At 68.7% G+C, this 110,360-nt stretch carries 112 protein-coding genes, 2 tRNA genes and 2 pseudogenes (2 of these 116 only partly in view); 51 read left to right on the top strand and 65 right to left on the bottom strand.

What is annotated here, in order from left to right; all coding sequences use genetic code 11:
- From NL114_RS13860 to NL114_RS13835, 6 genes are all read right to left on the bottom strand, one after another.
- A protein-coding gene (locus tag NL114_RS13860) for a type II/IV secretion system ATPase subunit (RefSeq protein WP_254821511.1) crosses the window boundary here: on the bottom strand, positions 1-1,716 show its 5' portion. The gene continues 117 nt to the left of window position 1, outside the view; 1,716 of the gene's 1,833 nt are visible here — the first part of the coding sequence; the start codon lies at positions 1,714-1,716; its stop codon lies beyond the left edge, outside the window.
- Between the two features lie 343 nt (positions 1,717-2,059).
- Positions 2,060-2,130, bottom strand: a tRNA-Gly gene (locus NL114_RS13855).
- A 248-nt stretch (positions 2,131-2,378) separates the two neighbouring features.
- On the bottom strand, positions 2,379-3,077 hold the full coding sequence (locus tag NL114_RS13850; RefSeq protein ID WP_434084093.1) for a class I SAM-dependent methyltransferase: 699 nt from the start codon (positions 3,075-3,077) through the stop codon (positions 2,379-2,381).
- Position 3,078: 1 nt separating this feature from the next.
- Complete coding sequence (locus NL114_RS13845) at positions 3,079-5,289, bottom strand: type II secretion system F family protein (protein ID WP_254821510.1); 2,211 nt, start codon at positions 5,287-5,289, stop codon at positions 3,079-3,081.
- 1 nt (position 5,290) lies between these two features.
- A complete protein-coding gene (locus NL114_RS13840; RefSeq protein WP_254824718.1) occupies positions 5,291-6,901 on the bottom strand; it encodes a type II/IV secretion system ATPase subunit in 1,611 nt (536 codons plus the stop codon).
- 193 nt (positions 6,902-7,094) lie between these two features.
- A complete protein-coding gene (locus NL114_RS13835; protein ID WP_254821509.1) occupies positions 7,095-7,598 on the bottom strand; it encodes a DUF7549 family protein in 504 nt (167 codons plus the stop codon).
- Between the two features lie 118 nt (positions 7,599-7,716).
- Here NL114_RS13835 and NL114_RS13830 point away from each other — a divergent pair, with 118 nt between their 5' ends.
- Positions 7,717-8,169: a DUF5793 family protein gene (locus NL114_RS13830; protein ID WP_254821508.1), complete on the top strand. Its 453-nt coding sequence runs from the start codon at positions 7,717-7,719 to the stop codon at positions 8,167-8,169.
- A 329-nt stretch (positions 8,170-8,498) separates the two neighbouring features.
- Here the strand turns inward: NL114_RS13830 and NL114_RS13825 are convergent, their stop codons facing one another.
- Positions 8,499-8,822: an FUN14 domain-containing protein gene (locus NL114_RS13825; RefSeq protein ID WP_254821507.1), complete on the bottom strand. Its 324-nt coding sequence runs from the start codon at positions 8,820-8,822 to the stop codon at positions 8,499-8,501.
- Between the two features lie 146 nt (positions 8,823-8,968).
- Between NL114_RS13825 and hflX the strand changes: the two genes are divergently transcribed.
- On the top strand, positions 8,969-10,279 hold the full coding sequence (gene hflX, locus NL114_RS13820; protein WP_254821506.1) for a GTPase HflX: 1,311 nt from the start codon (positions 8,969-8,971) through the stop codon (positions 10,277-10,279).
- A 16-nt stretch (positions 10,280-10,295) separates the two neighbouring features.
- On the opposite strand, the gene NL114_RS13815 is transcribed toward hflX, so the two are convergent.
- The 5 genes from NL114_RS13815 to NL114_RS13795 all read right to left on the bottom strand — a co-directional run bounded on the left by NL114_RS13815 (position 10,296) and on the right by NL114_RS13795 (position 15,643).
- A complete protein-coding gene (locus tag NL114_RS13815) occupies positions 10,296-11,669 on the bottom strand; it encodes a PQQ-binding-like beta-propeller repeat protein (RefSeq protein ID WP_254821505.1) in 1,374 nt (457 codons plus the stop codon).
- An 86-nt stretch (positions 11,670-11,755) separates the two neighbouring features.
- Entirely contained in the window at positions 11,756-12,307 is a 552-nt protein-coding gene (gene moaC / locus NL114_RS13810; RefSeq protein ID WP_286671074.1) for a cyclic pyranopterin monophosphate synthase MoaC, read from the bottom strand.
- Positions 12,304-13,806: an NAD(P)H-hydrate dehydratase gene (locus tag NL114_RS13805; protein ID WP_254821504.1), complete on the bottom strand. Its 1,503-nt coding sequence runs from the start codon at positions 13,804-13,806 to the stop codon at positions 12,304-12,306. The genes moaC and NL114_RS13805 overlap by 4 nt, the downstream gene beginning before the upstream one ends.
- Positions 13,807-14,573: 767 nt before the next feature.
- Entirely contained in the window at positions 14,574-15,353 is a 780-nt protein-coding gene (locus tag NL114_RS13800; RefSeq protein ID WP_254821503.1) for a class I SAM-dependent methyltransferase, read from the bottom strand.
- Positions 15,350-15,643: an acylphosphatase gene (locus tag NL114_RS13795; RefSeq protein ID WP_254821502.1), complete on the bottom strand. Its 294-nt coding sequence runs from the start codon at positions 15,641-15,643 to the stop codon at positions 15,350-15,352. Before NL114_RS13795 ends, NL114_RS13800 begins: the two co-directional genes overlap by 4 nt.
- Positions 15,644-15,777: 134 nt before the next feature.
- Here NL114_RS13795 and NL114_RS13790 point away from each other — a divergent pair, with 134 nt between their 5' ends.
- A complete protein-coding gene (locus tag NL114_RS13790) occupies positions 15,778-16,830 on the top strand; it encodes an amidohydrolase family protein (protein ID WP_254821501.1) in 1,053 nt (350 codons plus the stop codon).
- A gap of 283 nt (positions 16,831-17,113) precedes the next feature.
- Positions 17,114-17,449: pseudogene (gene glnK1, locus NL114_RS21745) on the top strand (nitrogen regulatory protein GlnK1); the annotation flags it as partial.
- A gap of 27 nt (positions 17,450-17,476) precedes the next feature.
- Here the strand turns inward: glnK1 and NL114_RS13780 are convergent.
- Positions 17,477-18,433 (bottom strand): alcohol dehydrogenase catalytic domain-containing protein, encoded by a 957-nt coding sequence (locus NL114_RS13780; RefSeq protein ID WP_254821499.1) that lies wholly within the window; start codon positions 18,431-18,433, stop codon positions 17,477-17,479.
- A gap of 108 nt (positions 18,434-18,541) precedes the next feature.
- On the opposite strand from NL114_RS13780, the gene NL114_RS13775 reads away from it, so the two are divergent.
- Complete coding sequence (locus NL114_RS13775; protein ID WP_254821498.1) at positions 18,542-20,044, top strand: RtcB family protein; 1,503 nt, start codon at positions 18,542-18,544, stop codon at positions 20,042-20,044.
- A 60-nt stretch (positions 20,045-20,104) separates the two neighbouring features.
- Here the strand turns inward: NL114_RS13775 and NL114_RS13770 are convergent.
- From NL114_RS13770 to NL114_RS13760, 3 genes and pseudogenes are all read right to left on the bottom strand, one after another.
- Positions 20,105-20,538: pseudogene (locus NL114_RS13770) on the bottom strand (type II toxin-antitoxin system VapC family toxin).
- A complete protein-coding gene (locus NL114_RS13765; protein ID WP_254821496.1) occupies positions 20,538-20,735 on the bottom strand; it encodes an AbrB/MazE/SpoVT family DNA-binding domain-containing protein in 198 nt (65 codons plus the stop codon). The pseudogene NL114_RS13770 and the gene NL114_RS13765 overlap by 1 nt, the downstream one beginning before the upstream one ends.
- A 245-nt stretch (positions 20,736-20,980) precedes the next feature.
- Positions 20,981-21,439 (bottom strand): MaoC/PaaZ C-terminal domain-containing protein, encoded by a 459-nt coding sequence (locus NL114_RS13760; protein ID WP_254821495.1) that lies wholly within the window; start codon positions 21,437-21,439, stop codon positions 20,981-20,983.
- Positions 21,440-21,557: 118 nt separating this feature from the next.
- Here NL114_RS13760 and NL114_RS21740 point away from each other — a divergent pair, with 118 nt between their 5' ends.
- On the top strand, positions 21,558-21,995 hold the full coding sequence (locus NL114_RS21740) for a winged helix-turn-helix transcriptional regulator (RefSeq protein ID WP_350355375.1): 438 nt from the start codon (positions 21,558-21,560) through the stop codon (positions 21,993-21,995).
- 385 nt (positions 21,996-22,380) lie between these two features.
- On the opposite strand, the gene NL114_RS13755 is transcribed toward NL114_RS21740, so the two are convergent.
- Both NL114_RS13755 and NL114_RS13750 read right to left on the bottom strand, forming a co-directional pair.
- Entirely contained in the window at positions 22,381-22,539 is a 159-nt protein-coding gene (locus NL114_RS13755) for a DUF7563 family protein (protein WP_254821494.1), read from the bottom strand.
- A 96-nt stretch (positions 22,540-22,635) separates the two neighbouring features.
- Positions 22,636-22,971, bottom strand: coding sequence for a DUF7969 family protein (locus tag NL114_RS13750; protein WP_254821493.1), 336 nt, complete (start codon positions 22,969-22,971; stop codon positions 22,636-22,638).
- A gap of 120 nt (positions 22,972-23,091) precedes the next feature.
- Here NL114_RS13750 and NL114_RS13745 point away from each other — a divergent pair, with 120 nt between their 5' ends.
- Positions 23,092-23,946: an eIF2B alpha/beta/delta subunit family protein gene (locus tag NL114_RS13745; RefSeq protein WP_254821492.1), complete on the top strand. Its 855-nt coding sequence runs from the start codon at positions 23,092-23,094 to the stop codon at positions 23,944-23,946.
- 7 nt (positions 23,947-23,953) lie between these two features.
- Here the strand turns inward: NL114_RS13745 and NL114_RS13740 are convergent, their stop codons facing one another.
- The 6 genes from NL114_RS13740 to NL114_RS13715 form a co-directional block, all read right to left on the bottom strand.
- The gene (locus tag NL114_RS13740) at positions 23,954-24,175 is read right to left on the bottom strand and encodes a DUF8106 domain-containing protein (RefSeq protein WP_254821491.1); all 222 of its coding nucleotides are present in this window, start codon (positions 24,173-24,175) and stop codon (positions 23,954-23,956) included.
- 88 nt (positions 24,176-24,263) lie between these two features.
- Positions 24,264-24,620: an RNA polymerase Rpb4 family protein gene (locus NL114_RS13735; RefSeq protein WP_254821490.1), complete on the bottom strand. Its 357-nt coding sequence runs from the start codon at positions 24,618-24,620 to the stop codon at positions 24,264-24,266.
- 4 nt (positions 24,621-24,624) lie between these two features.
- Positions 24,625-24,918, bottom strand: coding sequence for a 50S ribosomal protein L21e (locus NL114_RS13730; RefSeq protein WP_254821489.1), 294 nt, complete (start codon positions 24,916-24,918; stop codon positions 24,625-24,627).
- 125 nt (positions 24,919-25,043) lie between these two features.
- Positions 25,044-25,334, bottom strand: coding sequence for a hypothetical protein (locus tag NL114_RS13725; protein ID WP_254821488.1), 291 nt, complete (start codon positions 25,332-25,334; stop codon positions 25,044-25,046).
- A 186-nt stretch (positions 25,335-25,520) separates the two neighbouring features.
- Complete coding sequence (locus tag NL114_RS13720) at positions 25,521-25,787, bottom strand: elongation factor 1-beta (protein WP_254821487.1); 267 nt, start codon at positions 25,785-25,787, stop codon at positions 25,521-25,523.
- A 2-nt stretch (positions 25,788-25,789) separates the two neighbouring features.
- Positions 25,790-25,969 carry an HVO_2753 family zinc finger protein gene (locus tag NL114_RS13715; RefSeq protein ID WP_254821486.1) on the bottom strand — a complete coding sequence of 60 codons (180 nt, stop codon included), beginning with the start codon at positions 25,967-25,969 and terminating at the stop codon, positions 25,790-25,792.
- 167 nt (positions 25,970-26,136) lie between these two features.
- On the opposite strand from NL114_RS13715, the gene NL114_RS13710 reads away from it, so the two are divergent.
- Both NL114_RS13710 and NL114_RS13705 read left to right on the top strand, forming a co-directional pair.
- The gene (locus tag NL114_RS13710; protein WP_254821485.1) at positions 26,137-26,607 is read left to right on the top strand and encodes a CopD family protein; all 471 of its coding nucleotides are present in this window, start codon (positions 26,137-26,139) and stop codon (positions 26,605-26,607) included.
- Positions 26,608-26,645: 38 nt separating this feature from the next.
- Positions 26,646-28,106, top strand: coding sequence for a cytochrome P450 (locus tag NL114_RS13705; RefSeq protein ID WP_254821484.1), 1,461 nt, complete (start codon positions 26,646-26,648; stop codon positions 28,104-28,106).
- On the opposite strand, the gene NL114_RS13700 is transcribed toward NL114_RS13705, so the two are convergent.
- Positions 28,087-28,740 carry a hypothetical protein gene (locus tag NL114_RS13700; protein WP_254821483.1) on the bottom strand — a complete coding sequence of 218 codons (654 nt, stop codon included), beginning with the start codon at positions 28,738-28,740 and terminating at the stop codon, positions 28,087-28,089. The genes NL114_RS13705 and NL114_RS13700 overlap by 20 nt on opposite strands.
- Before the next feature lie 236 nt (positions 28,741-28,976).
- Here NL114_RS13700 and NL114_RS13695 point away from each other — a divergent pair, with 236 nt between their 5' ends.
- Positions 28,977-29,129: a hypothetical protein gene (locus NL114_RS13695; protein WP_254821482.1), complete on the top strand. Its 153-nt coding sequence runs from the start codon at positions 28,977-28,979 to the stop codon at positions 29,127-29,129.
- Here NL114_RS13695 and NL114_RS13690 read toward each other — a convergent pair.
- From NL114_RS13690 to NL114_RS13680, 3 genes are all read right to left on the bottom strand, one after another.
- Positions 29,105-30,625, bottom strand: coding sequence for a PH domain-containing protein (locus NL114_RS13690; protein ID WP_254821481.1), 1,521 nt, complete (start codon positions 30,623-30,625; stop codon positions 29,105-29,107). The two genes, NL114_RS13695 and NL114_RS13690, sit on opposite strands and share 25 nt — an antisense overlap.
- A 1-nt stretch (position 30,626) precedes the next feature.
- Positions 30,627-31,127, bottom strand: coding sequence for a PH domain-containing protein (locus NL114_RS13685; protein ID WP_434084116.1), 501 nt, complete (start codon positions 31,125-31,127; stop codon positions 30,627-30,629).
- Positions 31,128-31,379: 252 nt separating this feature from the next.
- Positions 31,380-32,105, bottom strand: coding sequence for a YqjF family protein (locus NL114_RS13680; protein ID WP_254821480.1), 726 nt, complete (start codon positions 32,103-32,105; stop codon positions 31,380-31,382).
- Positions 32,106-32,384: 279 nt separating this feature from the next.
- Here NL114_RS13680 and NL114_RS13675 point away from each other — a divergent pair, with 279 nt between their 5' ends.
- On the top strand, positions 32,385-32,897 hold the full coding sequence (locus tag NL114_RS13675) for a macro domain-containing protein (RefSeq protein WP_254821479.1): 513 nt from the start codon (positions 32,385-32,387) through the stop codon (positions 32,895-32,897).
- Positions 32,898-33,019: 122 nt separating this feature from the next.
- Positions 33,020-33,634, top strand: a complete 615-nt coding sequence (locus NL114_RS13670) for a DUF7504 family protein (RefSeq protein ID WP_254821478.1) — start codon at positions 33,020-33,022, stop codon at positions 33,632-33,634.
- Here NL114_RS13670 and NL114_RS13665 read toward each other — a convergent pair.
- The 6 genes from NL114_RS13665 to NL114_RS13640 form a co-directional block, all read right to left on the bottom strand.
- Positions 33,631-34,269, bottom strand: coding sequence for a DUF7504 family protein (locus NL114_RS13665; protein WP_254821477.1), 639 nt, complete (start codon positions 34,267-34,269; stop codon positions 33,631-33,633). The genes NL114_RS13670 and NL114_RS13665 overlap by 4 nt on opposite strands.
- Positions 34,270-34,303: 34 nt before the next feature.
- Positions 34,304-34,921: a response regulator gene (locus NL114_RS13660; protein ID WP_254821476.1), complete on the bottom strand. Its 618-nt coding sequence runs from the start codon at positions 34,919-34,921 to the stop codon at positions 34,304-34,306.
- 97 nt (positions 34,922-35,018) lie between these two features.
- Positions 35,019-36,209, bottom strand: a complete 1,191-nt coding sequence (locus NL114_RS13655) for a sensor histidine kinase (RefSeq protein WP_254821475.1) — start codon at positions 36,207-36,209, stop codon at positions 35,019-35,021.
- Between the two features lie 51 nt (positions 36,210-36,260).
- Positions 36,261-37,061, bottom strand: a complete 801-nt coding sequence (locus tag NL114_RS13650) for a DUF2270 domain-containing protein (protein ID WP_254821474.1) — start codon at positions 37,059-37,061, stop codon at positions 36,261-36,263.
- A 5-nt stretch (positions 37,062-37,066) separates the two neighbouring features.
- Entirely contained in the window at positions 37,067-37,687 is a 621-nt protein-coding gene (locus NL114_RS13645; RefSeq protein ID WP_254821473.1) for a DsrE/DsrF/DrsH-like family protein, read from the bottom strand.
- A complete protein-coding gene (locus tag NL114_RS13640) occupies positions 37,684-37,929 on the bottom strand; it encodes a sulfurtransferase TusA family protein (protein WP_254821472.1) in 246 nt (81 codons plus the stop codon). The genes NL114_RS13645 and NL114_RS13640 overlap by 4 nt, the downstream gene beginning before the upstream one ends.
- Before the next feature lie 237 nt (positions 37,930-38,166).
- Between NL114_RS13640 and NL114_RS13635 the strand changes: the two genes are divergently transcribed.
- The 8 genes from NL114_RS13635 to NL114_RS13600 all read left to right on the top strand — a co-directional run bounded on the left by NL114_RS13635 (position 38,167) and on the right by NL114_RS13600 (position 44,781).
- Positions 38,167-39,441: an MBL fold metallo-hydrolase gene (locus tag NL114_RS13635; protein ID WP_254821471.1), complete on the top strand. Its 1,275-nt coding sequence runs from the start codon at positions 38,167-38,169 to the stop codon at positions 39,439-39,441.
- Positions 39,441-39,977, top strand: coding sequence for a YeeE/YedE family protein (locus NL114_RS13630; protein WP_254821470.1), 537 nt, complete (start codon positions 39,441-39,443; stop codon positions 39,975-39,977). Before NL114_RS13635 ends, NL114_RS13630 begins: the two co-directional genes overlap by 1 nt.
- The gene (locus NL114_RS13625) at positions 39,974-40,462 is read left to right on the top strand and encodes a YeeE/YedE family protein (protein WP_254821469.1); all 489 of its coding nucleotides are present in this window, start codon (positions 39,974-39,976) and stop codon (positions 40,460-40,462) included. The genes NL114_RS13630 and NL114_RS13625 overlap by 4 nt, the downstream gene beginning before the upstream one ends.
- Before the next feature lie 87 nt (positions 40,463-40,549).
- On the top strand, positions 40,550-40,975 hold the full coding sequence (locus NL114_RS13620; RefSeq protein ID WP_254821468.1) for a helix-turn-helix domain-containing protein: 426 nt from the start codon (positions 40,550-40,552) through the stop codon (positions 40,973-40,975).
- Between the two features lie 140 nt (positions 40,976-41,115).
- The gene (locus NL114_RS13615; RefSeq protein ID WP_254821467.1) at positions 41,116-41,592 is read left to right on the top strand and encodes a hypothetical protein; all 477 of its coding nucleotides are present in this window, start codon (positions 41,116-41,118) and stop codon (positions 41,590-41,592) included.
- A 114-nt stretch (positions 41,593-41,706) separates the two neighbouring features.
- Positions 41,707-42,963 carry an MgtC/SapB family protein gene (locus NL114_RS13610; RefSeq protein ID WP_254821466.1) on the top strand — a complete coding sequence of 419 codons (1,257 nt, stop codon included), beginning with the start codon at positions 41,707-41,709 and terminating at the stop codon, positions 42,961-42,963.
- 73 nt (positions 42,964-43,036) lie between these two features.
- Positions 43,037-44,170, top strand: a complete 1,134-nt coding sequence (locus NL114_RS13605; RefSeq protein WP_254821465.1) for an acyl-CoA dehydrogenase family protein — start codon at positions 43,037-43,039, stop codon at positions 44,168-44,170.
- A gap of 53 nt (positions 44,171-44,223) precedes the next feature.
- Positions 44,224-44,781, top strand: coding sequence for an HAD family hydrolase (locus tag NL114_RS13600; protein WP_254821464.1), 558 nt, complete (start codon positions 44,224-44,226; stop codon positions 44,779-44,781).
- Positions 44,782-44,796: 15 nt separating this feature from the next.
- Here the strand turns inward: NL114_RS13600 and NL114_RS13595 are convergent, their stop codons facing one another.
- On the bottom strand, positions 44,797-45,081 hold the full coding sequence (locus NL114_RS13595) for a DUF5822 domain-containing protein (RefSeq protein ID WP_254821463.1): 285 nt from the start codon (positions 45,079-45,081) through the stop codon (positions 44,797-44,799).
- 1,029 nt (positions 45,082-46,110) lie between these two features.
- Between NL114_RS13595 and panB the strand changes: the two genes are divergently transcribed.
- Positions 46,111-46,923, top strand: coding sequence for a 3-methyl-2-oxobutanoate hydroxymethyltransferase (gene panB, locus NL114_RS13590; protein ID WP_254821462.1), 813 nt, complete (start codon positions 46,111-46,113; stop codon positions 46,921-46,923).
- Here panB and NL114_RS13585 read toward each other — a convergent pair.
- The 4 genes from NL114_RS13585 to NL114_RS13570 all read right to left on the bottom strand — a co-directional run bounded on the left by NL114_RS13585 (position 46,917) and on the right by NL114_RS13570 (position 50,189).
- Complete coding sequence (locus NL114_RS13585) at positions 46,917-47,582, bottom strand: zinc ribbon domain-containing protein (RefSeq protein ID WP_254821461.1); 666 nt, start codon at positions 47,580-47,582, stop codon at positions 46,917-46,919. The genes panB and NL114_RS13585 overlap by 7 nt on opposite strands.
- 116 nt (positions 47,583-47,698) lie before the next feature.
- The gene (locus NL114_RS13580) at positions 47,699-48,358 is read right to left on the bottom strand and encodes a PHP domain-containing protein (RefSeq protein ID WP_254821460.1); all 660 of its coding nucleotides are present in this window, start codon (positions 48,356-48,358) and stop codon (positions 47,699-47,701) included.
- Between the two features lie 2 nt (positions 48,359-48,360).
- Positions 48,361-49,308: a diacylglycerol/lipid kinase family protein gene (locus NL114_RS13575; RefSeq protein WP_254821459.1), complete on the bottom strand. Its 948-nt coding sequence runs from the start codon at positions 49,306-49,308 to the stop codon at positions 48,361-48,363.
- Positions 49,309-49,403: 95 nt separating this feature from the next.
- Complete coding sequence (locus NL114_RS13570; protein ID WP_254821458.1) at positions 49,404-50,189, bottom strand: alpha/beta fold hydrolase; 786 nt, start codon at positions 50,187-50,189, stop codon at positions 49,404-49,406.
- A 146-nt stretch (positions 50,190-50,335) separates the two neighbouring features.
- Between NL114_RS13570 and NL114_RS13565 the strand changes: the two genes are divergently transcribed.
- The 7 genes from NL114_RS13565 to NL114_RS13535 all read left to right on the top strand — a co-directional run bounded on the left by NL114_RS13565 (position 50,336) and on the right by NL114_RS13535 (position 58,078).
- On the top strand, positions 50,336-50,656 hold the full coding sequence (locus NL114_RS13565; protein ID WP_254821457.1) for a DUF7127 family protein: 321 nt from the start codon (positions 50,336-50,338) through the stop codon (positions 50,654-50,656).
- A complete protein-coding gene (locus NL114_RS13560; protein WP_254821456.1) occupies positions 50,653-52,914 on the top strand; it encodes a CDC48 family AAA ATPase in 2,262 nt (753 codons plus the stop codon). The genes NL114_RS13565 and NL114_RS13560 overlap by 4 nt, the downstream gene beginning before the upstream one ends.
- A 149-nt stretch (positions 52,915-53,063) precedes the next feature.
- Entirely contained in the window at positions 53,064-54,218 is a 1,155-nt protein-coding gene (locus NL114_RS13555; protein ID WP_254821455.1) for an acyl-CoA dehydrogenase family protein, read from the top strand.
- Positions 54,219-54,698: 480 nt separating this feature from the next.
- Complete coding sequence (glmU, locus tag NL114_RS13550) at positions 54,699-55,904, top strand: bifunctional sugar-1-phosphate nucleotidylyltransferase/acetyltransferase (RefSeq protein ID WP_254821454.1); 1,206 nt, start codon at positions 54,699-54,701, stop codon at positions 55,902-55,904.
- Between the two features lie 80 nt (positions 55,905-55,984).
- Positions 55,985-56,170, top strand: coding sequence for a DUF7576 family protein (locus NL114_RS13545; RefSeq protein ID WP_254821453.1), 186 nt, complete (start codon positions 55,985-55,987; stop codon positions 56,168-56,170).
- A gap of 270 nt (positions 56,171-56,440) precedes the next feature.
- The gene (locus NL114_RS13540) at positions 56,441-56,893 is read left to right on the top strand and encodes a CBS domain-containing protein (RefSeq protein WP_254821452.1); all 453 of its coding nucleotides are present in this window, start codon (positions 56,441-56,443) and stop codon (positions 56,891-56,893) included.
- Between the two features lie 39 nt (positions 56,894-56,932).
- Positions 56,933-58,078, top strand: coding sequence for an acyl-CoA dehydrogenase family protein (locus NL114_RS13535; RefSeq protein ID WP_254821451.1), 1,146 nt, complete (start codon positions 56,933-56,935; stop codon positions 58,076-58,078).
- A 15-nt stretch (positions 58,079-58,093) separates the two neighbouring features.
- On the opposite strand, the gene NL114_RS13530 is transcribed toward NL114_RS13535, so the two are convergent.
- Positions 58,094-58,324, bottom strand: coding sequence for a hypothetical protein (locus NL114_RS13530; protein ID WP_254821450.1), 231 nt, complete (start codon positions 58,322-58,324; stop codon positions 58,094-58,096).
- Positions 58,325-58,374: 50 nt separating this feature from the next.
- On the bottom strand, positions 58,375-59,181 hold the full coding sequence (locus NL114_RS13525) for a DUF63 family protein (protein WP_254821449.1): 807 nt from the start codon (positions 59,179-59,181) through the stop codon (positions 58,375-58,377).
- A 134-nt stretch (positions 59,182-59,315) separates the two neighbouring features.
- On the opposite strand from NL114_RS13525, the gene NL114_RS13520 reads away from it, so the two are divergent.
- Together NL114_RS13520 and NL114_RS13515 are read left to right on the top strand one after the other, a co-directional pair.
- Positions 59,316-59,546 (top strand): UPF0058 family protein, encoded by a 231-nt coding sequence (locus tag NL114_RS13520; protein ID WP_254821448.1) that lies wholly within the window; start codon positions 59,316-59,318, stop codon positions 59,544-59,546.
- 219 nt (positions 59,547-59,765) lie between these two features.
- Positions 59,766-60,017 (top strand): hypothetical protein, encoded by a 252-nt coding sequence (locus NL114_RS13515; protein WP_254821447.1) that lies wholly within the window; start codon positions 59,766-59,768, stop codon positions 60,015-60,017.
- A 188-nt stretch (positions 60,018-60,205) separates the two neighbouring features.
- On the opposite strand, the gene NL114_RS13510 is transcribed toward NL114_RS13515, so the two are convergent.
- The 3 genes from NL114_RS13510 to NL114_RS13500 all read right to left on the bottom strand — a co-directional run bounded on the left by NL114_RS13510 (position 60,206) and on the right by NL114_RS13500 (position 62,054).
- Positions 60,206-60,279 (bottom strand) — tRNA-Thr (locus tag NL114_RS13510).
- Positions 60,280-60,312: 33 nt separating this feature from the next.
- Complete coding sequence (locus tag NL114_RS13505) at positions 60,313-60,840, bottom strand: GNAT family N-acetyltransferase (protein ID WP_254821446.1); 528 nt, start codon at positions 60,838-60,840, stop codon at positions 60,313-60,315.
- Positions 60,837-62,054, bottom strand: coding sequence for a phosphoglycerate kinase (locus tag NL114_RS13500; protein ID WP_254821445.1), 1,218 nt, complete (start codon positions 62,052-62,054; stop codon positions 60,837-60,839). The genes NL114_RS13505 and NL114_RS13500 overlap by 4 nt, the downstream gene beginning before the upstream one ends.
- A gap of 139 nt (positions 62,055-62,193) precedes the next feature.
- Here NL114_RS13500 and NL114_RS13495 point away from each other — a divergent pair, with 139 nt between their 5' ends.
- Genes NL114_RS13495 through NL114_RS13480 form a run of 4 tightly spaced genes read left to right on the top strand, consistent with a single transcriptional unit; the run spans position 62,194 to position 66,359 of the window.
- A complete protein-coding gene (locus tag NL114_RS13495) occupies positions 62,194-63,333 on the top strand; it encodes a branched-chain amino acid ABC transporter permease (RefSeq protein ID WP_254821444.1) in 1,140 nt (379 codons plus the stop codon).
- Entirely contained in the window at positions 63,330-64,721 is a 1,392-nt protein-coding gene (locus NL114_RS13490) for a branched-chain amino acid ABC transporter permease (protein WP_254821443.1), read from the top strand. The genes NL114_RS13495 and NL114_RS13490 overlap by 4 nt, the downstream gene beginning before the upstream one ends.
- The gene (locus NL114_RS13485; protein WP_254821442.1) at positions 64,714-65,616 is read left to right on the top strand and encodes an ABC transporter ATP-binding protein; all 903 of its coding nucleotides are present in this window, start codon (positions 64,714-64,716) and stop codon (positions 65,614-65,616) included. The genes NL114_RS13490 and NL114_RS13485 overlap by 8 nt, the downstream gene beginning before the upstream one ends.
- Complete coding sequence (locus NL114_RS13480; RefSeq protein WP_254821441.1) at positions 65,613-66,359, top strand: ABC transporter ATP-binding protein; 747 nt, start codon at positions 65,613-65,615, stop codon at positions 66,357-66,359. Before NL114_RS13485 ends, NL114_RS13480 begins: the two co-directional genes overlap by 4 nt.
- A 117-nt stretch (positions 66,360-66,476) precedes the next feature.
- Here the strand turns inward: NL114_RS13480 and NL114_RS13475 are convergent, their stop codons facing one another.
- The 3 genes from NL114_RS13475 to NL114_RS13465 all read right to left on the bottom strand — a co-directional run bounded on the left by NL114_RS13475 (position 66,477) and on the right by NL114_RS13465 (position 69,044).
- Complete coding sequence (locus NL114_RS13475; RefSeq protein WP_254821440.1) at positions 66,477-67,748, bottom strand: ABC transporter substrate-binding protein; 1,272 nt, start codon at positions 67,746-67,748, stop codon at positions 66,477-66,479.
- Positions 67,749-67,848: 100 nt separating this feature from the next.
- Complete coding sequence (locus NL114_RS13470; protein ID WP_254821439.1) at positions 67,849-68,616, bottom strand: GTP cyclohydrolase III; 768 nt, start codon at positions 68,614-68,616, stop codon at positions 67,849-67,851.
- A gap of 122 nt (positions 68,617-68,738) precedes the next feature.
- Entirely contained in the window at positions 68,739-69,044 is a 306-nt protein-coding gene (locus NL114_RS13465) for a DUF5785 family protein (protein ID WP_254821438.1), read from the bottom strand.
- Positions 69,045-69,367: 323 nt separating this feature from the next.
- Between NL114_RS13465 and NL114_RS13460 the strand changes: the two genes are divergently transcribed.
- The gene (locus NL114_RS13460) at positions 69,368-70,018 is read left to right on the top strand and encodes a helix-turn-helix domain-containing protein (protein WP_254821437.1); all 651 of its coding nucleotides are present in this window, start codon (positions 69,368-69,370) and stop codon (positions 70,016-70,018) included.
- 255 nt (positions 70,019-70,273) lie between these two features.
- Positions 70,274-70,519, top strand: coding sequence for a hypothetical protein (locus NL114_RS13455; RefSeq protein ID WP_254821436.1), 246 nt, complete (start codon positions 70,274-70,276; stop codon positions 70,517-70,519).
- Here NL114_RS13455 and NL114_RS13450 read toward each other — a convergent pair.
- Both NL114_RS13450 and priS read right to left on the bottom strand, forming a co-directional pair.
- Entirely contained in the window at positions 70,501-71,856 is a 1,356-nt protein-coding gene (locus tag NL114_RS13450) for a hypothetical protein (protein WP_254821435.1), read from the bottom strand. The two genes, NL114_RS13455 and NL114_RS13450, sit on opposite strands and share 19 nt — an antisense overlap.
- A 13-nt stretch (positions 71,857-71,869) precedes the next feature.
- A complete protein-coding gene (gene priS, locus NL114_RS13445) occupies positions 71,870-73,063 on the bottom strand; it encodes a DNA primase small subunit PriS (RefSeq protein ID WP_254821434.1) in 1,194 nt (397 codons plus the stop codon).
- A 1,013-nt stretch (positions 73,064-74,076) separates the two neighbouring features.
- Between priS and NL114_RS13440 the strand changes: the two genes are divergently transcribed.
- Complete coding sequence (locus NL114_RS13440) at positions 74,077-75,435, top strand: NAD(P)/FAD-dependent oxidoreductase (protein WP_254821433.1); 1,359 nt, start codon at positions 74,077-74,079, stop codon at positions 75,433-75,435.
- Here the strand turns inward: NL114_RS13440 and NL114_RS13435 are convergent.
- Positions 75,423-75,956, bottom strand: a complete 534-nt coding sequence (locus NL114_RS13435; protein ID WP_254821432.1) for a thiol-disulfide oxidoreductase DCC family protein — start codon at positions 75,954-75,956, stop codon at positions 75,423-75,425. The genes NL114_RS13440 and NL114_RS13435 overlap by 13 nt on opposite strands.
- 790 nt (positions 75,957-76,746) lie before the next feature.
- On the opposite strand from NL114_RS13435, the gene NL114_RS13430 reads away from it, so the two are divergent.
- On the top strand, positions 76,747-77,001 hold the full coding sequence (locus tag NL114_RS13430) for an MTH865 family protein (protein WP_254821431.1): 255 nt from the start codon (positions 76,747-76,749) through the stop codon (positions 76,999-77,001).
- A gap of 155 nt (positions 77,002-77,156) precedes the next feature.
- On the top strand, positions 77,157-77,777 hold the full coding sequence (locus NL114_RS13425) for an ArsR/SmtB family transcription factor (RefSeq protein WP_254821430.1): 621 nt from the start codon (positions 77,157-77,159) through the stop codon (positions 77,775-77,777).
- Between the two features lie 130 nt (positions 77,778-77,907).
- Here the strand turns inward: NL114_RS13425 and NL114_RS13420 are convergent, their stop codons facing one another.
- The 3 genes from NL114_RS13420 to NL114_RS13410 are packed head-to-tail and all read right to left on the bottom strand — an operon-like array spanning position 77,908 to position 81,126.
- Positions 77,908-78,588: a metal-dependent transcriptional regulator gene (locus tag NL114_RS13420; RefSeq protein WP_254821429.1), complete on the bottom strand. Its 681-nt coding sequence runs from the start codon at positions 78,586-78,588 to the stop codon at positions 77,908-77,910.
- Between the two features lie 46 nt (positions 78,589-78,634).
- Positions 78,635-79,867, bottom strand: coding sequence for a ZIP family metal transporter (locus NL114_RS13415; protein WP_254821428.1), 1,233 nt, complete (start codon positions 79,865-79,867; stop codon positions 78,635-78,637).
- Positions 79,868-79,869: 2 nt separating this feature from the next.
- A complete protein-coding gene (locus tag NL114_RS13410) occupies positions 79,870-81,126 on the bottom strand; it encodes a multicopper oxidase domain-containing protein (protein ID WP_254821427.1) in 1,257 nt (418 codons plus the stop codon).
- 199 nt (positions 81,127-81,325) lie between these two features.
- On the opposite strand from NL114_RS13410, the gene hisD reads away from it, so the two are divergent.
- Positions 81,326-82,600, top strand: a complete 1,275-nt coding sequence (gene hisD, locus NL114_RS13405; protein WP_254821426.1) for a histidinol dehydrogenase — start codon at positions 81,326-81,328, stop codon at positions 82,598-82,600.
- An 896-nt stretch (positions 82,601-83,496) separates the two neighbouring features.
- On the opposite strand, the gene NL114_RS13400 is transcribed toward hisD, so the two are convergent.
- Positions 83,497-84,648 (bottom strand): thiolase family protein, encoded by a 1,152-nt coding sequence (locus NL114_RS13400; RefSeq protein ID WP_254821425.1) that lies wholly within the window; start codon positions 84,646-84,648, stop codon positions 83,497-83,499.
- 154 nt (positions 84,649-84,802) lie between these two features.
- Positions 84,803-86,284, bottom strand: coding sequence for a hybrid sensor histidine kinase/response regulator (locus NL114_RS13395; RefSeq protein ID WP_254821424.1), 1,482 nt, complete (start codon positions 86,282-86,284; stop codon positions 84,803-84,805).
- A 225-nt stretch (positions 86,285-86,509) separates the two neighbouring features.
- Here NL114_RS13395 and NL114_RS13390 point away from each other — a divergent pair, with 225 nt between their 5' ends.
- On the top strand, positions 86,510-86,680 hold the full coding sequence (locus NL114_RS13390; protein ID WP_254821423.1) for a DUF7838 family putative zinc beta-ribbon protein: 171 nt from the start codon (positions 86,510-86,512) through the stop codon (positions 86,678-86,680).
- A gap of 89 nt (positions 86,681-86,769) precedes the next feature.
- Positions 86,770-87,786: an alcohol dehydrogenase gene (locus NL114_RS13385; RefSeq protein ID WP_254821422.1), complete on the top strand. Its 1,017-nt coding sequence runs from the start codon at positions 86,770-86,772 to the stop codon at positions 87,784-87,786.
- A gap of 198 nt (positions 87,787-87,984) precedes the next feature.
- On the opposite strand, the gene gcvPB is transcribed toward NL114_RS13385, so the two are convergent.
- From gcvPB to NL114_RS13355, 6 genes are all read right to left on the bottom strand, one after another.
- Positions 87,985-89,427, bottom strand: coding sequence for an aminomethyl-transferring glycine dehydrogenase subunit GcvPB (gene gcvPB / locus NL114_RS13380; protein ID WP_254821421.1), 1,443 nt, complete (start codon positions 89,425-89,427; stop codon positions 87,985-87,987).
- On the bottom strand, positions 89,424-90,755 hold the full coding sequence (gene gcvPA, locus NL114_RS13375) for an aminomethyl-transferring glycine dehydrogenase subunit GcvPA (protein WP_254821420.1): 1,332 nt from the start codon (positions 90,753-90,755) through the stop codon (positions 89,424-89,426). Before gcvPA ends, gcvPB begins: the two co-directional genes overlap by 4 nt.
- A gap of 130 nt (positions 90,756-90,885) precedes the next feature.
- The gene (gcvH, locus tag NL114_RS13370; RefSeq protein WP_254821419.1) at positions 90,886-91,269 is read right to left on the bottom strand and encodes a glycine cleavage system protein GcvH; all 384 of its coding nucleotides are present in this window, start codon (positions 91,267-91,269) and stop codon (positions 90,886-90,888) included.
- Between the two features lie 279 nt (positions 91,270-91,548).
- Positions 91,549-92,721: a glycine cleavage system aminomethyltransferase GcvT gene (gene gcvT / locus NL114_RS13365; protein WP_254821418.1), complete on the bottom strand. Its 1,173-nt coding sequence runs from the start codon at positions 92,719-92,721 to the stop codon at positions 91,549-91,551.
- Between the two features lie 54 nt (positions 92,722-92,775).
- Positions 92,776-94,296, bottom strand: coding sequence for an MATE family efflux transporter (locus tag NL114_RS13360; protein WP_254821417.1), 1,521 nt, complete (start codon positions 94,294-94,296; stop codon positions 92,776-92,778).
- Positions 94,293-94,874, bottom strand: a complete 582-nt coding sequence (locus NL114_RS13355; RefSeq protein WP_254821416.1) for a TetR/AcrR family transcriptional regulator — start codon at positions 94,872-94,874, stop codon at positions 94,293-94,295. Before NL114_RS13355 ends, NL114_RS13360 begins: the two co-directional genes overlap by 4 nt.
- Positions 94,875-94,994: 120 nt before the next feature.
- Here NL114_RS13355 and NL114_RS13350 point away from each other — a divergent pair, with 120 nt between their 5' ends.
- Positions 94,995-95,843, top strand: coding sequence for an SDR family NAD(P)-dependent oxidoreductase (locus NL114_RS13350; protein ID WP_254821415.1), 849 nt, complete (start codon positions 94,995-94,997; stop codon positions 95,841-95,843).
- A gap of 6 nt (positions 95,844-95,849) precedes the next feature.
- Here the strand turns inward: NL114_RS13350 and NL114_RS13345 are convergent, their stop codons facing one another.
- Positions 95,850-97,715, bottom strand: coding sequence for a Na+/H+ antiporter (locus NL114_RS13345; protein WP_254821414.1), 1,866 nt, complete (start codon positions 97,713-97,715; stop codon positions 95,850-95,852).
- A 128-nt stretch (positions 97,716-97,843) separates the two neighbouring features.
- On the opposite strand from NL114_RS13345, the gene NL114_RS13340 reads away from it, so the two are divergent.
- Positions 97,844-98,290 carry an NYN domain-containing protein gene (locus NL114_RS13340; RefSeq protein ID WP_254821413.1) on the top strand — a complete coding sequence of 149 codons (447 nt, stop codon included), beginning with the start codon at positions 97,844-97,846 and terminating at the stop codon, positions 98,288-98,290.
- 510 nt (positions 98,291-98,800) lie between these two features.
- Here NL114_RS13340 and NL114_RS13335 read toward each other — a convergent pair.
- Positions 98,801-99,106 carry a hypothetical protein gene (locus tag NL114_RS13335; protein WP_254821412.1) on the bottom strand — a complete coding sequence of 102 codons (306 nt, stop codon included), beginning with the start codon at positions 99,104-99,106 and terminating at the stop codon, positions 98,801-98,803.
- A gap of 221 nt (positions 99,107-99,327) precedes the next feature.
- Between NL114_RS13335 and NL114_RS13330 the strand changes: the two genes are divergently transcribed.
- The 5 genes from NL114_RS13330 to fen all read left to right on the top strand — a co-directional run bounded on the left by NL114_RS13330 (position 99,328) and on the right by fen (position 106,442).
- Complete coding sequence (locus tag NL114_RS13330) at positions 99,328-99,684, top strand: Hsp20/alpha crystallin family protein (RefSeq protein WP_254821411.1); 357 nt, start codon at positions 99,328-99,330, stop codon at positions 99,682-99,684.
- Between the two features lie 7 nt (positions 99,685-99,691).
- Positions 99,692-101,377 carry an ABC1 kinase family protein gene (locus tag NL114_RS13325; protein WP_254821410.1) on the top strand — a complete coding sequence of 562 codons (1,686 nt, stop codon included), beginning with the start codon at positions 99,692-99,694 and terminating at the stop codon, positions 101,375-101,377.
- A 92-nt stretch (positions 101,378-101,469) separates the two neighbouring features.
- A complete protein-coding gene (locus tag NL114_RS13320) occupies positions 101,470-103,566 on the top strand; it encodes a hypothetical protein (protein ID WP_254821409.1) in 2,097 nt (698 codons plus the stop codon).
- 69 nt (positions 103,567-103,635) lie between these two features.
- Positions 103,636-104,724, top strand: a complete 1,089-nt coding sequence (locus NL114_RS13315) for an aminotransferase class I/II-fold pyridoxal phosphate-dependent enzyme (protein WP_254821408.1) — start codon at positions 103,636-103,638, stop codon at positions 104,722-104,724.
- Between the two features lie 734 nt (positions 104,725-105,458).
- Complete coding sequence (fen, locus tag NL114_RS13310) at positions 105,459-106,442, top strand: flap endonuclease-1 (protein ID WP_254821407.1); 984 nt, start codon at positions 105,459-105,461, stop codon at positions 106,440-106,442.
- Positions 106,443-106,448: 6 nt separating this feature from the next.
- On the opposite strand, the gene NL114_RS13305 is transcribed toward fen, so the two are convergent.
- Entirely contained in the window at positions 106,449-108,569 is a 2,121-nt protein-coding gene (locus NL114_RS13305; RefSeq protein WP_254821406.1) for a metallophosphoesterase family protein, read from the bottom strand.
- 150 nt (positions 108,570-108,719) lie between these two features.
- Here NL114_RS13305 and NL114_RS13300 point away from each other — a divergent pair, with 150 nt between their 5' ends.
- Positions 108,720-108,983, top strand: a complete 264-nt coding sequence (locus tag NL114_RS13300; RefSeq protein WP_254821405.1) for a BolA/IbaG family iron-sulfur metabolism protein — start codon at positions 108,720-108,722, stop codon at positions 108,981-108,983.
- A 69-nt stretch (positions 108,984-109,052) separates the two neighbouring features.
- Here NL114_RS13300 and NL114_RS13295 read toward each other — a convergent pair whose 3' ends face one another.
- Positions 109,053-109,361 (bottom strand): hypothetical protein, encoded by a 309-nt coding sequence (locus NL114_RS13295; RefSeq protein WP_254821404.1) that lies wholly within the window; start codon positions 109,359-109,361, stop codon positions 109,053-109,055.
- Between the two features lie 115 nt (positions 109,362-109,476).
- On the opposite strand from NL114_RS13295, the gene NL114_RS13290 reads away from it, so the two are divergent.
- On the top strand, positions 109,477-110,360 hold the 5' portion of the coding sequence (locus NL114_RS13290; protein ID WP_254821403.1) for a class II fumarate hydratase. 532 nt of this gene lie beyond the right edge of the window; 884 of the gene's 1,416 nt are visible here — the first part of the coding sequence; its start codon is at positions 109,477-109,479; its stop codon lies beyond the right edge, outside the window.

Genomic DNA, 110,360 nt, shown 5'->3' with positions numbered 1-110,360 from the left:
GGTCACCTGCTGGTAGTCGTCGATATCCTCGTCGACGAGGTACTGGAGGAACTCCTCGCGGTCGTTGAGCGCCTCGGCGAGTTCGCGAGCCCCCCAGCCACGGTCGTCGGCGATATCCTGCAGGACGGCGGACTTGTTCACCTTCCGGTGGGTGTCCGTGTCGGCGTCACGCTGGAACACGTCGATGGCGCGCACGGACTCACCGGCGTCGTCGCCGGAGCGGATCTCGGTCACGCCGTCGTTCCGGCGGACCCGGTCGCCGTCCTTGAACGTCTGCTTCTGGATGGAGACGATGTCCAGCTCCAGCACCATCTGGACCGGGACCGCGAGCGGGTCGTTCTCGAGGCGGTTGAGGACGCCCTCGACGGACTCGGCGTGGATGGTCGTGTACGCCGTGTGCCCCGTCCCGATGGCCTGGAAGAACGTGAACGCCACGTCCTGCTCGGTCCGGATCTCGCCCACGAGCAGGTACTCGGGGCGCTGTCGGAGCGCGGCCTGCAGAAGCTGGTACATCGTGACCTCGCCGCGGCCCTCCGAGGTGATGGAGTCCCGCGTCAGCGACTGGATCCAGTTGTCGTGCGGCAGCGTGATCTCCCGGGTGTCCTCGATGGAGACGACCTTCGAGTCCTCCGGGATGAACATCGACACCGCATTCATCGAGGTCGTCTTCCCCGACCCGGTGCCGCCCGAGAAGATGAGCGAGCGGTTGTTCTCGATGGCCAGCCAGAAGTACGCCATCTGCTCGACGCTGAACGTCCCGGTGTTGATGAGGTCGACCGGCGTCAGCGGCACGTTCGCGAACTTCCGGATGGTGAAGTTCGACCCACGCGTCGACACGTCGGAGCCGAAGGTCAGCTGGACACGGCTCCCGTCGGGGAGCGTCCCGTCCATCAGCGGTTCGCTCACCGAGATCTGCTCGCCCGCGCGCTGGGCCAGCCGGAGCGCGAACGAGGACAGGTCGTTGCCGTCGAACGTGATGTTCGACTTCAGGTCCCGGTGCTCCGTGTGGTAGACGTACACCGGGATTCCGATGCCGTCACACGAGATGTCTTCGATAGCAGGGTCCCGCATGATGGGGTCGATGGGGCCGAGATGGACGAAGTCCCGCAGGAGGTAGTACTTCAGCTTCAGGAGCGTCCCGTCCGAGACCGTCGCGGCCGCGTGGTCGGTGATGATCTCCTTGGCCTTCCGCTCGAAGACCGCCTCGCGCTCCTCCTCGTCGTCGAGGTCCTGGTACATCAGGGAGTTCCGGAGGATCTTCTCCAGGTCCTCCTTGACGTACTCCTCGAACTCCGTCAACTCGGGCTCGTGGACGTGGTAACGGAGCTTCTCCTCCCCGTGACGCTGGAGGATGGACACGTACGCGTACGGGCGGTTGACCCACACGCGCTCGATCTCCTCGTGGTCGTCGAGGTAGGAGAAATCGAAGAACTGATTCTTGATGAACTCGGTCTGCGGCGGTGTCGCGAACGACTCGTCGAGGTTCGCCTGCTGGAACCACTCCTGCACCTCGCGGAGGATCTCACCCTTGATAGGGTGGTCAGCGACGATATGGCCACCACCAGCGGTCGATCGCCCGGAGGCACCCCCGCCGGTCGTGGTCCCCGCCCCGTCGGCATCCTCGTCACTGTCGAACTGGAAGCCGCCGTCCTCCGGCCCAGTCTCACTGTGCTCCTCGGTCGATGTCGGCTCGTTCTGGTCTGTTTCGCTGCTCACGGTCACACGTTCCTGCGTTTTACCGCCCCCGCCCGGACACCACACCTGTCCGGGCATTCAGGTCGGTCCTGCCTGTCCATCCGCCGTCACCTGCAAGAGGATTTCACCGGCCAAACCCGGTACTTTATAACTAACCAGGGGCCACCCCCCGCTCGACGTCGACGAATGTGGTACGTTACACTTGCGCGAACGTTCGCGTCCGCAGTGTTAAATGCACCGTTCAGTCCAGTCGTAGAGGGGGTCGCGAGGCTCAGTTCAGCTGCGAACCGAGTGCATGATTCTCCGCCCAGCGAGTCGACTGGTAGTCGAGGTCGGGAGCAATCGAGAGCGTCCACAGAAGGCATGCGCCGGCCGGGACTTGAACCCGGGCGACAAGCTTGGAAGGCTTGTGTCCTACCACTAGACCACCGGCGCTCTCACTTCGTTCGAGCCCCGTGGTTCCCGCCTTCGGCGGTCACCACCGGCTCGCTCGCTTCGCTCGCGTGCCGAGGCTCGCGCCCTTCGGGCGCTCACCACCGGCGCTCGCATCACTGTCTGGTCGTGGGGGCCACAAGTGCGTACCGGTCCGAAAGCGGTGGCCGTATGTCGGATAGAGACTTCCCTCTACCCCAGTGCGGAGATATTCTCATATAATTCCAGATATTCTGTATCAAGACCAGAAATTACCGATTAGTACCCACAATAGCGTAGCAATTTCCGCTTGACAGGAACGATTCGGCCACGTCGAGGTCGCTCGCCGCGAGGTCCCGGTCGAACTCCGCGGGCGCGTAGATGTGGTAGAACCGGGGGACCCGCTGCCCGCCGGGGAGCGTCCAGTCGACGGTCGTGTCGAACCCCTCGGCGGCATCGGCGGCGGCCTCGAAGCGGTCGTGAGCGGTGCTCCACGCACTCACCAGCGCCCGGGCGCCCGGCGCGAGAACCCGTGCGAGTTCCGAGAGCGACGCGACCCGCGTCTCCCGGTCCGGGAGGTGGTGGAGGGTGGCAACGTACACCGCGAGGTCCACCATGTCGGCCGCGAGCGGAAGGCGGGCGGCGTCGGCGGCGACCGGCCGGTAGCGGTCGCGGTATCCCCGGTCGACGGCGCGGTCACGTCCCACCTGGAGGAGTTCGGAGCTGGCGTCGACGGCGAGAACACGGTCGGTGCGGTCGGCGAGCGGTTCGACGTGGCGGCCGTTTCCCGCGCCGAGGTCGAGCCCCGTCGCCCCCTCGCGGCCGTCGAGGAAGTCGGTCACCTCGGGCCACGGGTGCGCGCGTGTCTCGGCGAAGTGGGCCGCGATGTGGTCGTAGGTCTCGCGCACCGTCCGGCGGTCACGGACGGCAGCGGGTCCCGGGGGGGTCGCCGCGGAGTCGTCGCCCGTCACGTCAGAAGGGGAGGAGCGGAACCAGCATCCCCGCCGTCGCGCCGCCGACATCCGGCTGCGGCAGGAAGACGAACACGAGGTAGGTGATGAGCAGCATGATGCTGGCGTGCTTCATGCCGTCCTTGATGGAGCCGCCACCCATCTGCCCGCCGACCAGCCCCGAGAGCATCGCCTGGATGAGACCCGCGTGGAAGAAGGTCAGGCGGTACTGGTCGACCTTCTCGGAGTTGATCTGGAGGAAGGACGGGGCCGACTGGACGGCACTGCTCCCACCGGTGAGCGCGTCCTGGGTCGGCAGGTTCGGGATCAGCACCCGGTCGATGGCCCCGATGACGACGAGGAAGACCAGGAAGGAGACGTAGATGACGATGATGTAGGTGAACATCTCCTGCTTGCGCTTGCGCTTCAGGCGCTGGTCCGCGCGGGCCTGTTCCGAGGCGATACGGAGCACGGGCCCGATCTCGTTGGACGCTCGCATCGAGTTCGTCAGCAGCGTCACCGTCCGCGTGACCGAGGGGGTCTGCACCCGGCGCTCGAAGCGGTTCAGTGCCTGCTCGACCGTGGCGCCCCACTTGATGTCACGCCAGATGCGGTCGACCTCCGCGTTCAGTTCACCCAGGTCGCTCCGACGGACCCGGTCGAACGAGGAGACGACGGCGACGCCGGCCTCGTTGAGGCTGGCGAGTCGCTCCAGCATGTCCGGGATGGCGCTTTCCAGGCGCTGCAACCGCTGTTGAGCCACCTCGTACACGACCGCGAACGTCGACATCACGAACAGCGCGGCCTGGATGAGCGCGTCGTCGAACGCCCGCGCGTCGAACGTCCCACCTTCGAGGGCCCCCGGCAACTGGGCCAGGACGAACCCCACGGCGATGGGGACGCTCACGAACAGGATGAGTTCGGGCTGGTTGAACAGGGATTCGACGGGACTGGTGAGCGCCGACCGGACCCGCTTGACGCGCTTGTACGCCCGGAGCCGGTCGCGGTTGGCTTTCGACCGGGGGCTCTCGGCCCAGCCGTAGTCGGCCGGGGCGCCACCGTCGGGCGTCCCCGACGAGGCGTGTCCAACGGGCGAACCACCGTCGGGGGCGGTCGGCTGCTCGCCCTCGCCGGCCTCACGCGGGAGCCGCTGGTTCAGCGCGTTCAGTTCGTCGCGTTCGATATCGCTCTCGTCGCGGCTGGCCCGGAGCGGCTGGGTGATCTCCGAGAGATACGCGATGAAGAGGAGGTTCGTCGCGGGCAGGACGACGTACGTGATGAGCTGGACCAGAACCAGGGTATCGCCGCTGGTGAGCCCGATGACGAGCAGGATGGTGATGAGGAACAGCATCCCCGCGACGACGGTGGTGACGTACACCTCGGCCGTGGTCGCCAGCAGTTCGAGGATCTCCTCCTGCTGCTCCTCGGCCTGCTCGCGGTAGCGCTCGTACTCGTCGGCGAGGAACGCCGAGAGGTTCCGACCGGACTGGAGCACGCTCGTCAGGTTCTCCAGGAACTTCTGGAACTGCTGGGACGGCGTGCGCCGCGAGAGGTCCCGGACCGCGCTGACGAGGTCCTGCCCGAACACGTCGATGTTCCGGACCCCGACGGCCATCTCCTCGGCACCGGCACCGAAGACACCGCGGTTGTTCGAGAGCGAGCGCATCACGTCCGGGAACGCCATCCCGCCGCGTGACTGCGCGTAGATGAACGCCACCATCCGCGGAAGCGAGGCGTCGATCTGTCGCTCGCGCGTGGTCGCACGGACGGACGGGATCGTCCACCGGATGGCGTAGACGATGGTCGCCGCGATGGTCCCCATCAGGAGGCTCGTACCGACGAGGAGCGCGAACAGTTTGGCGTTGAACGCCAACAGGAAGTCGGGAAGCGACGACGCCACGTCGCTGATGACCGGGCTGGGCGCGGTCAGCGTGTTCAGGTCGAGTAGCTCCACCAGGAAGCCACCGAGATAGACACCGAGAACGGCACCCGAGAACGCCGCCACGGCCGTGTACAGGTACGTCTGGGTGACGTACACCCGATACGGTGTGCCGATACCGGCCGCGCGGAGCGTTCGCTCGCGCTGTTCGTTATCCGGAACCGTCCGGCCGCCGAACGCCGTGTAGGCGAGCCGCTTGGTGTCACGTTCGAGCGTCCGGCTGAACGGCGCCAGCGCCAGCACCGCCAGTGTCACCACGACGACGATGAGCGGGATGTATGTCGTGACCGCCATATCAGTCGTCGGCGCTGGCTTCGGCCTCGGCCCCGGTGTCGATCTCCGGGGCGTCGATGCGGTCCATCACGCGGTCCGGGTTCGCGTAGTACCGATTCACCATCGTCGTGAAGGCCTGATACTGGGTCACCTCCTCGTCCCAGAGGTACTTGAGGAAGCGACGACGACGGCGCAGCTCGCTGAGCAGGTCACGCTGGGACCACCCCCGCTCCTCGCGGATCTCGTCCATCAGGTTGCGGTTGCCCTCGCTGAAGGTGTCGTCCGTGGCGTTCCAGTCGTAGGCCCCGGCGTAGTCCAGTTCGCCGGTCCGCTGGTCGATGCCCTCGATCTCGGCCACGCTGGAGGCCCGGCGGACCCGCTCGCCGCCGAACCGGGCCAGCGTCTGCACGACGAGCACATCAAGCGACTGCACCATCGGGCGCGGGACGTTGATGGGCTCGTTCTCGAGGCGGTTGATGGCCGTCTGCACCGAATCGGCGTGCATCGTCGACAGCGTCGTGTGGCCGGTGTTCATCGCCTGGAACAGCGTGATGGCCTCCTCCCCGCGCACCTCGCCGACGATGATGTACTCCGGTCGGTGCCGGAGCGACGAGCGCAGCAGGTCGTACATCGTGATGTTGGCCGCCTCGTCCAGCCGCTCGCGGGTGACCGAGGACAGCCAGTTGTCGTGGTACAGCGCCAGCTCGCGGGTGTCCTCGATGGTGATGAGCTTCGATCGCGGCGGGATGAACATCGAGATGGCGTTCAGCGAGGTCGTCTTGCCGGCCGCCGTGCCGCCCGCGAAGATGATGTTCTTGTTGTGCTCGATGGCCATCCAGAGGTAGGCCATCTGGTCGAGATTGTACGTCCCGAACCGGAGCAGGTCGATGGGCGTGAACGGCTCCTCGCTGTACTTCCGGATGGTGAACGCCGACCCGCGAGGCGTGACCTCCTGGCCGAGTGCGAGCTCCGCACGCGAGCCGTCCTCCAGCGTCGTCTCGACGACGGGATTGCCGACGGAGATGTGGCGCCCGGACTGCTGGGCCAGCTGGATGACGAACGAGTCCAGCTCCTCCTCGCCGAACGAGACGTTCGTCTCCACGTCCTGGTAGTCCTCGTGGTAGGCGTACAGCGGCAGGCCGTAGCCGTCACAGGAGATGTCCTCGATGTTGGGGTCGTGCATCAGGGGGTCGATCTTCCCATACCCGCGGAAGCGCCGCCACAGATAGTAGAAGAGGCGATAGAAGCCGGCCATGTCCACGTCGACGCCGTACTCCTCCAGGCGGTCGCGCAGCTCCTCCATCAGCACCCGCTCGGCACCCTCCTCGTCGTCGGCGTCGGTCTCGGGGCCGTACAGGAGCGGGTTCCGGACGTCCTGATACAGCGCGTCGAGCAGCTCGGCCTCGAAGGAGTCCAGCGTCGGCTCGACGACGTGGTAGAGATACTGGTTCTCCTCGGCGTCGTAGTTGATCGAAGCGTAGGAGAACGGCGCGTTCAGCCAGTAGCGGTCGACCTCCTCGTACCCCTCGCGGCCGCCGAAGTTGACCAGCTGCCCGTGTTCGGTCGGGGACCAGTGCTCGATGTCGATGCGGGACCCACGGAACATCTCCACCGTTCTGGAGAGCTGCTCCATCGCGTTCTCCAGCGCGCCCTTCCGTTGGCCCTGCTGTGTGTCGTTCGTGTCGGACATGATGGCCGGGTGACCTGGTCGCCCCCCGTCTGTTGTCAGGGTGGTAGGGCCAACCATATATAAATCCACGCTGGCCGCGGCGCGGCGCCGACGGCCGACGATGCCCGAAAGCAGCCCGCTCGCCCTGACTGGTGGGTCAGGACGCCACCTGTTCGACCCGGAGCAGGACGGCCCCGAAGACGAGCAGGAACAGGGCCCCGACCGGAACCGTGGTCCCGGGATAGCGGGTGAACAGCAGCGCCGTCGACGCCCCCAGCACCGCCCCGCTCACGAGCAACAGCCCGCCCAGCAACCGAACGGGGTCGACCGGAAGTCGGTCCTCGACCTGCTCCTCACGGGCGTAGTAGGCCACGCTGACGACCAGTGCGGCGATGAAGACGACCGCCCCGACTGCCCATACCTGATACGCCTGCTCGACACCACCCGACTCACGAGTGATGGCCCCCAGCACTGTCTGGAACGGCGCCTCGCCGGGAAGCGACGCGCCGAAGATGAACTGGAACAGGAAGACCTGCCACCGGACGACCACAAGGGAGATTCCCCCCCGCGAGGCGAACGACACCGACCACGGCAGCAGCGCGCTCGCCCACGTCGCCAGCACCGCGAGTTCACCCGCGTACTTCGTCCGGAGCAACGTCATACCGGCCGGGCGCCGCCCGTCGCCGAAAACTTACCGATGGCGGCCGCCTCGCCCGCGGCCACCGACCACCGAGCGGCGTCACGTTCTTGTCCGCTGGTCCCCTACGGTGACGCAGTTGATGAGGCGCGACTACTTCACGCTGGACGTCCGCAATCTCGAGACGGACGGGCCGCCGACGGCGCACATCGAGTTCGATGGCCCCGCCGAGCAGCTCGTCGACCGCCTCACCGGCGACGACGATGAACCGCTCCCCCCGGAGGAGCTCGACGTCGCCTTCCGACTGCAGACCCCCGCCGAGGCCGCCGACGCCAGCGGCGTGGTCGCGGTGACCCACCGCGTCACCGGCGCGTTCGTCCTCGAACTGAACGCCGACGCCGACGACGTGTTCCGGTTCATCGACGCCGCCCGGGAGTTCGGCAAGGAGACCGACGAGGAGTTCCGCTACCGCGTCCGCGTCACCGTCGACGACGAGGACCTGCTGGACCACGAGATGAACGTCTTCCTCGTCTACGACCCCGACGGGGAACTGCTGCGCGGGCGGTCGCTGATTCCGAGCGGCGTCGAACTCTAACGAGCTTTTTTGACGCCTCGGGTACCGCTTGCGCGCCGGCCGAGGGCCGGCGCGCTGCGGGTACCACTCGGCGCAAAAAACGTTCAGAAAAAATGCCGGCGGCTCACGCCGTTCGCCGCCGGTGAACCGCGCTCGCTTCGCTCGCGCGGACGCAAACGCTCACTGTTGCCGGTTCCGCTCCTGTTGCTGGTTCGGCGGTTGCAACTGTTGCTGGTTCGGTAGCCGCGACGCTTGCCATCGGTAGTTCAGCGCTCGATAGGTAAGGTTCCCACAGCCCGAATATCTCAGAAATTCTGGAAATTCCCGAATTAGTCGAGGTTTTTCGAATACTACGCCTTCTTGAACCCGAGCAGGAAGCCGCCGGCGAAGCCACCACTGATGGATAGCGTCGAGAGGATGGTCATGAGCCACGAGGGCGGCGTCTGCGAGGCGGCCGCCTCCCCGGCCTGCAGGAAGCTCGCACCGAGCTTGTCCCAGTTGACGGTCATGATCTGCCGGGATTCGAGGAACTTGAACAGGGCCAGCTCGAGGCCGACGAGGATCGCGATGACCTTGGCCACCTTCTTCGCCGTGAAGCCGATGATTCCCCCGATGACGGCGCCGGTTCCCACGTTGATGCCGATGGTCTGTGCGAGCGCCTGGAAGTCCACCATGCCCCCGGGTGGGATACGCCGATGTAAGTCTCTTGTGGCGAGCGCGGTCGGAATCGGCCGCCAGCAGCCGGTTCTCCGTCAGACACGTGTCGTCCCCCCGCCCCGCCGACGACGTTTTCACCCAGGGGGAGTAACGTTCAGGGTGAGTGACTGGCGCACACCAGGGAACGGCGGTCGTCGCGAAGCGGGTCGACGCAGGTGAGGCCGATACGGCCGAGTTCCGCGACCTCGCCCGAGCCGCGGGCTACGAGGTGGTCGCGGAGGTCACCCAGACCCGCAAGGAGGACCCGGCGCTCTGTCTCGGCGAGGGGAAGGCCGAGGAGCTGGCCGCGGTCGTCCGGTCGACCGACGCGACGACGGTACTGTTCGACAACCGGCTGGGCCCGTACCAGACCTTCAACCTCGGGAACCTGCTCCCGGAGGGCGTCGAGCTGGTCGACCGCTTCCGGCTCATCCTGGAGATATTCGGCCAGCGTGCCGCGACCAAGAAGGCCCAGCTCCAGGTCGAGCTGGCCGAACTCCGGTACGAGCTCCCGCGCGCGGAGGCGAAGGCCTCGCTCGCCCAGCGCGACGAGCGCCCCGGCTTCATGGGGCTGGGCGAGTACGACGAGTCCCGCGAGCAGGACATCAAGCGACAGATCGCCGAGATCAGCGACGAACTCGAGTCCATCGAGGAGACCGAGGCCCACCGGCGCGAGCAGCGCCGCGAATCCGGCTTCGACCTCGTCGCGCTGGCGGGCTACACGAACGCCGGGAAGTCGACGCTCCTGCGCCGCCTCGCGGACGAACTCGACATCGACGAGAACGCCGACCGCCACCCCGACCTCGATACGACGGCCGAGTCCGAGGACCGGCTGTTCACCACTCTTGGCACGACGACCCGCCGTGCGGACATGGGCAAGCGCGACGTGCTCGTCACGGACACGGTCGGGTTCATCTCCGACCTCCCACACTGGCTCGTCGAGTCGTTCAAGTCGACGCTCTCGGAGGTGTACCGTGCGGACCTCGTGTTGCTGGTCGTCGACGTCTCGGACCCCATCGAGGAGATCCGCGAGAAACTCGTCACCAGCCACGACACGCTGTACGAGCGCAACGAGGCCCCCATCGTCACCGTCCTCAACAAGGTCGACAAGGTCCCGGCCGAGGAGGTCGAGCGCAAGCGCGAGGCACTCTCGGCGCTCGCGCCCAACCCCATCGCCGTGAGCGCCCTCGAGGGCGATGGCATCGCCGAGCTGCGCGACCGCGTGGACGACGAACTCCCGCCGTTCGAGCGCGAGCGCCTCGTCCTGCCGATGTGCGACGACGCGATGAGCCTCGTCTCGTGGGTCCACGACCACGCCCACGTCAACGACGTGGACTACGGCGAGCAGGTGGTCGTCGACTTCGAGGCCCGGCCCAGCGTCATCGAGCGCTCGCGGGCGCGAGCCTCGGATGTGGCCGCCACAGCCGAACACTGAAGATGCGCACTGCCGGTCAGTTCGGCTCCGGCCCGAGCGCGTACAGCCCGTCCCATGCGAACGCGTAGACGCCGCCCTCGGCGACGACAGGCTGGGCGGCGAGGCCCGAAACGACCATATCTCCCTCGACGACGGTCTCCGGGAACCGGTGGGTCCACCGTTCGGTCCCGTCGGTCCGGGCGAGCGCGGCGAGCTCGCCGCCGTTCCCTCGCTTCCCGACGTAGATCCGGTCGCTGCCGACGGCCGGGTGGCCCTCGTATCCACCGTCACCGTCCGGCGTCACGGCGTACCGTTCGTCGCCGGTCGTGGCATCGAGGACCCGGACCGTCCCGTCATCGACGAGATACGCCCGCTCGCGGTCGACCGCGACCCCGACGACGTTCGTCGTCTCGGCGTCGTAGTGCCAGCGACGGCGCGCGTCAGACCGCGCGAAGGCGTGGACACCACCGTCGTCCGGCGCGACGTAGACGGTGTCGCCGGCGGCGTACGGGCCCTCCGGGATACCGTTGTCGTCGAGGTCGATGGACCAGCGTTCGCTGCCATCCGTGAGCGCGCGGGCGGTGAGCGTACTCCCGACCTGGAACTCGCTGGAGAGCGCGTACACCGTGTCGTCGTCCGCCGCGAGCGTGGCCCGCCACCGTGGCGACGGGCGTCGCCAGCGCCGGGAGCCATCCGCGACGGCGTAGGCCCGTACGTCCGCGTCGCGGGCGCCCTGTTGGGGAATCTCGGTGGGAGCGAGCACCGTCCCGTCGACGGCCGTGGTGACCGACGCCGTCCGGGTCCCGAGGTCACGCTCCCAGGCCAGGTCGCCCGTGAGGGTGTACGCCCGCAGGAACCCCTCGCCGGCCACGACCACCCGGTCGCCCGCGACGGTCCCGGCGCGCGTCCGCCCCGGGAGCTGGCGGGTCCAGCGCTCGTGTCCCTCGCGCGCGTCGCGGCAGAACAGCGTCAGTGTCCCGTCGGGCTGGTGGCCGGTCCCCGTCGGCGGGGAGGCGGTCCGAGTCGGCGGGCCGGACGTGTTCCGGCCGGTCAGCCCGAAGTGGAACAGGCGCCCGTCGGCGAGCAGCGGTGGCCCGCTGCGGAGGCGCCGCAGGTGCCAGTAGGTAGTCGCGTCGTCGCGGACGCCGAGTGCCGGGGCAACGCCGGCGTGCCCGGAACCGTAGCCGGGCTGGGGCCACGCACCCGAGACATCGAGCGGGCGGGGCTCCCGCGGGGTCTGGGTCGGTCGGTCACCGTCAGTGGGTGAGTCACGGTCGGTCGTCGGGACATCGGTCGGCGGGTCCGTCGGCGAATCCGTGGGCGAGTCCGCCGGCGTGTCGTTCGTCGAGCAGCCGGCGAGGGCCGCGAGCGCGGCGCTGCCGGCCGCGAGGAACCTGCGTCTGGAGGGCATCGGAGGGCGTTCCGTGTGGAGTGGTAAGTGTCTTCACCCACCGGGCGCGGAGCGGCGTCGGCTCGGCCGAGGGGACGCTACGTCCCTCAGTCGAGGGCGCGCTTCTCCTTCGTCACCACGCGCACGTCGTCGATACGCGTGGCCGGATACTGGCCATCCTCGTCCTTCTCCACGGCTTTCACCATATCCCAGACGACGTTGAGCCCCGTCGTCACGCCCTCCAGCGCCTCCATCTCGCAGCCCGTCTTCCCGGTCGTCTCGACCGCGACTTCGAGGTCGACGCGCTCCTCGTGCACCTCGAAACCCGTCTCGACGTTCGTGATGGGAATCTGGTGGCACATCGGGATGGTCTCCCAGGTGTGCTTGACCGCCTGCACGGCGCCGACCCGTGCGGTGGCGAGCACGTCACCCTTCCCGACCTCGTCGGCCCGAATCGCCTCGACGGTCGAGGGCTGGAGGTGGATCGTCCCGCGCGCGACCGCCCGCCGCGCCGTGTCGGGCTTGTCGCCCACGTCGACCATCTGGACATCACCGTCCTCGACGTGGGTGAGGCCGTCGGCGTCCTCGTGGGTGGTGACCTCTGGGTCGCCGGCTGGGCCATCCGGGCCGTCGTGGTCGCCCGGCGAGTCGTCGCTCATGCTCCCCCCGCGATGTCCTCGTCCGGGCGGCGCATCGCCCGCGGGAGCGCGTCCACGAGGTCGGTCGCGACGAGCCCGTTGCCGTACTCCTCCACCACGATGTCGCCGGCGCGGCCGTTCGCGAACGCGGCGACGGAGGCGGCGTCGTGCGTGTCGAGCACGGACGCGAGCGCGCCGCAGGCGCCCGCGAGCACGTCGCCGGTCCCGCCGACGGTCATCCCCGGGTTCCCGGTCCGGTTGCGCCGGGTCCGTTCGCCGTCGCTGATGACGTCGTGGGCACCCTTCACGAGGAGCGTGTGACCCAGGGCGGCCGCGAACTCCTCGACCAGCTCGGCGCGCTCGGCCGGGTCGTCGACCGTCTCGCCACCCATCTTCCGCAGCTCGCCCTGGTGGGGCGTGCAGAGCAGGTCAGCGCGCGTCTCCACCTCGGGGACGACCTGCAGTGCGTCGGCGTCGACGACGACGGTTCCCTCGAGCGTGGACAGGAGCTGTTCGGCCGCGCTCAGCGTCTCCGCGGCGTCGCCCAGCCCGGGCCCGAGGACGACGGTGTCGTGTCCCTCGGCGAGTTCCCGAACGGTGTCGAGGTGCGCAGGTGTCAGGCGCTCGCCGTGGAACGACCGGACGATGAGGTTCTCGCTGTAGCCCTGCAGTTCTCGTGCCACCTCGCTCGGACAGACGACCCGGACGAGGTCGGCCCCCGCCCGGAGCGCGGCCTGGGCCGAGAGCGCGGGGGCCCCCGTGTACGGCCCGCCCCCGACCACGAGCACCTCGCCGTTGTCGCCCTTGTGGCTGCTCGGGTCGCGGCCGAGGCGCAGGAGGTCGCCCGGCCCGACGAACGTCTCGGCCGCCGCCGGAATGCCGATGGGCTCGACCCGCACGTCGGCATCGAGGTCGGCGAGGCCGGGCTTGGTGTCGTGGAAGGTGACGATGTGGTCGGCCGTGACGGCGTTGGCGGCCCCGGCACCGCCGTCCGGGTCGACGCCCGAGGGCACGTCCACCGAGAGGACCGTCGCGTCGCTCTCGGCCATCCGCCGGGCGGCGGTGGCCTCGGGTTCGCGCAGGTCCCCCGAGACGCCGGTCCCGAGCATCGCGTCGACGACGAGGTCTGGGTCGCCCAGTTCGAGTGCCGTCGCGTCGGTCACCTCGCGGGCGTCGTAGTCCGCCTCGACGAGCGCGTCCCAGTTCTCGCGGGCGATATCGGTCCCGACGGCCGAGGCACGCCCGAGGAGGTGGACCGTGGTGTCGTAGTCGTCGGGTCGCTCCGCTCCCCGACCCCCGGGCGCGCGTGGCGCGCCCCCGTCGAGGAACCGCGCGGCGACCAGCGCGTCCCCGCCGTTGTTCCCGCGACCGGCGACGATGGCGACCGAGGCGCCGGGGTCGGCGAGGTCGCGAACCGCCCGGGCGACGGCGTTGCCCGACGACTCCATCAACTGCTTGCGCGGGACGCCGAGGGCCTCGGCATTCGCGTCGAGGACGGCGACATCCTGTGCCGTGAGCATGGGCGGGCGTTCGACGGGTGGCGGGTTAAATCCGGGCGAGAACGAGGCACCCTGCCGGAAGCCTCTGCTGTTTGCCCGATGGCACCCGGACTCCTGCCGAAAGCCCCCCGGTCGCTTTCATTCCCACCCCGGATGGTTTGTGGAGGCCCGCGATAGCCCTGCCCTTCCCCATGTCGCGCGGGCTCGCTGCTCGCGGCTGGCGCCGCTCGCGGGGGCGCGGAGCGCCCCGCACCGCTCGCCACGCGCTCCCGGCCGGGCGACGGTTGGTCGGCCAGCCGGTTCCGAGAACAGGAAGCGCGCGGGCGCCATTCCCCGTGGAGGCCGCTCGCGATAGCGAGCGTGCCGGAACACCGCGGCGTCCTCGTGAGCGAAGCGAACGAGGGCTCGTCAGAGCTTGCTCTGACGGCGCGAGCGCGGGGAGGTGTGGGGGAACCGTGCTAGCCCGGAACCACCACGCGCGAATGGCCGGTGCGACAGGCCACAGGGTGGGACTGAAAGGGGCCGCGGGCTCGGCGTCGCCCGGACGACGCAAGGACCGCAGCGAGGCCCGGCGGCCCGAACCCGCGGGGGCTTTCAATCCGGTTTCGTTGTGGTCATCGTTGTCATCTTCGTGAGAGCGGGCAGGGGGTTTCAACAGGGTCGCGCCAAGGCGGTAGTCAGATATCGTTGGGGGAGCTACGGAGATGTCGAATTATTTTCAATTCAGGTGCATAATTTCTAAATTTGTGTTCTATCCCATAATCTTGCGAGGATATTAGCTCCAATTGTCACTTCTCCACGACCAGCACGGGCGCGACAGGGTCCGGGTTCGGCGCCACGCTCTCCAGCAACTCCCCTACCGGCCGCGCCTCGCGACCCAGCAACTCCTCGACCCGTTCGTGTGTCAGGACGTTCTCGCCGGTGTCGACCAGCCGCAGGCGCCGCCGGAGCCAGCGCTCGTCGTGCTCGCCGAGCCAGTAGTCGTCGGGTGCGGCGAGGTGGGTCTCGTGCCACGCCTGCCGCGCGGGCGAGGGGTAGTTGAACACGAGGAGTCCGCCCTCCGCCACCAGGGCGAACAGGTCACGCAGCGCCCGCTCGATGTCGGGGACGTAGTCCAGCGTGTTCAGACAGTAGACGACATCGAACGTCCGGTCGATGTCGGGGGCCGGCAGCCCTGCCGCCGCGAACGTCACCTCGGCGAGCCCCCACTCGGGAGCCAGCGCGTCGTCGGCGGACCGCCGTTGCTCGTGGTTCGCGCGTGCCAGTTCGAGCGCCGCGGGCGCCGGGTCGTAGCCGAAGAACTCGGTGTCGGGGAACTCCTCGGCCAGGTCGAGCAGGACGACGGCCGCGCCACACCCCACCGAAGCGACCGAGCCGGGGACGCTCCGCTCGACGAACAGGTCACCCAGCAGCCGCGCGGCGTCGTGGCCGCGGCGGCACATCGCGTCCCGGTCGGCCGGGGTGAGCGGCGCTCTCCAGAACGCGTCCCAGTCGATGGTCGGCCAGTCGCCGTCCTGGGCGGTCTCGCGCGGGCCCTCGAGCGGCGAGTCGGCCACGCGGTCGCTCATCGGCGGATCTCGAAGCCAGTGATTCCCTCGGGCGACTCGTGTTCGACGGTCACGCCGTCGACACGGGCCCGCGTCGGGCCCTCGTGGCAGTACTCCAGTATCTCCTCGACCGCCGACTCGGGTCCCTCGAAGACGGCCTCGACGCGGCCGTCGTCCAGGTTCCGGACCCAGCCGTCCACGGCGCGCTCGATGGCCTCTCGCCGGGTGGTCGCCCGGTAGGTCACACCCTGGACGCGACCGCTGACGAAGACATGGGCACGCACGCGCGCATCGTCTCCGCCGGCTGTCATGCGTCCCCGTTTCAGAGCGGCGTACTAAAGCCTGTCCGCGAACGCCGGGCGATACGGTCGCCGCACGGGAGTCCATCCCTGCCCGATGTCGACGTGCCGACCCGTTTTTGAGGGTTCGTCGCCCAGTATCGGGCATGGTCCTGGAGGGGACGGTCCTCGTCGGCCGGGAGTTCGAACCCGTGGAAGGCCGTGTCGTCGTCGAAGACGGCACGATAGCGCGTATCGAGCGCGACGATGTCGACAGCGACGACATCATCCTGCCGGCGTTCGTCAACGCCCACACCCACATCGGGGACTCCATCGCGAAGGACGCCGGCGCCGGGCTCTCGCTGGACGAACTGGTCGCACCGCCGGACGGCCTGAAACACCGACTCCTCCGCGACGCCGACCGCTCGGAACTCGTCGCGGCCATGCACCGGTCGCTGCGCTACATGCGCCAGGGTGGCACCGGCGCGTTCGTCGAGTTCCGGGAGGGCGGCGTCGAGGGCGTCGAAGCCATCCGCGACGCGCTGGAAGGGGTCGACATCGAGCCGGTCGTCCTCGGTCGGGAGACGGTCGAGGCGATGGAGGCCGCCGACGGCTTCGGCGCCTCGGGCGCCCGGGACGGTGACTTCTCGCGCGAACGCAACGCGACCCGGACGGCCGGCAAACTGTTCGGCATCCACGCCGGCGAGCGCGATGCGATGGACATCAACCCGGCGCTGGACCTCGACCCGGACTTCCTCGTCCACATGGTCCACGCCGAGGAACTCCACTTCGAGCGCGTCGAGGAGCGCGGGACCCCCATCGTCGTCTGCCCGCGCTCGAACCTCGTCACGAAGGTGGGCTTCCCGCCCGTCGGCGACATGCTGGAGCGGACGACGGTCGCGCTCGGGACGGACAACGTGATGCTCAACTCTCCGTCGATGTTCCGCGAGATGGCGTTCACGATGAAACTGAGCGACGACCGCGTCACCGCGCCCGACGTGCTGCGGATGGCCACGGTCGCGGGCGCGGACCTCGCGGGGCTGAACTGCGGCTGCATCGAACCCGACCGCGATGCCCGGCTCCTCGTGCTCGACGGCGACTCGGACAATCTCTCGGGCTACCGTGACCCCGTCCGTGCGGTGGTCCGGCGCGCGAGCGTCAGCGACGTGAAGCGTGTGACCCGTCCGGGCGAGTTCGACGGCGACTCGGGCGGGACGTAACGCTCTACTCCGCCGACGGTAACCACCGCGTATGGAGCCCGTCGTCGCGGTCCTCCTGCTGACCTGCCTCGTGCTCGGGGTCGGTGCTGCCCTCCTCGGCCGCCGCATCCGGCGGCTCGACGGCACGGCCCCGAGAGCCGAACCGGCCACGGCCAGCGACGGCGATACCGACCGGCCGCTCGGTCCGGTCGCTCGCTGGGCCACGGACGGCGGCGGGTCCGGGAGCGGCGCAGCGCGCGGAGACGCGTCGGACCAGGGTGCCGCCGCCGGCGCCCACGGTCCGAAACTCGTGATGGCCTACGTGCGCCCCGACCGGCTGGAGGCCGTCAAGGAGGCCCTCGCAGCGGTCGGCGCCCCCTCACTGACCGTGACGCAGGTGTCGGGTCGCGGGAGTCAGCCCCCCGAGGAGGGCCAGTGGCGCGGCGAGACGTACACCGTCGACCTCCACCGGAAGGCCAAGGTCGAGTGCGTCGTCGCCGACGTGCCCGTCGACGACGTGGTCGAGGCCATCGCCGACGCCGCCCACACCGGCGACCCGGGCGACGGGAAGGTGTTCGTCCTGCCGGTCGAGCGCGCACTGCAGATCCGGACGGGCAAGCGCGGCCCGGATGCCGTCTGAACGGCACTATCCGGACCTCTCACCGGCTCAGGGCTCGACGACCAGCTTTCCGAGGAACGAGTCGTCCAGTACGGCCTGCTGGGCGTCCTTCACCCCGGCGAGGTCGTACGTGCGCGCGACCTGCGGCACGAGCGACCCACGCTCCAGCAGGGCCGCCAACCGGCCGAGCACCCGTGCCACGTCGGGCGTGTTGAACATCGAGACGTGGTTCACCGTCAGCGCCTTGCCACGGTGTGCGGGGACGTTCGGGAAGGTCGCCTCGGGGTCCGAGTTGCCGATAGCCGCGATGCGTCCCCGGAACGCCGCGACCTCGCAGTCCAGCCCGAGGTAGTCGTCGAGCCGGTGGTCGAGGATCACGTCGGGCTGGCCGGTCTCGCGGATGGCGTCCGCGAGGTCGTCGCGCCCGTAGTCGAGCACGTCGTCGGCCCCCAGGTCAGCGAGGTCGTCGTGGTACGCCGGGCGCGCCGTGGTCGTGACGCGGGCACCGGCGGCCGCCGCGACCTGGACGGCGACGTGACCGACGCCGCCCGACCCGCCGTGGACGAGAACGCGCTCGCCCGGGTCGAGGTCGCACCGCGCGACCAGCGACTGCCACGCCGTCACGCCGACCAGGGCGCCCGCGGCGGCTGCCGCGAATCCCACCCGGTCCGGGAGCCGGGCGAGCCGGTCGGTCGGGACCGCGACGTACTCGGCGCACGTCCCCGGGCGGTCGTTTCCCAGCGCGGTCGCGACCACGCGGTCGCCGGGGTCGTACTCGGTCACGTCGTCGCCGACCGCCGTCACCACGCCGGCGGCGTCGCTGCCGGGAATCCACGGGAGGCCCCCCGGCGCGTACGACCCCTCCCGGAAGTACGTGTCGACGGGGTTGACCGACGCGGCACGCACCTTCACCAGCACCTCGTCGTCGTCGGGGGTCGGGCGGTCGACGTCCTCGACCATGAGCTGTTCCGGCCCGCCGTGGTCGTGGTATCGGACGGCTCGCATGGGCGGGCCGACGGGCGCGCCCGCCTAAAGCCGTGGGGGTGGCGGCGGCACGACCCGGAGCACGCCACCTGCGAAACGTATTCCAGCGACGACGGCGTGGCTCCAGGTATGAGCGACACGGCCGACGACCCCGAGACGTTCGACGCCGGCGGCATCACCCTCGAGAAGCGCCGGGAGTTCGTCTGGGAGATCCCCCAGGACGAGGCCGAGGGGATGCGCGTCCCGGCCCGCATCCTCGCCAGTCGGTCGCTACTGGAGGAGATCAAGAACGACAAGACGCTCCAGCAACTCCGGAACACGACCCACCTCCCCGGCATCCGGAAGTACGCCATCTGTATGCCCGACGGCCACCAGGGCTACGGCTTCCCGGTCGGCGGGGTGGCCGGAATAGATGCAGAAGAGGGCTGTATCTCCCCCGGAGCGGTGGGCTATGACGTAAATTGCGGAGTGAGAATGATAAATACAAATCTCTCCTACGACGACCTCCGCGGCCGCGAGGAGGAACTCGTCGACGCCCTCTTCGACGCCGTCCCCTCGGGCCTCGGCGGTGGCGGGGTCGTCGAGAGCGACATCTCGACCGTGGAGTCGGTCCTGAACCGGGGTGTCGACTGGGCGCTCGAACACGGCTACGCCGTCGAGGACGACCTGACCCACTGCGAGGACGAGGGGATGCGCCACGACGCCGACCCGGACGCGGTGTCGAAGAAGGCGAAGGACCGGGGCCGCACGCAGCTGGGCTCGCTCGGCTCGGGCAACCACTTCCTGGAGGTCCAGCGTGTCACGGACATCTACCGCGAGGACGTGGCCGACGCGTACGGACTGGAACCGGACCAGGTGGTCGTCCTCATCCACTGTGGCTCCCGGGGGCTGGGCCATCAGGTCTGTACGGACTACCTCCGGAAGATCGAGCAGGCCCACCAGGGGCTCCTGGCGCAGTTACCCGATAGGGAACTGGCCGCGGCGCCCGCCGGCTCCCAGCTCGCCGAACAGTACTACGGCGCGATGTGTGCCGCCATCAACTTCGCGTGGGTCAATCGGCAGCTCATCACCCATCGCACCCGCGAGGTGTTCGCCGACGTGTTCGACGCGGACTGGCAGGACCTGGGGATGGACCTGCTGTACGACGTGTCCCACAACATCGCCAAGCGGGAGTTCCACGAGGTCCCCGACGGCGCGGGCGGCACGGAGCAGCGCGAGCTGTTCGTCCACCGGAAGGGTGCCACGCGGGCGTTCCCGGCGGGCAATCCCGAGGTCCCGAAGGCCCACCGTGACGTGGGCCAGCCCATCATCATCCCGGGCAGCATGGGCGCCGGGTCGTACGTCCTGCGCGGCGGCGAGAACTCGATGGCCGAGACGTTCGGCTCCACCGCGCACGGCGCCGGCCGCCTGATGAGCCGCACCCAGGCCAAACAGGACTACTGGGGCGGCGACGTGCAGGACGACCTCCGCGAGCAGGAGCACATCTACGTGAAGGCCTCGTCGGGCGCCACCATCGCCGAGGAGGCGCCCGGCGTCTACAAGGACGTGGACGAGGTGGTCCGGGTGAGCGACGCGCTCGGCATCGGGGACCGGGTCGCGCGGACGTTCCCGGTCTGCAACATCAAAGGCTGATAATTTCCAACTAAATTCACATATACAATATATTACATAATTATTCCGACCATATTTGTCTTATTTGCTGAACGAGTTGTCCGCTGTCTCCAGCCGCGTCACCCCGTCGACCCCGTCGAAGCCGTCGTCGAACGAGTAGAGGTACTCGATGTCCTCGCGCTGCATGTAGGCAGCGATGGTCGCGTCCACGAACGACAGGTCCGCGTACTTCCGGAAGAGCGCCTGCCCGGCGGTGAAGTCCGCACGCGGCGCGTGCGAGGTATCGAAATGAGCCCCTTCGACAAGTCGGTCGAGCATCCCGGTCGCGGGCGCCGGACCCAGCCGCTCGCGAACGAGATTGAGCGTCTCCGCGAGGACGTAGTTGGTGACGATGCCGTCGGGTAGGTCACCGTGGCCCACCGCCCGGACGATCTCCATCGCCGGGTCGTTGGTACTCGTCGCGGGCGCTGGCGCTCGCGAACAACAGCGTTGGTGTCCAGTAGCGCGACCGGCATCACTCGGCCCCGAACTCGCGCTCGGCCTCGACCGCGTCCGTCTCACCGGCGTCGACCGGCTCGAAGTCGTCGAAGACACCCTCGCGCTGGCGGATGACCGCCACGGTCAGGTTCCCATCCTCGTCCACATCCCACCGGAGCTTGTCACCGGGACCGATATCGAGCTGACGGCGGATGTCCGCCGGGATGGTGACCATCCCCCGGTCACTTAACAATATCAGCCGCTCCCGCCTATGCCCCGGAACCGGTGACGGATTTCCGTCTTCGCTTACGCGAGTCCGAGGCGACCAGTCTGTCAGTTGTCAGATAGCAACTGCTGAATACAATGTGCGAATCGGTCACGCCATGATGGCAGAGATAGACCGAGAAGAATCGCTAAGTACAGCCCGTCTGGTGAACGGTCACTTCTCTACTATTGAATCAGTACTAAGTGACAGCTCCCTTAACCAGATTCCGACGAATCACCTTTCAGATAATACATCTGTGGTGTATAGGTGACGACCTGCTGCTCTCGTTGATTTTCCCCCGATATCTCGACAGTAAGAAGCCCCCGGTCGGGTAACTTCTCCGAGGGTCGTTTCCCGGTGACTGTTCGGGAGACTGTTATCGTGTCCTCCGGAAACACTGGGTTTTCCCACGAAACTCCTTCAACCCCGGGAGACCCGATTGCTGCTGAGTCTGCTCCGGCGTCTTGAACGACCATCCCGTGGCACGAACATATCGTATGCCACCCGCTTGCGATAATTCCACCAAATGGTGATTCCTGCTCGGCCCGTTCTTCGTCGGTGTGCAGCCAGAGCGGGTCGAATCGCTCGGCGAACTCGATGATCTCCGACTTCGTTAGCGAGAACGACCCGACCGTCTTCGTGTCTCCAACCTCGTAATCCTCGAAGTACTTCATCCGCGTGCAGATTGCAGTAGAGCAATCTTATATTGGTGCGCGAGATCCCATCGCCGGAAGTGACTTCCACCTCTGGAAGTGGCGTGATGTATTTGCCTCTCGGGACCGCTCTGCAACTATGAGCGATAGGACTACACGTTCAGAGGCAGATTTCAGCCCGGAGCAGGTCAGAGACGTGAGTTGCGAACAAATCCGTTCGGAAGGTCCAACGATTTTGGAGTTGTTCGAGGTACTTAGCCGGTCGCGAGGACTTGAAGTCCTCGCGCAGTTCGCTGACGAAGCCGGTCCATGGCGATTCAAGGAGCTTGAGAATCAACTCGGTATCCCACCGAATACGTTGACCCGACGATTACAGGAACTCGAAGAGTTCGGGTTGCTCACGCGAGAGGTGCGCGAAACAATCCCACCCCATGTACAGTATACAGCAACGGAAAGTGCATCCGAACTTCAGCCGGTTCTTCAGTATCTCTATCGGTGGTCAATGCGAAAACACGGCAGGTCAACTCATTCGAATGCGGACACAATCAACGAGAGTAGCGGAATCGAAGAACAGTAACGTTGTATCTCTCCTTGGTGGCTATTTCACAACTGTTTTCGTGAAACGGATGGCGGCAAATTGCTGACTGCATCCTCTGTATGCAGCACCGCTAACTGGAACTGCTGGCACCCTGTCAAATTTGCATGGTGCACAGGGAAACCGGCCGCTATTGGACACCTACGCAACCCGTTTCCAGAATTGTGACTCCGGCAGTAGAACCGGCAGCGATTGTTGGTAGCTTCCAATCGTCACACGATTGTCGTGACACTGGCAAGGTCTCCAACATCAAGGGCTGAGCGGACGCTGGCGGCCGCCGTAACCGCCGGCGCTGCCGCTGGCCGTCGAGGGCTAGAGGAAGGAGCCGGTCGCGTGGACCGGCGGACTGTACCCCCAGTTCAGTGTGTTACTGCTGACGTGGGGCTCGCGCCTCGCGGACGTCGGCTCCGTCCCGTAGCTTGTCCTCGCAGTGGGGACAGACACGGACGGTATCCATGCCCTGCGGGGCGAACACCCGTACGTACGCCTCGCTAACGTACGAGTCGCAGTTGTTGCAGTGGGGCACACCTAACGTCTACTTAGTCTCATATTTAACGCTTTGGTTCGAACGGAAACTCCGCCGGTCGAGCACCCCCCTCGCCCTCGCGTGATTGCACGACCATCAGCCACGAAGAAAGTCGAACGAGACATCGTCCAGCGACAGGTTCGGGTCGACCTCCTCGCCGTCCTCGTGCCGGACGAACGAGAGGTAGAACGGTCGCCCGCACCCCTCGCCGCGGGTCTCGCTCGCGCCACAGACGAGTTCCACGCCGTCGGCGTCGATGGCGTCGCCGTCCAGCAGCGGTGGCTCGGTTCCCGCCTCGAACGCCTCGTAGACGGGTACGTACGTCCAGCCCGCCAGCGGGTCCGGCGTGACCGCCTTGTCCGCGAGGTAGGCATCCCGCTCCAGCTCCACCACCGCGTCACACCGCGGGCAGGTGTACGTGACCGTGACCATACCGTCCGTACGGTGGCCAGCGGCTAAACGACCACGCCCGACGCCCCAGCCGCGCACGCCCTCGCCGTGGTCGGGTTCGGGGCCGACACGCCTTTGACCACCCCGCGAGTGCCCTCGCGCATGATCGACGAGACGGTCGCGGAGATCCGCGACATGCAGACCCACAGCTCCTCCGTCGTGGCGGTCAAGGCGGCCGAGGCGCTGCGGGAGGTGCTGGACCGGGAGTACCCGTCGCTCGAGGAGTACGTTCGCGACCTCGAGCGGAACAGCCAGGCGCTCAAGCGCGCCCAACCCTCCCACGCGACCCTGCACACCACGCAGGGACAGATACAGGCCTCCGTCACGGACGTCGACCACGAGGACATGGCGGCCGCGAAGGCGGCCACCGAGGACGCCATCGAGGCGGTCGTCGAGCAGGTCGAGACCGGCAAACGGCAGGCCGCCGAGAACGCCGCCGACGCGCTCCGTGACGGTGACGTGGTCCTCACGCACGATTACTCCTCGACCGTGCTGGAGGCGCTGGAACTCGCGGCCGCCGAGGGCCGCCACCTCGAGGTGTACGTGACCGAGGCGCGCCCGCGCTACCTCGGGCGCAAGACCGCCCGCACGCTCGCGGGCATCGACCGCATCGAACCCAACCTGCTCGTGGACTCGGCCTGTGGCGAGGTCCTCCCCGAGTGCGACCGCGTGATGGTCGGGATGGACTGCATCGTCGAGGACACGTTCTACAACCGCGTCGGCACCTTCCCCATCGCCGCGACCGCGGCCGAACTCGCGGTCCCGGTCACCGTCGTCGGCGCCTCGACGAAGGTCATCGACGAGGGCGGTTTCCAGTTCCAGAACGAGTACCGCCCGGCGAGCGAGGTCATGCTCGAACCCGCCGACGGGTTCGACATCGAGAACCCCGCGTACGACGCGACGCCGATGCATCTCGTCGACTCGGTCATCACGGACGAAGGGACGCTGTCACCGTAGCCGGGCTTCAGGCCGGGATGGACTCCTCGAACACGGGCTGGACGACCAGTGTGCGACCGCACGTCGGGCATCCGTAGGCCCGTCGGTGGTCACCGTCCACGGACCGCTCGGTGACGACCCAGTTCCCCTCGGTTGGAGCCCTGTGGCCGCAGGTGGGGCAGAACAACACCGACTTCCGCGGCGCGGGGGTACCCCCCTCTGCCACCGGATGGGTTTGAGCGGATTTCATTACCATGTATAACCCTCGAGAGCGGTTAACGCTGACGGTGGGAGCGGCGGCTCCCCGGGGATGCAGCGAGAAGAAGCCGAACGCCCACTCAGGCGTACTTCGCGACGATGTTGAGGACCTCGTCCAGTTCGTCGCCGTCGAGCGCGTAGCGCTCCTGGGCGAACACGGACCGGACCTCGTCACGGTCCTGCGGGAGGGTGTCGGCGATCTTGTGGGCGGTCTTCTCGTCGAGCTTCTCCAGTTCGAGGAGGTCCTCGACGAGCGCGCGGCCGTCCTCGCCGCTCATGGCGGCGAAGCGGTTGGCGTGGTCGATGGCGCGCGCCAGTTCGTAGCGCATCTCGCGGTCCTCGTCGAGCGCGCGCTCCTGCTCGACCTCCGCCAGCAGCTCCTTGGCCTCGGCGGTGGTGACGTACTCGGCGTCGAGCGTCTCCTTGAAGATCGTCATGCGGTTACTCCGTCTGTCGGCGGAGGTGTGCGGGCTTCGTGATGATGGTCTTCTCCTTGCTGCCGTCGACGATGGTCACCTTGTAGGCACGGCCCTGCTGTGCCTCGACCTCGCCGGTGTGGCCGTTGAAGCGGGGGTGGAAGCGGCCGCTCGGCACGCTCGGGTCGATGTGGAGGTGGACCTTGTCGCCCGCCTCGAACTCCTCGACGGCGCGCTGTGGCGGGGAGGTCCCCCGCTCGCGGGGCTTGTTCCGTAGCTTGTTGCGTGTTCCGTGAAGGGGCCCGTTGGAGCTCGGCATAGTCGTGAGACGGAATTGACCCGAGGAGTACTTGAATGGTGTGTTCTGTGTCCGACGCCGTGGGCGCCGCCGAACCGCTCGGCGTGGTCACTACGGCGCAAGCACGCGTCCGAAGAAGGGGCCGTTCACCGGACCTCGTCCGGGCGAAGCGCCGTATCAGACTGGAGCCATGCGTGCTCCTCGTCCGTCCGGTACACCACCACGTCACCGCCCTCCTCTCGAAGCTCGAGGGCGTCCATCTCGGCCTCCCAGCGCTCCTCGTGGCTGGGCTGGGGGCACCGTTCGCCCTCGAGCAGCTCGCGGGCCTGCTCCTCGGAGAGGCCCGACATCGCCGCACGGAAGGCCCACGGCGCGAGCGGGTCACGCGCTGTCTCGACCTCGGAGGTCGTCGAATCCTCGCGGGCACCGGCGCTCATGCCGACCACCCCGACGTTGCCCAGGTCGAGCGCTGCCTGCTGTGGGTCATATCGGCAACGATGGGCCACGTCTGCATAAGTAGGTCGGGCGTTCTCGCGTCCTGAAAACGGCCTCCACGGCGGCCAGAAGGCTTATACCTGCCGAGAGGGGTTCGCCGCAGAACCGGCTCGACGGCGGAGCTGGCCTCAGATGCGACCGACTTCCTCGACCTGCACCGACTCGACGCCCTCGACGCCGGAGAAGGCCTCCTCGACGGCCTCCGTGCCGCCGGCGTCGTCGGGGACGATGACGGTGGGGAACAGCGCCACCAGCCCGAACGCGACGTCGTCGCGCTGGGTGCCCTTGATATGGGCGCCCTCGGGGAGGGAGGATTCCAGACGCTCCTGGAGCGCGTCCAGGTCCACGTCGGGGCTCTCCGGCATGACCTTGAGTTTGGCTGCGACCTTCCCCATCGTCAGGGCCCCGTGAAGCCACAGTCCGGACACTCGTAGAGGTTGCTCTGCTTGCGGCAGGTGGCACACCGGAAGATCAGGTGCCCACAGTCGGGGCACTTGAACCGGGCGGCGTTCGTCCCGGCGATGTTGATGCCACAGGAGACGCACTGGCGCGTCTCGCTGTTGTCGGCCTGGCTCATACCTCCGTTTGGTCGTGGACCGGGTTTAAGCCTTGCCAACCGGGCCGCAGACCCCGGGAGCCCGTGACACGGCGACCGCCGTGGGCACCCGATACCCCGCAATGGGGAGCCGACATCGCCGACCCGTCCCGCCTGGTTTCAAGAGCCATCCGCCCGCCAGCAGGGGCATGGCAATCGTCGACGCCGTGTTCTACGCGATCCATCTCCTCGTCGGGGCGCTCTGGACCGGGAGCGTCCTGTTCGCCGCCGCTGCAGTGCTGCCGACCGCCCGCGCGGGCGAGGTCAGGCCGGAACCGCTGTCGGCCGTCTTCAGCCGGCTGACGACGCTCTCACGGGGTGCCGCGGTCGTGATGTTGCTGACGGGCGGGCATATGGCCGCCCAGCTCTACACGTTCGAGAGCCTGACCGCCAGCCCGCGGGGCCATCTCGTCCTCACGATGACGCTGCTCTGGCTCGTCATGACGGGGCTCGTCGAGGTCGGGAACAGCCGGCTACAGGACGGCCTCGACGCCAAGAAGGTCCGCTCGCCCGCACGGACGGCCGGGCGGTTCTACCGCGCGGCCGGCGTCGTCGCCGTCCTCCTGCTGCTCGATGCGGGCGTCCTGGCCGCCAACAGCGCCGGGGTCCTCCCGCTCTGACCCGAAGGCGTTAGTCACGGCCGCCCGACGGACCCGTAATGGCCGACGACCCGGCGTCCGGACGGTACCGACCGCGCTCCGGGGCCGACCGCTCCACCGACATCCCCCCGGCGCCCGAACCCGACGGACTCCCGCTGCTCGGCAACACCCACCAGTACCTCCGGGACCCGCTCACCTTCCACGAGCGCCACGCCCGCGACCTGGGCGACGTGGTCCGGGTCCGACTCGCGGGCGGCAGCTTCCACTACGTCACACACCCCGAGGACATCCAGCGCGTCCTCGTGAGCGACCAGCACCGCTTCCGGAAGGCCTCGCAGGTCGCCGAGGCCGGCGGCGGCTTCCTCACGGACGGGATGTTCCTCGCGACGGGCGAGCAGTGGCGGCGCGCACGCACCGTCGCCCAGCCCGCCTTCTACCGCGAGCGCGTCGAGCGCTACGGCCGCCACGCCGTCGCCGCGACCCGAGAGGCGACGGCCGGCTGGTCGGACGGTGACCGCGTGGACCTCGGGGCGGTCACCAAACGGGTCACGCTCGACGTGCTGGTCCGGGCACTGTTCGACCGCGACCTCGACGACGAGTTCGGGCAGACCGTCGCCGAGGCCGCACGCACCGTCAACGACTTCCTGGATGCGACCTCGCTCCGGACCGTCCTGCCGCTCCCGGACTGGCTCCCGACCCCGTCGAAGCGGCGCTTCGAGGCCGCACGCGCGGACTTCGACGACGCCGTCGACGACCTGCTCGACGACCGCGGAGGTCCCGGCGACGACGCCGCGACCGACGGCCCGACATCGATGGACGCCATCGAGGACCCGGACCTGCTGGACCTGCTGCTGGCGGCCAACCGCGCCGCCGACGAGGACGACCGGCTCTCGCGCGCCGAACTCCGGGACAACCTCGTCACCTTCCTGTTCGCCGGCCACGAGACGACCGCGCTCGCGCTCTCGTACGCCGGCCACCTGCTCGCGGGCGCGCCCGACGCGAGCGACCGCCTCACGGCCGAGGTCGACGCGCTCGGCGGCGAGCCGACGGTCGCGGCCCTGCCCGACCTCCCGTACACGGAGGCGGTGGTGAAGGAGTCGATGCGGCGGTATCCGCCGCTGTACACGCTGTTCCGCGAACCGCTCGAACCGGTCGACCTGGGCGGCCGGCGCGTGCCCGCGGGCGCGACGCTGGTCCTCCCCCAGCGCATCGTCCACACGGACCCGCGCTGGTGGGACGACCCCGAGACGTTCCACCCGGAGCGGTGGCTCGACGACGACTCCGAGGACCGCTCACAGGCGGCCCCTGCCGCCGATGACCGCCCCGAATACGCCTACTTCCCGTTCGGTGGCGGCCCACGCCACTGCATCGGCGCGCGGTTCGCGATGCTGGAGGCGCGGCTGGCGCTGGCGACGCTGGCCCGTGACTGGCGGTTCACCGACCAGGGCGAGGTGACGCCATCGCTCAACGTCACGCTCCAGCCCGAGGAGCCCATCGAGGTCACCGTCCGCCGGCGCTGAGGCCCCCGTCCGAGGCGGTCCGGGCGACGGCCGTGTGCCCGACGCCGGCCCGGAACAGCACCCAGCCGGCGAACAGCGCGAGCGTCGCGAGTTCGGCCAGCAGCAGCGCACTCGTCGGGTCCGAGAGGAGGAACGTCGCCGCAACGAGCGCGCGGACCACCCACAGCACGGCGACGAACGCGGCACCGCCGACGAAGAGGAGGCCGGTGCGGGACCGGTCGCCCGCGCTCGCAGCCGCCCGCCACAGTCGGAGGCCGTCCACGAGCGGCGCTGTCCAGCCCGCGAGATAGGCGGCCGCGAGTGCCGGAAGGTGCGCCACCGACGGGGCGGGGAACAGACCCGCGAGGCCGAGGCCGGCGAACGCCACGCCGGCGAGCGCCGTCGTGACCCGGCCGTGGCGGTCGGACGCCGCTCCCCACCAGACGCTGACGGCGACCAGCCCGAGCAACCCGGCGAGGACGAGCCCGTAGTCGAACGGGAACGCGCCCGCCCCGCCCGGGCGCCCGAGGTCGGAGAGCCGGGCCCGGACAGGGAGGATGCGGACGGTCGGGTCGAGGGCGAGTCCGAGGAGGACGGCGAGAGCGAGGCTCGCGACACTGGCGGCCCCGACCAGGCGCGTGCGCGAGTCGGTCACGACTGGTGCCCCACGGCGCCGGGGCTTGTGTGTGACGCTTGGTGGCGGAGCGGTCGGTGGCGTCGGGAGCGGTCGGTGGCGTCGGGAGCGGTCGGTGGCATCGGGAGCGGTCGGTGGCGTCGGGAGCGGTCGCGCAGGAAGCGCTCGCCGGGGACACGGCCGACGGGCGCAAAAACCGCGGCAGATATCCGCCCAAATCCACATTGGAGGTGGCCGTGCAGCGTCGACCCGACCGAATGAACGTACAGGTAGAGTGCTGGTGTGGGGACGAGATGGATGTCCACGGCGACCCCATCGAGGCCGAGGCCGACCTCCGGACGGAGTGCCCGAACTGTGGACGGAGGTACGTACTGACGCTGACCCGCTACCGGGACGCAACCGACGACTGAGTCCGGTCGGTGGGGCCCGCGCGCAGGTCACGCTCGCGCTCCCGGCGACGCTCGGCCCGGCGGGTCTGCAGGGAGTCCTGCAGCCGGTCGGCCACCGTCTCCCGGAGGTCGGTGGCGCGGTCGGCCTCGATGTCGAGCGCCTTCGGGTCACCGCTCGTCAGGCCCCGCGACCCGGCCGTGTCGACGACCACCGTCGCGAGGTCACGGCGGCGCTGGAAGATGCTCTCCGTCTCCACGACCGTCTGGACCCGGTAGTACGGGACGACGGTCGTCTCGCGCGACCAGAACCCCGACCGGAGGACGACGTGGTCCTCGAGGACGGCGAACCCGAGGTTGCGCCACTTCAGGTGCGCCCCCAGCGGCGCCAGCAGCACCAGCCCGAGGGCGAGATACCAGGCGAACGAGAACCCCGAGAACCGGTGGACGCCGTAGGCGATGCCCGTGAGCAGGAGGCCGACCAGTGCGTACCGGATAACGTACCGGGTCCGGGCGCGGGCGGGCGGGCGCTCGAACGTCACCTCGCCGAAGGGCTCCACCTCGCGCGCGAGGGCGACGACCCGTGACCGGCGGGCCAGCGGCACGGCCGACTCGGCGCCGGAGTCGCCGGGCGCGTAGCCCGCCGTCTCGACGGTGAGCGACGCGTAGCCGATGCGCCGGGCGAGGACGTTCTCCGAGAGGACCACCGACTGGACCTTCGAGAGCGGGACCGTCCCGGTGTAGCGGTTGAGGAGGCCGCGCTCGTACCGGAGTTCGTCGCCGGCCCGCGAGAGCCGGAAGCCGTAGAAGTTCGCGACCGAGAACGCCGCGCTCGCCAGCACCGCGACGAGGACGATGCCGACCGCGAGCAGCGGTGCCGCGACCGCCAGCGAGAACAGCGGGTCCGTGGCCTGCCGTGCCAGCGAGGGTGCAACGATGGGAACGACCGCCGAGAACAGCGACAGCAGCCGGAGGTCGACCGAGACGACACCCAGCAGCGCCAGCTCGCGGGGCGACATGGCGAACAGCTCCTCCTCCTCGGGGTCGTCCGCGGCCGTCGTCTCGCCGTTCCGCTCGTCCTCGGCCCGCCGTTTCAGCCGGCCGACCTCGGCGCGGAGGCGCTCGGCTTCGGCCTCCGTGACGTACCGGAGTTCGGCCTCCACGTCGCTGCCGCCCGCCGTCTCGACCGTGACGGCGGCGATGCCGAGCGCCCGTTGGACGGCGTTCCGGCTGGTGTCGACGTTCTGAACGCGACCGAGCGGTATCTCGCGGGTTCGCCGGGAGAAGACGCCGGACTCGATATCCAGCGTGTCCTCCGTGAGTTCGTACGCGAACCGCTGCCAGCGCGCGAACTGGTAGAGTCCCGCCAGCGCCAGCACCCCGGCGACGACGCCCAGCGCCACCAGCGGCCCGGCGCCGGGCATCTGCGTCGAGCCGAAGGTGGCGATGACGAGAATCCACCCGAGGCGGGCGGCCGTCGTCACGGCGCCGTACGGGACCGAGAGCGGACTGAGGCGCATCTCAGACCGCGTCCTCCCCCTCGGCGGCGATGGCGAGTCGCTTCAGCCGGTCCTGCAGGTCGTCGGCGCGGTCGGGCGTGAGCCCCGGGATGGAGACGTCCGCGCCGCGCGACCCCGCGGTGTAGACGACGACGGTCGCCAGCCCGAACGCTCGCTCTACGGGTCCGCGCGAGGCGTCGACGTGCTGGATACGGACGTACGGAACGACGGTCCGGACGCGCGTGAGCACGCCGCGGTCGAGGAACAGCGAGTCCGTCCGCACCCGGTACGACCACGACTCGTACCGGAGATGCGCACGGGTCGCGCCGAACAGGAACAGCACCGTGAACACGACCGCACCCACCCACGCCGGCCCGTCGAGGACGACGGACAGCGCCCCGGCGACCGCGCCGAGGACCACCGCGGCGAGGGCCGCTCGAAGGAACCAGACCAGCCGGACGGTCGACTCCAGCGACTGTTCGGGCCCAGTCAGCTCCGCCACGTCGACCGCGGCCGGGTCCAGCGGCTCGGTGGCGGCCCCGCCCTCGGCGGCTCCGTCGTCACCGTCGGTCACCGCCCGGACCGCGGGCTCGGCGGTGGCCGTCTCCGCCGGGGTGGCAGCCTCGTCGCTGCTGCCGCCCCGGTCGTCCGGTTCCGGCGTGGCGTCGTCGACCGGCCCGTCGCCGTCACTCATTGGTTCCTCGGATGGGGCCGTGGCTAAAGTAGCCCCCGACCCGCGACCGAGCACGGATCCGTGCCGTCGGCCGGTGGCCGCTCATGTGCGGTGGATGCGCCCCGCCGCTACCCGGATACGCGGCGAGTAGTGGAGGAGCGGCTCACCCCCAGGGTGGTCGAACCCGTTCACGTCGAACAGCTCGTTCCTGACGAGGTCCGCGCTCGCGGGGGCCAGCTCCCACCGGGGGTGGTCGATGTCGCCGTACCAGAGCCGGCCGCGCCCGTCGGCAGTGTAGAACCGGTAGTTCTCCGTGAGGAACGCCGGGAGCGAACCCGGCTCGGGGACGAACGACGCCCCATCGGGGCCGTACGCGGCCGCGAAGGTGGCCGAGCCGTCGGGCCGCTGGGAGCGGAACGCCACCCGGTCGCCGGCCGCATCGATGGTCATGTTCGCCCGGTAGTACGGGAGCTGGAACAGCGAGCGCGCGACCGTCACGCCGAGGCGGTCGTCGGCGTCGAGGTTGAAGAAGTAGACCCCGCGCCCGCCGTCCTCGGGGGCGTCACCGCTCGGCCCGTCCGCCGTCTCCCGGACGTACGTCCGGAGGTTCAGCTCGCCGAAGGAGAGCCCCACCGGCGCGAACCGGGGGCCGATGTCCCGCATCACGAACGGCACGACCCCGAGGTAGGCGTCCCCGTCGTAGGTGTCGACGGCGAGACCGTCGGGGAGCCGCTCGTCGAGGGTAGCGGGGTCGACCCGCCAGTGAGCGAACAGCAGGTCCTCCCACACCATCGAGAGGAGCTTGCAGTCGGCGAAGCCGGCACACATGTGTTCAGCTACGTGGCGACGACGTATCGAACTGACGGCGTGGGCGGCCTTCGCCGGAGGGGCAGCCGGCAACGGGGTACCGTGACCGGCGCTCGACACGAGCAGGTACGCCACCGGGAGCCCACAGCACCGGTTGGAGAGTCACAACAGCCATATTCCGCGAATCTCCCCCATTACTCCATTATCCACCATACAGGCAGATTCTGCAGGTAGTAATTCTCGGGGGCGTGCGTTCGCCCCGGCGCTGGAGCTTTGTGGGTCGCGGTGACAGGCGTCCACATGGAGTTCCGAGTCGTCCAGGGCGACATCGCGGCACAGTCCGCCGACGCGCTCGTGAACGCGGCGGGGACCAGCCTGCAGATGGGGAGCGGCGTGGCGGGGGCGCTCCGGCGCGGCGCCGGCCGCGAGATCACCGAGGAGGCGGTATCGAAGGGGCCGGTCGACCTCGGCGCGGTGGCCGTGACCGACGCGTACGACCTCGATGCCCGGTACGTCATCCACGCGGCGGCGATGCCCCACGACGGCGACGGGCAGGCGACCCGCGAGTCCATCCGGACCGCCACGCGGAACACGCTGGCGCGGGCCGACGAGTTGGGCTGTGGGTCGCTCGTGGTTCCGGCACTGGGAACGGGCGTGGCCGGGTTCGACCTCGACGAGGGGGCACGCATCATCTGCGAGGTCATCGACGCGTACGACCCGACGACCCTCTCCGACGTCCGGGTCATCGCGTACTCCGACGACGCCTTCGAGACCGTCCGAGGCGTGGCAACCACCATCACAGAGAGTGTGTGACATCCCCCGGGCGCACACGGGCTGACGAAGACGAATCCGGCCGTTCGGCCCGTTCCAGGCCGGATTATCTCGCTCTGAAACCGTTAACGGTGGTTAAGTGACTGGAGGGACTACACGGATGTATGACGGGAGTCGAATCGGCTGGGGCAGGTCTGGACGACGCCCCAGCCACGGCTCCCCCGTTCGGCGAGGCGGTGCCGTCGAACCTCCTCCTGCTGGGGCCGTCGATGGAGGGGGACGGCGACGCCATCGTGCGGCTCATGGAGAGCGTGACCGGCACGCCCTCCCTGCTCGCGGTGTCGCTCCTCCGGGACCCCGACGAGCAGATCGCCTCGTGGGAGGACCGGTGGCGGAAACCGCCGGAGGCGGTCGCCGCCATCGGCTGCAACCACACGGGGACGACGGGCGATAGCGCCGAGACCCCCTACCGTGCGACCACCGTCGCCGACCCGGGCGACCTGACGGGACTGGGTATCCGCATCAACGAGTGCCTCGACGCCTGGCAGGAGCGCCAGTGCGTCGTCGCGTTCGACTCCGTGACGACGATGCTCCAGTACGCCGACACCAAGCAGGTGTTCCAGTTCCTCCACGTCCTGACGAGCCGGATGAAGCGGTCGGACGTGATGAGCATCTTCTACATGGACCCGGACGCACACGACGCGCAGACGGTGTCCACCATCCGGAGCCTGTTCGAGGGCGTCTACGAGTGGTCCGAGGACGGCTGGGAGCGGAGCTAGCTCCAGTCGTGCCAGGTGACCGGCGCGTCGGGCAGGCCGACGACCCGGACGAGGTCGCCCTTCTCGTCCTCCTGCACCTCGACCGTTCCGTCGAACGCCTCCTGGAGCATCGACACCGTCGCCTCCTTGACCTGCTCGGTGTCCAGCGTCGCGATACCGAAGAAGCCGGCGTCGTCGATGCGGTCCTGAACGACGTGGCAGAACTTGAACACCCCACTCCGGTCGAGGGGGTCCAGCATCCCCGTCAGCGAGAGGACACCGATACGGACGCGAGGGACGTCGATACGGTCGATGGCGCCGTTCAGTTCGCGCCCGATGGCGGCGAGGTCGTCCGGGCTCTCGACGTCGGCCGACTCGCCGGAGACATCGATGACGGCCAGCCTCCCGTCCAGCCCCCCGCCGGAGTGGTCGGCGAGTTCGCGCTGGAGATCGGCGGTCGACCGGTCCGTACTGACCGGTACGATGCCCTCCTCGGCCTCCAGTCCGGCGAGGAGGATCTCGTACGCCGCGCGCTCGGCGACCGCCTGGGGACCAGTGACGAGAAGCGTCGTTCCGGGTGTCTGGGTCCGGGCCTCGGCGACGGGAAACGACGAGCCGAGGTGGTAGGCGTCCCCGTCGTTCGTGACTCCGCTCATAGTAGTGAGAGTATCGCGAGTTCGTAGGGTAGAGTTATGATTCCTCGGGTTCCGTGCGCTGGGCCCCCTCGTCGATGCTCCGGAGGGCGGCGACGAAGCCGGCGTCGTCGCCGGCACCCGAGTCCGCGTCCTCCAGCTCGGCCTCCAGCTCGGCGAGGCGGGACTCCAGCTCGGCGAACGCCTCGCTCTCCGTGAGTTCCTCCTCGCTCTTGCGGGCCTTCAGCGTCTCCTTCTTCGCCAGCAGCGAGGTGTACTCGTCGAGCGCGTCCGAGTAGGCCTCCTGCGAGCGGAGGCTCTCGATGGTATCGCGCAGTCGGTCCTCGTCGATGGGCTTCGTGAGATAGGCGTCGAACCCCATCTCGATGATGTCGAAATCCGGCTCGACGGCCGTGACCATGGCGAACTTCGCCTCGATGCCCTGGTCCTGCATCTCCGCGAGCGTCTCCTTGCCCGACAGTCCCGGCATCATCCGGTCGAGCAGCACGACATCGACATCGTCCTCGACGAGTTCCAGTGCCTCCTCCCCCTCCGCGGCCGTGATGACCTCGTAGTCGCCCGCGAGCCAGAGTTCGTACGTCCGGCGGAGTTCCTCCTCGTCCTCCACCACCAGCACCGTCGGCTGGTCGTCCGCCGGCCCGTCGCTTTCGCTCATGGGGCCATCATCGTCGCCCTCGGGAATAAACCCTCACCCGAGGCATCGGCACCCTGATACGAGCCACGTGGGCGGGTTCCCGGCCGAAGCCGGGCCGTCAGGCGGGGACCTCGACCACGTCGGTCAGGTCCTCCGAGGGCTCGTCCGACTCGGGCGTGGCCCCGCTGAACCGGAAGACGAAGACCGCCCCCTCGGGGTCGTTGTCCTCGATGGTCACCTCGCCGCCGTACTTGCGCATCATCGTGTCGACGAAGAAGAGGCCGAACCCGGAGCCGGTGCCGTCCTCGTGGAGGCCCGTCTCGTCGCGGCGGAACACGGCGTCCTTGAGGTCGTCGTCGACGCCGGGGCCGTTGTCGGCGATGCGGAGTTCGACGGCCGTCCCGGCGTCGTTCTCGTTCCCGGAGTGGTCGGCGAGCGCGTCGTCGTCGCGCGTCGTCGCCGACACCACGACCCGTGGGTCGTCCTTGTCGTTGTGCTCGACGGCATTCGAGAGGACGTTGCCGACCACGTCGTCCAGCAGGTCGTCCGCACGGACGTGGACCGGGTCGGAGGGCAGGTCGGTCTCGATGGACACCTCGTCGTAGGTGGTCCGGATGGTGTCGAGTTCGCGTTCGATGACCCCCTGCAGGTCGATGGGTTCCAGCCGGGGGTCGCTCGTCCGGAGCGCCTGCAGGATGGCCCGGGTCCGCTCGACCTGATCGACGACGCCGCTGGTCTGCGTGAGGATGGTGTCGGCGAACTCGAGGATACGGTCGTCCTCGGCCTCGTCCTCGATGAACTCCGCCCGGGACTGGACGATCATCATGCTGTTGAGGATGTCGTGTCGGATGATGCTGTTCAGCAGCTCGAAGTTGTCCCGGGCCCGTTCGGCCTGGCGGGCGTCCCGGCGGCTGGTGACGCTGAGCGAACCCATCGCGGCCCCGCCCGCTGCCCCGACACCGGCCATCACCGCGACGACGTACTGTGGCTCGCCGACGGGCCGGGCCTCGGCCAGCCGGACGATGATGGTGGTGTAGACCCCGCCAGCCACGAGAGCCAGTCCGGCGAGTCCGAACAGGGTCACGCGCCAGCGCTCGTCCCGGTTGAACGAGGACGAGGCGAGCCGGTATCCACCGTAGACGACCACCAGTGCCGGGATGGCGATCTGTGAGAACGCCACGACCGGCCCCCACTCGATGGCCAGGTTGTCCAGCTCCCGATTGAAGTTCCATAGCCCGACAGCCAGCAGAAACACCCCGACGCCGCCGAGTGCGAGCGGGGCCCCCCACGGGCCGCGAAGGCGTCGCATACCACCACTCTGGAACACCGTTCGGAAACAGTTTGCGGGTGTGCGTGGCCCTCACTCACTGCTCGATGGCTCCGCCCGCTGGTCCTTTCGGAGCGCCTCCTCGCGGAGTTCGTCGTGGGCGTGCCAGGTCCGGGGACGGCAGGCGACGAACACCGCGACCGCGCCCAGCACGACGAGCACCGCGGTCACGACGGTGCCGGGCACCATCCCGATGGCCGCACTCGCCGGCCAGGTGTCGGGCCCGAACGCGGTCACGCGGACGACCCACGCACCGTTCAGCACCGCGAGCAGCGGGAGGTAGATACGCCGGAGCCGGTGTGCGATGGCCTCCTCCGCGGTGATCTTCAGCGTCGGCTGTCGGTAATCGTCGGCCAGCTTCGACCGCCAGTCCGGGTCCTGTGGCTCTCGTTCGTCCAGTCCGGCGGCCCAGACCTCCTGCTGGAGGGCCCGGACCCGCGAACGCCAGATATCGTACGCACGGTAGCGGCGGGCCTCGATGGTGAGGAACGTCGCCAGCACGACGTTCCCGATGAGCAGCAGGTAGTGTGGGTTCTGTTCGCTGGAGAACGACCACGTCAGGACCGCTGCGAGCACGATGACGGCCCAGTTGGTGGTCCGGTCGAGGCGCTCGCGCCAGAACTTCATGCGGTGAATCTCACCCCGGTAGAGGTGAGCCATCGCGGAGCTGGGGCCCATCTCCGCGTCGAGGAGCCCCTGCCCGACGGACGGGTCCGGGCCGACCCCGTCGCCGTGAGTTGTCGCCCCGTCGGTGGCTCGTGTGGTGGATTCGGAGCCGTCTTCGGCATTAGCCCGCTCCACGTCCTCCTCGGTCGGAGCGTCAGCAGGAGACATGGGATTCAGACCAGCAGCTGGATGTCGGCGTCGGCCATCTCACTCAGCGCGGAGGCGGCACCCACGCCGGTCGTGACCTCGTCGTAGAACTCGGCCTCGTCGTAGTCCATCATGTCGGCGGTCATCTGGCAGGCCTGCAGGTCCACGCCCATCTCCAGACAGGTGTCGACCAGTTCCGCGATGGTGGGGGTGCCGACCTCGTCGATCTGCCGGTTCATCAACTCGGTGGTCAGCCGGTCCATCCCCGGCAGCGCGGCGACGAGGTTCGGCATCGGGGTGTTCGGGTTCCCGACAGAGGAGAGCTGGAGCTCCTTCGAGCGCTCCTCGTGGAGTATCTCGAGCCCCCAGAACGTGTGGAACACCGTCACGTCCCAGCCGAACGCGGCGGCCGTGGACGCGAGGATGAGCGGCGGGTACGCCATGTCCAGTGTCCCCTTCGTCGCGATGATGGTCATCCGCTTCCCGTCGTCGGCGTCGTCGGCCGCCGTACCGGATTCGAGTTCCTCGACGCGCTCCTGCAGGGCCGTGACCTGTGCCTGGAGCTCGGCACGGGAGGGGCCGTCGGCGCCGCCATCGTCGGGCCCGGCGTCGGCCGGGTCACCGCCCTCGGACACGTCGGAGCTCATGCGGTCTTCCGGACGACGTGTCGGAACACGTCGCCCTCGTCGGACTGGTCCAGCAGTTCCACGCCCGCCGTGGTGTCGGCCCAGCCTGCGATGTCGCTCATGCTCCCACTGTCAGTCGCCACGACCTCCAGCACCTCGTCCGCATCGAGCGTGTCGATTGCCTGTTTGGTCTCGACGACCGGCATCGGGCACGAGAGACCCTTCACGTCCAGTGTCTCCGCGATGTCGTATTCCGTGCTCATGTGGGAACCACCATCTTGTATCTAGAACACAATTCTTGTGCAATACTCAAAAGGTATTCGGTCGGAAGAACAGGATGCGGCTGAGCCCATGCCAGCCCATGACGCCCATTCTGCCCAGATTTGAAGCCCACATATAGTTCGGGGGAGTCTGACGACGAGACGCAGCGTCCGGACATACCGAGAAGGTTGTGCGATAGTTGCAAACTGTTTTGGGTAACCGGGCCGAACGAGTCCGCAATGACAGGGGACTCCGCGAACGTATCCAGTGATACGATGACACCCGAGGCGCTGCGCGGGCGCCTCGACCAGGGGGAACCGGTCGGGCTCCTCGACGTGCGGGCCGAGTCCGAAGCCGAGCAGTGGCGTATCGGCGGTGAGTCCGTCGACTACCGCAACGTCCCGTACTTCCAGATGCTGGAGGGGATTCCGGCAGAGGTGCTGGAGGACCTCCCCGGGCCCGAGCCGGTGGTCGTCGTCTGCGCGAAGGGGGACTCCAGCGACTTCATCGCCGAACAGCTCCGCGAGGCGGGCGTCGACGCGGTCAACCTCGAACGTGGGATGCGTGGCTGGGCGGACCTCTACGACTACACAGAGCTCGCGGCCGACACGGACGCGACCATCGCCCAGTACCACCGACCCTCCAGCGGCTGTCTGAGCTACCTCGTCGTGGACGGGGACGAGGCCCTGGTCGTCGACCCGCTGCTGGCGTTCGTCGACGAGTACGCGCAGGACGTCCGGACGCTGGGCGCGGAGCTGACGTGCGCGATGGACACCCACGTCCACGCCGACCACGTCTCGGCGCTCTCGGAACTCGGCGAGCAGGGCGTCCGGACCTGCCTCCCGGAGGCGTCGGTCGACCGTGGCGTCGCGTTCGACGTCGACCGGGAGCTGGTGGACGGTGACACGTTGGCCGTGGGCGACACCACCGTCGAGGTGGTCCACACGCCCGGCCACACCTCGGGCATGACCTCGCTGCTCGTCGACGACGCGGTCCTGCTGACGGGTGACGGCCTGTTCGTCGACAGCGTCGCGCGGCCCGACCTCGAGCACGCGGCGCCCCGCGCCGCAGATGGTCGAGCGGCAGAGCCGCGAGACGAGGGGGACGAGGGCGCACCGGATGCCGCGGCCCAGCTCTACGACACCCTCCAGCGGCTGCTGGAGTATCCCGACGACCTGCTCGTGGCGCCGGGGCACGCCAGCGAGCACACGCCCACCCGCGAGGATGGCTCCTACACGGCCACGCTGGGGACCGTCCGCGAGCGCCTGCCGGTCCTCGACGCGGACCGCGAGACGTTCATCGAGCGGGTGCTCGCCGACATGCCGCCCCGCCCCGCGAACTACGAGGCCATCATCGACACGAACATGGGTCGTGGCGACGTGGACCGTGACCAACTACTCACCATGGAACTCGGACCGAACAACTGCGCGGCGAGCGAGGGCCGGCTGGATGGGGCGGCGCCACGCGCCGCCGACAGTCGAGCGGCCGGGGCGCGAGACGGGGGCGACGACTGATGCGCCGGGACGCGCTCGGCGCCGTCCTGCTCCAGGCCGACCCCGTGGTCGAGCAGTTCCCGCCGTGGCTGGCCACCTACTTCCCGGACGGCGTCCTCAGCTACGCCATCGGGGGCCTGTTCATCGGCCTCGGCGTGGCGGCCATCTACTTCGGAACCGGCATCATCGCGGGCGCTTCGACGTTCCTCGAGACGACGCTCTCGTACGGCTCCCGGCTCTCGCGGTTCAACCAGGGGACGTACCTCGCCTCGCGTGACTGGCGGGTCACGTTCACCGCCGGCATCGTCATCGGCGCCGCCGTCTACGCCCTGACGCTCGGGCCCGGTGGCTGGACCACGGCGGTCCAGCCCTGGCGGTTGCTGGCGGGCGGCGTCCTCGTCGGCGTCGGCACCCGCATCGGCAAGGGGTGTACCTCCGGACACGGCGTCTGTGGCGTCGGCTCCGTCTCGAGCACCAGCATCACCAACGTGGTGACGTTCATGGCCGTCGCCATCGGGACGGCACAGGTCGCACTCGCGCTGGGGGTGGCGCCATGAGCGACTCGGACGTCGAGCCCGACGGCCGCGGCGCGCGCTTCCACGCGGTCATCCTGTTCGGCGGCATCCTCTTCGGCTTCGGCCTCGGCGTGAGCCGGATGGCCCGTCCCGAGGTCGTGCTGGACTTCCTCCAGCTACAGGACCTCGGGCTGCTGTTCGTGATGGGCGGCGCGGCGGTCGTCTCGGCGCTGACCTTCCACATCGGGACGAACGTCCTCGACCGGCGCGCACCCCTGACCGGTCGCGCGTACACCCGGCGTGTGCGCGAGATGGACCGGAACGTCCTGGTCGGCGGGAGCATCTTCGGCGTCGGCTGGGGGCTCTCAGGTATCTGCCCGGGCGCCGCGTACGCCAGCGTCGGCATCGGCAACTGGCCCATCCTCTGGGCCATCGGTGGCATGTTCCTCGGCGCGTACGCGCAGGGGTTCGCCCGGTCGAAGCTGGCCGAGCGCGACGCCGGGACGGAGGTCACGGGTGCGGACTGACGGCGGCCGCAGGCGGGCCCGCACGTCGGCCGAGTGCCGCTACAAGCCACGGACAGGCTCTTGTGTGGGAGGTGAGTACCAGTAGCCATGCCCGACGCGATGACCGAGCTCCTCCAGCAGGAGATGGAGTGTGAGAGCCTGCTGGACTGCTTCCACGGACTCTCGGAGCTCGACCGCGAGGTGTTCCGCCTGCTGGTCGAGGCCGACGAGCCCCAGACCGTCGACGAGCTCGCGGCGGCCGTCGACCGCGAGCGGACGACCGCCTACCGGTCGGTGAAACGGCTCCGCGAGGCTGACCTCGTCGAGCGCGAGCAGGTCAACCAGGACGGCGGGAGCTACTACCACGTGTTCTCGCCCCGCGACGCCGACGAGATCGCCGACGCCATGCAGCGGACCCTCAACGACTTCTACGCGAAGATGGGCCAGCTCGTCGGCGAGTTCCGGGAGAAGTACGCCGAGGCGGAGGCCGGCGGGACCGACGACGGTCCCGAGGAACCGCTGACCGCGGAATGATCGACGGCCGCGACGACCTCCAGCCGACCGCATTGGAACCGCTCCAGCGTCAGTGAGACCGGCAGGTCTAGCGGCAACATGGTACGTGGCACGAGGGGAGAAATCCGAGTTTTATGCCCACTCTTCGTGTGTGGTCGCACATGGACTCCGCCCGGGCGCGGCTTCGCGATGCTGGTGTCGACATGGCGGCTGTGGGACTGGTTCTCTCGTTCTATCTGTACACGTATGGCCGCCGGACGTTCTCTCGCCCGATAATCTACGTAGGGCTCGGGCTCGTACTGGTGACGGCCGTCGCGACGCTCGCGACCGTGTTCACCGGGCCCGTCGACCGCGCTGGCCGTCGCCTGCGCCAGTGGTTCCTCGTCTGTGTCACGGTTCTGCTCGTCCTCACCGCCGGTACCCAGTTCTACGGCTGGAGCACGGATTTCGAGATCGCGGCAGTCGAGGCGTACCTCATCGGGATCGGGTTCATCGGTAGTTCGGCCGTTGTCGCACTGCTCGCCGCCGGGCTGGTGCTCCGGTCCGCTGTCGGCCTCCAGACCAGTCCACGCAGTCCGGACGAGATCACGCAGGACGTGCTGGACGATGACGACAGTGCCGTCGAACAGCAGGAATAGCAGGCGGCGGCACCGGCGCGACGCGTCGAACTCGACGGCCTCGTTCGCTCACCTGACACCGCCTCGCGGACGGCCCGAAGACGGAAGTGCGATGTATTGCAAGAACCAGCACAGATGGAGCCGGTGCTCTCACAGCCGGTGCTCCGGCTGGCTGTGGCCGCGGCGCTGGGGATGTTCATCGGCTTCGAGCGAGAGCGCTCGGAGAAGGCTGCCGGCGTCCGGACGTTCGCGCTGCTGAGCCTGGCCGCCGCCGTATTCGTCGTGCTGGAGGAGCCGCTGTTGCTGGCGGTCGGCGGGCTCCTCGTGGTGGTACTGGGCGGACTGCTCGGCGCGCGCGCCGTCGTCGGCGAGCGCGAGGGACTGGCGCTCACGACGACCATCTCGATGCTGGTGGCGTACGGTGTCGGCGCGCTGGCCGGCGCGGGGGAGCTGGTCCCGGCCGTGGCCGTCGGGGTCGTCACCGCCCTGTTGCTGGTCTCGAAGCGCGAACTCCACGGCGTGGCCGACCAGCTCTCGCGAGAGGAGGTCCGGGCGGCGGCCCAGTTCGCCATCATCGGGTTCGTCGTCTACCCGCTCCTGCCCGCCGGCGAGCGGTCGGTCGCGCTCGCGGGGACGACGGTGGCCGTCGAGCCGCGGGTGGTCTGGGCGATGGTCGTCACCGTCGCGGGCATCGGCATCGTCAACTACGCCGCGGTCCGGGTGTACGGCGGCCACGGTATCGCCGTGACGGGCTTTCTGGGCGGGCTGGCCTCCTCGACCGCCGTCGTCGGCAGTGCGGTCGAGCACGTCCGCGAGGACGCGGCGGCGACGCCGTACGCCGTGGCTGCGGTGCTGCTGGGGAACGCGGCGATGTCGCTCCGGAACCTGGCCATCGCGCTCGTGTTCACGCTCGGCGCGGCCGTCCCGCCGCTGACGGCCGTGACGCTCCCGCTCGGTGTCCTCGCCGTGGGGAGCGTCGCGGCCGCGGCCGTCGTCGCCGGCCGAGGGGGCTCGCTGGACGTGTCGCTCGACCGGCCGTTCACCCTGCGGTACGTCCTCTCGTTCGGCCTCCTGTTCCTGCTCGTCGTGGTCGCCGGGAGCCTCGCGGACTCGCTGTTCGGGACGGCGGGCTTCTACGCCACGGCGGCGCTGGCGGGCCTCGTGTCGTCGGCCGGCGTGACGACCTCCGCGGTCGTCCTCTACCGGAGCGGCTCGATGCCCGCCGAGGAGGCCGTCGTCGGCATCCTCGTGGCGACCGCGGCGTCGCTGGTGGTGAAGGTCGCCCTGACCGCGCCCGCGTCCGACAGACAGTTCACACTGCGCGTCGCGGGCTGGTCGGGCGCGGCGGCGCTGGCGGCCGCGGCGGTTACGGTCGCGGCGCTGTTCACGTGATAGCCGGGCGGATGGGCTCCCGCGGCTCGGCCCCGCCGGGGGACTTTTGCCGGAACGCCACCGAATCGAGAGCATGGACCTGACGCCGGAACAGCGGGCCGTCCGGGAGGCCGTCCGCGAGTTCGCCCTGGAGGAGATCCGCCCGGTCGCCCGCGAGGCAGACGAGAACGAGTCGTTCCCCGAGGAGGTCTGGGAGGGGCTCGCCGAGATGGACCTGACCAGTCTCACCGTCCCCGAGGAGTACGGGGGCTACGACGCCGACGGACTGACCTACGCGCTCGTCAACGAGGAGGTCGCCTACGGGACACTGGCGGTGGCGACGGCACTGTCCGTCCACTCGCTCGCGACCTCCTGCATCGCCAAGTTCGGCACCGAGGAACAGCAGGAACGCTGGCTGCCGGAGATGCGCGACGGCTACCCCGTGGGCGCGTTCGCCCTCTCGGAGCCCCACGCCGGGTCGAACCCGGCCGAGATGTCCACCGTCGCGCGCCGCGAGGGTGACGAGTACGTCATCGACGGCGACAAGCAGTGGATCACCAACGGCGAGCGCTCGGGCGTGGTCATCCTGTTCGCGAAGACCGACCCCGACGACCCCGGGAGCGTCACGCAGTTCCTCGTCCCGAAGGAGGTCGACGGGTTGAGTGTCGGGAAGAAGGAGGAGAAGCTCGGCCTGCGAGCGAGCGACACCACCTCGCTCACCTTCGACGGCGCCCGCATCCCCGCCGAGAACCGCCTCACCGAGGAGGGGCGTGGGCTCTCGGCCGCCCTGGAGATTCTGACGGGTGGGCGCGTCGGCATCGCCGCCCAGTCCGTGGGGCTCGCCCAGTCAGCGCTCGACCTCGCGACCGAGTACGCCACCGACCGCGAGCAGTTCGACCAGCCCATCGCCGACTTCCAGACAATCCGGCACAAGCTCGCGGATATGCGGGCGGACACGCAGGGTGCGCGGCTGCTCACCTACGATGCCGCGCGCGGGCTGGACGAGGGCTCGCCGCCCGCCGAGGCCGCGTCGATGGCGAAACTCAAGGCGAGCGAGACGGCCATGGACGTGACCAACGAGGCCGTTCAGATCCACGGTGGCTACGGCTACACCACGGACTTCCCCGTCGAGCGCCTGTATCGCGACGCGAAGATAACCACCATCTACGAGGGGACCAGCGAGATACAGCGGACCGTCATCGCCCGGGAGTGGCTGGGCGAGCGGTAGTCGTCGGGGCCGGGGCACAAGCCGTTTGGTCGACGGGACCCAACCTGGGGACAATGGCAGGTACCGACCCCCTCGACGGCTACGACGCGGTCGTCTACGACCTCGACGGGACGCTCGCGGAGCTGGCGGTCGACTGGGAGCACGTCCGGGAGGACGTGGGCCGCGCGCTCTCGGACCACGGTGCGGACCCGGACGGACTGGACCTCTGGTCGATGCTGGAACGGTCGCGGCAGGAGCCCACGCTTGCCGAGGCGGTGGAGGCGACCATCGCCGAGCACGAGCGCGAGGGTGCACGCACTTCGGAGCGGCTCGGGTGTGCCGACATCCTCCTCTCGCACCCCGAGCCGCTTCCCGTCGGCGTCTGCTCGCTCAACTGCGAGGACGCGTGCCACCTCGCCCTGGAGCGTCACGACCTCGACCATCGCGTCCGCGCGGTGGTCGGCCGGGACAGCGTGGCGACGGAGAAGCCCGACCCCGAGCCGCTGCTGGCGACGCTGGAGGGACTGGAGGTTGCTCCCGACCGTGCGGTGTTCGTCGGCGACGGTCGGCGCGACGAGATAACCGCCGAGCGCGCCGGCACCGCGTTCAGATACGTCGAGGAGTGGCTCTGACCCTGGCGCCGCCGGCTAGTCGTTCTCCGCGGGGTCGGGTCCAGTTTCGATGTCGACATCCGACTCCTGACGCTCCTGTCGGCGGGCGTAGAGGTAGACGGCGACGGCGGTGACGAACCAGACGAGCGCGCCGACACGGACGGCGAACGAGGCCATCGCGGTCCACGTGGGGAGCGTGACGGCGGTCGAGGCGATGGCGACCACGGGGGCGCCGACGACGATGGTGATGACGAACGTGGTCTGCATCACCCAGCCGAAGTCGACGCCGTCGGGGTCGGTGCTGTCGACGCGCTCGGGCATGTGATACCGGTTTGTAGTGGTTCGCGCTAAGCGGTTACGGTCGCTAGATGGGAGCGTAGGTTCGATAGAGCCGTCCACAACCACTAGAATTTCCAAGATATTCCAACGTTACCACATTTATATCGAAATAGTATGGCTTTATCGCACCTATTAGTAGAATTGAATCCCGATGACGACGATGGAACTCTGTTGAAAGCCCCCACTCGCTCGACCAGCCGCGGCTCGTTGCGCTCCTCACGGTCCGGGCGTGCGGCGGCCTCCCTTCGGTCGGCCGCCGTTCCGGGCACGCGTTGCGGTGCTTACGTCGCCGGGGCTGGGTCGAGCGAGTGGCCCCTTTCAGTCCCGCCCTGTTGCCTGTTGCACCGAGCGTATGCGGTGGCGGTTCCAGCGGAGTGCTAGTTTCCCCACTCCTCCCCGCGCGAGCGCCGATGGCTGCCGAACACGCTCACTCCGTTCGCGGTTCGGCGCGGGTGGCGCTCGCGCGCTTCCTGTTCACGGAACCGGCCGGCCGAGCAACCGCTCTCGGGCCGGGAGCGCGTGGCGAACCCCTTGCGGGTGAGCCCGCGCGACCCGGGGAAGGGCAGGAGCGCCCCGCCCGTGTCACACACCACGTTCGGGGGGAATGGAAGGGGCGGCGGGCTCGACCCGTCCCGGACGACGCAAGCACCGCAGGGAGCGAACGAAGTGAGCGACCGAGGAGCGTGGTTCGAGAGACGCCTCTGGCGTCTCTCGTCATCACGAACGGCGGCTTCGCCGCCGTTCGAACGACAGCGAGGCCCGGACATTCTCGCGAGCGAAGCGAGCGAGAAGTCGTCAGAGCTTGCTCTGACGGAAGTCGAGCCCGCCGGGGCTTCCTACAGGTTGTATGGAACGGCGGACCCGTCGCACACATCAGGCACTCGAGAGAGGAGGCGGACCCGTCGCACACACCGACCAACCGGCAAAGAACGCCAGAGACGACCCCACAAGAGACGGCTTCGAGCGAGAGGGGCCACGCTTTTCGCGGCGCCGACAGAATCGGGACAACACATGCGAGCGAAGGACATCCGCGCGAAGGCCGGCACAGAGCCCATCACGATGCTGACGGCCTACGACGCGCCCACAGCCGAGGTGGTCGACGCGGCGGGCGTCGACATGATCCTCGTGGGCGACTCGGTGGGCAACCTCCGGCTGGGCCACGACTCGACCCTCCCCGTCACGGCCGACGAGATAGCCAGTCTCACGGCCGCGGTCGCACGCGCGACCGACGACGCGTTCGTCATCGCGGACATGCCGTTCCTCTCGTTCGGCGTCGACATGGCCGACTCCATCGAGAACTGCGGCCGGATGGTCAAGGAGGCCGGCGCCGACGCCGTCAAACTGGAGTGCGGGAAACACACCGTCGACCTGACCGACCGCCTGACCGACCTGGGCATCCCCGTGCAGGCCCACCTCGGGCTGACTCCACAGCGCGAGAACGAGACCGGGCTCTTCCGGCAGGCCACCGACGACGAGGCCGCGACGGAGATGCTCGACCTCGCGAAGGCCCACGAGGAGGCCGGCGCGTTCTCGCTCGTCCTCGAACACGTCCCCGCGAACGCCGCTGCCGCCGTCACCGAGGCGCTCGACATCCCGACCATCGGCATCGGCGCGGGCCCGGACTGCGACGGACAGGTTCTCACCGTCGACGAGGTCATCGGCCTCACCGAGGGCGTCGCGCCGTTCTCGAAGAAGTTCGGCGACGTCCGCGGCGAGATGGAGCGCGCCATCGAGGGCTACGTCGACGAGGTCGAGGGAGGCGAGTTCCCGGCCGAAGAGCACAGCCACGTCGCCGAGGACCTGGACACGGACGACCTCTACTGAGTCGGCGTTTCGGCCTCACCCTCGGCCGGCGTCGCGCCGTCGCCCGGCTCGTCCGGGACGAACCGCCCGGCGACCCAGCCGACCGCGGCCGCGATGGCCGCGGGGATACCGACCGACACCAGCAGGACGACGAACAGCCCGCCGCGCTCCGAGAGCCCACCATCGATGTTCACGAACGGGCTGAGTGCGATGAGCGGCACCAGCAGCAGGACGAGCGCGATGGCGTAGCCGCTCTTCGACACCGCTCCCTGGACCGTCCGCTGCCGGACGAGGTAGGCGGTCGTCACCAGCCAGGCGACGATGCCGAACAGGACCCCGTAGCCGCTGTTGGTCACGACGCCGAGGACGATGGTCCCGACGAGGCCCGCGATGGCCCCACCCACGATACCGACGAGGATGGTGAGCGCGTTGTCCACGAGGCCATCGGGGTCGAGGAGCTGGCCGTCGGACGCGCCGGCCGAAGCCCCCGTGTCTGTACCGCCGACAGCGTCGGAGACGACATCCCCCACCGACGGCGCCTCGGTCTTGTCCCAGGTCCCGTCGCCGTCGGTATCGGCTTCGGCCTGCTCCTCGGTCAGGTCGGCCGAGCAGTGCATGCAGTAGGTGGCGGTCGCACCGATGGGCTCGCCACATTCCGGGCACCGCGGGTCGGTCTCCATGTTATCCACGGCTCGTCACCCCGCTCGTGGGTCGGTCGAGTAACATCCATTCGCCCCCTGTTACGAGAACTCACATCACAGTCCGTAATCAGTCTATGGTGCTAGCGGTCCGATAGCTACAGGTGTCCCTTCTGCCGATGGATCCGGTGGTACAGAGGCCCGAGCAATCGCTCTACCCGGCCCTGTCGGACGACCGGCTCGACGCGCCCGTCGCGGATGGCCGCCACGACCGATCCGGGGGTGAGTTCGTCCACGTCGAGCCGGGTCGACGCGCGCCCGACCTCGAACGGGAAGTGCGCGTCGCTCCCCGCCACGATGGGGAGGTCGCGGCGGCGAGCGAGCCGCTCGACCCGGGCCCGGAACTCCGGGTGCTTCCCGTTGAGTTCGACGGCGTCGAACGGGGCGTCGCTCTTCGGGAGCGAGCCGTTCCGGAACGGATGGGCCATGATGGCGGCGCAGTCGTGGTCGTGCGCGAGGCCGACGGCCTCCGCCGGCGTCAGGTCGCCGGGCACCGTCCGTTCCGGCGGGTCGGGCCCGACCACGAGGACGTGCCCCGCCGTCGAGGAGATCTCGATGCCCGGGAGGCGGAAGCCCCCGCCGGGGGCGTCGAGCGTGTCCGGCCGGAAGTAGTCGTGGTTCGTGACGCAGAGGCCGTCGAGCCCGCGGCGGCGCGCGACGCGCTCGTTCAGCCACGCGCCACCGGGGTCGTACCGTGCCAGCCGTTCAGGCGGTCGGTGGAAGAACCGGCTGTGGGTGTGAAGGTCGCAGTCCAGCATCGTCACCGGAGCCGCCGGCTCCACTCCTCGGGAGCCGGGTCGTACCCGTCACCGACGCGGAACGGCATGACGCCGGGGAGGCTCCGCGCGCGGAGGTGGTCGAGTTCGACCATCTCGCCGTCGAGACTGAACCCGACGGGTCGATGGCACTCGACCGAGAGGTACGGGACCCGCAGCCGGGTGAGATACGATGCTTCGCGCTTCAGCAACCGGTTGGCGGCCCCCGACGCGACGTAGTCGATAGCGGGGGCGCGCTCGACGACGACCACGTTGAGCAGGCCGTCCTCCATGTTGGCCTGCCGCATCCGCTCGCCGGGGAACCGCCGCCCGTTCCCGACGAGGACGACCAGCGCGTCGCCGCTCCAGACCGGCGCGTCCTCGCCGTCGCCGCCGCGGAGCGTGACCGACATCGGCTCGAACTCCTGGTACTCCCGGAGCGTGTTGAGGACGTACGCCAGCACGCCGAGTCGCCGCTTCGACTCGCGGGTGGTCCGGGCGCTGGCGTCGGCCGTCAGCCCGCCCACGCAGCTGTTGACGAACGGGCGGTCACCCGCGAGACCGAGGTCGAGGTCGCGCGTCTCGCCCGCGGGGTCGTCCGGGTCCAGCACCGAGAGCGCGTGCTCGACGTTCCGGACGCCGACGTTGTCCGCGAAGTCGTTGCCCGTGCCCGCGGGGACGACACCGAGCGTGAGTCCCTCGGGAACGCTGGTGCCACCGCCCGCGGCGAGCGCGCCACGGACGACCTTGTTGAGCGTGCCGTCGCCGCCACAGGCCGCGAGAAGGTCGGCGCCGTCACGGGCCGCGCGCTCGGCCAGCTCGACGGTGTGGTCCCCGCCCTCGCTGTCGCGGACATCGTAGCCGCGCTCTGTGGCGAGGCGCTTCGCCCGCTTCGTCGCGCGTCCGTCCCCGCTGTTCGGGTTGCGGACGAGGACCCTGCTGGCGCCCTGCATGTCCTGCGGGTCGGTGGCCGGGCGGAAGTAGTCATCGGCGCCCGAAGCGGCGCGGTCAGGCGGTCAGACGGTCAGGCGGTCAGACGGTCAGGCGGTCAGGCGGCCAGCTCGTCGAGGAACTCATCGACGGCGGCGTCGAAGGCGGCCGGACGCTCGAGGTACGGCATATGCGCGGCGTCGGCGAGTTCCACGTGTCGGGCGTCGGGCAGGTGTTCCGCGAGGTACTCGTGGAAGGCCGGTGGGGTGAGGCTGTCGTGCTCGCCGTTGCAGACGAGCGCCGGCACGTCGATCTCGCCGAGGCGGTCGCGCACGTCGAACGCGTCACACGAGCGGAAGTCACGCTCGGTGGCGCGCTGGCCCACCGCGCGGAACATCTCCCGGGCCTCGACCCGGCGCTCGTCGTCCATCGCGTGATACAGCATGTCCTCGCCCAGGAGCGTCTCGACGGCCGCATCGTAGTCGTTCGCGAGCGCATCGAGCAGTTCGTCGGCGACACCCAGCTTCGCGCCCGTCCCGACGAGGACGAGGCCATCGAGGTCGAGGTCGGACTCCAGCGCGACCGTCAGGGCGACCGCGCCGCCGAGGGAGTTCCCACAGAGGACCGTCGCGTCGGTCTCACGGGCCACGGCGACCGTATCCTCGGCGTACGCGGTCATCACATCGAGGCCCGCCTCGGGACCGAGGTCGACATCCTCGCTCTCGCCGTGGCCGCTCAGGTCCAGCGCGACCGCGTCGTGGTCGGGCCGACCGTACTGGTTGGCCCAGAGCGAGTGGGTCCCGCCGCTCCCGTGGACGTACAGCACCGTCGGTGCCGGAGCGTCGGTGTCGGCGGGGGCGTCCCGGTAGGCCGTCGTGCGACCGTCGTGTGTGACGTGGTCCATACCACCCCTGCGGCCGGCGACTGTATGAAGCCAGCGTGCCGGGTGCTCGTGTGAACCGCAATTCACCTCTTCGTCCGAAACCGACACCCGTTCCGACCACCATCAGAGAAAGATTCATATACTAGAATGACTAACTCTGAGTTAGTATGGCAGAGACCCAGCGGTTCGCAGAGCGCGACGTCGTCGCGCGGCAGTACCAGTACGCCGACGGCGACGTGCTGGCGTTCGACCTCGGTGCCGGGGCAGCCGGCGCCGTGGACGTGGTCGACGGGACCCTGATGGTCGTCGTCGACGACGAGCAGTTCGAGATGGACCTCCCCGAGGGACGGCCCGCCAAAGCGACTATCAACAACGGCGTCGTCACCGTCGAGATGAACGGTTCGGCCGCCGGAGGCGGCGAAACGACCGATATCGACGTACGGGACGGCGGAAGCGAGGCGGACGAGGACACGGAGGACGAACGATGAAACTCACGGTCAAACCACTCAAACAGAAGGACGCGGGACGCGGCCTCGCGGCCGTCGACCGCGCGGCGATGCGGGAGATGGAACTGGAGAACGGCGACTACATCCTCATCGAGGGCAGCGAGGGCCGCGCCGTGGCGCGTGTCTGGCCCGGCTACCCCGAGGACGAGGGGAACGGCATCATCCGGGTCGACGGCCGCCTCCGGCAGGAGGCCGATGTCGGCATCGACGACCGGGTCGAGGTGGAGCCGGCAGAGGTGAAGCCGGCGACCAGCATCACGGTCGCACTGCCCCAGAACCTCCGCATCCGCGGTAACGTCGGCCCGCACATCCGCGACAAGCTGAGCGGGCAGGCCGTCACGAAGGGCCAGCAGGTGCCCTTCTCGCTCGGGCTGGGCCCGCTCTCCTCGATGAGCGGGCAGAAGATCCCGCTGAAGGTGGCCGACACGGACCCGGAGGGGACCGTCGTCGTCACGGACTCGACCGAGATCGAGGTGAGCGAGAAGCCCGCCGAGCAGATCTCCGGGCAGACCACCGGCGACACGGATACCCCGAACGTCACCTACGAGGACATCGGCGGGCTCGACGACGAGCTCGAGCAGGTCCGCGAGATGGTGGAGCTGCCGATGCGCCACCCGGAGCTGTTCCAGCAGCTCGGCATCGAGCCCCCCAAGGGCGTGCTCCTGCACGGTCCCCCGGGCACCGGCAAGACCCTGATGGCCAAAGCGGTGGCCAACGAGATCGACGCGTACTTCACCGACATCTCGGGCCCCGAGATCATGTCGAAGTACTACGGGGAGTCCGAGGAGCAGCTCCGCGAGATCTTCGAGGAGGCCACGGAGAACGCCCCGGCCATCGTCTTCATCGACGAGATCGACTCCATCGCGCCCAAGCGCGGCGAGACCTCCGGTGACGTGGAGCGCCGCGTCGTCGCCCAGCTCCTCAGCCTGATGGACGGGCTGGAGGAGCGCGGACAGGTCACCGTCATCGGTGCGACCAACCGGCTGGACTCGCTGGACCCGGCGCTGCGGCGTGGCGGCCGGTTCGACCGCGAGATCGAGATCGGCGTCCCGGACAAGGCGGGCCGCAAGGAGGTCCTGCAGGTCCACACCCGCGGGATGCCGCTGGTGGAGGGCATCGACCTCGACAAGTACGCCGAGAGCACGCACGGGTTCGTGGGCGCGGACCTGGCGTCGCTGGCGAAGGAGAGCGCGATGAACGCGCTCCGGCGGGTGCGCCCGCAGCTCGACCTGGAACAGGACGAGATCGACGCGGACGTGCTCGACTCGCTGGAGGTCACCGAGCGTGACTTCAAGGAGGCCCTGAAGGGCATCCAGCCCTCGGCGATGCGCGAGGTGTTCGTCGAGGTCCCCGACGTGTCGTGGGACCAGGTCGGCGGGCTGGAGGACACCAAGGAGCGCCTCCGCGAGACCATCCAGTGGCCGCTGGACTACGCCGACGTGTTCGAGCAGATGGACCTCGAAGCCGCGAAGGGTGTGCTGCTGTACGGCCCGCCCGGCACCGGCAAGACCCTGATGGCCAAAGCGGTGGCCAACGAGGCCCAGAGCAACTTCATCTCCATCAAGGGACCGGAGCTGCTCAACAAGTACGTCGGCGAGTCGGAGAAGGGCGTCCGCGAGGTGTTCGAGAAGGCCCGCTCGAACGCCCCGACGGTCATCTTCTTCGACGAGATCGACTCCATCGCGGGCGAGCGTGGCAAGCGGATGGGTGACTCGGGCGTCGGCGAGCGCGTCGTGAGCCAGCTCCTGACCGAGCTGGACGGGCTGGAGGAACTGGAGGACGTGGTCGTCGTCGCCACGACGAACCGCCCGGACCTCATCGACAGCGCGCTCCTGCGCCCGGGACGGCTGGACCGCCACGTCCACGTCCCGGTGCCCGACGAGGAGGCCCGGCGTGCCATCTTCGCGGTCCACACCGAGCACAAGCCGCTCGCCGACGACGTGGACCTGGACTCGCTGGCCCGCCGGACGGACGGCTACGTCGGCGCGGACATCGAGGCGGTCTGCCGCGAGGCGTCGATGGCCGCGACGCGGGAGTTCATCAACTCCGTCTCCCCGGAGGAGACCGCGACCAGCGTCGGGAACGTCCGCGTGACGATGGACCACTTCGAGCAGGCGCTCGACGAGGTCGGCGCCAGCGTCGACGAGGAGACCCGCGAGCGCTACGACCAGATCGAGGAGCGGTTCTCGCGCGGGCAGACCGCCGAGGACGAGGTCGAGGTCTCGCGGACCTTCCAGTAACCCGCCATACCCTCCGTTTCGCCCCGTAACGATAATGAAGAACCCGGCGTTGGACGGTTTCGGATTTTACACCGTTAATACCTCTTAGTCCGCCGATAAACGCCGTTAGAATAGTTGGGCTTATACGCGTGGGATTGTACAACAGGGGTATGGACTTCGAACTGTCCGACGAGCAGGAGCAGCTGAAAAAGGAGGTTCGTCGGTTCGCCGAGAACGAGATCAAGCCGGTCGCGACCGAGTACGACGTCGAGGAGAAGTACCCCCACGACGTGATGGAGAAGGCCGCGGAGAACGGTCTGCTGGGCGGCGGCCTGCCTATCGAGTACGGCGGCGCCGGCCTCGACACGCTGGACACGTCCATCGTCGTCGAGGAGATGTTCGCCGCGGACCCGGGCATCGGGTTCTGTGTGACCGCGTCGGCGTTCGGGAGCGAGGCCATCGTCGAGTTCGGTACCGAGGAGCAGAAGGAGGAGTACCTCCCGCCCATCGCCGAGGGCGAGTCCGTCATGGGCGCGGCCATCTCCGAGCCCGACACCGGCTCCGACGTTTCGAGCGTCTCCACGACCGCCGAGAAGGACGGCGACGAGTGGGTCATCAACGGCAACAAGATGTGGATCTCGAACGGGACCGTCGGCGACTACTTCGTCGTGCTGTGCAAGACGGACCCCGACGCCGAGGGCCGCTACAACGGTTTCTCGCAGATCATCGTCGAGGCCGACCGCGACGGCTTCCAGGCCGACAAGATCCACGGCAAGCTCGGCATCCGCGCGAGTGACACGGCGGAACTCATCTTCGACGATGTCCGTGTCCCCGAGGAGAACCTGCTGGGCACGGAGGGGATGGGCTTCCTGCAGCAGATGCAGTTCTTCGACGAGACCCGGACCGGCGTCGCCGCGCAGGCCGTCGGCATCGCGAAGGGCGCCGCCGAGCGCGCGCTCGAGTACAGCCAGCAGCGCGAGCAGTTCGGCCAGCCCATCGGCGAGTTCCAGGCCATCCAGCACAAACTCGCGGAGATGCACACGGACATCGAGGCCGCCCGCCAGCTGACCTACAAGTCCGCCTGGTCGGTCGACAACAAGGAGGGCCAGCTGACGACGCTCGCATCGATGGCCAAGGAGTACGCCTCCCGCGTGGCCGTCGACGTCGCCAACGAGGCCGTCCAGATCCACGGCGGCGCCGGCTACGTCAACGACTTCGACGTCGAGCGCTTCTACCGCGACGCCAAGATCACCCAGATCTACGAGGGCACCACCGAGATCCAGAAGAACATCATCGCCCGCGAACTCCAGGGCAAGGGCTTCTAAAGCACCTTTTTTCGCCTCGGGTTCCGCGCCGCCGGCGCGGAACCACTCGGCCAAAAAATCTGCACCAAAAAAGCCGGACCTCGCTTCGCTCGGCCCGGTGAACCGCTCGCGCGCCGCTGGCGCGCTCGCGGATGCAGACCACAGAATACGATTCGCCGAGCAACCCACAGCATTTTCCGATTTTGTGATTTATGAACTGAATTACAGATATATTCTTCGAATATCCAGATTATGCCCGGTGCGTAGATTCAAATACCAGACCGCGGCCAGCGCCCCTGTGACCTGACGAGCCATCGCCGGACCGCCGACCCGAGCAGTCAGCACGCCACTGGCTGGTCGGTTCCGCCAGCGCGATACCACGGTCCGGCGCGCGGGAGCGGTGTCGCCTGTTCGCCAGCCACTGCAACCGATCCCACGGCCGTCGGGGCCACGGTCGCCGGGGTCGGTGGACCTTTGCGGACCGGCGAGGCAGTGGTCGGTATGGAAGTCGTCATCCTGGCCGCGGGGCAGGGAACCCGGATGCGCCCGTTGACCGACGCCGTCGCGAAGCCGATGCTCCCGGTCGGCGACCGGCCGCTCTGTGCGCACACGGCCGACGCCGCCGTCCGCGCGGGCGCCGACGAGCTGGTGTTCGTCGTCGGCTACCGCGGCGAGGACGTTCGCGAGCACTTCGGCGACGAGTATCAGGGGGTCCCGGTCCGGTACGCCGAGCAGGCCGAGCGGCTGGGGACCGCCCACGCCGCTGCGCAGGCCCGGCCGCACCTGAACAGTGACTTCGTCGTCCTGAACGGCGACGACCTCTACGACGAGGCCGCGCTGGACGCGCTGTTCGACGCGTGTCCCGCCGTGGGGGCGTACGAGGTGGACGACCCGCGCCCGTACGGGGTCTTCTCGATCAGCGACGGCCACGTCACCGACGTGGTGGAGAAACCCGCCCAGCCACCCAGCAACCGCGTCAACGTCGGCGCCTACCACTTCCCGGCCGAGGCCGCCGACTGGCTGACCGAGACCGAGCTGTCCGAGCGCGGCGAGCACGAAATCACCGACGTGCTGGCACGCGTCGTCGACGCGTTCGACGTGGCCGCGGTCGACGTCGAACGGTGGCTCGGGGTCGGCCGCCCGTGGGAGCTCCTCGAGGCGAACGAGTGGAAGCTCGGCGAGCTGGAGCGACGCATCGACGGCGACGTGCGCGGCGACGCCGAACTCCGGGGCGACGTGGTCGTGGAGGACGGGGCGACCATCGAACCCGGCGTCGTCATCGAGGGGCCGGCGCTCGTCCGCCAGGGCGCCGAGGTCGGCCCGAACGCGTACGTTCGGGGCGCGACGCTGCTGGGCCCCGACACGCACGTCGGCCACGGCGTGGAGGTGAAGAACACCGTCGTGATGGCCGGGACGAACGTCCCACACGTCTCCTACGTCGGGGACAGCGTCCTCGGTCCGGATGCGAACCTCGGGGCGGGGACACAGGTCGCCAATCTCCGCCACGATGACGGGGACGTACAGACCGTCGTGAAGGGCGAGCGAACCTCCACCGGGCGCCGGAAGTTCGGCGTCGTGGTCGGTCCCGGAGCGAAGACCGGAATCAACACCAGCCTCTACCCCGGGAGCGTCCTTCCGACGGACGGCTGGACCCGACCCGGCGAGGCGTACCGCGGCCCCGACCCGTCATCGGATGGGGACGCGTAGCTATCGCCCGCCGAGAGTGTTGCCGCAAGAACGCCGCCGAAAGTATGGGCATAAGTAGGGTCGGTGTCTGTCCTCGGGTAATGGTAGACCCGACCTCGGACCTGGGTGAGGATGTCACCGAGGAGGACGCCCCGCAGTGTCGAGCCTGCGGCGAGCCGATCCTGAACGACCCGCAACACCGCGTCATCACCTGGGTCGAGGACGGCGAAGTCCGGAGCGCACACTTCTGTGACGACACCTGCCGGATGGACTGGGACGGCGAGTAACCAAAACGAAGCGGGGTGGCGTGCAGGGGACGTCGAGGAGTCTCCCTACCCAAGGTGACGTTCGGAGCCCCACCGCACGCCGTAGAACGATACGAGACACGCAGGGGTAAGTCCTGCGCCCGCTTGCGGTGCGGAACGCCGTACCGTACGCGGCGGGAGCGCGACGGCGTCGGCCCGTCTCCAGAGATCCGTACGAGAACAGTGTTCCTGCCGGTCCACCGAACGCGGTCGTCGGGTAGGCTTATCATTCGGGGTCCCCAGCCTCCACCCATGACGGAGGAGCAAGACTCGGAGATCGACACGCCGGTGAGCGAGATCATGACATCGCCGGTTCGCACCGTGCCGGCCGACACCACCATCGCCGAGGCCGCGCAGATCCTCTCAAGCGAGGGAATCGGCTCGCTGATCATCGGCGAGGACATCATCGATGGCATCATCACCGAGATGGATATCGTCGAGAGCGTCGGGAACGCGATGGACCCCGAAACGACGACCGTGGAGGAGCTGATGTCCGACCCCGTCGTCACCATCCGACCGAACGAGTCGGCCCGCGTCGCCGGGGAGCGGATGGGCCACAACGGTGTCAAGAAGCTCCCCGTCGCCGAGGACGGCAAGGCCATCGGTATCATCACCACGACGGACCTCGCGCTCTACCTGCCCCAGCTCCGCATCGACATGACGCCCCAGCCCGAGCCCGACATCGGGAAGGGCGAGTACGAGTAGCGGGGGAACCGTTTTTCACCCACCGCTCTAGGGAGGGGTATGGACTTCGAGCTGTCCGACGAGCAACAGCAGATCCGCGAGGAGGTCCGGCGCTTCGGCGAGAACGAGATACGGCCGGTCGCACAGGAGTACGACCGGGCGGAGAAGTTCCCGCACGAGGTCGTCGAGAAGGGCGCCGAGATGGGGCTCACCGGCGCACAGATTCCCATGGAGTACGGGGGCGCGGGCTACGACGCGCTCGACGTGGCCATCATCATCGAGGAACTGTACGCGGCCGACCCCGGCGTCGGCGGCTCCGTCCTCGGCACCGCGTTCGGAAGCGAGGCCATCATCGGCTTCGGGACCGAGGAGCAGAAGGAGGAGTACCTCCCGCCGCTCGCTGCCGGTGACGCCATCATGGGCTCGGCCATCTCCGAGCCGGACTCCGGCTCCGACGTCTCCAGCGTGAGCACGCGCGCGGAGAAGGACGGTGACGAGTGGGTCGTCAACGGCAACAAGATGTGGATAACCAACGGCTCGGTCGCGGACTTCTTCGTCGTGCTGTGCAAGACGGACCCCGACGCCGAGGGCCGCTACAACGGCTTCAGCCAGATCATCGTCGAGGCCGACCGCGACGGCTTCCAGGCCGACAAGATCACCGGGAAGATGGGGATTCGCGCGAGCGACACGGCAGAGCTCATCTTCGACGATGTCCGCGTCCCCGAGGAGAACCTCGTCGGAACGCGTGGCGCCGGCTTCCTGCAGCAGATGCAGTTCTTCGACGAGACCCGAACCCAGGTCGCGGCACAGGGAGTCGGTATCGCGAAGGGCGCCGCCGAGCGCGCACTCGAGTACAGCCAGCAGCGCGAGCAGTTCGGCCAGCCCATCGGCGAGTTCCAGGCCATCCAGCACAAACTCGCCGACATGCACACCCGGCTGGAGGCCGCCCGGATGTTGACCTACAAGTCGGCGTGGTCCGTCGACAACCTCGACGAGCAGCTGACGACGCTCGCGTCGATGGCGAAGGAGTACGCCTCCCGCGTGGCTGTCGACGTGGCGAACGAGTGCGTCCAGATTCACGGTGGTGCCGGCTACGTCGACGACTTCGACGCCGAGCGCTTCTACCGTGACGCCAAGATCACCCAGATCTACGAGGGAACTACCGAGATCCAGAAGAACATCATCGCCCGCGAACTGCAGAAGTAGCGCCGACCGTCGGCGCTACCGGTCCGCGAGCGAGAACAGCTGGTAGAGCGTCATCAGCACGAGCGGCAACAGCAGCACCGACAGCGCACTCACCACCAGCACCGTCCCGATGGTGTCCAGCGTGAATCCGCCGACGCTGAGCGTGAGACCACCCGGCGGGAGTGCCGGAACGGCGAGCGCGACACCGACACCGGCACCCAGAAGCAGCGCGACGGCAACGCCGGCCGGGTCGTCCGCGGTTTCCATAGCGACGCTCCCACACGAGCGGTCTTTACTCCGGCGGCCACTCGCCCGACTCACGCGAGCAGCGTTGCCGAGACCAGCACCGCGACCGCGGGCCCGACACCCAGCGCGGCGACGGTGCCGAGCAACACGTACGCCACCGTCTCGCGGCGTTCGGCGAGCCGGCCGAGCCCGACCACCAGCAGCGCGACGGCACACAGCTTCAGGAGCAGGAACGGCCAGCCGATGCCGAACCCGCCGACGAGTTCGGCCCCCAGCCCGACGGTCGCACGAGCCATCGGGCCGCTCGCAGGCACCCCCAGTGCGTCGACCGCCACGACGACGGCGACGGCGTGCAACGCCTGGGCGTACACCGCGAGCAGGGCGAGCGAGCGCGCCGCCGCCAGCGCGGGGGCGGCGCTCAGTCCGAGGACGAACACGACCGCCGCCGCGGCGATAGCGGCCACCACCGGGGCCAGCGCGAGCGGGACGAGGGTGGCGACGGTGGCGCGCCCCGCGAGCACCGTCACGGCCAGCACCGGGGCGACCACGCCGGTCCCGCTCGCGACGAGATACCCGGCTGGGTCCCCACGGGTACGGACACGCCCGGCCTGGACCAGCGGGATCCAGAGCACCGTCGCCAGCACGACCGTCACGGGCACGACCAGCGGCGACCCCAGCGTCGCCGCGAGCGGGCCACCGTAGACACCGGTGGCCGCCAGTGGATAGAGGAGCCCTGCGAGCACCATCCACGGGGTGCCGGCGAGGACGAGACGGCGCGTAACCGGGGGGCCCACCCACGCGATGCACCCCACCGCGAGCAGTGCCGCGACCGAGACCAGCACCGCTGTCACGAGGGCAGGTGCAGGTGGCCCGGCCATATCGTCGTCCCAGCGGGCCACGGCAAAACCCTTGCGCGTTCACCACACGGCGACACCCGTTCCGGCGACGACAATCGCTGGACACGAACGGATTCGGAGACAGACCCTTAGGGGTCCAGGTCCTACTACACTCCATGCGGAAACAGGAACTCGTCTACCTGCACGGCCTGCTCCGGGAGGTCCGTGACTACTACGAGCGCGAGGCGGACGAGCCCGTCCCCACACCCGAATACGACGCGTGCGATGTCTCCGCTAGCGCCATCCACCGGTCGAAGGCGGCACAGGAGGAAGCCGTCACGACTCTTCTCTCGGAGCTGACCGAGGCGATGGAGCACCGTCAGAAGATGCACGCGGATGCGGACTGACGACCGGTTCCGGACACCCGGTGCTGGACCCGACTGCCGCCGGTCGTGGTCGGAGGAACCCGAACTCCATGGTGGTTCTTCGCATGATTCGTCCGTTCCGACGCACGGATAGCACCAGAAGATGCCATTTTACATTTTCCACCACAATCCGTCGTTAATTAGTACAGATATCTGAAATTACCGTCAAAATTATACACTGAGTCGACCGATATACGGTTGATGGAGCCGAATCGACGTGATGTTGCTATCCTGGAGTATCTGGCGGACGTGAGCCTGGCGCTTCCGCCGAAGGTACTGTACTACAATATGAAATCTGACAGGGAGATAACGTTCTCCGAACGGACGCTGAAGCGCCGGCTGAAGCTCCTGATGGAGGCCGAACTCGTCGACCGGGTCGACGGGACGGACGGCTACTACCGGATCGCGCCGGCCGGACGGGAGTACGTCGACGAGGCGCGAACGGCCCGCTGAACCCGTCCGTCTGGCCCGGTTGCGCGTGACCCCCTTTCTGTGACCGATTCCACAGGTGTCCCCTCGAACCGAACGCCGCCCGGTCGGCTGCGGGCCGGTGGGGCGTCCGGAAGGTCACGACGGCCGGCTCGCAGTCCGGGGGTACGACACGGTGTAGACCGCGTCTCCCGACCCGAGAGAACGGAAGGAGCCACGGGTGGGATTTGAACCCACGAACTCTCGATTACAAGTCGAGTGCTTGGACCACCCAAGCTCCCGTGGCGCGCACGGTGGTTCGCTCGGGTGACTGGAAACCTTATCGGTCGCCGACGGGCTTCCGGAGTTCCATCCGGTGGTCGGCGTAGCCGTGCCGCCGGTAGAATCGACGCGCGGCCTCGTTCCCGGCCATCACCTCCAGCGACACCACGGCCACCCCCTGTGCTTCCAGATGCGCCTCGGCGGCCGCCAGCAGTGCCGTCCCGATACCGCGCCCGCGCTCGGCCGCGCGGACGTAGAGATTCCGAACCGCGCCGCGTTCGTCCGCCTCGACGAACTCCCCCGAGGCGGGACTCGCCGTGACGAAACCGAGCACATCGCCCTCGCCGTCGTCAGAGTCGGCCGGCCGCTCGTCCTCGGCGCGGCGCGCGACGAACAATCCACCCGTGACGGCGTGGCGGAGGGCCGCCTCGCGGGCCGCACTGCGGTTGCGGTCCGCGTACAGTCGCGAGCCGTACGCCTGCTGGTCCCGGGCCAGTGCGACCCAGCAGTCCGCGACCGCCTCGGCGTCGGCCGTCTCGCCACGCTCGACGACCACGTCGGCCGGCGCGGCGTCCCGGTCGGTCACGCCGCGTCCGGGGGCGACTCCGTCTGCCAGTCCGCACGGAGCACCTCGACGGCCGGGAGCGTTTCCCCGGTCAGCATCCGGAGCGCCGCGCCGCCGCCCGTGGAGACGTGGTCGAACCCCTCGACGCCCAGCCGGCGAAGCGCCGCGGCCGTGTCACCGCCGCCGACGATACTGAACTCCGAGCGCGTGGCCGCCCCGAACAGCTCCTTCGTCCCGGTCGCGAACAGCTCTTCCTCGAAGACGCCCGCGGGCCCGTTGAGGATGGCCGTCCCGGCGTCCTCGAGGAGTTCTGCGTAGGCGGCGACCGTCTTCGCCCCGATGTCCATGGCGGCGTTCTCCGAGGGCAGCTCGTCGAGGTCGAGTTCGACCCGCTCGCCGCCGCGCTCGACCGCCACGTCCCGGGGGAGGTGGATGCGGCTGCCGAAGTCGTCCAGCAGGTCGCCGGCGCGCTTGACGGCCTCGGCCGAGCGCTCGTTGACGACGTGGGCGCTGGCGGCGCCGAGCTGGACGCCATCGGCCAGCAGGAAGGCGTTCCCGACGATGCCGGAGACGAGTACGTGGTCCGCGAGCCCGCGTTCGAGGACCGAACGGGCCACGTCGAGCGAGTCGACGATCTTCGCGCCGCCGAGCGCGTAGATGCGTGGCTCCGGGGTGGATTCGATACTACCCAGCACGTCCAGTTCCTCCTCCATGACGCGGCCGGCGTAGCCGGGAACGTGGACGGGGAAGCCGACGAGCGAGGGCTGCGAGCGGTGCGCCGCGGCGAAGGCGTCGTTGACGTAGGCGTCGAGCGCGGGCGCGAGCTTGCGGACCAGGAACGTGTCCGCGGCGACCTCGGGGTCGAACTCCATGTACTCCTCGGAGTAGAAGCGTGTGTTCTCGAGGACGACACACTCCCCATCGTCCAGGGCGTCGATGCGGTCGCGGGCGGCGGCGGTGAACGTGGCGTCACAGTAGTCGACCGGCGCGTCCAGCAGTTCGTCCAGACGCGCGGCGTGCGAGGAGAGGTCGGCGAACTCGTCGCCGCCGGGGCGTCCCTGGTGGGCCAGCACCGCGACCCGGGCGTCGCGGTCCAGCAGTTCGGAGAGCGTATCCAGATGGGCGCGGACCCGCGAGTCGTCCGCCAGGTCACCCCCCTCGAGGGGGCTGTTGATATCGACCCGAACCCCGAGGGTAGTCCCAGTGGCGTCGAGGTCCGCCAGCGTCCGTAACATAGTCGCCCGTCCCGGGGGACGAGCCAAAGGTATTGTGTTCCCTTGCTGGATACCCTGAACCCATATTCTAGCCGTTTTCCGCCGGGGGAGCGATACTTCTTTTACTGACGCCCCGTCATCAACACCGTGAATTGTAGACATGGGTGTAGCTGAGTCACAGGCCGACGACGGTCTCCGGAGTTATCTGCGCCGTCCGACGGTACTACTCCTCGCCGTCGCCTGCCTCTACCTGCTTGTCGACCTAGTGGTGAAGCTCGCTGGCATCACGATCGCTCTCGGTAGCATCCACCTCATCGGTGGAGAGATCGCGGTCTCGAACGTCGTCGGGTTCCTGATGGACGGGCTCATCCTCGGGCTCATCATCGCGCTCGCGGGGGTCGGACTGTCGATGACGTACAGTATCCTCGGGTTCGCGAACTTCGCCCACGGTGACTACCTTACTGCCGGGGCGTTCTCCGGCTGGGCCGCCGCGTACGTCGTGGCGTTGTTCACCCTCGATGGGCTCGACGTGACGTTCGGGGAGATCATCCTGCTGAACGCCCCGTCCCTGGTGTCGGCCTGGGCCTCACCGTTCGCGGTTCTGGTCGGCTTCATCGTCGCGGCGGTGGTGAGCGTCGCGCTGGTGCTGGGTCTCGACCGGATCGTGTACCGGCCGATGCGCGACAAGGACGGCATCTCGCTGCTCATCGCCTCGATCGGCGTCGCGCTGGCGCTCCGGTACCTCATCGTGTTCGTCTGGTCGCCCAGCACCCGCGGGGTCACCTCCACGAATCCGGAATCGCTGCCCTCCATGGACCTCTTCGGTATCTACACGCTGAACCTCCACGAGGCCATCATGATCGTCGTGGCGGTCGGTCTGATGCTCGGCGTGCATCTCCTGCTGCAGTACACGAAGCTCGGGAAGGCGATGCGGGCGATGTCGGACAACAAGGCGCTCGCACAGGTCACCGGCATCCCGACCGAACGGGTCGTGCGCGCCACGTGGGTCATCGGCGGCGGGCTCGCCGGTGTCGCCGGCTTCCTCATCATCCTCGAACGCGGCGTCCTCTCGTTCAACTTCGGCTGGCGGCTCCTGCTGTTCATCTTCTCGGGCGTCATCCTCGGCGGTATCGGCTCCGTCTACGGCGCCATCGGCGGCGGAATCATCATCGGTGTCGCCTCCCGAATCGCGCTCGTGTGGCTCCCCTCCGGGTTCCCGCGGGTCGCGGCGTTCGGTGTCATGATCCTCGTCCTGCTCTACCGTCCGGCGGGGCTCTTCGGAGGGGTGACGACCGCATGAGTATCCGCGGCCGCGCCCGGTCGGCCCTCCCCGACGCCCTCACCGAGGACGACACCGTCCTCATCGCCGTGCTGCTGCTGTGCATCGGCGTGCTCTACTTCCTCATCGGCGGGCTGCAGGCGTTCCTCGCCGACGCCACCATCGTCAACGCCGCGTTCCAGACGTTCCAGTCAATCCTCTTCCTGTCGGGCGTGTACGCCATCCTTGCACTCGCCCTGAACCTCCACTGGGGGTACACCGGCCTGTTCAACATCGGCGTCGCCGGGTTCATGGCGGTCGGCGTCTACACCATGTCCATCCTGGCTGGGTCACCGGATGGGCTCCCACCGGGACTGGGGCTGCCGGTGCCGGTCGCCGTCCTCGGCGGCGTCCTCGCGGCGGCCATCGTCGGCGGCATCGCCGCGCTCCCGGCACTCCAGCTCGACGCGGACTACTTCGCCATCGTCACCGTCGGCTTCTCGGAGATCATCCGGCTCACCCTGCTGGCGGACACCTTCTCCGGGACCGTCACCGACCCGAGTTCGAGCCAGTACAACGTCGTGAACCTGTTCGGTCTCGAGTTCGGCACCGGCGGCGGTCGCGGCATCAGCACGCCGATCGGGAACCCGCTCGAGTTCCTGTTCGACGGGCCCCTCCAGCCGGTCGGCGACGTGCTCGTCTCCGTCGGCGACGCGATCGGCATCATCCCCCAGGTCGTCGAGGCCACGACCTACACCGCGTTCATCGTCCTGCTGGTACTGCCGGCCTATTACCTCCTCGTCCAGCGTGTCGGCTACTCGCCGTTCGGCCGCGTGCTGAAGGCCATCCGCGAGGACGAACTCGTCGCCCAGTCGCTCGGGAAGGACACCCGGCTGTTCAAGATCAAGGTGTTCATGCTCGGCAGCGGGCTGATGGGGCTGGCTGGCATCCTCTGGTACGGCACGTTCGGCTACGTCAACCCGAACACGTTCCGGCCGCTGGTCACGTTCTACGTGTTCACCGCCCTCATCGTCGGTGGGTCGGGGTCGAACACCGGGAGCGTCGTCGGCGGCGCGGTGTTCGCCGCGCTACTGCTACAGGGACCGCGCCGGCTCGCCGGCCTCATCAACGCCGGTGCGCAGTACAGCACCGGCGGCAGCCTGCCGGAGCCGGCCAACTTCTGGGTCGCACTCACCTCCCTCGACCCGCTGGCGTGGCTCGGCTATCTCGTCACCCAGACGCCGAACCTGAAGTTCGTCTTCCTCGGCGCCGTGCTCGTCTACCTGATGCAGAACCGGTCGGAAGGGCTGCTCGGCCACCGCAAGGAGACCGCCTCCAGCGTCGACCTCTCGGAGCGGCCAGCGTCGACCAACGAACCGGGCAAGCCCGGCGGCCAGGCGGCCGCCACCGGGGGTGAGTCGGATGAGTGAACAGGGCGAAACCGGAGGCGGGGCGGCCCCGGTCGAGTCGAACGTCCCCGACGATGTCGACCTCGATGATGTCGACCCCGAGACCGCCGACTCGTCCATCGAGGAGTCGGCCAAGACCGTCCCGCGGGGGCTGCCGCTTCGGGTGCAGAACCTCCGGAAGACCTTCGGTGGCATCACCGCCGTCGACGGCGTGAGCTTCGAGGTGGAGGAAGGGTCGTTGACCGGGCTCATCGGGCCCAACGGCGCCGGCAAATCCACGACGTTCAACTGCATCACCGGTGTCCACGAGCCCGACAGCGGCACCATCCTGTTCAAGGGCGAGGAGATCACCGGGCAGCGCCCCCACGAGATCGCCCAGAAGGGACTGGTCCGGACGTTCCAGATCGCCCGCGAACTGGAGGAGATGACGGTGCTCGAGAACCTGATGCTGGCGCCGCAGGACCAGGAGGGTGAGAAGCTGACCAACGCCATCACGCCCGGGCTACGCGATCAGGTGAAGCGAGACGAGGAAGCCATCCGTGAGGATGTCTGGGAGATGCTCGAGTTCTTCGAGATCGACCACCTCGCGGAGGAGTACGCCGGCAACCTGTCGGGCGGGCAGCGCAAGCTACTGGAGATGGCCCGCGCCCTGATGACCGACCCGGAGATGCTGCTGCTCGACGAGCCGTTCGCCGGCGTCAATCCGACGCTGGAGGAGAAGCTGCTCGAGCGTATCCACGAGCTCACCGACCGGGGGTACACGTTCCTGCTGGTCGAACACGACATGGACCTCATCATGCAGAACTGCGAACATATCATCGTCATGCACCAGGGTGACCTGCTGGCCGAAGGAACCGCCGAGGACATCCGGAACAACGAGCAGGTGGTCGAGGCCTACCTGGGTGAGGACGTATGAGCGCGGAGACGGAGAACCGTCACCCGGTGGAACTGAACGACGGGCTCCTCGAGGTGCGCGACCTCGACGCCGGCTACGGCGACCTCAAGATCCTCGAGAACGTCGACCTGGATGTCGCCGACGGGGAGTACGTCACCATCGTCGGCCCGAACGGCGCCGGCAAGTCGACGCTGATGAAGAGCGTCTTCGGGCTCACCGACTACATGGGCGGGACCATCCAGTTCGATGGCAAGGAAATCGCCGGCATGCGGCCCGACGACATCATCCACGAGGGGCTGGGCTACGTTCCGCAGAACGAGAACATCTTCGGGACGCTCACCGTACGTGAGAACCTGGAGATGGGGGCGTACATCCTGGATGAGGTGCCCGAGGAGCGGATCGAGGCGGTCTATGGCTACTTCCCCATCCTCGAGGAGCGGTCCGGCCAGCAGGTCGGCTCCATGTCCGGCGGCCAGCAGCAGATGGTCGCGATGGGTCGGGCACTGATGCTCGACCCGGACCTGCTGTTGCTCGACGAGCCGTCCGCGGGACTGGCGCCCGACCTCGTCGAGGAGATGTTCGACCGCATCGACCGCATCAACGACGACGGGACGGCGGTGCTGATGGTCGAGCAGAACGCCAAGGAGGCACTCCGGCGCTGTGACCGCGGCTACGTCCTCGTCCAGGGGAAGAACCGCTACATGGACGCGGGCGACGCCCTCCTGGAGGACGAGCAGGTCCGGCAGGACTTCCTCGGCGGTTGACAGCCGAGGGGCGACGAATCGTCGGCATCGACGATGCGGCGACGATCCGACCGCTGGCGCGGCTTCCGTTGTGACTGGCCATCGAGCGTCGAAGAGAAATCGAGGGGTCCGTGGTCGTTACTGGCCGAAGGCGACGGTGTCGGTCTGCGAGAAGTCGCGGTCCTGCACCTCGTAGACGCCGTAGGAGACAGCGACCATGTCGCCGTCATCGTTGAAGTTACACGCCGAGGAGGCACCCTGGTAGTTGATCTCGTCGCCGGCCGCGGCGGCCGCGAACGCGTCGGCGAGGTTGCTGGCGTCGAACTCCTCGCCGTCCGGGTTGGCAGCCTTCCGGATGTTGTCGCGCACCGCGGTGCCCGTGTTCTCGCCGGCGTAGACGTTCGCGAGCAGACAGACGGCCGTCGCGTCGTACGCCTGGGCGTTGAACACGCCCGGTTCGCGGCCGTACTCGTCCTGATAGGCCTGGTCGAACGCGTCTCGCCCCGGCCCGGACGCCTGCGGTGCCGTCCCGGTGACGTTGCCCATGTCGCTGTCGACGTTGTCCGGTAGTTCGTTGTCGATGAGGCCGTCGGTGACGATGATGTCCTCCCCGGAGTCGAAGCTGTTGTAGTAGTCACGGAACAGCTGAACACCCGAGGCCGGGTAGCCGATGACCACGAGCGTGTCCGGGTCGCCGTTGAGCGCCTGCTCCAGCTGGGAGCTGTACGAGGACTGCTCCTTCTGGAAGGCGACCTGCTGGAGGACCTCGCCGTCGAACGCTCCGGCGAACGACTGGGAGAGGGCCTGCCCGTAGGAGTTGTTCACGTACATCGTCGCGGCCGTGGAGTTCCCGAGCTGCTCGGTGGCCACCTGTGCGATGACCTGCCCCTGCAGGGCGTCGGACGGGCACGTCCGGAAGATGTAATCATCGTCTTCCAGGTCCGTGACCGCGGGCGACGTGGACGACGGCGAGACGCCGACCGTCTCGTTGGGGATGAGCGCCTCCCGGGTGACCTGGAGGTTCACGCCCGAGGAGGCCGGGCCGGTGACGGCAGGATAGCCGTTGTTGATGAGGGTGTTGGCCCCCTGGATTCCGGCCTGGGCGTTGGTCTCCGTGTCCTCTACCTGGAGGTCGATCGTGAAGTCGATGTCCTCCTCGATCTGGGCCTTCGGGAGGATAGCCCCGTCACGGATGGGTTTCCCGAGCGAGCCCAGGTCCCCCGTGAGCGGGAGGAGGATACCCTGTTTGAGCGACCGACCGCCGCTCCCGCCGTCGCCACCGTCACCGCCGTCGCCACCGCCGCCATCGCCACCATCGCCACCATCACCGGTACAGCCAGCGAGTCCCGCAGCGATACCGATGCCCGCGGTCCCCTTCAGCACATCACGCCGTCGATAGTTCCGTGTCATGTCAACTGTTGACTTGTTTCCGATATATATAAAGCTGGTTAAGAGTGCAAACCGGATTTCACCCTCCGGCTGGCCGCCGAGGACCCGGAGAGCGGCGTGGTCAGCGACGAGAGGCGAACTCCACGTCGGTCCCGTCGTGACGGCAGGTCTCGAGGGCGTGTTTCGCCCCCATCCCGGCATCCTGTGCCGTCCGGGCCTGGCCGACGCCGACCTGGAGGTCGACTCCGACCTCTCCGGCGACGTGGTCGATGGCGTCCCGGTAGGCAGCCCGGTCCAGCTCCGGGCAGACGGCGATGACGTTGTCCCCGCCGACGAAGAAGGAGAGGGAGTCGTGGGCCCGGCGCATATGCCGCATCAGCTCCGCGTACCCCTGCTCGATGTGGATGAACGAGTCGAAGGCGTTCAGCCGGTCCGTGTACTTCCCGGTGGCGTCGATGACGTCGAAGTGGGCGATCTGGACGTCGCCGTCGGTGCGATCCTCCTCGGCGAGGAACCCGCCGCCGAGAATCTGGGTACGGTCCTCGTCCTGGGCGCTGCCGGCGGCCTGCAGGAGGTCCGTGGCGTCACCCAGCGCGGTCGCGGGCGAGGGGTCGGTCGCGACACCCAGCGAGACGGTGACGGGGTAGCGGTTGGCCACCGACTCCTGAACGAGCGCGTGGGCCTCGCGGTCCAGCCCGTTCGTCACCGCGATCATGTTGTCGAAGCGGGTGAAGAAGACGTACCCCTCGCGGTTCCCGATGAGCTGTGAGAGGTCGGCGTACAGCCGCGACTGGAGCGTCTGGAGGTCGACCTCGCGACGCGGCTCCGGCGTGACCGTCCAGGGTCCGTAGTTGTCGATCTGGACGAGGGTAACCTGCGTGTTCGTCACTATCGATGCTTCGGGGGGTTCGTAGTAAATGCGTTATCGTTCACGGTTCCGAGACGCGAGGGGGCGCGGTGGCTGGGTCCAGGGGGGACAGCGTCGCGCCGGAACCGTCCGGACGGCGAGTGTCAGTTGATCTCCTCGGGCGTGATCTCCCACATCCCGTTCTCGCGCATCGCCTGGCCCACAGCCTTGTGGAACGGCACGAACCCGTCGAACTCCTCCTGCCCGACGTGCTCCATGATGTCGGCGACGCTGACGACGCGCTCGTGGTTCAGTCGAACCGGGTGGTCGCCGTACTCCTCGACGAACTCCTCCCGACTGAGCGGGAAGTCCTCGTCCTCGTCGAGCTTCTTCGCGAGGATGGCCTGTCCGTACTTGCGCATCCCCTCGCTCCCCTCCTCGCCGTCGGGGTCGTGCGGCCAGTCGCTCATACCTACGAGTCCGACTGGCCCGCGCATAGTCGTTATGCTCTGCGTGCGAGCGTGGCCACGGCCGGCTCGTCCCGCCGGTTCGGCACCGGAACCGGACGGAACGCCGGAGCCGCGGGGGGAACGACCCCCCAGCCATCACGGGCGACTGGTAAAGGTCCGACCGGTGTTGTACCGGGTGTTCAAGTGTCCCCGGAACCGGCTCTGAAGCCGAATTCGAAAGCTAGAAGCCCTCTACCCAACCTTTGGACGCAGTTGTCAATTTCTTCTTTAACCCGTAGCATCCAGATTGGGGTACACCGGGAGCAACCGGGGCACGTCAAACAATGCAGTACCTCAAACTCACGCTGTCACCCACGCACCGCGCGATTCACCCTGTCGACCGGTTCATCGAGGGCCATCGAAGCGTCACGCGGGAGGAACTCCTCCACGTCGACGCCCGGGCCGACGGCACGACCGTCCTCCTGTACCGCCTCGTCGGTGACCAGGAGTCGTTCGAGACGGCGCTCTCACAGCGCGCCAGCGTCCGGGACTACGATGTCGTCGACGTCGAGGAGGAGGGGTTCCACGCGTTCGTCCAGGCCGAGTCCGCCGAGGAGGGTGGTGCCCTGCTCGACATCGCCCACGAGAACGCCCTCATCATCGACACGCCGCTGGAGTTCACCGAGGACGGCCTGAAGGCCACGCTCGTCGGGACCCACGGCAACCTGCGCGAGGCACTGGGACTGCTGCCCGAGGCGCTCGACTTCACCGTCGAGAACGCCGGCCCGTACGTCCCCGGCGGCGAGGACCTGCTGTCACCGCTCACGGACCGGCAGCTGGAGGTCTTCGAGACCGCCGTCGAGGAGGGCTACTACGATGTCCCGCGTCGCGCGACGCACAAGGACATCGCCGAGAACCTCGGCTGTGCCCCCTCGACCGTCGACGAGCACCTCCGCAAGGCGGAGTCGCGCGTCGTCTCCGGCCTGGTCCAGTAGACGGTCCACTCCCGGTTAGCCGCCGGTGGCACACGTGAGTGTGTGTCGCCGGCACGGCGGCCGCACTGGTGGGACACTGGTGGTGGGCGGCCGTCGACGGAGCGGAGACCGAAACGGGATGCCCGGGCCGCCCTGGTGGGAGGCTCGGACACACGACGGCGAGCGGAACTGGGGCCCCAGGTGGGGGGCTGCACCCTTCGCTGAACACGTCCCGAAGTCGGACTGGTTTTGAGCCGCGCAACCGCATCCGCAGCCATGAGTCCGGACCAGCATGGTGTGCGCCGCTCCGAGCGGCGACGCCGGAGCGTTCGTCAGTTGCTGTTCGTCATCGCCGGCTCGCACACCGGTGCGTTCCTCGGGTCGGTCATCCCGAGTTCGCGCCTCGGCATCCCTGGAGACGTCTTCTCGATACTGCTCATCATGGTCCTGTTCACGCTCCCGTTCGTCGTCGACTCGAACTGGGAGCGGATCGACGGCTGGTATCAGGACCGGTTCGAGTGATCGCCGGAGAAGGGTATCGTCGGGTCGAGGGACTCCGCATCGCCGTTCTCGACCAGTAGCTCGGCGTTGTCCGTCGGGAGGACCGCCACGTCGTCCGCCGAGAGGTCGTAGGCCCGGCCGTCGACGCCGAATATCTCGCCTACGTCGTCCGTGATACGGACCAGCGTCTCGCTCGCTCCCGGCTCGTCGGCGGCGTTCGACGGAGCCGCCGCCGACCCGCCGCCAGCGTCGGATGAAGGCTCGCCGTGGGGAGGGCCGGCAGCCTCGGACGACCGGCCATCCGTCGTGTCGGACGTGTCCGTTCCGGAGGTCGGGTCCGACGTGTCGGCAGCGGTCACTCCGCCGACGGCGTCCGTGCCGGTCGGCGCCCGTGTCTCCGACCCCTGGTCCGGGTCCGCTCCCGGTGGTCCGTCGGCGGGCGGAACTGCCTGATGGCCCCCTTCGTCGGCCGTGTCGGACCCGGCCGCGGCGGAGGCGTCTGCCGTCGACGTGGGGTCCGCCGTCGACGTGGCGTCTGCCGTGGCTTCGGGGTCGGCCGGAGCTGCCGAGTCGTCGTCCGCACTGCCGCCCATCGCCGACGCCGCGTCCATCGCGTCGCCACCTGGGGGGCCGGCATCCCCGGAGGCGTCATGCGTCCGTGCGTCCCCCCGAGGTGGCGCCTCGGCTGTGGATGTCTCCTGGGCCGACTCCGGCGCGGCCGCCTCCGGGGACTCCGAGGCCGGCGTCGGTGCCTGTTCGGGCGGCGCCTCGCCGTCGGGTCGTGCGGCCTCGTCAGCGGTCGAGACGGGGCCATCCGCCGCCGGTCCCGAGCCGATGTGGACCGGCCCGTCCTCGTCCGGGGCGGCCTGCTCGTGGCCGGCGTCGGTGGGCGTCGCGTTCCCGGCAGCCGGTTCGGAAGCGCTTCCGGCACCGCCACCCGCGCCGGGGCTCCCGTCGCCGCCGGCCGTGCCCGCGAGCGCGTCGAGGACGCGCCCGCGGTTCGACTCGATGTCGCCCACCAGCGTCTCGAAGAGGTCCGACTCCTCGGTCGTCAGCCCCTCGGCGTCGACCGCCATCCCCGCCGCGTCGAACGAGGCCATCTTGACGACCTTGCCGACGCGGCGCTCGTACAGCGACTCGACGACCTCCTCGGCCGTCTGTATCTCGTTCGTCAGGCGCTGGACCTCGGGGTCGTCGTAGGGGTAGGAGTACTCCGAATTGGCGGTCGCGCGCTCGCGCTCCGTGCGCAGGCCGCGGATGAAGCTGGCCGCCTCCTCGTAGAAGCCGTCGCGCAGGTGCTGGAGCTGGGACGCCTGTCGTTCCCGGCTCTGTGCGCTTCGGAGTTCGTCCAGATCCATCAGTTCGAGTGTCTCATTCGGGTGCCTTCTCGGCGCGCCCCCTCGCCATGAGGAAGACGCCCCGTGCCTCTGTCACTTGACGCTCTCCCTCCTGTATGGTAAACTCTTCGCCGAGCAGTTCGACCGGCCCCGGCTCGGTCACCTCGATCCGGATCTCGTTGTCGCGGAACGTGTCCGGGACGGCGTCCGCGAGCGGGTCGAAGTCGGCCAGTTCCCCGCGGGCGAGCGGTTTCACCGCCAGCCCGCTCCCGCCGTGGAGGCTCCCCGGCAGCCGGATGAGCCGGTTGATGTCCGTGGTGACGGGCTCGTCGATGGGCGCGCCCGCGCTCGCGAGTTCGTCCTCCAGCAGCGTCCGCGCCACGCTGAAGAAGGCCGGGTGGACGTCGATGTTGCCGGCCGCGATGGCGTCGCGGTTGTTCCGCATCGCCCGGAGCGCGCCCTGGGCCTTCTTCTCGCCCACGTTCTCGAACTCGCGGAGCCGTTCGACGGCGGCCTCGTCGTCGAGCGCGGCCACCTCGTCGACGAACGCGAGGAGTTCGGCGTGGAGCCGGCCGCTCCACCCACCTTCGGGCGGGAGCGACCGCTTCTCCGCCGGCGATTTCCGGCCGGCCTCGCCGCCGACCGCCTCCGTCCGGATCAGGTCCTCGAACGCCACCTCCGCGCCGCGGACGTAGACGGCAATCTCACCGCGCGCGCTCCGGTCGAGCGCCTGCACGTCCTCGCGGCGCACGTGGACGTGGTAGCCTCGCCCGCCCGAGAAGACGACGTACGTGTCCTCGAAGCCGAAGTCGTCCTCCAGAATGTCGAGCAGTCGCAGCAGCGCCTCCTTGCAGGTCGCCAGCATCTCGGCGTAGGTCGCCGCCTCGGGGTCGACGCCGGGCAGGTGGTCGGCGTCGAGGTCGAACACGAGGTCCGACCCGCGCCACCCCTTCTGCCCCATCGAGTTCGCGCCGGGGTCGTCGTAGCTCCCGGCCGAGTAGTAGACGTGCTGGGGCCGCACCGAGTCGTCGGCCAGCGCGTCCGCCAGGTCGTCGGCCCCGCCGACGAGGTCGATCCACGCGCGGTGCCGGACCATCCGGGTGCCGCCCTCGGAGAACGGGATGTACCCCCACTCGCGCTCGTTGGCGCGCGGCGGCGGCTCTATCGATACCCGCCGGTAGTGGTCGCCGAACCGCCCCCGGAGGTACTCGCGCGTTCGTTCGTTCATCGTGTCGTCGTCTCTGGGTTTCGCGTTGTCGTGTTGCGTTGCTGGGGCCGCCGGCCGCGGCCCCGCCGCATCCTGACTGACGGATGTGGGTGCCCGGTAAATGAGTGTTCCTTCGTGGGCGTGGCGGCAGTAAGAGTGGTGTGGTGAGACATCCCAATTTTGGGGTAATGTTCCACGTTAAACACCTTTCCCAGAATCTCAAGCCCAGATTCCCAGTTTGGACTGTAATCCCACCGCTACGAAGCATACAGCCTACGAAGCCCTCGCGCGCTCAGGTCGCGCGGCTCGCTGCGCGCCTCGGTCGCTCACTGCGTTCGCTCCCTCCGGTGCTTGCGTCGCCGTGCTTCCCTGAGCGCGCTCGCCCTTCGAGTCCACCAGGAACGTAGATAGCGGCACGAAGCGATGGCCCTGCCCTTCCCCAGGTCACGCGGGCCTCGCGCGTCCGCGCTCGGCCACGCGCTCCCGGCCCGTGGATTGTGGCGGGTCGCACCTCCCCGTCAGTCGAACCGGCGCGCGCTGGTGGCCGGCGCGCGCCCCCGCGAGCGGCTTCATGCCGCGAGCACCAACGGCGGGTGCCGGCCGTCTCTAAGCGCGCGAGGGCCGAAGCGCGCAGCGCCAGCGAGCACTGCAGGCGGCTGGGGAGGTACGAGGCTCACGGCTACCGCCTGACCCACGTGCGGGCCTGGCGGACTTCCGAAGCTGAGCCGAGCGCAGCGAGGCGAAGGCCGATAGACGAAGTCTACCGGAAGGCGAACCCGCTCGACCCATCCCGGACCCGGCAAGCACCGCAGGCCGGAGCGTAGCGGAGGCCGAGGAGCGCAGCCGTCGCCGAAGGCGACGCGAGGGAGCGAAGCGACCGAGCGGGTCCCGGATGGTCGAGCGGGAGAGGGCTTCGGGAGCAGTTCCGTCGTGGTCGCACACACCGTGCGAGCGGGAGAGGGCCTCGGGAGCAGTTCCGTCGTCGCCCACCTCGTGTCACGTCATTTAAGCCGTCCCGAACCGCGAACGCATCCATGCAACGAGTCGACGTGGCCGTCGTCGGCGGTGGGCCGGCCGGGAGCTCCGCCGGGCGAGCGGCTGCCGCCGAGGGCGCCGACGCCCTCGTCATCGAGAAGGGCGTCCCGCGCGCCGACCGCGAGGGGCTGGGCCCGGACTCGACGGACGCCGCCGGCATCCTCGACTACTGGGTCGACATCATGGACCTCGACGTGCCCATCCCGGAGCACGTCAAGCTCCGCGAGCTGTCGGGCGCGGACTTCATCGGACCCAACGCCTCGGTCGAGATGGACGAGACGGGTATCGACGCCTCCTACCCCAACTTCGGGTTCACCTTCCAGCGCGCCCGGATGGACGACTGGCTCCGCGAGCGCGCCGAGGACGCCGGCGCCGAGTACCGCGTCGGCACCGGCGTCCGCGAGGTCGAGTCAGACCTCACGGGCAGCCCGACCCACCGGCTGACGCTGAAGGACGGGACCGAGGTCGAGGCCGACTACCTCATCCTCGCCGACGGCCCCCAGCGCACCATCACCGGGCAGGTCCTCGAACCGCTCCTCCCGGACGGCCAGTACGACGGTCTTGCCTCGACGAAAGCCAACCACATCGCCTACCAGGAGTACCGCGAGTTCCCCAAGGAGCTGCTGGAGACGGACCGCCTGAAGTTCTGGTGGGGCCACATGCCCGGCCACACGGCCTACCCGTGGGTGTTCCCCAACGACGGCCAGGTCGCACGTGTCGGGCTGACGATGCCCATCGGCCTCGACCTCGACACCGTCGAGAACCGCGAGGAGTACGCCCTCCTCCGGCCCGACGACGAGCGCGTCCCCGCGGGCAAGGAGTACATCAGCCGCCTGCTGGAGCACGCCTATCCGGACTACGACGAGAGCGACTTCCCGCTGCTGGAGGACCGCGGGAAAGCGAAGGGGACCGAGACCTACCCAATCTCCTCGACTCGTCCCATCGAATCACCGACGGCGGCCAACATCGCGGTCGTCGGCGGCGCGATGGGTGCCACGAGCGCGTTCCACGAGGGCGGCGACCACGTCGCCATCCGCTCGGGCAAGGAGGCCGGGCGCCTCGCCGGACTGGGGGCGCTCCGGGCGTACAACTACGAGTGGAAGCGCGCCATCGGCGAGGAGGTCCGGCGCAACGTCGTGCTGGCGGACATGGTCCGGGACTACGGCCCGTCGGACTGGGACCGCGTCTTCGGCCTCGCCAGCGCGATGCAGCCCGACGAGGGCGGCCGGACGGACTGGCTCGACGCCATCCGTGCCGGACCGGGCGCGCTGAAGCTGTTCGGTCAGTACCAGTGGGGCAAGTTCCAGGTCCGCGATGGGGGCTACTGCCAGGTCCGCGAGGACGACTACTCCCTCTGAGGCGAGACGGCCGAGGCGGAGGCCGCCGCCTCGCGCTCGCCGTCGGCCGCGCTGCCGGCGCCAACCGCCCCGCCGACCGCGCCGTCGTCGGTCGCGAGGAACCGTTCGCGCAACTCGGCGTCGGGGACCATGCACTCCTCTTTCTTCCCGAAGACGTCGTATCGGACGCGTGCGAGCAGGTCGTAGCCCGCGTCGCGGACGATGCGGGGCACGAATCGGAGGAGCCACAGGAGCCGGTAGGGACCCCGGAAGTGGCGCGCGATACGGACCGCGCCGGCAGACTTCGTGTGGACACCGTCCGCACCGATGTAGACCAGCGAGTCGAAGTAGTCGGGCGCCATCCCGTGCTCGTCGAGCAGGGCCGCACCGACCTCGGACTGGAGCGGCGCGAACCGGAGGACGCCGTCGTCGTGCGCGTGGATGAAGCGCACGCTCCATGCACAGAAGTTGCAGACCCCGTCGAACAGCACGACCGGCCCGTCCACGTCGTCGACCGGCGAACCCGCACTCGGGTCAGTCATGCCCGGACGTAGGCGCCCGCGACACCTGACCCTTCCGGGCACCGACCGCGCGCGAGCGACCCATCCGCGCCCCGAAACACGGATACGGTGTCGTCGGCTACGTCCGTTGCGTGCCTCAGTCCCCGCCCGAGACCCCAGCAGGGCGCGATGACGCGCGGAGAACCCGGGCACGTGACACTGGCATCGCTGTCGGCCAGAACCAGACAGCACCTCGCCGTGACCCACCAACTCGGGTTCCGGCATCCGGTCGCGCGTAGCGCGACCCGCCTCGGCGGTTGACACCGCCTCGGCATTCGTGCGCGCCATCGGCGCGCTCCGCCTCGCTGGCTGACGCCAGCTCGGCAACTGGGGGCGCAGAGCGCCCCCCGCCCGGCACGAGGGTTTCCCGGTCGACGCGGCACGCCGCCACGGGATGAGACCGGACGTTAGTGTTCCGGGCGACACACTCCACATTGCCTACCGGCGGGTGACGCGACATATCGACCCATCCGAGCCGCAGTCCACACCTCGTAACGGTCAGCAGATTTTATATGGAATGAACGTTCAGTACGAAGTGGCCCGGGGCTGGCTGCCACACCTGTCCCAGACTCGGAGAACGTGCTTCCGACGGGCCCCGTCGTCGGCACCCACGTGTCGGCACGGTCCCACCACCACCACCACCATTTCATTATTTGTACCCGGGACGCCAGCGACGGCCACGATGGGCCGTGGGTACCCCCACCGACTCGACGCCCATGGTGGATGCGTCCCGAAACGTTCAATTGGTTGTGTGTGTCACGCAAGAGGTGTAATGGTCGACAAAGAAGACCTGCGACAGCAGTTCACCGAGGCGTTCGAAGGCGCCGACTTCCCAGTCAACTCCCCGATGGACCTCGTCCCCGCGCTGCCGAACGGCCCGGGCACCACGTTCGAATCGGGCGACTTCTCCATGACCGCCATGGAGCTCAACACGAAGGGCGGTGGGAACCAGGAGTTCCCCTACGACAACGTCGACGACCTCGTCGACGACATCATGGACGGGCTCGAGGAGCAGGGCTACCTCTAAGGGAGCCTCCATAGCGGATTTTCTTCGCGCCGCCACCCCGTGAGCCGCGGCCGTCACGTTCGCAGCCGGAACGGATGCCTCGCCCGGCGACGACAGTCAAATCACGATTTGACCTACCGCAACAGGGAACCCCCCTCCGGCGGTAGACGGTACCGATGGGACTGTTACCGCGTCGCGCGGAACCCGAGGAACGACCGGACGCCGCGAAGGTGCTGGACGTGAGCGGCGAGGAGGCCTCGGCGACCTTCGACGCGCTCGGCTCCGAGACGGCCCGACGCATCATGGCGGCCGTCTACGAGCAACCGCGGACGCCCGTCGAGATCCGCGAGGAGGTCGGCACCTCCCTCCAGAACGTCCACTACCACATCGACAAGCTGGAGGACGCAGACCTCCTCAAGGCGGCCGGGGTGGGGTACTCCGAGAAGGGCAACGAGATGACCGTCTACGCCCCCGCGAGCGAGGCGGTCGTCCTGTTCGCCGGGAGCGACCACGAGCGCGGACGCATCGAGCGACTGGTCGGGCGCGTACTGGGACTGTACTTCCTGCTCGCGCTCGCGACCATCGCGTTCTACTACCTCCGCCAGTGGCTCGTCAGCGAGCCACCCCAGCAGGGCGGCGGGTTCACCGCGGACCAGGCCCAGCCAGCCGTCGAACGCGTCGGCGACGCGGCCGCGAGCAGCGGCGGCCTCGCCCTCGACCCGACGGTCGTGTTCTTCCTCGGCGGACTGGTGGCCCTCTGTGGCGTGACCGCCTACTGGTACCTCGCCGAACGGTGAGGGGCGAGGCGGACGGCCGGAGGCGGTTTTCGAGTTACTGCACGTATTCCCCGCGAGATTCGGAAGCAACCAGAGAATCGGGCAGCTACAGTAGCAATTTCTGCATCGAGAGAGCTATCGGCCAGTCTCCTCAGACTTCGAGCCCGTCGGTCTCGGCAGCCGGGACGACCTCGATGAGCCGCGCGATCTCCTCCGGGAGGCTCTGCTCGCCGTCCGGGGTCTCGACGGTGACCATGCCGAACGGCGCGACATCGACAACCCGGACCACCACCTCCGGGCGGATACCCGCGTCCGCGAGGTAGCGGAGTTCCTCGTCACCCTGGTGGCGGATGCGACGGACGACGACGCGCTCGCCCTCGCCGGCCTCCGCCAGTCGGGTTGTCTCGCCGGCTTCCGGGAGCGAGAGGTCCGCATCCGGGATGGGGTCGCCGTGCGGGTCGACCGGTGGGTTGCCCAGCGCCTCCGCGATGCGGTCGGTCAGCTCGTCGGAGACGTGGTGTTCGAGACGGTCGGCCTCGTCGTGGACGTCGGCCCAGTCGTAGTCCAGCTGCTCGGTGAGGAACGCCTCCAGCAGCCGGTGGTGCCGGAGAATCTCCAGGGCGACCAGTTCGCCCTCCTCGGTCAGCGTGACGCCCTTGTACTCCTCGCGGTCGACCAGCCCGCGCTCCTCCAGCTTCTTCACCATCGAGGAGACGGTGGGGGAGGTCACATCGAGGTAGTCGGCGAGTTCGGACGTGGAGACCCGCTCCTCGCCGTCGCCGCCGATGGCGTAGATGGCCTTGATGTAGTCCTCCATGACGGCGCTCAGCATCGTTGGCTCACGTTTCCGGCCGGCGTGCATAGAACCTTGTCCCTCACTAGAGTGCGATGAACAGCCCGGTCACGTACATGAACACGGCGCCGAACAGGAACGCCCCCGCGTTGACGGGCGTCCCGATACTGGCGAGCGAGTCGTCACCCCGGACGAGGTCGGCCATCTCCCAGACGACCTGGAGGATGGCGCCCAGCCCGATGGCGAGGAAGAACACGCCGAGCGTGGGCGAGAACGCGTAGCTCCCGATCCACGCACCCACGATGACCGGCGCGCCACCGATGAGCCCGAGCGCGGCGAAGTGCTCGATACCGGGGCGACGACCCCGCGCGAGCGGGCCGACGATGGCGGGCCCCTCGGTCACGTTGTGGACGAGGAACCCGACCACGAGGAACGCGCCGAGTTCGACGCGGCCGAGCGCGAACGCGGTCCCGATAGCCAGCCCCTCCGCGAGGTTGTGCAGGCCGATGGAGATCGCTACCAGGTAGGCCGTCCGCAGGCGACCCGTCTCGCCCTCGGTCCGGGAATCCACCCAGGCGCTGATGGCCTGGATGACCAGCACCGAGCCGGCCACGCCGAGCGCGAAGAGGAAGGGCCCCTCGTACCCGCCCGGAACCGACTCCATGAACTCCCCGACGTCGACCAGCGCGTCGAATCCGAGGAAGGCGAGGACGCCGACCGCGAACACGAGGACGGCGTGGAGCGCACGGTCGGAGACCGAGCGCAGGTAGGGGAGCCACAGCATCCCCAGCACGACCGGGATGACGCCGACGAACAGGCCGACGACCGCCAGCGTCCCGATTATCTCACCGGTCACACCCGGACTCATCGCGGGCGCGACGATGGTGTGGTGGATGACCGCGCCGTCGGACAGGACCATCGCGACGTTCAGGTCCCACCCGGGGTTCCAGTGGTACGGGATACTGATGGTCGAACTCTCGAGTGGCTCAAGGGTTCGGTCCCCGCCACTCATCTGGAACGACCAGTACGCCTCGTCGACGAGTACCTGCTCGACGGTCACCGCTCGCGGCCCGTTGTTCGTCACGTGCACGAGGACCGTCTCCTCGTTCGGCAGCGTCGTGTAGGAGACGGTCACGTCGGGAAGCGCACTCCCGCCAGTCGCGAGCGCGGCGAACGGCGACCCGAAGAACAGGTACGCCAGTACCGCCGCCAGCAACACGAGCGGGACGATGGCGACCACCCATCGCGGGAGGCCGAAGGGCTGTTCCTGCACCGTCACGCCGCCGTCGGACCGTCGTTCCGTATCAGTGTCGTCCATATTCAGACCACCTCGAAGAAGCTCATCCAGCCCAGCTCTGCGAACTCCGACTGGTGCGCGTGGAACATGTACAGTCCCGGCTCGTGGTCGGAGTAGTCCAGTTCGATGATGCCGCGCTGTGCCTGACACTGCATGATGGTGTCCACCGTCTGGTGGGTCGGGAGCAGCGTCGTCCCGTGGTCGTAGTAGTCGAAGAACTGCGAGTGGGTGTGGAACGAGTTGATGAGGTCGAACTCGATGGCGTTGACCAGGTACACCCGGACGGGTTTCTGCCCGTCAATCTGGATTGGGCGCTTCGTCTCGCCGGGCTTCCAGTTACCCTTCCCGTCGGTTTCGCCGACGCCGTAGGCGAAGGCACGGGTGTTGGCGGCGTACACCTCGTTGCCGCCGTCGAAGTTCGTGTCGAACCCGTTCATTATCATCACGAGCTCCTGGACCTCGTCGTTCTCGTCGTACTCGTGGTTGCGCGACTTCGCGCGGGCGACGAGCTCCTCGGTCAGCTCGGGCGTGATCTGTGACTCGTGGAAGTCACAGTACTCCTCGGGCTGCTCGCGGACCCGTTCGGGGTCCGGGTCGACGATGATGCTGCCGTACAGGCCCCGGTGGATGTGGGCCTTCAGCGGGAGCGAGTGGCAGTGATAGAAGTGGACGCCGGCCGGCTGGGCCTTCCACTCGTAGGTGAACGACTCCCCCTGCTCGAGCACGCCGGGCCCGTTCTGCGGGATGCCGTCCATCTTCGGGTTGAGGTTCTTCAGGTGCGGGTGGATGGTGTGAGCGTGCCGGCTCCCGTTGGTGAACTTCACCCGGATGCGGTCGCCCTCGGTCACGCGGAGCGTGGGGCCGGGGACCTGCCCCTGGTAGGCCCAGGCCTCGAACTCGACACCCGGCGCGACCTCGATGGTCGTGTCGACGGCGGTCAGCTCGAAGTAGCGGACCCGCTCGCCGTCCTCCTCGAACACCTCCTGGGTCAGGTTGTCCTGTCCGTCGAATCCCGTGTTGAACGTCCGCAGGAACTCGTGGGCGTCGAACCCCTCGTCGAACTCCCCTCGGGCACCGAAGTTCCCGTGTCCGCTCTCGCCGCCACTGTGCCCGCCGTCGGCGCCACCGGTCCCCATCAGCGCGGCGCCACCGGCCAGCCCGAGGCTCCCGAGGACCGCACGGCGGCTGACTCCGGCGTCCCCGTCGAGCGCGTCGACGAGCCGCCCCTCGAGGGCCTCGGTGTACTCACGCGCCCGCTCGTAGTCCAGCGAGGGACTCACGGCCGATCACTCCCCGGTACGACAGAAGGTTCGGCGATGTGCATACGAGGATTAGATGCGTCTAATCCATAAATGTGACCCTTGACACTGGAGGTGTAGCTCCGCCGCATCACCCCCGTCGGTCGGAGCCACGGGGACGAGCGGGGACCGGACCCGGTCCGATGGAAACCGTTTTTCGCCGTCACACCGAACCCGGACCATGAACGTACGCCGGTTACCGGACCTCTCGACGGACGAGCGGGCCGCCCTGTTCGACCGGGACGCCGGGGTCGCCGACGCCCGGGACGCCGCCCGCGACATCGTCGACCGCGTGCGCACGGAGGGCGACGTGGCGGTGCGGGAGTTCGCCGAGGAGTTCGACGAGGTGTCGGTCGGCAACCTCGACGTGACCGACGAGGCCGAGCGCGCCTACGACCGCCTCGACGACGAGCTGCGGGCAGCCATCGAGGCCGCCGCGGCCAACATCGAGGCGTTCCACACACGCTCGGCGCCCGAGGACTGGCGCGCGGACTTCGACGGCCGCGAACTCGGCCGGCGCTACCGGCCGCTGGAGCGCGTCGGCGTCTACGCCCCCGGCGGGACCGCCGCCTACCCCTCCAGCGTCCTGATGGGCGTCGTCCCGGCCAAGGTCGCGGGCGTCGAGCACGTCGCGGTCTGTACGCCGCCCGCGGACGACATCCCCGACGCGACACTAGCGGCCGCACACGTCGCGGGCGCTGACGCCGTCTACCAGATCGGCGGCGCCCAGGCCGTCGCCGCGCTCGCCTACGGCACCGAGACCGTCAACGCGGTCGACAAGGTGGTCGGACCGGGCAACGCCTTCGTGACGGCCGCGAAGGCCGAGGTCCGGGGTGACGTGGAGATCGACTTCCTCGCCGGCCCCTCGGAGGTGGCCGTCCTCGCCGACGGGACGGCCGACCCGGAACTCGTCGCCGCCGAACTCGTCGCGCAGGCCGAGCACGACCCGAACGCGAGCTGCGTGGCAGTCACGGCCGACGCGGACCTGGCGGAAGCGGTCGTGGCGGCCGTCGACGAGCAGGTGCCCGAGCGCGAGCGCGCGGGCGTCATCCGGGAGGCACTCACCAGCGACGCCAGCGGGGTGTTGCTGGCGCGGTCGATGCCCGAGGCGGTGCTGTTCACCGAGGAGTACGCCGCCGAGCACCTGGCCATCATGGCCGATGACGACGAGGCGCTGCTGGACCGCATCGACTCGGCCGGGAGCGTCTTCCTCGGCGAGTTCTCGCCCGTGGCAGCCGGGGACTACGCCAGCGGCCCGAACCACGTCCTGCCGACGGGCGGCGGGGCGCGGCGCTTCGGCGGGCTGTCGGTGGACCACTTCCTGCGCTCGACGACGGTGCAACGGCTGGACGAAGATTCGTTGGGTGACCTCCGGGAGACGGTGACGACGCTGGCCGAGGCCGAGGGGCTGGAGGGGCACGCGGCGAGTGTCGAGCGGCGTTTTGACAGAGAATAGCGAATTGGAGATATACCACCCAGATTTCCATATTATTGCAAACATTCCCCCATAGAACCGGGCTTTCAGTTTCGAATCCAGCGTCATCTCGATGTATCCGAGCACGACGGGGATGCAGCCGAAGCCCTCGTCCGCTACGGTCGCGCGGCTCGCTGTGCCCTTCGCAGTCCGGGCGTGCGGCGGCTCCCTTCCGTCGCCGCCGTTCCGGGCATGTGCTCCAGTGCTTGCGTCGCCGGGCTTCCCGTAGCGGACTCGCCCTTCGATTCCGCCAGGCCCGCACATTCGTCAGTCAGGTGCCGTGAGCCTCGTGCCTCCCCAGCCGCCTGCAGTGCTCGCTAGCGCTGCGCGCTTCGGCCCTCGTGCGCTTAGAGGAAAGCGGCGCCCGCCGATGGCTCGCGGCATGAAGCCGCTCGCGCAGGGCGGGCGCCGCCATCCAGCGCACGCCCGTTGGACTGACAAATAAGCACCCACCGAGCGAGCGGTTGGTCGGCCGGCCGGTTCCGAGTTCAGGAAGCGCGCGGGCGCCCTCTCGGAAGCGACCGGGAGCGAAGCGAGCGTGTCGCGCACCTCCGGCGCCCGCGCGGGGAGGAGTGGGGGCCACCCCGACCCGCTGGAACCACCACCCGCAGAGCGTGGCCAGTCGGTGCTCCTGGCGGACTCGAAGGGCGAGCGCTCTCGACTCTCCCGGACGACGCAAGCACCGCAGCGGAGGGAGCAAAGCGACCGGAGCGAGGAGCGTAGCGAGTCCCGGAGAGTCGAGAGTGCGAGGGCTTCGTAGGTGGTTCCGTTGTCGTCATCGCACGGGACACCACGGACTCACGACGAAACCAGTTCACAGCGTCACCACTGGCAATCGATGAAAGAAGGGAGGAATCGGGGAAACTACCGAACGAGTCCTAGACCCGCTCGATGATCGTCGCGACGCCCTGGCCGAAGCCGATACACATCGTACAGAGGCCGTACTGCTCGTCGTACTCCTCGAGCTGGTAGGCCAGCTTCGGCAGGAGCGCGGCACCCGTCGCGCCGAGCGGGTGCCCGTGGGCGATGGCGCCGCCCCAGGTGTTGGTGCGGTCCCAGTCCGCGCCGGTCTCCTCGAGCCACGCCGTGATGACGGAGGCGAACGCCTCGTTGACCTCGAAGCGGTCGATGTCGTCGATGGACATGTCGTTCTGCTCGAGGATCTCCTGCGTGGCCGGAATCGGGCCGGTCAGCATCGTCACGGGGTCGACGCCGACGACGTGCGTGTCGACGATGCGGGCCATCGGCTCCCAGCCGTGCTCGTCCATGCCGTCCTCGCTGGCGATGAGCGCGGCGGCCGAGCCGTCGACGATGCCCGAGGAGTTGCCGGCGTGGATGACGCCGTCACCCTCGCCGCGGAACGCGAGCGGGAGGTTCGCGAGCGTGTCCGTGTCCGTGCCCGGACGCGGATGCTCGTCCTCCTCGACGACGACGGTCTCGTCGTCGAGTTCGGTCTCGACCGGCGTGACATGAGTGTCGTAGTGGCCGGCCTCGGCGGCCTCGCCCCAGCGTGACTGCGAGTCGGCGGCGATCTGGTCGACGTCGTCGCGCGAGAAGCCCCACTGCTCGGCGATGCGCTCTGCGCCCTCGCCCTGCGTTGTCAGCTCGTCGAAGTGCTCGAAGTACGTATCGGTGATGGAGCTGCCGGCCGAGCCCATCGGGACACGGGACATGTGCTCGATGCCGCCCCCGATGAGCACGTCGTGTGCGCCGGCGGCCGTCTGCGCGGCGGCGAAGTTGATGGCCTGCTGGCCGGAGCCACACATCCGGTCCAGCTGGACACCCGGAACCGTGTCGTCCCAGCCGGCCACCATCGGCGCGAGCCGGGCGATGTTGTTGGCCTGCTCGTCCGTCGGGGTGACACAGCCGTAGATGACGTCCTCGATGTCCTCGCTGCCGGTGAAGCCGTTGCGCTCTTCCAGCGCCAGCAGCGGCTCCGCGGCCAGGTCCTGCGGATGGGTGTCACGGAACGACCCGCCCTGCTTGCCGAACGGCGTCCGGACTGCGTCTACGATGTACGCATCTTGCATTGTGCGCTTAACGATGGTAAGCTCCGACTTGTGTGTTGTGGTGTGGCGTGGCGTACACTCACAGCCACGGAGCTGGAGTTTGCGAGCGGAGCCGGAACCGCCGGCGGCGTCGACGCCGCGTCAGTCGGTCGGCGACACGCCGCTCTGGGTCAGGTCAGGTGTTCTCCAGCGAGACACCGCTGGACCCGCTACCGGCCCGCTGTCGCTCGTCGCAGCCGCCGGCCGCCCCGGGATGCTTCGGCAGCTCGACGACGAACACCGCGCCCGTCGGCTCGTTGTCCTCGACCCGGACGCCGCCGCCGAACTGCTCGACCAGCGTGTGGACGAGGTAGAGGCCGACGCCGGTGCCCGGACTCTCCGGTCCCATGGTACCCTTGCCGAATATCTCCTCTTTGCGGGCGTCCGGCACGCCCGGCCCGTTGTCGGCGACGCGAATGGCGACCTCCGTCCCGCGCGTCCGGACCTCGACACGGACCTCCGGGTCCGGCGCGTCGTTGTGTCGGACCGCGTTCCCGAGGAGGTTCCCAACGACCGACGAGAGCAGCTCGTTCGCACGCACGACGGCGCCCGCCTCGCTGTCCACCTCGAAGGTCACGCCCTCGAGCTTCGAGCGGCGCTTCTCGACCTCCGTCTCGAGGACGCGGTCGACGTCGACGGGTTCCAGGTCGACCGTCGTGTCACCCTCGAGCGACTCGACGAAGTCCCGTGCGATGGCCGTGAGCTCGGCGATATGACTGCTCCGCTCGCCGATGCGCTCCACGAGGTCACGCCCCGCCTCGTCGACGTGCTCGTCGAGGAGGTCCGCCCAGCCGATGAGCATCTGGACGTCGTTGTTGATGTCGTGGCGGACGATACGGTTGATGAGCGTGAGCTTCTCGCTCTTCCGCTCGAGCTCCCGCTCGTTGCGTTTCTGGAGCGTCATCTCCCGCGTCACGAGCTGGACCGACTCGCCGTCGCCGGGCGTCGTCAGCGGGACGGCGATGTTGTGGAAGTGGCGGATGCCGATACTGTCCTGGAACGTCACCGCACAGTCGGCGGTGACGGCCCGCCGGGCCTCCTCGAGCCGCCCGTTCGCGACCGGGTCCGGCAGGAACGACGACAGCTGCTCGCCGACCAGCTCCGGCTGGGTCGTCCCGAACGCCGTCGCCATCGCCGCGTTCGCGGCGAGGATCTCGCCGTCGAGGCTCACCTGACTGATCTCGTCGGGCGAGTTGTCGACCAGCTGCTCGTACTTGCGCTGGGTCCGCCGCTGGTCGACCACGTTCCGGATACGGTTGACTAGCAGGTCCAGCGACCGCTCCTCGCTGACGGCCTTCTTGAGGAGGTACTCGTCGATACCCATCCCGATGGCCCGGCTCGCGATCTCCTCGTCGCCCTCGCTGGTGAGCAGGATGAACGGCACGTCGTAGCGCTCGTCGACCGCCTGATACAGTTCCAGCCCGGAGCGGCCGGGCATCTCGTAATCACTCACGACGCAGTCGACCGCCTCGTAATCGACCGTGGACACCGCCCTCGACGCGTCCGTCACTGTCGTGGTCGTCATCCCGTAGTCGGACTCGAGCTTGTCGGCGAGCAGCGTGGAGAAGAACTCGCTGTCGTCGACGACGAGCACCGAGAGCGATTCGTTACGCGCCATAGGCTACACGGGGAGCTTGCAGGTATAGCGCTAGTGACCGACTCGGAACTCGAAGTGCCACGAACGGCCGCTCACCGGTCGCTCTCGCCGGGGGCGCGCCATCTCGGTGGCGGAACGCTGGTCGACGAGCCGGAGATTCGGTATCGTGCTATACGATTTATCGGGGCGAACCGGGGCGGCTGGCGGACCAGTAGCTTCAACAGCGATGCGGCCGGAACACGGCGTATGAGCCTCGACACGACGCGATACTGTCCCGACTGCGGCGAGGAACGGACCTTCTGGCGCGCGGCGAGCACGGAGCTCCACCTCGGCGAGAAGGTCAAGTGGCACTGCGAGGAGTGCGACTACGGGTTCGTCAAGATTGGCGACGCCGTCGACACCGGCGTCGACGCCTGACACGCCCCCAGACTACGTTCTCGTCCCCTACCCGCCGCGGGTGGCCGGGAGACACAGACCCATACCGCCAGCGGCCGCTACCTCCGACGATGTCCCGTACTATGCGTGCAGTGCAGGTTCCCGAGGCTGGCGGCGACTTCGAACTGGTCGAACGCGACCTCCCCGACCCCGGCTCCGAGGAGGTCCGGGTCGCGGTCGACGCCTGTGGCATCTGCCACAGCGACGCGTTCGTGAAGGAAGGCACGTATCCCGGCGTCTCCTACCCCAGGGTTCCGGGCCACGAGATCGCCGGGCGCGTCGACACTGTGGGCGACCGGGTCGACCAGTGGGCGGTGGGTGACCGTGTCGGGGCGGGCTGGCACGGCGGCCACTGCTTCGCGTGTGACCGGTGCCGACGCGGGGACTTCCAGGGCTGCGAGCACTCGGAGATAACTGGCCTCACCTTCGACGGTGGCTACGCGGAGTACGCCACGGTCCCGGCCGAGGCACTCGGAGCCATCCCCGACGACCTCGACGCCGTCGACGCCGCACCCCTGCTGTGCGCCGGCATCACGACGTTCAACGCCCTCCGGAACACGGGCGCGGGACCGGGCGACCTGGTTGCAATCCAGGGCATCGGTGGACTCGGCCACCTCGCCGTCCAGTACGCCCATCGGATGGGCTTCGAGACGGTGGCACTCTCCCGGTCGGCCGGGAAGCGTGACCTCGCGCTCGACCTCGGTGCGGACCACTTCGTCGACGCCAGCGGGACGGACCCGGCCGAACGCCTGCAGGACCTCGGCGGCGCACGGGTGGTTCTCGGGACCGCGCCGTCGGCGTCGGCACTCGAGTCCGTGGTCGACGGGCTGGGCCGGAACGGCGAACTCGTCGCCGTCGGCGGGCCGGACGAGGAGGTCCACCTCGACGTGTCGAGTCTCATCGGCAAACGTGCGTCCGTCGGCGCGTGGAGTTCCGGCCACGCCGGCGACTGGGAGGACACCATGGAGTTCTCCGCCCTGCGGGATGTGACGCCCGAAATCGAGTCGTACGACCTCGCCGACGTCGAGACCGCGTACGAGCGGATGCTGGGGAACGAGGCCCGATTCCGGGTCGTACTGGAGCCGTAATCGCCCAGTTCTGCCCGTAATTATCGAATGTCCGACATTACTGGCGATTCGTCCCGCGGACTCGTAAACCGATAACGGCGATACGAAATCGACAGCGTTCGCGAACAGCTGCCCACAGAGAGACCCACCGCTCGGGCGCTGTCGCTGTCGGATTCGAGAGAGTCGAAGAACCGCAGTCGGGAAGACGTCGCTACGGGGTCACTCGTCCAGCGCCTGCCACGACAGCCGCGGTTCCCGCGCCGCCGTCACCTGGTCGATGCGCCGTGCCGCGGTCCGCTCCGGCGCGGCCTCGAGCGTCTCGTCGTCCTCGGCGTGGACGGCGTTGAACGCGTCGGCGAGCTGGTCCAGCGTGCGCTGGCTCTCGACCTCCGTGGGCTCGGTCATCAGCGCCTCGCCGACGATCTCCGGCCACTTCGTCGTCGGCGGGTGGACCCCGTGGTCGAGCATCCGTTTGGCGGCGTCGGCGGCGTCCTGCTCGCCCGCGCTCGCGACGAACTCGTGGTGGAACGGATCGAAGGGTACCTCGTACTCGATGGTGGAGGCGAGGTAGTTCGCGTTGAGGACCGCCTTCGCGCTCGCGTCCGCGAGCCCCGTGTCGCCCAGGCGCGCGATGTACGCGTACGCCTTCTCGAGGACGAGCCAGTTGCCCTGGTAGCCGTGGACCTTCCCGACGGACTGCTCGGGGGTGTAGGTCTCGTAGCGCGTGCCGCCCTCGGCGTCCTCGTCCGCGACCGCGCGCACGTGCGGGTCTGGCAGGAACTCGCGGAGTTCCTCGACGACGCCGACCGGCCCCGCGCCGGGGCCGCCGCCGCCGTGGGGCGTGGCGAACGTCTTGTGGACGTTGTAGTGCATCACGTCGAAGCCCATGTCGCCCGGGCGGACACGCCCCAGCAGCGCGTTCAGGTTCGCGCCGTCGTAGTAGAGCAGTCCCCCGACATCGTGGACCAGCTCGGCGACGCGCTCGATATCGCGCTCGAACAGGCCCAGCGTGTTCGGGTTCGTCAGCATCAGTGCCGCCGTCTCCTCCGAGAGGGCGGCCTCCAGCGCGTCGAGGTCGACACGACCGTCGTCGCCGGACGGAAGGTTCACCACGTCGTAGCCCGCCATCGCGGCGCTGGCGAAGTTGGTTCCGTGCGCGCTGTCGGGGATGACGACCTCGCTGCGCTCGTCGTCGCGGGACTCGTGGTAGGCCTTCGCGACGAGGATGCCGGCGAACTCGCCCGCGGCGCCCGCGGGCGGCTGGAGGGTGACGGCGTCCATTCCACCGATGCGCCCGAGGTAGTCCTGCAGGCGGTACTGCAACTCGAGGACACCCTGCACGGACTCGTCCGGCCGGTCCGGGTGGATGTGGCCGGCAGGGTCGGCCGCGATATCCTCGGTGAACTTCGGGTTGTACTTCATCGTGCACGACCCGAGCGGGAAGGGGCCGCTCTCGACGCCGTAGTTCATCTCCGAGAGCCGGGTGTAGTGGCGGGCCAGCTCCGGTTCGGAGGCGTCGGGCAGCTCCAGCGAGTCGCGGGTGAGGTCGTCGGGGAGCGGGTCGTCGTCGTCCCGCTCGACCTCGCGCGAGCGCTTCTCCGAGAGGAGCGGCTCGTAGCGCTCGCCGTCGTCGTCCGTCCAGCGCGCCTGGTCGAAGATCATCGGGCCACCTCCTGGAACGCCGCGACGAGGTCGTCCGTCGCATCGGCGTTCGCGTCGGTCACGCAGACCTGTAGCAGATGGTCATCGAGCGTGTGGACCGCGAAGCCCTCGTCGCGGAGGTCCGTCGCCACTGCCGTCGCCGGCTGGTCGGTCCGAACCGGGAACTCACGGAGGTAGTGGCGGTCGTGGACCGGCGCCTGCAGCCCCTCGACGGCGTCGAGGTCGGCCGCGAGGTCGCGCGCGTACCGGACGCAGTCGTTCGCCAGGTCGCGCAGGCCGTCGGGGCCCAGCGACGCGACGTGCATCGCCGCGCGGAGCGCGACCCACGCCTGGTTGGTGCAGATGTTGGAGGTCGCGCGCTCGCGGCGGATGTGCTGTTCGCGGGTCTGGAGCGTGAGGGTGTACGCCCGACGGCCGGCGTCGTCCTCGCTCGCGCCGACGAGACGCCCGGGCACCTGCCGGAGGAACTCCTCGCGGCAGGCGAACAGGCCCAGCCCCATCCCGTACGCGCTCGGGAGGCCGAGCGAGCAGTCGCCGACGACGACGTCCGCGCCGACGCTCGCCGGCTCCTCGAGCACGGAGAGCGCGACCGGGTCCGACCCCAGCGTGAACAGCGCCTCGTGCTCGTCGGCCAGGGTGCCGAGGTCGGCCAGCGACTCCTCGATGCAGCCCCGGACGGTCGGGTTCTCGGCGTACAGCAGCACTACCTCGTCGTCCACGATGTCGGCGAGCGCGTCGAGGTCGGCGTTCCCGTCGGCCATCGGGTAGGACTCGACCGTGAGGTCGCTCCCGGCGACGTAGTTCTCGAGCACCTCTCGCCGGCCGTGCAGTAGGTTCTCGGGCACGAGGACGCGTGTGCCGGTCGTCTGTCGGACGCGACTCGCAAGCGTGGCGGCCTCGCCCAGCGCGGTCGCGGCGTCGTACATCGAGCAGTTCGCGACCGGCAGGCCAGTCAGCTCGACCAGCATCGACTGATACTCGAACAGCGCCTGCAGGAACCCCTGCGCGACCTCGGGCTGGTACTGGGTGTAGCTGGTGAGGAACTCCGAGCGGTCGGAGAGGTGCCCCACGAGCGAGGGGACGTAGTGGGCGTAGTGGCCCCGCCCGAGGAACTCGGTGAGGTCGTCGTTGCGCGCGAGCATCGCGCCCACCTCCTCGCGGACGGCACGTTCCGAGCGCGGCTCGATGCCGAACTCGCCGTCGAAGCGGACGGGCTCGGGCACGTCGAACAGCGCCTCCTCGTCGGCGACGCCGACGGCCTCCAGCATCGCCGCGGTCTCTTCGGCGGTGTGTGGCGCGAACGGGCTGCCGCGGTCGTCGCTGCTCATCGGTCGGCCCCCGGCTCCGGGTCGATTGGCGGCGTGAACATCGGGTTGTCCGGGATTACGGTCCGGCGATAACAACCCCTTCGGTTCGGCCGGTGGCGTGACCGCGCGCGTTCAGGCCGACGCCGGGCCGCTACTCGATCTGCTCGCGGTACGCCTCGGGCGGGAGCAGGGCGTCGAGTTCGCTCTCGTCGATGTCCTCCAGCTCCAGCATCCAGCCGTCGCCGAACGGGTCCTCGTTGACGAGTTCCGGCTCGTCGACGAGCCGCTCGTTGGTCGCCGCGACGGTCCCGGAGACGGGCGCGTACAGGTCCGAGACGGCCTTGATGGACTCGATGACGCCGAAGTCATCATCCTGTTCGACGCTGTCGCCCTCGCCGGGGAGTTCGACGAACACCACGTCGCCCAGTTCGTCCTGCGCGAAGTCGGAGATGCCGACACGGGCACGTCCATCCTCCAGCCGGACCCACTCGTGGGTCTCCAGATACCGGCAGTCCTCGGGCACCTCGAAGCTCATACGCGGGGGTTGGGCGGTTGGGTCATGTAGGCTGTGGTTCGGCAGGGGGGTGGATTGGTGTGGCCCGTCTCTGTACGCGACCCCGCTGGGACCGCTGCCGAAGCCCTCGCACGACATCCCCGACCGCAGAACCACCACCGAAGCCCTCACCCGCTCGACTGACAGCGGACGCGAAAGCGTGGAAGAGGTGGAAGACACAACATATGTCCAAAAGTCGAAATATGTTGATAATTTCGTGGATAGTACGACAGTGGGTTCCCTTCGACACCTATTCGCAGCTCAGTCGTCGAGGAACGGCAGCGTCTGCACCCGCGCCTTCTTCTGCTGGCCGCGGACGACGACCCGCACCGTCGTCCCGGGGTCGGCGTAATCGACGGGCACGTAGCCCATCCCGACCGGTTCGTCCAGCGTCGGGCTCATCGTTCCCGAGGTGACCGTGCCGATGACCTTGCCGTCCGTGTTGGTGATGTCGTAGCCGTTGCGCGGGACGCCACGTTCGACGAGTCGGAAGCCGACGAACGTCTCGTCGACGCCCTCGGCTTCCACCTGCTCCAGTGCATCCCGCCCCACGAACTCGGTGTCGAGTTTCACGACGAAGCCGATACCGGCCTCGTACGGGTTGTGCGGCTCGTCCTCGGGGTGGAAGTCCTGTCCCGCGAGGAGGAAACCGGCCTCGATACGGAGCGTGTCGCGCGCGCCGAGGCCGCAGGGCTGGACGCCCGCTGCATCCGCATCCTCCGCCCCCTCCGCGTCACCGTCCTCGTCCGTCCCGGATTCCGTGAGCGCGGCCCAGACGATCTCGGCCTCGCCCCACGGGACCAGAAGTTCGAAGCCGTCCTCGCCGGTGTAGCCGGTGCGGGCGACCAGGCAGTCGACGCCCGCGACCGCGTCGCCGGTCATCTCGAACCGGCCGAGGTCGGGCGAGTCGCCGGCCGCAACGTTCCGGAGGTGGGCCTCGGCGTCGGGGCCCTGCAGGGCGAACATCGCCCAGTCGTCGGTGACGTTCTCGACGGTCGCCTCCATGCCCCACTCGTCGCGGTGGTCACACCAGCGCTCGTGGGCCCACTCGTCGTGGCCGGCGTTCGGCACGAACAGGTACGCCGGCGCCTCGCCGGTCGCGCGGCCCGTCTCGTCCTCTGGGAGCCGGTAGACGACGGTGTCGTCGTGCATGACGCCCTCGGCGTCGGTGATGGCGGCGTAGACGGCCTCACCGGGACCGAGGGCGGCCACGTCGTTGGTGACGAGGCGGTCGACGAGCGCGGCCGCGTCGGGGCCGCTGACGACGACCTCGCCCATATGCGAGACGTCGAACAGCCCGGCCGACTGGCGGACGGCCTCGTGTTCGGTCCTGATGGAGCCGAACTCGACGGGCATGTCCCACCCGCCGAACTCGGTGAACTTCGCGCCCCGGTCGGCGTGCAGGTCACGGAGGGGCGGCGTTCGAAGCGGCATATCGCCGCCGACACCGCCCGGGGGGAAATCGGTTCCGCTCGCGGCCGCGCCCGGTCAATCGTCGGACAGCGTCGCCTCGGTGTCGACATCGCTCCCCGCGCCCGCGGCTGGAGCCCCGCGAGCGCCGCCCGAGCGCCACGTTCCCCGGCGGAACCAGAGCCACGCGACGACCGCGCCGACGACGTTCGAGACGAAGAACGACGCCCAGATGCCGCGGACGCCGAACAGCATCCCCTCGGGGACGTACGGCAGCGCGACCCGGAACTGCGAGAGGACGTAGGCCACGGGGATACGGACGCCACCCAGCGTGCCGACCGCGATGGCAGCCGCGACCATCGTCTTCCCCGCGCCCCGGAACCCACCGGAGAACGCCCGGACGATACCCATGAAGCCGAAGGAGAGCGCGACGTAACGGAGGAAGGTCGACCCCTCTCGGAGGACCGCAGCGTCGTCGGTGAAGACGGCGACGATGGGCCGCGGGAACAGGAAGATGGCGACCCCGGCCAGCCCGAGCACGACGAACAGGCCGGTCGCGGCGAGGTAGTTGGCCTGCTTCGCACGGTCGTATCTGCCGGCGCCGATGTTCTGCCCGGTCATCGTCTCGACCCCCCGCGCGACGGCGACGGCGGGCAGGAAGATGACCGAGAACACGCGCGTCCCGATGCCGAAGGCGGCGACCACGGGCGTCGAGAACAGCCCCACGATGAGCAGCAGGGCGTTGATCGACACCGCTCGGCCGGTCCCCTCGATGCTGGCCGGGACGCCGATGCGCAGCAGGGTCCGGAGGTAGTCGAGGTCCGGGCGCATGTCCGCGAGATGGATCTGGATGCCCTTGCGGCCGGAGAGCATGATGCCCATCCCGACCAGCATGGCGAGGCTGCGCGAGAACACCGTCGCGATGGCGGCCCCCTCGACGCCGATGCCGGTGAAGCCGGTTGCGGCGAACAGGTCCGCCTGGACGCCGGCGAGTCCGAGCATCCCGAACAGCGGGTTGGCCTCGAAGCCGAAGATGAGGAACGGGTCCAGCAGGATGTTGAGGACGACCGTCCCGAACATGACCAGCATGGGCGTGATGGTGTCACCGGCACCGCGCATCAGCGCGATGAACACGAAGAAGCCGAACATGAACGGGAGCCCCAGCGAGACGACCTCCATGTACGCCGTCGCGCCCGGAAGGACGTCCGCCGAGGCGCCGAGGAAGCCGAGGAACGGCCGGACCAGCGGGTAGCCCAGGCCGCCCAGCAGTGCCGACCCGAGGAAGGCGAACGTGACCGTCTGGGAGGCGGCGTACGACGCCTCCTCCGGTTCGTCCGCGCCGGTGTGCTGGGCGACGAGGACGCTCCCCGCCACCGAGAGCCCCATCCCGAGCGAGATGAGCAGGAAGACCATCGGGAACGCAAAGGAGATGGCCGCCAGCGCCTCCGTGGAGTACTGCCCCAGCCAGAACGTGTCGGCGAGGTTGTACGCCGTCTGCAGCAGGTTCGTGAGAACGATGGGCAGCGAGAGGGCCAGTAGCGGCTTCAGGATGCCCCCATCGGTGAGGTCGAGGTCCGCCTGATCCGGGAGGAGACTCACGCGAGCACCTCCGGAGCCCACCCGAGCTCGCGCTCCAGATGCCGCGCGATGAGCGTCAGCGTCCGGTCCGGGGACTCGTCGAGCGCGACATCCCTGACCTGGGCCCCGTTGATCGCCGTCGCGACGAACCGGGCGACCGCCTCGGGGTCGGCCTCGCGGAACTGGCCGCCGTCGACACCGTCACGGACCGCGTCGGCGACGACATCACGTACCCGGCAGTCCATGGCGGCGAGCCGGTCGCGGTACGCCTCGTGGTAGGGGGCCTGCGCCTCGATCTCGATGAGCGCGACGGCGAAGCGGTCGTCCCGGTCCTCGTCGGGGAACACCGCATCGAGGAACGTCTGCAGCCGCTCCCGGGGGTCGGTGGCCTCGCAGGCCAGTTCCTCCTCGAACGACTCCAGCAGATGCTCGAGGAAGGCGTTCAGCAGCTCCTCTTTCGTCTCGTAGTGGTAGTGGATGGCCGCCGTCGACAGCGAGGACTCGTCGGCGATCCGCTGGACGGTCAGTCCAGCGTTGCCGTGTTCACAGAGGGCGCGCCGGGTCGCGTCCATGATGGCGACCTGCGTCTCGTCGTTCACAGGCAGCTTACTAACTAGTTAGTAAAGAGCTCTTCGACGCCTGCTCGTCGGGCTGCCACACGACATCCGACCACACATCCGCGGCCGAACGACCAAACCCCCGGCACCCGAGGCCGGCGTATGGAACGCGACGACGTTCCGGCAGCGAACGGTGTACTGGAGGCCTTCTCGCTCGATGGTGACGGGGTGCTCGTCACGGGTGGGGCCAGCGGCATCGGGACGGCGTACGCGGAGGCGTGCGCCGAGGCCGGCGCCGACGTGATACTTGCGGACATCGACGCCGAGGGCGCCGAGAGCGTCGCGGCCGACCTCGCGGACGCGACGGGCGCTGACGTGCGCGCAATCGCGTGCGACGTGACCGACGAGGACGACGTACGCGCGGCCGTCGACGCGACGGTCGACGCGTTCGGCGGCCTCGACGTGGCCTTCGCGAACGCCGGCATCGGCCGGATGTTCAACCCCGTCCACAGCCAGTCGCTGGAGCACTGGCGCGAGGTCATGGACGTGAACCTGGACGGCGTCTTCCTCACCACGCGGGAGGCCGCCGCCGCGATGAAGGAGGACAGTTCCGCAGCGGGCGACGGCCGCGAGGGAAGCGGCGGCCGTATCGTCACGACGGCGTCGGTGCTCGGCCTCGTGGGGACGGAGACGCCCGGCCTCTCGGCGTACGTCGCCTCGAAGGGCGGCGTCGTCCAGTTCACGAAGCAGGCCGCGGTCGAACTGGGCCCGGACATCCGCGTCAACGCCATCGCACCGGGCTGGATCCACACGGGCATCGGCGGCGGGATGCTCCGCGAGGACGCACCCGGGATGGAGCCCATCCAGGACCAGATGCGCCAGGAGACCGCACTCGGGCGACTCGGCTACCCGGAGGACCTGAAGGGGCTGGCACTGTTCCTCGCCTCCCCCGCCTCGGCGTACTGCACGGGCGCGGTCTACCTCAACGACGGCGGCTACACGGCGACGTAGGCGGACTCACTCATCTGGCTCCTTGGTCTCCTCGTCGGCCTCGGCGCCGTGCCCCGGCTCGAGGGCCTCGTCGTCGGCCTCCGCGGCCGCCAGTTCGGCCTCGAGGCCGTACTCCTCGGCGCGCCGGCGCCAGAACTCCGTGTACCCCTCCTCGGAGCCGGCGACGGTGCTCTCGCCGTCGCGGACGCGGTCGAGTTTCAGGTCGAGTTCCTCCAGCAGCTGCTCGCCCACGTCATCGCTGATGACGCCTCTGCGCATGGCGTCCATGATGGCGGACTTCTCGCGCTGGAGCACCTGCCGCTCGCTTGCGAGCAACTGTTCGCGCGCGAGTTCCGGTTGCTCGCTCAGCAACTCCGAGATGGCCCGGTTCAGGGCCGACTTCTCGCGCTCGTACTCGGTGGAGAAGTCCTCGTACACGCCATCGGGAATCTCGCCGGCGGCGTGGAGCCGCTCTGCGGCCTCCAGCGCCTCGTCCACCGCGCGGGCGCGCCCGATGAGGAGTTCGTACAGTTCGGTGGCCTCGGTGCGGGTGACGACGCCGAGCCGGTCGAGCAGGTTCGACATCGTCAGCCCCTGGACGACCAGCGAGAACGCGGCGACGCCGAACACCATCGCGCGCAGTTCCTCGCGCAACGGGAACGGCGCGCCGGAGGCGAGTTCGCGCGGGAGGCCCAGCACCAGCGCGATGGGGATGGAGCCGTGGAGTCCACCCCAGACGAGGACGTGCTTGTAGGCCGTCGAGACCTTCGGCTCGACGAACTGGTTGGTGAGCGTCGTGAGGGGGTAGACGGTGGCCGCGCGGACGAGGAGGACGAGCGGGATGGCCAGCAGGATGAGTCGGCCGTGGGTCGCGAGCGTATGGACGGGTGTCGTCACGCCGATCATGATGAAGATGAACGTGTTGACGAGGAACGCCGCCGTCTCCAGCGAGTTGAAGATGCTGACCTTCGTCTGTGGGCTCATCGCGTAGTCGGCGCCGCGGTTCCCGATGAACAGGCCCGCGACGACCGTGGCGATGACGCCGGAGACGTGGAGGTAGTGCTCGGCCAGCACGAACGACCCGTACGCGAGAACGAACGTGAGCACGATCTCGGTCATGTGCTCGTCGAGTTCGCGCATCACGCTGTAGACGGCGTACCCCGCCGCGAAGCCGACCAGCAGGCCGCCCAGCGAGACGACGGCCACGTCCAGTCCGATGCGTGCCAGTTCGACGGGGTCGAACAGTCGGCTCGTGGCCGCACCCTCCTCGACGAGGACGAGGAACGTCGAGAACAGGACGACGCCGACGCCGTCGTTGATGAGGCTCTCCCCCTCGACGAGGACGGAGAGGCGCTCGGGGGCGCCCAGCTCCTCGAACAGCGCCAGCACGCTCACCGGGTCGGTCGGGAGCGCCATCGACGCGAACAGCAGCGCGAGCAGCAGGGTGAACCCGGGTGCGAACGCGCCGAAGACGTACATCCCGGCCACCCCAAGCAGGACGACGGCGATGGCGAGGCCGACGACGGCCAGCACGATGACGGGGACGATGTTGCGCCGGAGGCGTTCGAGGTCGGTCGTCGCGGCGCCCTCGAACAGGAGCGGCGGCAGCAGGACGAGGAAGATGAGTTCGTCCGAGAGCCGGATGTCGATGAGCCGGCCGAACTGCCCGGTCGTGGTGGCGAGGATCGACAGCCCGAACCCCGTCAGCAGCAGGGCGATGGTGTAGGGGAACCGGCCGACCTTCGCGACGAAGATGCCGACCCCGGCGGCGATGATGAACACCGGGAGCAACTGGATGAGCGTCTCCTCGATGACGGCACCGCCGCTCTCCTGGACGAGCACCAGGAACTCGGGGGCGGCGACGAGCGGCGCTGACGGGGGCGCGGCTGCCATTGGCGGCGCTGCTCGCCGTGGCCTGTTAAGCGTGACCGAAGGTGACGGTTCCATGGGCACGGCGAGCAGCGAGCCGTCCCGTGGAGGGACCGCCAGCGCTATGCCCGCCCGTCCCGCATCCGACGGCGATGGGACTCCTCGACGGGCTGTTCGGCGGCGGCACCGACCGCGTCGCGCTGTTCGTCGACGGCCCGAACGTCCTCCGCAGCGAGTTCGACACCGACCTCGACGAGGTACGAGCGGCCGCCGCCGCGATGGGGCGACCCGTCATCACCCGCGTCTACCTCGACGAACAGGCCTCCTCGGGGCTCATCCAGGCCGCCGAGGCACGGGGCTACGAGGTCGTCATCACGAGCGGCGACGTGGATGTGAAGATGGCCGTCGACGCTGCCACAGCGGTCACGGACGGTGATTGCGATGTCCTGGCCGTGGCCTCCCGCGATACGGATTTCAAACCCGTTCTCGAACTGGCGGCCCGTCGTGGCTGCCGGACGCTGGCCATCGCCCCCGGAACACACGGCCGGTCGGACGCGCTCCGTAACGCCGCCCACGAGGCCGTGACGCTCGGGGAGTAATCGCCTCTCTCGATCTCGGCGTCATCGAGAGGGACAGTCTCTGACGGTATCGGCGTGACCGACACGGAGGCTGAGTCGGGTGCCGAGAGATGCCAGCGGGAGACTGTCGAAGTCTACTTCCCGAGCAGAGACATTCGATTAGACCGTGGCTTCTGTGAGACGGCTTTTCGATCGAGTCGACCGATGGGCCAAAGACCTATCTCGAGTGCGGTATGCGGCGCTGTTAGGCGCGTGTGCGGCTCTCGGCGTTTTCATAGTCGGTCTGTTGCTGGATGAGGAATTATATCTCGTTCAGGCGTCCAGCATGGCGCTTGTCATGTTCACTTTGGAGTACGGGCTCGGCAGATTCCAGAGGACGGGTGAGTAGCTCGACACTGCCAGTTCCCCATTTGTGGCCGAGATAAATCCCCAAATGCTAATTTATTAGTACAATCTCCATAATGGGTGGCAGAAACGAGGTATTGGGGCTATATAGTGGACGGCGCCAGGATGACGCGGGCCGGAGTCGTGTCACTCCGGCGAGACGAGGACCCGACCCGGGCGGAGGGCGAACAGCGGCGGGCCCGACGCCGTCTCCGGGTCGAACGAGAGGGAGGCGGAGGCCTCGTCCGTGTGGACCGCGGCGGTGACCTGTCCGGCAGCGGGGGCCGCGACGACGCCGACCTCGCCGGGGGAGAGGTCGGCGTTTCGGGTGGCCGATTCGGCGCCGTCGATGACGACGGTCGCCGTCCGGGGTTCGGTCGTCCCGTTCCGCACCAGCACCACCGCCCGGCCGTCGGCCGCCATCCGGTCACCCGCCGCGGTGTAGGTGCTCATCTGTGTTCAACCGGCAGTTACTGCTGGTTTTGTAAGTACCTTGTGGCCATTTGCGGGCCTTAGACACACTCTAACCTCCGGAATCGGCAGCTATCTGGAAGCGGTCGGGAACCGTGGCCGGGGTGGCCCGAGCCGTGGTCGTGGCGGACCGGGTCGCCGTCGCGGAGGCGTGGGGTTCCGCCTCCGGGGCCTTTTTCGCCCTCGGAGCCGTACGCCGTGGCATGAACGCGTTTCGCGAGGCCCTGCGCGAACTCCCGGAGACGGTGTTCGCGGACCTGCTGGAGAGCGACGACGCCCACCGCGTCGTGATGGACCTGCCGGGCGCGACGGCGGACACGGTCGACGTGTCCATCGACGGCGGGCGCCTCCGCATCGAGGCCCGGCGCGCGAAGGACGTGCCGTCGGAGTTCTCGTACGTCACGGAGGACCGGTCGCTGTTCCTCGACGCCGAGCTGCCGCTCCCGCCGAACGCGACGGGCGATGGGGCCACCGCGAGCGTGAGCCGGGGGGTCCTGACGGTGACGCTCCCCAAGCGGGGGGCGGCAGGCGAGACACGGGTGCCCGTCGAGGACGCCTGAGCGCGTGGTGAACCTCCGCGCATACCGCCGGTTCCCAGTCGTCGTCTACCAGTTTCTACCACTCCTGTTGGCGTACGCACGGGACCGTCGGCGGTTCCTCCTGTTCGGCCGAGCCCGGCGTGTCGACGCCGAGACGCGTCGCCGCCGGGCCCGCAAGCTGCTGGACTCGCTGCTGACGCTCGGGCCGACGTTCATCAAACTCGGGCAGATTCTCTCCACCCGGCCGGACATCCTCCCACCGGAGTACATCGACGAGTTCGAACAGCTCCAGGACCGGGTTCCACCGGCCGACTGGGAGGCCGTCAAACCGGTCCTCGAGGAGGGCCTCGGGCCCGTCGAGGAGGCGTTCGAGTCGTTCGACACCGACCCCATCAGCGGCGCGTCGCTCGGGCAGGTGTACACGGCGACGATTCCGGAGCCGGTCGAGGGGAGCCCGGACGACCGCCGCGAGGTCGCGGTGAAGGTCCGGCGGCCGGGCATCGAGTCGCTGGTCGAGGCCGACCTCCACATCATCCAGTTCTCGCTGCCCATCCTGATGCGGTTCATCGACCAGGCCCGGTCGTTCTCGATGCAGACGCTCGCCGACGAGTTCTCGAAGACCATCCGCGAGGAGATGGATTACGAGCGCGAGCGCGGGATGCTGGAGGAAATCCGCGAGAACTTCCGGGAGGAATCGGCGGTCCGTATCCCCGCGGTGGATGGCGAGCGCTCGACGGGCCGCGTGCTGACGATGGAGTACGTCCCCGGGACGAAGATCTCCGACGTGGAGGGGCTCGACGAGCGCGGCTTCGACCGGACGGAACTGGCCGAGACGCTCCAGCGCGCCTACCTGAAGATGCTCGTCACCGACGGCACCTTCCACGCCGACCCGCACCCGGGGAACCTCGCCGTGCAGGACGACGGCCGGCTCGTCTTCTACGACTTCGGGATGTCCGGCCGCGTCGACGCCTTCGTCCAGGACAAGATCGTCGACTTCTACATCGCCGTCGCGGACCAGGACATCGACGCCATCCTCGATACGCTCATCGAACTCGGGACGCTCTCGCCCGAGGCCGACCGCGAGGTGATGGCGGACGTCATGGAACTGGCCATCGCTGACGCGCGCGGCGAGGACATCGAGCAGTACCGCGTCCAGCAGATCGTCGAGCAGGTCGAGGACACCATCTACGAGTTCCCGCTCCGACTCCCGCCGAACCTAGCGCTCGTCCTGCGCGTGGCGACCGTCGTGGAGGGGGTCTGCGTGACGCTGGACCCGGACTTCGACTTCATCGACGTCGCCACCGACTACCTCCGACAGGAGGGGTACGTCGAGGCCAGCATCCGGGAGTTCGTCGAGGAGCGTACCGAGGAGCTCAACGATGCGGCCCGGTCGGCCGTCCGTACCCCGCCGAAACTGGAGGACGCGCTCGACCGCATCAACCGCGGCGACCTCGAGGTCGAGGCCACCATCGACGACGAGGAGGCCGTCTTCGACACACTGGCCCGGCGGCTGGTGCTGGGACTGTTGCTGACGGGGACCGTCCTCTCGACGGCCATCCTCTACGCCTTCGCGACGCCAGTCGACGCGATCGCACCGGGCGTCGGTGCGGCGCTCGTCCTCGCGCTACTGTACCGCTCGTTCCGCGAGCCGAGCGGCATCAGCGCGAAGCCGCAGTTCACCCGCCAGGAGATGCGAAAGCGGCGGGACGAGTGAGTTCATATAAATCTTCGGACGAGATTCCGAGCTGTTGAACGCACGGTCGATATTTATCCCCGTAACATCGACTGATGAGGAGAGGCACACGCATGCGGGACCCTCCATCCAGCCGTCGGGACCACGAGCGCCGAGCGACGTGGACGTTGTTCGAGAACCGGGCCTCGACGCAGGTCCTCGGCTTCGCCCTGATGTTCGCGGTCACGATGACCACGTTCGCGCTGTACCAGGCGGATGTGGTCCCCCACCAGAACCAGGAGGTGGAGTTCAAGCACAACGGTGCGATGGCCGGTGAGATGGGCGAGCTCCGCACGGCGATGCAGGAGGCGAGCACGGCCGAGAGCGCCGCATCCGCGACACTGCAGCTCAGTCCCTCCTACCCCGGCCGGGCGGTGGCGGTCAACCCGCCGGAGCCCGCCGGACGTCTCGCCACGAGTGACGAACACCCCGTCTATGTCCGGGGGCTCTACAGTACCGACGAACGGTTCTGGGACGGCCGGTCGGTACAGTACGCGACCCGGCATCTCAACTACTCCATCTCGTACAACCGCATCACGGGCGACGAGTACGCCCTGGAGGCGGGGATGCTCGTCAAGAAGTACGCCAACGGGAACACCCGGAACCTGAGTGTGGCGCCGGTCAACGGGAACCGGATCTCGCTGACCCTGCTCGGCGGTGCCTACGACCGGACCGCCCACCGGGAGAGCGTCGAGTTCAGCCCGGTGAGTACCACGAGCCGCAGCCTCACGATCACCGCTCAGCGGACGGACATCGACGGCGACGGCAGCAAGGAGGACCCGCACATCTGGCTCCCGACGCAGCTGAACCAGGACGAGTGGACCGACATCGCCGACGCGCAGGACGAACTGGTGAGCGCCGAGGTGAAGGACAGCGGGAACAGCGACGTGCCTGCCCCGGCCGGGAACGGTGACTACGTGAAGCTGACCCTGAAGGACGGCCAGCAGTACGACTTCCGGGTGTCGCGAGTGACGCTCGGGCAGCCAGCGAGCGTCACGCCGGAGTACCTCACCGTCTCGCCGGAGACGCTGCAGATTCCGAGAGGGGGCTCGAAGCCGGCGACGTTCACCCTCCACGATACGTACGGCAACCCCGTCGAAGGGGCCGAGCTCGAACTATGGACCACCCGAAGCGGTCGGCTGGGTGGACAGTCGGCCAGCAAGGGGAATCCGATGACGGCGACGACGGACGGCGACGGAGCCGTACGGGTATTCTACTCGCGCGGAGGGGGGAACCCCGGCAAGATCAAGGCGAAGCTCACGGGAATCGCCGACGCCAATCTGGAGACCTACCAGAGTGGAAGCATCGACATCGTCCGGGAGGACCAGACCGCTGGCGACGGGATGCTCATCGACCAGAACAATCAGCTCATCGAGACCGACGGGAAGTTCGACGGACTGGCGCTGGAGCGCGGTCACGCCGTCACGACGGACTCGTGTCTCCTCAGTCTCAACCTCTTCGAGCTGACCTGTGGTGGCGGGAACACCGTGTATCTGGACCTCCGGATAACCGAACCGGACGGGGACTCCTATCGGGCGAAGGTCAACCTGTTCGAGGGGGCCGGAACCTCGGAAGTCGAGAACGGGTACGTGCAGGTCAACCAGCAGAACGTCGTCGGGAACAACGTCGAGGGCGCCCTTGAGGGCTGGGCGGTCAAGGAACTCATGGACGACGACGACCACGGGGTCGACGTGTTCGACCACCGCAACTTCGTTGATAGTACCAGTACCATGGACCAGCTCGACGCGTTCGAACCGGGGTCCGAGGTCATCGTGAACGAGGTCCGGGGACGCGCGACGGGGTTCACCTACAAGCGGACCGGATACGACGCCAGCTACGACTTCGATGACTTCGACGACGGCGGCGACAACAACGGCGAGGACGGCGAGGTCGAGGGCGGGCTGAACGATGTCAAGGTCCGCCTGACGAAGGACGGGAGCGCCCTCGACGACCATGACGTGACGCTCCGGACCGTGGACCAGAGCGGCGACCCGACCTCGCACTCGGTCACGACGGACGACGACGGCGTGGTCGAGTTCAACGTCCCATGCGGGCCGAAGGACGAGGACCTCAACGTGCACTTCGTCCACGACGGCGTCGAACGCAGGGTCGAGTTGCCGGTCGATAGGTGGGACCTGATCGGAGACTTCACCTGCGACGGGTGGGAGTAGGCACGGCGAGTTCGACAGGTCCCACATCTGGAATAGCAGCTATTTCCCCCGGCGGCGCGATTACCGACCATGGAGATCGAACCGTTCGCCCTCGAACGCTGGTTCGCCACCCACGAGGCGGACAACCTGATGCTCGCCGAGTCCGGCATCCGGCCGCTGGACCCGACCCGATTCGACCTCGTCCCTGACGACTTCGGCTACGTCATCCCGACCGGCGGCGACCCCGACCTCCGGGGACGTATCGGTGACCGCTACGACCGCGCTGCTGACGAGGTGCTCCTGACCTGCGGCACCCAGGAGGCCAACTTCGTCACCTTCGCGGCGCTCATGGGCGAGCACGCCGTCGTCGTCACCCCCACGTACCAGTCGCTTCACGCACTTCCCGAAGCGTTCGGCGAGGTGACCCGCGTCGAACTCGACGCGGCCGACGACTGGCGGCTCGACCCGGACGCCGTCGCCGAGGCCATCCGTCCCGACACGGCCCTCGTCGTCCTCAACAACCCCAACAACCCGACGGGCCGGGTCCACGGCCCCGACACCGTCCGGGCGGTGTACGACCACGCTGCCGACGCCGGCGCGTACCTCCTCTGCGACGAGGTGTACCGACCGTTCGCCGGGACCGAGGACGGAGCGGTCGAGCTGCCCCCACCCGCGGCGAGTCTGGGGCCATACGGCGTCTCGACCTGCGGGCTCTCGAAGGGGTACGGCCTCGCTGGCCTGCGTTTCGGCTGGCTCGCCGGGCCGCCCGAGGTCGTCGAGGCCGCCGCGCAGTGGAAGGACTACACCACCATCTCCCCGCCCGCGGTCTCCCAGCGCGTGGCCGAGCAGGCGCTGGAGCCGGAGACGGAGGCCGAGATACTGGCCGAGAACCGCGAGCTGGCGGCCCGGAACCGCGAGCTGGTCGAGGCGTTCGTCGACCGGCACGGCCTCGGGTGGTCGGACCCCGAGACCGGCGTGAACGCGTTCATCGAGGTCCCGGACGGGTTCTTCGGCGGGCAGTCGTTCTGCGAGCGCGTCGTCGAGGAGGCCGGCGTGGTGCTGGCACCGGGCGACGCGTTCGACCAGCCCGACCACTTCCGGCTGGGCTTCGGCGACGAGACGGCGCATCTGGAGGAGGGGCTAGAGCGGCTAGACGGGTTGCTCGAACGGCACGGATAAAGTACCAAATCCGACTTTATATCACCAATACCGTATTTAAATCCCTGCGGAGGAATTTATCTCTATTGTTCAGACAACAGAGCTACCTACGAAGCCCTCGCGCGCTCCGGGCCCCTGACTCGCTGCGCTCCTCGCGCTCGCTTCGCTCGCGCTGTGGTGCTTGCGTCGTCAGGTGACCCGGAGCCCGCTCGCCCTTCGGGTCCGCCAGGATTCGGCTGTGACACGGGCGCGGCGGCCCGGCCCTTCCCCAGGTCGCGCGGGCCTCGCTGCTCACGGCTGGCGCCGCTCGCGGGGGCGCGGAGCGCCCCGCACCGCTCGGCCACGCGCTCCCGGCCCGTGGATTGTGGAGAATCGCATCACCGTCAGTCAGCCGGGCGCGCGCTGGCGGCTGTGCCGCAGGCCAGCCGCCGCCTAGCGCGCGAGGGGCGAGGAGCACAGCGACCACAGGGAGCGAGCACCGCAGTCGGCTGGGGAGGCGTGAGGCTCACACGACCCGACTGACGGACACGGGGGGCTGACGGACACGGGGGGCTGGCGGACTTCGAAAAGTGAACCGAGCGCAGCGGGTCCAGCGGAAGGCGAGAACCCGATGGCTTCGGCGGAGGTTCAGTCGTTGTGGTGGTCGGAAGAGAGTGCGAGGGCTTCGGGAACAGTCCCGCCGTCGGTAGCACCCCCGAGAGGGCACGAGGCGCGCGACGCAAACACCAAATCACGCACCACCCAAGGAGACTCCAATGGGCAACGCGGACCTCCGGCAACTGGCGGTCATCGAGGACGTGTCGTTCGACGACCTCGAAGGGAGCGTCGTCGCCGTCGACGCACACAACTGGCTCTACCGCTACCTGACGACGACGGTCAAGTTCACCAGCACGAGCGCGTACACCACCAGCGGTGGCGAGGAGGTGGCCAACCTCATCGGCACGGTCCAGGGCCTGCCGAAGTTCCTCGAACACGACCTGACGCCCGTCTTCGTCTTCGACGGGGGGACGACCGAACTGAAGGCCGACGAGGTGGCCGAACGCCGCGAGCAGCGCGAACAGTACGAGGACGACCTCGAAACAGCACGCGAGGAGGGTGCCGACGCCTCGACCATCGCCACGCTGGAATCCCGGACCCAGCGGCTCACCGAGACCATCCGCCGGACCACCCGCGAGTTGCTCGAACTGCTGGACGTGCCCGTCATCGAGGCACCCGCCGAGGGCGAGGCACAGGCGGCACACATGGCCCGCACCGGAAGCGCCGACTACGCCGGTACCGAGGACTACGACTCGCTGTTGCTGGGCGCGCCGCTGACCCTCCGGCAGTTGACAAGCAAGGGCGACCCGGAGCTGATGGACTTCGAGGCCACACTCGCCGCGCACGACCTCTCCTGGGAGCAACTCGTCGACGCGGCCATCCTGATGGGGACCGACTTCAACGAGGGCGTCTCGGGCATCGGCCCGAAGACCGCGGTCAAGCTCCTGAACGAGCACGGCGACATCTGGGCGGTCTTCGACGCCGAGGACTGCTACGTCGAGAATACGGACGCTATCCGCCAGCTGTTCCTCGACCCGGACGTGACCGACGATGTCGAGTTCGACACCGACATCGACCCCGACATCGCCGCCGCGAAGGCCTACGTCACGGACGAGTGGGAGGTGCCCGCCGACGAGGTCGAGCGCGGCTTCGAGCGCATCGAGGAGGCGCTCACGCAGACCGGACTGGACCGCTGGACCTGAGGGAGGTTATCGACCCTGTCCGCGGCCCTGCCCCGGCGTGTCGCCGGTAACAGTGAAGCTCGTCTCGCCACCCGCTGGCACCTCGAACGCCACCTTCAGGTCCGTCCGCGGGTCGGCATCGCGCTGCCAGACGACCTCGCCGCCCTCGACGGTCGGGGCCGCGGCCGTCGTCGAGACCGTCACCGCGCCCTCGCGCGTGAGTGTCTGGTCGTTCGTGACCGTCACCGTCCGGCCGTCGGGCGAGTTGGCGCTGCCCTCGTCGGTCACATCGAGCAGGTACGAGGGCGTGGAGAAAAAGCCCACCTCGTCCTGTTCGGCGACCCACCGTGGGTCGTCGACGGGGCCGGGATTGACCGTACGCTCGGCGAGGAACGCCTGGCTCACGGGATACCGGAACGCGCGGGGGTCGAGGCCGTCAGTCGTGGTGTCGTAGTCGAACTGCCGCCAGCCCCAGTACTCGCCCGTCGAGGACATCGTGGAGGCGACGTTGACGTACAGGGTACCCGCATCGGTGTCCCGGAGGTCTGCCACGACCCCTTCGGCGTCGGCCGTCCCGGGAACGGCGCGTTCGACGGTGGGGTCGGGGTAGTTCTCGACACGGCCGGTCGTGGCGCCGCCCGTGCTGCTGTATGACTGCCTTACGTACCGGTCACCGAGCGCGGCGACGATGTCGGCGGGGTCGCCCGCGGTGTAGAGATCATCGTCACCGTCACCGTCGACCGCCGAACCGTCCGTCCGGTTCGCCAGCGACCGTGCGACACGGTCCTTGTGCGAGTGCCCACAGAAGAACGCGTCCACGCCGGTCTCGTCGAACAGCCGCCGGAGCGCGAAGGCGTTCTCGCCGGTCCAGCGCTGGCCGCTCTGGGCGATACGGCTCCCCCGCGCGACCTGCTCGGCGACCGGCTGGCCGTCGGTCTGTGCGTACGCCTCGTTCTTCGCGTCGGGCACCCACGAGGGGTTGTGGTGGCCGACGGTGAGGATGGAGTCGGGGCGGGACGGGTCCGCTGCCACGTCGGTGAGCTCCGACTCGAGCCACGCCAGCTGCGCGTCCCGGACCTGCCCGCCGTAGGTCGAGACAGCGACGCTGGCCCCCGTCCGGTCGAGGTACGACCAGTCGAACGTGTCGACGGCGACGACCTGTGCGGCGTCACCGATGGCGACGCTGTACGAGGGCGGCCCGAACGTCTCGCGGTAGAGCGCCTTCCCGTCGGTGCCGGACTGGACGTAGCCGTCGTGGTTCCCCAGCGTCATGAACGTCGGCGCCTGCACCTGGTTCATGATCGTCCAGGCGTCCTCGAACTCCGCGTAGAACTTCCCGGGCACGTCCTGGCCCAGACAGAGGTCGCCCGCGACCAGCACGATATCCGGGTCGAGCGCGTTCACCTCGGCGATAGCCCGGCGGGTGGCCGCCCAGCGCTCGTCCGGCTGGTCGCCGAGGACGCGCCGCGACCGCTGGACGAATGGGTCCGGGGACCGCTCGTCCCGGGCCTCGTCGAACCCGGACTGGAGCGCCCGCGGGTCGCCGATCTGCGGGTCGGCGATGACCGCGACGTCCAGTTCCTCGGGAATCTCGCGCCGGACGCTCACAGCGCGCGGCTGGCGGTCCTCGCCCCCGGTCGGCGCGGTCGGCGCGGTGTCCCAGGTGACGACCAGATCGTAGAGGTCCGGCGTGAACGCGGCGCTGCTGTCGAGCGACGGGATATCGAACTCGAGAACGTCGACCTGCTCGTACTGGGCCTCGCCGTCGTGGGACTCCGAGCCCTCGACCTCGGCATCCGAGTTCCAGATACGGCTCGTCGCGCCGTCGATGGGGTCGTCGCCGCCGTCGAGCTGTATCTCCGCGGGCCCACCGAAACTCGGCTCCAGACGGGCCTCGACCGTCCCGAGCGGGATATCCGTGTTCGCGTCGAGTTCCACGCGCAGGCTGTCACCGGCTTCGACCACCTCGGGCACACCCGACAGCGGCGACCGTATCTCGTTCACCTTCGGGACGTACACTTCGGAGCCGTCCACCGGCGTCGGGTTCCGTTCGGCCTCGCTATCACCGTTCGCCGCCGCACTGCCGGCGCCACCAGCGCCGGCGAGCGCACCCGCACCCACCGTTCTGAGAAACGTGCGTCGTTCCATACGGAACCGTTCGACTACCGCACAATGGGTACGATGCCGTTGATGTAGGGAGAGTTATATAGTGACGGCCCGCGCGGGACTGCGCCGCCGGGGCCACGGGTCGTGCGTGTCTCGACGGGATTTATCCCCGCACCGGTCCCACGACCGGACATGAACCCTGCCGACGTGGAGGACCTCATCCGGGAGGCACTCCCCGACGCCCGCGTACGGGTGCGCCGGGCCCGCGGCGAACACGACGACGACCACCTCGCCGCGCTGGTCGTCTCACCGGCGTTCGAGGACGAGATGCTCGTGAACCAGCACCAGATGATCTACGACGCGCTCGAGGGACACATGACGACCGATATCCACGCTCTGGAGCTCAAGACGTACACACCCGAGGAGTTCGAGGACGCCCCGGAGACGTTCGATTGATCGATATACAGGTAGCGTGTACCCCACATTATCGTGGGAGTTCCAGTTCTCGTGATATAGTCACGACCTTCAGTCAGAACCGTCGCCGTCCCCCATCTCCACGTCCTCGCCGGCCCCGTCGGCGTCAGTCATCTCGGCGAGCGCGCCGGTCTCGACCGCCGACAGGCCATCGATATCGAGCACGGCGCCGACGGCATCGCCGGGGACGGTGACGAGTACGTCGCCGAAACCGAGGTCACGCTCGTGCGCGCCCCCGATAGCCTCGACGGCGGCGACGACGGTCCCGGTGTCGGTGTCGTCGTCGGTTCGCAGGACGAGCGCCACGGGCTCGTCGGGCGGGTCCTCGACCATCGGCGTGACCGCGTTGGAGACGTACATGGAACGGTGTTGACGGGCCGTGGGCTTTGCTGTGGCGGACTGGAACGAGGGGGAGGCGACGGCCAGCGTGGCCGGCTTCGACGGGATTTAGCCCCCGCCCCGTGACCGCCGAGGTATGAGCGAGGACAACGGCGACTACCGGACCGAACGCGACAGTCTCGGCGAGATGCAGGTGCCCGCGGAGGCCTACTGGGGCGCACAGACCCAGCGCGCGCTCCAGAACTTCCCCATCTCGGACGTGACGTTCGGGCGGCGGTTCATCCGCGCGCTCGGCATCGTCAAGAAGTCCGCCGCGCGGGCGAACCTCGACCTCGAGTTGATCCCCGAGGAGAAGGGCGAGGCCATCGTGCGAGCCGCCGACGAGGTCATCGCCGGCGAGCACGACGAGCACTTCCCGGTCGACGTGTTCCAGACGGGGAGCGGGACCTCCTCGAACATGAACGCCAACGAGGTCATCGCCAACCGCGCCACGGAGCTCATCGGCGGCGAGATCGGCTCCCGCGAGGTCCACCCCAACGACCACGTCAACTACGGCCAGTCCAGCAACGACGTCATCCCGACGGCGATGCACGTGGCCTCGCTGGAGGCGGTCGAGCGCGACCTCATCCCGGCGCTGGAGACGCTGCGCGAGGAGCTCGCCGCGAAGGAGGAGGAGTTCAGCGACATCGTCAAGACGGGCCGCACGCACCTGCAGGACGCGACGCCGGTGACGCTGGGGCAGGAGTTCGGCGGCTACCGGGCACAGGTCGAGAAGGGTATCAGCCGCGCCGACAGCACGCGTGACCACCTCGGCGAACTCGCGCTGGGCGGCACCGCGGTCGGGACGGGCCTGAACACCCACCCCGAGTTCCCCACCCGCGCCGCCGAGTACATCAGCGAGGAGACCGGCCTCGAGTTCCGCGAGGCCGACAACCACTTCGAGGCCCAGGCCGCCCACGACGCGATGGGCGAGGCGCACGGCCAGCTCCGCACGATTGCAGGGAGCCTCAACAAGATCGC

The sequence above is a fragment of the Haloglomus halophilum genome (genome assembly GCF_024298885.1).
GTDB classification, from domain to species: Archaea; Halobacteriota; Halobacteria; order Halobacteriales; family Haloarculaceae; genus Haloglomus; species Haloglomus halophilum.
Note: the sequence above shows the minus strand (reverse complement) of the source record. Positions and strands in the feature narration are given on the sequence as shown.

What these genes read in the sequence shown, in the direction of transcription:
- NL114_RS13845 (WP_254821510.1), bottom strand. Translation starts at nt 5,289, where the DNA reads ATGGCGGTCACGACATACATCCCGCTCATCGTCGTCGTGGTGACACTG.
- NL114_RS13840 (WP_254824718.1), bottom strand. Translation starts at nt 6,901, where the DNA reads ATGGAGCAGCTCTCCAGAACGGTGGAGATGTTCCGTGGGTCCCGCATC.
- NL114_RS13835 (WP_254821509.1), bottom strand. Translation starts at nt 7,598, where the DNA reads ATGACGTTGCTCCGGACGAAGTACGCGGGTGAACTCGCGGTGCTGGCG.
- NL114_RS13830 (WP_254821508.1), top strand. Translation starts at nt 7,717, where the DNA reads ATGAGGCGCGACTACTTCACGCTGGACGTCCGCAATCTCGAGACGGAC.
- NL114_RS13825 (WP_254821507.1), bottom strand. Translation starts at nt 8,822, where the DNA reads ATGGTGGACTTCCAGGCGCTCGCACAGACCATCGGCATCAACGTGGGA.
- NL114_RS13815 (WP_254821505.1), bottom strand. Translation starts at nt 11,669, where the DNA reads ATGCCCTCCAGACGCAGGTTCCTCGCGGCCGGCAGCGCCGCGCTCGCG.
- moaC (WP_286671074.1), bottom strand. Translation starts at nt 12,307, where the DNA reads ATGAGCGACGACTCGCCGGGCGACCACGACGGCCCGGATGGCCCAGCC.
- NL114_RS13805 (WP_254821504.1), bottom strand. Translation starts at nt 13,806, where the DNA reads ATGCTCACGGCACAGGATGTCGCCGTCCTCGACGCGAATGCCGAGGCC.
- NL114_RS13800 (WP_254821503.1), bottom strand. Translation starts at nt 15,353, where the DNA reads ATGAGCGACCGCGTGGCCGACTCGCCGCTCGAGGGCCCGCGCGAGACC.
- NL114_RS13795 (WP_254821502.1), bottom strand. Translation starts at nt 15,643, where the DNA reads ATGACAGCCGGCGGAGACGATGCGCGCGTGCGTGCCCATGTCTTCGTC.
- NL114_RS13790 (WP_254821501.1), top strand. Translation starts at nt 15,778, where the DNA reads ATGGTCCTGGAGGGGACGGTCCTCGTCGGCCGGGAGTTCGAACCCGTG.
- NL114_RS13780 (WP_254821499.1), bottom strand. Translation starts at nt 18,433, where the DNA reads ATGCGAGCCGTCCGATACCACGACCACGGCGGGCCGGAACAGCTCATG.
- NL114_RS13775 (WP_254821498.1), top strand. Translation starts at nt 18,542, where the DNA reads ATGAGCGACACGGCCGACGACCCCGAGACGTTCGACGCCGGCGGCATC.
- NL114_RS13765 (WP_254821496.1), bottom strand. Translation starts at nt 20,735, where the DNA reads ATGGTCACCATCCCGGCGGACATCCGCCGTCAGCTCGATATCGGTCCC.
- NL114_RS13760 (WP_254821495.1), bottom strand. Translation starts at nt 21,439, where the DNA reads ATGAAGTACTTCGAGGATTACGAGGTTGGAGACACGAAGACGGTCGGG.
- NL114_RS21740 (WP_350355375.1), top strand. Translation starts at nt 21,558, where the DNA reads ATGAGCGATAGGACTACACGTTCAGAGGCAGATTTCAGCCCGGAGCAG.
- NL114_RS13750 (WP_254821493.1), bottom strand. Translation starts at nt 22,971, where the DNA reads ATGGTCACGGTCACGTACACCTGCCCGCGGTGTGACGCGGTGGTGGAG.
- NL114_RS13745 (WP_254821492.1), top strand. Translation starts at nt 23,092, where the DNA reads ATGATCGACGAGACGGTCGCGGAGATCCGCGACATGCAGACCCACAGC.
- NL114_RS13740 (WP_254821491.1), bottom strand. Translation starts at nt 24,175, where the DNA reads ATGAAATCCGCTCAAACCCATCCGGTGGCAGAGGGGGGTACCCCCGCG.
- NL114_RS13735 (WP_254821490.1), bottom strand. Translation starts at nt 24,620, where the DNA reads ATGACGATCTTCAAGGAGACGCTCGACGCCGAGTACGTCACCACCGCC.
- NL114_RS13730 (WP_254821489.1), bottom strand. Translation starts at nt 24,918, where the DNA reads ATGCCGAGCTCCAACGGGCCCCTTCACGGAACACGCAACAAGCTACGG.
- NL114_RS13725 (WP_254821488.1), bottom strand. Translation starts at nt 25,334, where the DNA reads ATGAGCGCCGGTGCCCGCGAGGATTCGACGACCTCCGAGGTCGAGACA.
- NL114_RS13720 (WP_254821487.1), bottom strand. Translation starts at nt 25,787, where the DNA reads ATGGGGAAGGTCGCAGCCAAACTCAAGGTCATGCCGGAGAGCCCCGAC.
- NL114_RS13715 (WP_254821486.1), bottom strand. Translation starts at nt 25,969, where the DNA reads ATGAGCCAGGCCGACAACAGCGAGACGCGCCAGTGCGTCTCCTGTGGC.
- NL114_RS13710 (WP_254821485.1), top strand. Translation starts at nt 26,137, where the DNA reads ATGGCAATCGTCGACGCCGTGTTCTACGCGATCCATCTCCTCGTCGGG.
- NL114_RS13705 (WP_254821484.1), top strand. Translation starts at nt 26,646, where the DNA reads ATGGCCGACGACCCGGCGTCCGGACGGTACCGACCGCGCTCCGGGGCC.
- NL114_RS13695 (WP_254821482.1), top strand. Translation starts at nt 28,977, where the DNA reads ATGAACGTACAGGTAGAGTGCTGGTGTGGGGACGAGATGGATGTCCAC.
- NL114_RS13690 (WP_254821481.1), bottom strand. Translation starts at nt 30,625, where the DNA reads ATGCGCCTCAGTCCGCTCTCGGTCCCGTACGGCGCCGTGACGACGGCC.
- NL114_RS13680 (WP_254821480.1), bottom strand. Translation starts at nt 32,105, where the DNA reads ATGTGTGCCGGCTTCGCCGACTGCAAGCTCCTCTCGATGGTGTGGGAG.
- NL114_RS13675 (WP_254821479.1), top strand. Translation starts at nt 32,385, where the DNA reads ATGGAGTTCCGAGTCGTCCAGGGCGACATCGCGGCACAGTCCGCCGAC.
- NL114_RS13670 (WP_254821478.1), top strand. Translation starts at nt 33,020, where the DNA reads ATGACGGGAGTCGAATCGGCTGGGGCAGGTCTGGACGACGCCCCAGCC.
- NL114_RS13665 (WP_254821477.1), bottom strand. Translation starts at nt 34,269, where the DNA reads ATGAGCGGAGTCACGAACGACGGGGACGCCTACCACCTCGGCTCGTCG.
- NL114_RS13660 (WP_254821476.1), bottom strand. Translation starts at nt 34,921, where the DNA reads ATGAGCGAAAGCGACGGGCCGGCGGACGACCAGCCGACGGTGCTGGTG.
- NL114_RS13655 (WP_254821475.1), bottom strand. Translation starts at nt 36,209, where the DNA reads ATGCGACGCCTTCGCGGCCCGTGGGGGGCCCCGCTCGCACTCGGCGGC.
- NL114_RS13650 (WP_254821474.1), bottom strand. Translation starts at nt 37,061, where the DNA reads ATGTCTCCTGCTGACGCTCCGACCGAGGAGGACGTGGAGCGGGCTAAT.
- NL114_RS13645 (WP_254821473.1), bottom strand. Translation starts at nt 37,687, where the DNA reads ATGAGCTCCGACGTGTCCGAGGGCGGTGACCCGGCCGACGCCGGGCCC.
- NL114_RS13640 (WP_254821472.1), bottom strand. Translation starts at nt 37,929, where the DNA reads ATGAGCACGGAATACGACATCGCGGAGACACTGGACGTGAAGGGTCTC.
- NL114_RS13635 (WP_254821471.1), top strand. Translation starts at nt 38,167, where the DNA reads ATGACAGGGGACTCCGCGAACGTATCCAGTGATACGATGACACCCGAG.
- NL114_RS13630 (WP_254821470.1), top strand. Translation starts at nt 39,441, where the DNA reads ATGCGCCGGGACGCGCTCGGCGCCGTCCTGCTCCAGGCCGACCCCGTG.
- NL114_RS13625 (WP_254821469.1), top strand. Translation starts at nt 39,974, where the DNA reads ATGAGCGACTCGGACGTCGAGCCCGACGGCCGCGGCGCGCGCTTCCAC.
- NL114_RS13620 (WP_254821468.1), top strand. Translation starts at nt 40,550, where the DNA reads ATGCCCGACGCGATGACCGAGCTCCTCCAGCAGGAGATGGAGTGTGAG.
- NL114_RS13615 (WP_254821467.1), top strand. Translation starts at nt 41,116, where the DNA reads ATGGACTCCGCCCGGGCGCGGCTTCGCGATGCTGGTGTCGACATGGCG.
- NL114_RS13610 (WP_254821466.1), top strand. Translation starts at nt 41,707, where the DNA reads ATGGAGCCGGTGCTCTCACAGCCGGTGCTCCGGCTGGCTGTGGCCGCG.
- NL114_RS13605 (WP_254821465.1), top strand. Translation starts at nt 43,037, where the DNA reads ATGGACCTGACGCCGGAACAGCGGGCCGTCCGGGAGGCCGTCCGCGAG.
- NL114_RS13600 (WP_254821464.1), top strand. Translation starts at nt 44,224, where the DNA reads ATGGCAGGTACCGACCCCCTCGACGGCTACGACGCGGTCGTCTACGAC.
- NL114_RS13595 (WP_254821463.1), bottom strand. Translation starts at nt 45,081, where the DNA reads ATGCCCGAGCGCGTCGACAGCACCGACCCCGACGGCGTCGACTTCGGC.
- panB (WP_254821462.1), top strand. Translation starts at nt 46,111, where the DNA reads ATGCGAGCGAAGGACATCCGCGCGAAGGCCGGCACAGAGCCCATCACG.
- NL114_RS13585 (WP_254821461.1), bottom strand. Translation starts at nt 47,582, where the DNA reads ATGGAGACCGACCCGCGGTGCCCGGAATGTGGCGAGCCCATCGGTGCG.
- NL114_RS13580 (WP_254821460.1), bottom strand. Translation starts at nt 48,358, where the DNA reads ATGCTGGACTGCGACCTTCACACCCACAGCCGGTTCTTCCACCGACCG.
- NL114_RS13575 (WP_254821459.1), bottom strand. Translation starts at nt 49,308, where the DNA reads ATGCAGGGCGCCAGCAGGGTCCTCGTCCGCAACCCGAACAGCGGGGAC.
- NL114_RS13570 (WP_254821458.1), bottom strand. Translation starts at nt 50,189, where the DNA reads ATGGACCACGTCACACACGACGGTCGCACGACGGCCTACCGGGACGCC.
- NL114_RS13565 (WP_254821457.1), top strand. Translation starts at nt 50,336, where the DNA reads ATGGCAGAGACCCAGCGGTTCGCAGAGCGCGACGTCGTCGCGCGGCAG.
- NL114_RS13560 (WP_254821456.1), top strand. Translation starts at nt 50,653, where the DNA reads ATGAAACTCACGGTCAAACCACTCAAACAGAAGGACGCGGGACGCGGC.
- NL114_RS13555 (WP_254821455.1), top strand. Translation starts at nt 53,064, where the DNA reads ATGGACTTCGAACTGTCCGACGAGCAGGAGCAGCTGAAAAAGGAGGTT.
- glmU (WP_254821454.1), top strand. Translation starts at nt 54,699, where the DNA reads ATGGAAGTCGTCATCCTGGCCGCGGGGCAGGGAACCCGGATGCGCCCG.
- NL114_RS13545 (WP_254821453.1), top strand. Translation starts at nt 55,985, where the DNA reads ATGGTAGACCCGACCTCGGACCTGGGTGAGGATGTCACCGAGGAGGAC.
- NL114_RS13540 (WP_254821452.1), top strand. Translation starts at nt 56,441, where the DNA reads ATGACGGAGGAGCAAGACTCGGAGATCGACACGCCGGTGAGCGAGATC.
- NL114_RS13535 (WP_254821451.1), top strand. Translation starts at nt 56,933, where the DNA reads ATGGACTTCGAGCTGTCCGACGAGCAACAGCAGATCCGCGAGGAGGTC.
- NL114_RS13530 (WP_254821450.1), bottom strand. Translation starts at nt 58,324, where the DNA reads ATGGAAACCGCGGACGACCCGGCCGGCGTTGCCGTCGCGCTGCTTCTG.
- NL114_RS13525 (WP_254821449.1), bottom strand. Translation starts at nt 59,181, where the DNA reads ATGGCCGGGCCACCTGCACCTGCCCTCGTGACAGCGGTGCTGGTCTCG.
- NL114_RS13520 (WP_254821448.1), top strand. Translation starts at nt 59,316, where the DNA reads ATGCGGAAACAGGAACTCGTCTACCTGCACGGCCTGCTCCGGGAGGTC.
- NL114_RS13515 (WP_254821447.1), top strand. Translation starts at nt 59,766, where the DNA reads ATGGAGCCGAATCGACGTGATGTTGCTATCCTGGAGTATCTGGCGGAC.
- NL114_RS13500 (WP_254821445.1), bottom strand. Translation starts at nt 62,054, where the DNA reads ATGTTACGGACGCTGGCGGACCTCGACGCCACTGGGACTACCCTCGGG.
- NL114_RS13495 (WP_254821444.1), top strand. Translation starts at nt 62,194, where the DNA reads ATGGGTGTAGCTGAGTCACAGGCCGACGACGGTCTCCGGAGTTATCTG.
- NL114_RS13490 (WP_254821443.1), top strand. Translation starts at nt 63,330, where the DNA reads ATGAGTATCCGCGGCCGCGCCCGGTCGGCCCTCCCCGACGCCCTCACC.
- NL114_RS13485 (WP_254821442.1), top strand. Translation starts at nt 64,714, where the DNA reads ATGAGTGAACAGGGCGAAACCGGAGGCGGGGCGGCCCCGGTCGAGTCG.
- NL114_RS13480 (WP_254821441.1), top strand. Translation starts at nt 65,613, where the DNA reads ATGAGCGCGGAGACGGAGAACCGTCACCCGGTGGAACTGAACGACGGG.
- NL114_RS13475 (WP_254821440.1), bottom strand. Translation starts at nt 67,748, where the DNA reads ATGACACGGAACTATCGACGGCGTGATGTGCTGAAGGGGACCGCGGGC.
- NL114_RS13465 (WP_254821438.1), bottom strand. Translation starts at nt 69,044, where the DNA reads ATGAGCGACTGGCCGCACGACCCCGACGGCGAGGAGGGGAGCGAGGGG.
- NL114_RS13460 (WP_254821437.1), top strand. Translation starts at nt 69,368, where the DNA reads ATGCAGTACCTCAAACTCACGCTGTCACCCACGCACCGCGCGATTCAC.
- NL114_RS13455 (WP_254821436.1), top strand. Translation starts at nt 70,274, where the DNA reads ATGAGTCCGGACCAGCATGGTGTGCGCCGCTCCGAGCGGCGACGCCGG.
- NL114_RS13450 (WP_254821435.1), bottom strand. Translation starts at nt 71,856, where the DNA reads ATGGATCTGGACGAACTCCGAAGCGCACAGAGCCGGGAACGACAGGCG.
- priS (WP_254821434.1), bottom strand. Translation starts at nt 73,063, where the DNA reads ATGAACGAACGAACGCGCGAGTACCTCCGGGGGCGGTTCGGCGACCAC.
- NL114_RS13440 (WP_254821433.1), top strand. Translation starts at nt 74,077, where the DNA reads ATGCAACGAGTCGACGTGGCCGTCGTCGGCGGTGGGCCGGCCGGGAGC.
- NL114_RS13435 (WP_254821432.1), bottom strand. Translation starts at nt 75,956, where the DNA reads ATGACTGACCCGAGTGCGGGTTCGCCGGTCGACGACGTGGACGGGCCG.
- NL114_RS13430 (WP_254821431.1), top strand. Translation starts at nt 76,747, where the DNA reads ATGGTCGACAAAGAAGACCTGCGACAGCAGTTCACCGAGGCGTTCGAA.
- NL114_RS13425 (WP_254821430.1), top strand. Translation starts at nt 77,157, where the DNA reads ATGGGACTGTTACCGCGTCGCGCGGAACCCGAGGAACGACCGGACGCC.
- NL114_RS13420 (WP_254821429.1), bottom strand. Translation starts at nt 78,588, where the DNA reads ATGCTGAGCGCCGTCATGGAGGACTACATCAAGGCCATCTACGCCATC.
- NL114_RS13415 (WP_254821428.1), bottom strand. Translation starts at nt 79,867, where the DNA reads ATGGACGACACTGATACGGAACGACGGTCCGACGGCGGCGTGACGGTG.
- hisD (WP_254821426.1), top strand. Translation starts at nt 81,326, where the DNA reads ATGAACGTACGCCGGTTACCGGACCTCTCGACGGACGAGCGGGCCGCC.
- NL114_RS13400 (WP_254821425.1), bottom strand. Translation starts at nt 84,648, where the DNA reads ATGCAAGATGCGTACATCGTAGACGCAGTCCGGACGCCGTTCGGCAAG.
- NL114_RS13395 (WP_254821424.1), bottom strand. Translation starts at nt 86,284, where the DNA reads ATGGCGCGTAACGAATCGCTCTCGGTGCTCGTCGTCGACGACAGCGAG.
- NL114_RS13390 (WP_254821423.1), top strand. Translation starts at nt 86,510, where the DNA reads ATGAGCCTCGACACGACGCGATACTGTCCCGACTGCGGCGAGGAACGG.
- NL114_RS13385 (WP_254821422.1), top strand. Translation starts at nt 86,770, where the DNA reads ATGTCCCGTACTATGCGTGCAGTGCAGGTTCCCGAGGCTGGCGGCGAC.
- gcvPB (WP_254821421.1), bottom strand. Translation starts at nt 89,427, where the DNA reads ATGATCTTCGACCAGGCGCGCTGGACGGACGACGACGGCGAGCGCTAC.
- gcvPA (WP_254821420.1), bottom strand. Translation starts at nt 90,755, where the DNA reads ATGAGCAGCGACGACCGCGGCAGCCCGTTCGCGCCACACACCGCCGAA.
- gcvH (WP_254821419.1), bottom strand. Translation starts at nt 91,269, where the DNA reads ATGAGCTTCGAGGTGCCCGAGGACTGCCGGTATCTGGAGACCCACGAG.
- gcvT (WP_254821418.1), bottom strand. Translation starts at nt 92,721, where the DNA reads ATGCCGCTTCGAACGCCGCCCCTCCGTGACCTGCACGCCGACCGGGGC.
- NL114_RS13350 (WP_254821415.1), top strand. Translation starts at nt 94,995, where the DNA reads ATGGAACGCGACGACGTTCCGGCAGCGAACGGTGTACTGGAGGCCTTC.
- NL114_RS13345 (WP_254821414.1), bottom strand. Translation starts at nt 97,715, where the DNA reads ATGGCAGCCGCGCCCCCGTCAGCGCCGCTCGTCGCCGCCCCCGAGTTC.
- NL114_RS13340 (WP_254821413.1), top strand. Translation starts at nt 97,844, where the DNA reads ATGGGACTCCTCGACGGGCTGTTCGGCGGCGGCACCGACCGCGTCGCG.
- NL114_RS13335 (WP_254821412.1), bottom strand. Translation starts at nt 99,106, where the DNA reads ATGAGCACCTACACCGCGGCGGGTGACCGGATGGCGGCCGACGGCCGG.
- NL114_RS13330 (WP_254821411.1), top strand. Translation starts at nt 99,328, where the DNA reads ATGAACGCGTTTCGCGAGGCCCTGCGCGAACTCCCGGAGACGGTGTTC.
- NL114_RS13320 (WP_254821409.1), top strand. Translation starts at nt 101,470, where the DNA reads ATGCGGGACCCTCCATCCAGCCGTCGGGACCACGAGCGCCGAGCGACG.
- NL114_RS13315 (WP_254821408.1), top strand. Translation starts at nt 103,636, where the DNA reads ATGGAGATCGAACCGTTCGCCCTCGAACGCTGGTTCGCCACCCACGAG.
- fen (WP_254821407.1), top strand. Translation starts at nt 105,459, where the DNA reads ATGGGCAACGCGGACCTCCGGCAACTGGCGGTCATCGAGGACGTGTCG.
- NL114_RS13305 (WP_254821406.1), bottom strand. Translation starts at nt 108,569, where the DNA reads ATGGAACGACGCACGTTTCTCAGAACGGTGGGTGCGGGTGCGCTCGCC.
- NL114_RS13300 (WP_254821405.1), top strand. Translation starts at nt 108,720, where the DNA reads ATGAACCCTGCCGACGTGGAGGACCTCATCCGGGAGGCACTCCCCGAC.
- NL114_RS13295 (WP_254821404.1), bottom strand. Translation starts at nt 109,361, where the DNA reads ATGTACGTCTCCAACGCGGTCACGCCGATGGTCGAGGACCCGCCCGAC.